120 protein-coding genes, 2 tRNA genes and 2 pseudogenes (2 of these 124 only partly in view) are annotated in these 107916 nt (G+C 66.5%); 73 read left to right on the top strand and 51 right to left on the bottom strand.

Annotated elements, in window-relative coordinates; all coding sequences use genetic code 11:
• Positions 1 to 616: the 5' portion of an LLM class oxidoreductase gene (locus tag NDI56_RS06860; protein ID WP_310918696.1), read on the bottom strand. The gene continues 308 nt to the left of window position 1, outside the view; the window shows 616 of its 924 coding nt (coding positions 1-616); the start codon lies at positions 614 to 616; its stop codon lies off the left edge, out of view.
• 81 nt (positions 617 to 697) lie between these two features.
• Between NDI56_RS06860 and NDI56_RS06855 the strand changes: the two genes are divergently transcribed.
• Together NDI56_RS06855 and NDI56_RS06850 are read left to right on the top strand one after the other, a co-directional pair.
• Positions 698 to 1930 carry an ornithine cyclodeaminase, nickel-pincer nucleotide-dependent gene (locus NDI56_RS06855; protein WP_310918695.1) on the top strand — a complete coding sequence of 411 codons (1233 nt, stop codon included), beginning with the start codon at positions 698 to 700 and terminating at the stop codon, positions 1928 to 1930.
• Between the two features lie 106 nt (positions 1931 to 2036).
• Positions 2037 to 3167, top strand: coding sequence for a YihY/virulence factor BrkB family protein (locus NDI56_RS06850; protein WP_310918694.1), 1131 nt, complete (start codon positions 2037 to 2039; stop codon positions 3165 to 3167).
• A gap of 3 nt (positions 3168 to 3170) precedes the next feature.
• On the opposite strand, the gene NDI56_RS06845 is transcribed toward NDI56_RS06850, so the two are convergent.
• Positions 3171 to 3443: a DUF7553 family protein gene (locus tag NDI56_RS06845; RefSeq protein WP_310918693.1), complete on the bottom strand. Its 273-nt coding sequence runs from the start codon at positions 3441 to 3443 to the stop codon at positions 3171 to 3173.
• A gap of 138 nt (positions 3444 to 3581) precedes the next feature.
• On the opposite strand from NDI56_RS06845, the gene NDI56_RS06840 reads away from it, so the two are divergent.
• The 5 genes from NDI56_RS06840 (at position 3582) to NDI56_RS06820 (ending at position 7531) form a co-directional block, all read left to right on the top strand.
• The gene (locus NDI56_RS06840) at positions 3582 to 4898 is read left to right on the top strand and encodes a phosphoribosylamine--glycine ligase (protein ID WP_310918692.1); all 1317 of its coding nucleotides are present in this window, start codon (positions 3582 to 3584) and stop codon (positions 4896 to 4898) included.
• A 221-nt stretch (positions 4899 to 5119) separates the two neighbouring features.
• Positions 5120 to 5665: a metal-dependent hydrolase gene (locus NDI56_RS06835; protein WP_310918691.1), complete on the top strand. Its 546-nt coding sequence runs from the start codon at positions 5120 to 5122 to the stop codon at positions 5663 to 5665.
• Between the two features lie 133 nt (positions 5666 to 5798).
• Positions 5799 to 6068 carry a DUF7127 family protein gene (locus NDI56_RS06830; protein WP_310918690.1) on the top strand — a complete coding sequence of 90 codons (270 nt, stop codon included), beginning with the start codon at positions 5799 to 5801 and terminating at the stop codon, positions 6066 to 6068.
• Positions 6069 to 6141: 73 nt separating this feature from the next.
• The gene (locus NDI56_RS06825) at positions 6142 to 7143 is read left to right on the top strand and encodes a DUF368 domain-containing protein (RefSeq protein WP_310918689.1); all 1002 of its coding nucleotides are present in this window, start codon (positions 6142 to 6144) and stop codon (positions 7141 to 7143) included.
• A 70-nt stretch (positions 7144 to 7213) separates the two neighbouring features.
• The gene (locus tag NDI56_RS06820; RefSeq protein WP_310918688.1) at positions 7214 to 7531 is read left to right on the top strand and encodes a DUF7979 domain-containing protein; all 318 of its coding nucleotides are present in this window, start codon (positions 7214 to 7216) and stop codon (positions 7529 to 7531) included.
• 3 nt (positions 7532 to 7534) lie between these two features.
• Here NDI56_RS06820 and NDI56_RS06815 read toward each other — a convergent pair whose 3' ends face one another.
• From NDI56_RS06815 to crtD, 4 genes are read right to left on the bottom strand one after another with little or no spacing between them, the layout of a single operon-like run.
• Positions 7535 to 8653 carry an NADH:flavin oxidoreductase/NADH oxidase gene (locus tag NDI56_RS06815; protein ID WP_310918687.1) on the bottom strand — a complete coding sequence of 373 codons (1119 nt, stop codon included), beginning with the start codon at positions 8651 to 8653 and terminating at the stop codon, positions 7535 to 7537.
• Positions 8654 to 8707: 54 nt separating this feature from the next.
• Entirely contained in the window at positions 8708 to 9568 is an 861-nt protein-coding gene (gene cruF, locus NDI56_RS06810; protein WP_310918686.1) for a bisanhydrobacterioruberin hydratase, read from the bottom strand.
• Positions 9561 to 10442, bottom strand: coding sequence for a prenyltransferase (locus NDI56_RS06805; RefSeq protein ID WP_310918685.1), 882 nt, complete (start codon positions 10440 to 10442; stop codon positions 9561 to 9563). Before NDI56_RS06805 ends, cruF begins: the two co-directional genes overlap by 8 nt.
• On the bottom strand, positions 10439 to 11953 hold the full coding sequence (gene crtD, locus NDI56_RS06800) for a carotenoid 3,4-desaturase (protein ID WP_335342703.1): 1515 nt from the start codon (positions 11951 to 11953) through the stop codon (positions 10439 to 10441). The genes NDI56_RS06805 and crtD overlap by 4 nt, the downstream gene beginning before the upstream one ends.
• A gap of 206 nt (positions 11954 to 12159) precedes the next feature.
• Here crtD and NDI56_RS06795 point away from each other — a divergent pair, with 206 nt between their 5' ends.
• Both NDI56_RS06795 and NDI56_RS06790 read left to right on the top strand, forming a co-directional pair.
• Positions 12160 to 12846 carry an SDR family NAD(P)-dependent oxidoreductase gene (locus tag NDI56_RS06795; RefSeq protein WP_310918683.1) on the top strand — a complete coding sequence of 229 codons (687 nt, stop codon included), beginning with the start codon at positions 12160 to 12162 and terminating at the stop codon, positions 12844 to 12846.
• A 40-nt stretch (positions 12847 to 12886) separates the two neighbouring features.
• A complete protein-coding gene (locus NDI56_RS06790; RefSeq protein ID WP_310918682.1) occupies positions 12887 to 13759 on the top strand; it encodes a ZIP family metal transporter in 873 nt (290 codons plus the stop codon).
• A 2-nt stretch (positions 13760 to 13761) separates the two neighbouring features.
• Here NDI56_RS06790 and NDI56_RS06785 read toward each other — a convergent pair whose 3' ends face one another.
• The gene (locus NDI56_RS06785; RefSeq protein ID WP_310918681.1) at positions 13762 to 13980 is read right to left on the bottom strand and encodes a hypothetical protein; all 219 of its coding nucleotides are present in this window, start codon (positions 13978 to 13980) and stop codon (positions 13762 to 13764) included.
• A gap of 101 nt (positions 13981 to 14081) precedes the next feature.
• Here NDI56_RS06785 and NDI56_RS06780 point away from each other — a divergent pair, with 101 nt between their 5' ends.
• Entirely contained in the window at positions 14082 to 14624 is a 543-nt protein-coding gene (locus NDI56_RS06780) for a cupin domain-containing protein (RefSeq protein WP_310918680.1), read from the top strand.
• An 86-nt stretch (positions 14625 to 14710) separates the two neighbouring features.
• Here NDI56_RS06780 and NDI56_RS06775 read toward each other — a convergent pair whose 3' ends face one another.
• From NDI56_RS06775 to NDI56_RS06750, 6 genes are all read right to left on the bottom strand, one after another.
• On the bottom strand, positions 14711 to 15538 hold the full coding sequence (locus NDI56_RS06775; RefSeq protein ID WP_310918679.1) for a hypothetical protein: 828 nt from the start codon (positions 15536 to 15538) through the stop codon (positions 14711 to 14713).
• Between the two features lie 59 nt (positions 15539 to 15597).
• Positions 15598 to 15921: a transcription factor S gene (locus NDI56_RS06770; protein WP_310918678.1), complete on the bottom strand. Its 324-nt coding sequence runs from the start codon at positions 15919 to 15921 to the stop codon at positions 15598 to 15600.
• Between the two features lie 32 nt (positions 15922 to 15953).
• Complete coding sequence (locus tag NDI56_RS06765) at positions 15954 to 16553, bottom strand: DUF8135 domain-containing protein (RefSeq protein ID WP_310918677.1); 600 nt, start codon at positions 16551 to 16553, stop codon at positions 15954 to 15956.
• Positions 16546 to 17445 carry a hypothetical protein gene (locus NDI56_RS06760; RefSeq protein WP_310918676.1) on the bottom strand — a complete coding sequence of 300 codons (900 nt, stop codon included), beginning with the start codon at positions 17443 to 17445 and terminating at the stop codon, positions 16546 to 16548. The genes NDI56_RS06765 and NDI56_RS06760 overlap by 8 nt, the downstream gene beginning before the upstream one ends.
• A gap of 69 nt (positions 17446 to 17514) precedes the next feature.
• Complete coding sequence (locus tag NDI56_RS06755; protein ID WP_310918675.1) at positions 17515 to 18351, bottom strand: RAD55 family ATPase; 837 nt, start codon at positions 18349 to 18351, stop codon at positions 17515 to 17517.
• Between the two features lie 70 nt (positions 18352 to 18421).
• Positions 18422 to 19393: a beta-ribofuranosylaminobenzene 5'-phosphate synthase family protein gene (locus tag NDI56_RS06750; RefSeq protein ID WP_310918674.1), complete on the bottom strand. Its 972-nt coding sequence runs from the start codon at positions 19391 to 19393 to the stop codon at positions 18422 to 18424.
• Between the two features lie 119 nt (positions 19394 to 19512).
• On the opposite strand from NDI56_RS06750, the gene ilvD reads away from it, so the two are divergent.
• On the top strand, positions 19513 to 21240 hold the full coding sequence (gene ilvD, locus NDI56_RS06745) for a dihydroxy-acid dehydratase (protein ID WP_310918673.1): 1728 nt from the start codon (positions 19513 to 19515) through the stop codon (positions 21238 to 21240).
• A gap of 88 nt (positions 21241 to 21328) precedes the next feature.
• The gene (locus NDI56_RS06740) at positions 21329 to 21571 is read left to right on the top strand and encodes a hypothetical protein (RefSeq protein WP_310918672.1); all 243 of its coding nucleotides are present in this window, start codon (positions 21329 to 21331) and stop codon (positions 21569 to 21571) included.
• Position 21572: 1 nt separating this feature from the next.
• On the opposite strand, the gene NDI56_RS06735 is transcribed toward NDI56_RS06740, so the two are convergent.
• The gene (locus tag NDI56_RS06735) at positions 21573 to 22682 is read right to left on the bottom strand and encodes a glutamate-cysteine ligase family protein (protein WP_417935946.1); all 1110 of its coding nucleotides are present in this window, start codon (positions 22680 to 22682) and stop codon (positions 21573 to 21575) included.
• Positions 22683 to 23110: 428 nt separating this feature from the next.
• On the opposite strand from NDI56_RS06735, the gene NDI56_RS06730 reads away from it, so the two are divergent.
• Positions 23111 to 23779 (top strand): 2,5-diamino-6-(ribosylamino)-4(3H)-pyrimidinone 5'-phosphate reductase, encoded by a 669-nt coding sequence (locus NDI56_RS06730; protein ID WP_310918670.1) that lies wholly within the window; start codon positions 23111 to 23113, stop codon positions 23777 to 23779.
• Here NDI56_RS06730 and NDI56_RS06725 read toward each other — a convergent pair.
• The 8 genes from NDI56_RS06725 to NDI56_RS06690 all read right to left on the bottom strand — a co-directional run bounded on the left by NDI56_RS06725 (position 23776) and on the right by NDI56_RS06690 (position 30869).
• Positions 23776 to 24060, bottom strand: coding sequence for a DUF7545 family protein (locus tag NDI56_RS06725; protein WP_310918669.1), 285 nt, complete (start codon positions 24058 to 24060; stop codon positions 23776 to 23778). The two genes, NDI56_RS06730 and NDI56_RS06725, sit on opposite strands and share 4 nt — an antisense overlap.
• A 74-nt stretch (positions 24061 to 24134) precedes the next feature.
• Complete coding sequence (locus tag NDI56_RS06720; RefSeq protein WP_310918668.1) at positions 24135 to 25022, bottom strand: DMT family transporter; 888 nt, start codon at positions 25020 to 25022, stop codon at positions 24135 to 24137.
• A gap of 22 nt (positions 25023 to 25044) precedes the next feature.
• On the bottom strand, positions 25045 to 25923 hold the full coding sequence (locus NDI56_RS06715) for a DMT family transporter (RefSeq protein ID WP_417935952.1): 879 nt from the start codon (positions 25921 to 25923) through the stop codon (positions 25045 to 25047).
• Positions 25924 to 26011: 88 nt separating this feature from the next.
• Positions 26012 to 26710 carry an ABC transporter ATP-binding protein gene (locus tag NDI56_RS06710; RefSeq protein WP_417935951.1) on the bottom strand — a complete coding sequence of 233 codons (699 nt, stop codon included), beginning with the start codon at positions 26708 to 26710 and terminating at the stop codon, positions 26012 to 26014.
• Between the two features lie 59 nt (positions 26711 to 26769).
• A complete protein-coding gene (locus NDI56_RS06705) occupies positions 26770 to 27576 on the bottom strand; it encodes an ABC transporter ATP-binding protein (RefSeq protein WP_310918665.1) in 807 nt (268 codons plus the stop codon).
• Positions 27573 to 28724 (bottom strand): branched-chain amino acid ABC transporter permease, encoded by a 1152-nt coding sequence (locus tag NDI56_RS06700; RefSeq protein WP_310918664.1) that lies wholly within the window; start codon positions 28722 to 28724, stop codon positions 27573 to 27575. The genes NDI56_RS06705 and NDI56_RS06700 overlap by 4 nt, the downstream gene beginning before the upstream one ends.
• A gap of 1 nt (position 28725) precedes the next feature.
• Entirely contained in the window at positions 28726 to 29634 is a 909-nt protein-coding gene (locus NDI56_RS06695) for a branched-chain amino acid ABC transporter permease (protein WP_310918663.1), read from the bottom strand.
• Between the two features lie 8 nt (positions 29635 to 29642).
• Positions 29643 to 30869: an ABC transporter substrate-binding protein gene (locus NDI56_RS06690; protein ID WP_417935945.1), complete on the bottom strand. Its 1227-nt coding sequence runs from the start codon at positions 30867 to 30869 to the stop codon at positions 29643 to 29645.
• Positions 30870 to 31042: 173 nt separating this feature from the next.
• On the opposite strand from NDI56_RS06690, the gene NDI56_RS06685 reads away from it, so the two are divergent.
• Positions 31043 to 31870, top strand: a complete 828-nt coding sequence (locus tag NDI56_RS06685; RefSeq protein WP_310918661.1) for a proline dehydrogenase family protein — start codon at positions 31043 to 31045, stop codon at positions 31868 to 31870.
• On the opposite strand, the gene NDI56_RS06680 is transcribed toward NDI56_RS06685, so the two are convergent.
• Positions 31871 to 32593, bottom strand: coding sequence for a helix-turn-helix domain-containing protein (locus tag NDI56_RS06680; protein ID WP_310918660.1), 723 nt, complete (start codon positions 32591 to 32593; stop codon positions 31871 to 31873).
• A gap of 170 nt (positions 32594 to 32763) precedes the next feature.
• Here NDI56_RS06680 and NDI56_RS06675 point away from each other — a divergent pair, with 170 nt between their 5' ends.
• Positions 32764 to 34287: an aldehyde dehydrogenase family protein gene (locus NDI56_RS06675; RefSeq protein ID WP_310918659.1), complete on the top strand. Its 1524-nt coding sequence runs from the start codon at positions 32764 to 32766 to the stop codon at positions 34285 to 34287.
• A 149-nt stretch (positions 34288 to 34436) separates the two neighbouring features.
• On the opposite strand, the gene NDI56_RS06670 is transcribed toward NDI56_RS06675, so the two are convergent.
• The 4 genes and pseudogenes from NDI56_RS06670 to NDI56_RS06655 form a co-directional block, all read right to left on the bottom strand.
• Positions 34437 to 34625, bottom strand: a complete 189-nt coding sequence (locus NDI56_RS06670; protein ID WP_310918658.1) for a hypothetical protein — start codon at positions 34623 to 34625, stop codon at positions 34437 to 34439.
• A 315-nt stretch (positions 34626 to 34940) separates the two neighbouring features.
• The gene (locus NDI56_RS06665) at positions 34941 to 35318 is read right to left on the bottom strand and encodes a DUF5518 domain-containing protein (protein ID WP_310918657.1); all 378 of its coding nucleotides are present in this window, start codon (positions 35316 to 35318) and stop codon (positions 34941 to 34943) included.
• 57 nt (positions 35319 to 35375) lie between these two features.
• Positions 35376 to 36011 (bottom strand): annotated as a pseudogene (locus tag NDI56_RS06660) (IS6 family transposase).
• Positions 36012 to 36069: 58 nt separating this feature from the next.
• A complete protein-coding gene (locus tag NDI56_RS06655; protein ID WP_310918656.1) occupies positions 36070 to 37116 on the bottom strand; it encodes an NAD(P)/FAD-dependent oxidoreductase in 1047 nt (348 codons plus the stop codon).
• Between the two features lie 207 nt (positions 37117 to 37323).
• On the opposite strand from NDI56_RS06655, the gene NDI56_RS06650 reads away from it, so the two are divergent.
• The 6 genes from NDI56_RS06650 (at position 37324) to NDI56_RS06625 (ending at position 41886) form a co-directional block, all read left to right on the top strand.
• The gene (locus tag NDI56_RS06650) at positions 37324 to 37608 is read left to right on the top strand and encodes a DUF357 domain-containing protein (protein WP_310918655.1); all 285 of its coding nucleotides are present in this window, start codon (positions 37324 to 37326) and stop codon (positions 37606 to 37608) included.
• 72 nt (positions 37609 to 37680) lie between these two features.
• Entirely contained in the window at positions 37681 to 37956 is a 276-nt protein-coding gene (locus NDI56_RS06645; RefSeq protein WP_310918654.1) for an ArsR/SmtB family transcription factor, read from the top strand.
• A gap of 54 nt (positions 37957 to 38010) precedes the next feature.
• On the top strand, positions 38011 to 38316 hold the full coding sequence (locus NDI56_RS06640; RefSeq protein ID WP_310918653.1) for a DUF8036 family membrane protein: 306 nt from the start codon (positions 38011 to 38013) through the stop codon (positions 38314 to 38316).
• 165 nt (positions 38317 to 38481) lie between these two features.
• On the top strand, positions 38482 to 40539 hold the full coding sequence (locus NDI56_RS06635; protein WP_310918652.1) for a DUF7282 domain-containing protein: 2058 nt from the start codon (positions 38482 to 38484) through the stop codon (positions 40537 to 40539).
• A 144-nt stretch (positions 40540 to 40683) separates the two neighbouring features.
• Positions 40684 to 41658, top strand: coding sequence for a transcription initiation factor IIB (locus tag NDI56_RS06630; protein ID WP_310918651.1), 975 nt, complete (start codon positions 40684 to 40686; stop codon positions 41656 to 41658).
• Positions 41659 to 41706: 48 nt separating this feature from the next.
• The gene (locus tag NDI56_RS06625; protein ID WP_310918650.1) at positions 41707 to 41886 is read left to right on the top strand and encodes a DUF7836 family putative zinc-binding protein; all 180 of its coding nucleotides are present in this window, start codon (positions 41707 to 41709) and stop codon (positions 41884 to 41886) included.
• Between the two features lie 4 nt (positions 41887 to 41890).
• Here the strand turns inward: NDI56_RS06625 and NDI56_RS06620 are convergent, their stop codons facing one another.
• Positions 41891 to 42301 carry a translation initiation factor IF-2 subunit beta gene (locus NDI56_RS06620; RefSeq protein WP_310918649.1) on the bottom strand — a complete coding sequence of 137 codons (411 nt, stop codon included), beginning with the start codon at positions 42299 to 42301 and terminating at the stop codon, positions 41891 to 41893.
• A 175-nt stretch (positions 42302 to 42476) separates the two neighbouring features.
• On the opposite strand from NDI56_RS06620, the gene NDI56_RS06615 reads away from it, so the two are divergent.
• Entirely contained in the window at positions 42477 to 42713 is a 237-nt protein-coding gene (locus NDI56_RS06615) for a UPF0058 family protein (RefSeq protein ID WP_310918648.1), read from the top strand.
• A 48-nt stretch (positions 42714 to 42761) separates the two neighbouring features.
• On the opposite strand, the gene NDI56_RS06610 is transcribed toward NDI56_RS06615, so the two are convergent.
• Together NDI56_RS06610 and NDI56_RS06605 are read right to left on the bottom strand one after the other, a co-directional pair.
• Complete coding sequence (locus NDI56_RS06610; RefSeq protein WP_310918647.1) at positions 42762 to 43181, bottom strand: DUF555 domain-containing protein; 420 nt, start codon at positions 43179 to 43181, stop codon at positions 42762 to 42764.
• Between the two features lie 45 nt (positions 43182 to 43226).
• Positions 43227 to 44168, bottom strand: coding sequence for a DMT family transporter (locus NDI56_RS06605; protein ID WP_310918646.1), 942 nt, complete (start codon positions 44166 to 44168; stop codon positions 43227 to 43229).
• Between the two features lie 226 nt (positions 44169 to 44394).
• Between NDI56_RS06605 and NDI56_RS06600 the strand changes: the two genes are divergently transcribed.
• Positions 44395 to 45183, top strand: coding sequence for a helix-turn-helix transcriptional regulator (locus NDI56_RS06600; RefSeq protein WP_310918645.1), 789 nt, complete (start codon positions 44395 to 44397; stop codon positions 45181 to 45183).
• Here NDI56_RS06600 and NDI56_RS06595 read toward each other — a convergent pair whose 3' ends face one another.
• Both NDI56_RS06595 and NDI56_RS06590 read right to left on the bottom strand, forming a co-directional pair.
• Complete coding sequence (locus NDI56_RS06595; protein WP_310918644.1) at positions 45184 to 45807, bottom strand: uracil-DNA glycosylase family protein; 624 nt, start codon at positions 45805 to 45807, stop codon at positions 45184 to 45186.
• Positions 45808 to 45895: 88 nt separating this feature from the next.
• Positions 45896 to 46669, bottom strand: coding sequence for a DUF7537 family lipoprotein (locus NDI56_RS06590; RefSeq protein WP_310918643.1), 774 nt, complete (start codon positions 46667 to 46669; stop codon positions 45896 to 45898).
• A gap of 141 nt (positions 46670 to 46810) precedes the next feature.
• On the opposite strand from NDI56_RS06590, the gene NDI56_RS06585 reads away from it, so the two are divergent.
• The 5 genes from NDI56_RS06585 to NDI56_RS06565 all read left to right on the top strand — a co-directional run bounded on the left by NDI56_RS06585 (position 46811) and on the right by NDI56_RS06565 (position 52739).
• Positions 46811 to 48361 (top strand): acyl-CoA carboxylase subunit beta, encoded by a 1551-nt coding sequence (locus NDI56_RS06585; protein ID WP_310918642.1) that lies wholly within the window; start codon positions 46811 to 46813, stop codon positions 48359 to 48361.
• An 83-nt stretch (positions 48362 to 48444) separates the two neighbouring features.
• Positions 48445 to 50298 (top strand): acetyl-CoA carboxylase biotin carboxylase subunit, encoded by a 1854-nt coding sequence (locus NDI56_RS06580; protein WP_310918641.1) that lies wholly within the window; start codon positions 48445 to 48447, stop codon positions 50296 to 50298.
• Between the two features lie 151 nt (positions 50299 to 50449).
• Positions 50450 to 50986, top strand: coding sequence for a DUF6517 family protein (locus tag NDI56_RS06575; protein ID WP_310918640.1), 537 nt, complete (start codon positions 50450 to 50452; stop codon positions 50984 to 50986).
• A 138-nt stretch (positions 50987 to 51124) separates the two neighbouring features.
• On the top strand, positions 51125 to 51760 hold the full coding sequence (locus tag NDI56_RS06570; RefSeq protein WP_310918639.1) for a DUF6517 family protein: 636 nt from the start codon (positions 51125 to 51127) through the stop codon (positions 51758 to 51760).
• Between the two features lie 37 nt (positions 51761 to 51797).
• Positions 51798 to 52739 (top strand): biotin--[acetyl-CoA-carboxylase] ligase, encoded by a 942-nt coding sequence (locus NDI56_RS06565; RefSeq protein WP_310918638.1) that lies wholly within the window; start codon positions 51798 to 51800, stop codon positions 52737 to 52739.
• On the opposite strand, the gene NDI56_RS06560 is transcribed toward NDI56_RS06565, so the two are convergent.
• From NDI56_RS06560 to NDI56_RS06535, 6 genes are all read right to left on the bottom strand, one after another.
• Entirely contained in the window at positions 52734 to 53192 is a 459-nt protein-coding gene (locus NDI56_RS06560; protein ID WP_310918637.1) for a universal stress protein, read from the bottom strand. The genes NDI56_RS06565 and NDI56_RS06560 overlap by 6 nt on opposite strands.
• A gap of 63 nt (positions 53193 to 53255) precedes the next feature.
• A complete protein-coding gene (locus NDI56_RS06555; protein ID WP_310918636.1) occupies positions 53256 to 54275 on the bottom strand; it encodes an amidohydrolase family protein in 1020 nt (339 codons plus the stop codon).
• Positions 54276 to 54296: 21 nt separating this feature from the next.
• Positions 54297 to 55520: an HD domain-containing protein gene (locus tag NDI56_RS06550; RefSeq protein ID WP_310918635.1), complete on the bottom strand. Its 1224-nt coding sequence runs from the start codon at positions 55518 to 55520 to the stop codon at positions 54297 to 54299.
• A gap of 50 nt (positions 55521 to 55570) precedes the next feature.
• A complete protein-coding gene (locus NDI56_RS06545; protein ID WP_310918634.1) occupies positions 55571 to 56101 on the bottom strand; it encodes a protein-tyrosine phosphatase family protein in 531 nt (176 codons plus the stop codon).
• A gap of 360 nt (positions 56102 to 56461) precedes the next feature.
• Complete coding sequence (locus tag NDI56_RS06540) at positions 56462 to 56977, bottom strand: hypothetical protein (protein ID WP_310918633.1); 516 nt, start codon at positions 56975 to 56977, stop codon at positions 56462 to 56464.
• A 6-nt stretch (positions 56978 to 56983) separates the two neighbouring features.
• Complete coding sequence (locus tag NDI56_RS06535; RefSeq protein WP_310918632.1) at positions 56984 to 60943, bottom strand: outer membrane protein assembly factor BamB family protein; 3960 nt, start codon at positions 60941 to 60943, stop codon at positions 56984 to 56986.
• Positions 60944 to 61087: 144 nt separating this feature from the next.
• Here NDI56_RS06535 and NDI56_RS06530 point away from each other — a divergent pair, with 144 nt between their 5' ends.
• The 7 genes from NDI56_RS06530 to NDI56_RS06500 all read left to right on the top strand — a co-directional run bounded on the left by NDI56_RS06530 (position 61088) and on the right by NDI56_RS06500 (position 66950).
• Positions 61088 to 61705 carry a hypothetical protein gene (locus tag NDI56_RS06530; RefSeq protein ID WP_310918631.1) on the top strand — a complete coding sequence of 206 codons (618 nt, stop codon included), beginning with the start codon at positions 61088 to 61090 and terminating at the stop codon, positions 61703 to 61705.
• Positions 61702 to 63204 carry a hypothetical protein gene (locus tag NDI56_RS06525; RefSeq protein ID WP_310918630.1) on the top strand — a complete coding sequence of 501 codons (1503 nt, stop codon included), beginning with the start codon at positions 61702 to 61704 and terminating at the stop codon, positions 63202 to 63204. The genes NDI56_RS06530 and NDI56_RS06525 overlap by 4 nt, the downstream gene beginning before the upstream one ends.
• A 202-nt stretch (positions 63205 to 63406) precedes the next feature.
• Positions 63407 to 64399, top strand: a complete 993-nt coding sequence (gene cofD / locus NDI56_RS06520; protein ID WP_310918629.1) for a 2-phospho-L-lactate transferase — start codon at positions 63407 to 63409, stop codon at positions 64397 to 64399.
• Positions 64399 to 65145, top strand: a complete 747-nt coding sequence (locus NDI56_RS06515) for a tRNA-dihydrouridine synthase (RefSeq protein ID WP_310918628.1) — start codon at positions 64399 to 64401, stop codon at positions 65143 to 65145. The genes cofD and NDI56_RS06515 overlap by 1 nt, the downstream gene beginning before the upstream one ends.
• On the top strand, positions 65142 to 65981 hold the full coding sequence (locus NDI56_RS06510) for a triphosphoribosyl-dephospho-CoA synthase (protein ID WP_310918627.1): 840 nt from the start codon (positions 65142 to 65144) through the stop codon (positions 65979 to 65981). Before NDI56_RS06515 ends, NDI56_RS06510 begins: the two co-directional genes overlap by 4 nt.
• A complete protein-coding gene (locus NDI56_RS06505; RefSeq protein ID WP_310918626.1) occupies positions 65981 to 66589 on the top strand; it encodes a DUF447 domain-containing protein in 609 nt (202 codons plus the stop codon). Before NDI56_RS06510 ends, NDI56_RS06505 begins: the two co-directional genes overlap by 1 nt.
• A gap of 169 nt (positions 66590 to 66758) precedes the next feature.
• Positions 66759 to 66950: a 30S ribosomal protein S17e gene (locus NDI56_RS06500; RefSeq protein WP_220587714.1), complete on the top strand. Its 192-nt coding sequence runs from the start codon at positions 66759 to 66761 to the stop codon at positions 66948 to 66950.
• 42 nt (positions 66951 to 66992) lie between these two features.
• On the opposite strand, the gene NDI56_RS06495 is transcribed toward NDI56_RS06500, so the two are convergent.
• Positions 66993 to 68060 (bottom strand): Mrp/NBP35 family ATP-binding protein, encoded by a 1068-nt coding sequence (locus NDI56_RS06495; protein WP_310918625.1) that lies wholly within the window; start codon positions 68058 to 68060, stop codon positions 66993 to 66995.
• Between the two features lie 173 nt (positions 68061 to 68233).
• Between NDI56_RS06495 and moaA the strand changes: the two genes are divergently transcribed.
• A complete protein-coding gene (moaA, locus tag NDI56_RS06490) occupies positions 68234 to 69247 on the top strand; it encodes a GTP 3',8-cyclase MoaA (RefSeq protein ID WP_310918624.1) in 1014 nt (337 codons plus the stop codon).
• 23 nt (positions 69248 to 69270) lie between these two features.
• Here moaA and NDI56_RS06485 read toward each other — a convergent pair whose 3' ends face one another.
• Positions 69271 to 69582: a hypothetical protein gene (locus NDI56_RS06485; protein ID WP_310918623.1), complete on the bottom strand. Its 312-nt coding sequence runs from the start codon at positions 69580 to 69582 to the stop codon at positions 69271 to 69273.
• A gap of 181 nt (positions 69583 to 69763) precedes the next feature.
• On the opposite strand from NDI56_RS06485, the gene NDI56_RS06480 reads away from it, so the two are divergent.
• The 16 genes and pseudogenes from NDI56_RS06480 (at position 69764) to NDI56_RS06400 (ending at position 78184) form a co-directional block, all read left to right on the top strand.
• A tRNA-Ser gene (locus tag NDI56_RS06480) sits at positions 69764 to 69848 on the top strand.
• Between the two features lie 23 nt (positions 69849 to 69871).
• Positions 69872 to 70399 carry a 30S ribosomal protein S13 gene (locus tag NDI56_RS06475; protein ID WP_310918622.1) on the top strand — a complete coding sequence of 176 codons (528 nt, stop codon included), beginning with the start codon at positions 69872 to 69874 and terminating at the stop codon, positions 70397 to 70399.
• Positions 70399 to 70914 carry a 30S ribosomal protein S4 gene (locus NDI56_RS06470; RefSeq protein WP_310918621.1) on the top strand — a complete coding sequence of 172 codons (516 nt, stop codon included), beginning with the start codon at positions 70399 to 70401 and terminating at the stop codon, positions 70912 to 70914. The genes NDI56_RS06475 and NDI56_RS06470 overlap by 1 nt, the downstream gene beginning before the upstream one ends.
• Positions 70911 to 71300, top strand: a complete 390-nt coding sequence (locus tag NDI56_RS06465) for a 30S ribosomal protein S11 (RefSeq protein ID WP_310900955.1) — start codon at positions 70911 to 70913, stop codon at positions 71298 to 71300. The genes NDI56_RS06470 and NDI56_RS06465 overlap by 4 nt, the downstream gene beginning before the upstream one ends.
• A gap of 3 nt (positions 71301 to 71303) precedes the next feature.
• Complete coding sequence (locus NDI56_RS06460) at positions 71304 to 72086, top strand: DNA-directed RNA polymerase subunit D (RefSeq protein ID WP_310918620.1); 783 nt, start codon at positions 71304 to 71306, stop codon at positions 72084 to 72086.
• A 102-nt stretch (positions 72087 to 72188) separates the two neighbouring features.
• Positions 72189 to 72273: transfer RNA gene (locus NDI56_RS06455), tRNA-Leu, on the top strand.
• Positions 72274 to 72297: 24 nt separating this feature from the next.
• The gene (locus NDI56_RS06450; RefSeq protein ID WP_310918619.1) at positions 72298 to 72648 is read left to right on the top strand and encodes a 50S ribosomal protein L18e; all 351 of its coding nucleotides are present in this window, start codon (positions 72298 to 72300) and stop codon (positions 72646 to 72648) included.
• On the top strand, positions 72645 to 73127 hold the full coding sequence (locus tag NDI56_RS06445; protein ID WP_310918618.1) for a 50S ribosomal protein L13: 483 nt from the start codon (positions 72645 to 72647) through the stop codon (positions 73125 to 73127). Before NDI56_RS06450 ends, NDI56_RS06445 begins: the two co-directional genes overlap by 4 nt.
• Positions 73121 to 73519 carry a 30S ribosomal protein S9 gene (locus NDI56_RS06440; RefSeq protein WP_310918617.1) on the top strand — a complete coding sequence of 133 codons (399 nt, stop codon included), beginning with the start codon at positions 73121 to 73123 and terminating at the stop codon, positions 73517 to 73519. Before NDI56_RS06445 ends, NDI56_RS06440 begins: the two co-directional genes overlap by 7 nt.
• 12 nt (positions 73520 to 73531) lie before the next feature.
• Complete coding sequence (locus NDI56_RS06435; protein ID WP_310918616.1) at positions 73532 to 73732, top strand: DNA-directed RNA polymerase subunit N; 201 nt, start codon at positions 73532 to 73534, stop codon at positions 73730 to 73732.
• A complete protein-coding gene (locus tag NDI56_RS06430; RefSeq protein WP_135303168.1) occupies positions 73729 to 73908 on the top strand; it encodes a DNA-directed RNA polymerase subunit K in 180 nt (59 codons plus the stop codon). The genes NDI56_RS06435 and NDI56_RS06430 overlap by 4 nt, the downstream gene beginning before the upstream one ends.
• A complete protein-coding gene (eno, locus tag NDI56_RS06425) occupies positions 73905 to 75110 on the top strand; it encodes a phosphopyruvate hydratase (protein ID WP_310918615.1) in 1206 nt (401 codons plus the stop codon). Before NDI56_RS06430 ends, eno begins: the two co-directional genes overlap by 4 nt.
• Positions 75107 to 75907: a 30S ribosomal protein S2 gene (gene rpsB / locus NDI56_RS06420; RefSeq protein ID WP_310918614.1), complete on the top strand. Its 801-nt coding sequence runs from the start codon at positions 75107 to 75109 to the stop codon at positions 75905 to 75907. The genes eno and rpsB overlap by 4 nt, the downstream gene beginning before the upstream one ends.
• A gap of 84 nt (positions 75908 to 75991) precedes the next feature.
• A pseudogene (locus NDI56_RS21720) lies at positions 75992 to 76359 on the top strand (DUF5518 domain-containing protein).
• Positions 76360 to 76401: 42 nt separating this feature from the next.
• Positions 76402 to 76782, top strand: coding sequence for a DUF5518 domain-containing protein (locus NDI56_RS06405; protein ID WP_310918611.1), 381 nt, complete (start codon positions 76402 to 76404; stop codon positions 76780 to 76782).
• A gap of 61 nt (positions 76783 to 76843) precedes the next feature.
• Positions 76844 to 78184, top strand: a complete 1341-nt coding sequence (locus NDI56_RS06400) for a cytochrome P450 (protein WP_310918610.1) — start codon at positions 76844 to 76846, stop codon at positions 78182 to 78184.
• A 9-nt stretch (positions 78185 to 78193) separates the two neighbouring features.
• Here the strand turns inward: NDI56_RS06400 and NDI56_RS06395 are convergent, their stop codons facing one another.
• Positions 78194 to 79027: a hypothetical protein gene (locus NDI56_RS06395; RefSeq protein ID WP_310918609.1), complete on the bottom strand. Its 834-nt coding sequence runs from the start codon at positions 79025 to 79027 to the stop codon at positions 78194 to 78196.
• 128 nt (positions 79028 to 79155) lie between these two features.
• On the opposite strand from NDI56_RS06395, the gene mvk reads away from it, so the two are divergent.
• The 5 genes from mvk (at position 79156) to idsA3 (ending at position 85010) form a co-directional block, all read left to right on the top strand.
• Positions 79156 to 80139: a mevalonate kinase gene (gene mvk / locus NDI56_RS06390; RefSeq protein WP_310918608.1), complete on the top strand. Its 984-nt coding sequence runs from the start codon at positions 79156 to 79158 to the stop codon at positions 80137 to 80139.
• The gene (locus NDI56_RS06385; RefSeq protein WP_310918607.1) at positions 80136 to 80882 is read left to right on the top strand and encodes an isopentenyl phosphate kinase; all 747 of its coding nucleotides are present in this window, start codon (positions 80136 to 80138) and stop codon (positions 80880 to 80882) included. Before mvk ends, NDI56_RS06385 begins: the two co-directional genes overlap by 4 nt.
• Positions 80883 to 81006: 124 nt before the next feature.
• Positions 81007 to 82257, top strand: a complete 1251-nt coding sequence (locus tag NDI56_RS06380; protein WP_310918606.1) for a hypothetical protein — start codon at positions 81007 to 81009, stop codon at positions 82255 to 82257.
• Between the two features lie 361 nt (positions 82258 to 82618).
• Positions 82619 to 83965: an RNase J family beta-CASP ribonuclease gene (locus NDI56_RS06375; protein ID WP_310918605.1), complete on the top strand. Its 1347-nt coding sequence runs from the start codon at positions 82619 to 82621 to the stop codon at positions 83963 to 83965.
• 4 nt (positions 83966 to 83969) lie between these two features.
• The gene (gene idsA3, locus NDI56_RS06370) at positions 83970 to 85010 is read left to right on the top strand and encodes a geranylfarnesyl diphosphate synthase (protein WP_310918604.1); all 1041 of its coding nucleotides are present in this window, start codon (positions 83970 to 83972) and stop codon (positions 85008 to 85010) included.
• A 45-nt stretch (positions 85011 to 85055) separates the two neighbouring features.
• On the opposite strand, the gene NDI56_RS06365 is transcribed toward idsA3, so the two are convergent.
• Positions 85056 to 85400 (bottom strand): hypothetical protein, encoded by a 345-nt coding sequence (locus tag NDI56_RS06365; RefSeq protein ID WP_310918603.1) that lies wholly within the window; start codon positions 85398 to 85400, stop codon positions 85056 to 85058.
• A 285-nt stretch (positions 85401 to 85685) separates the two neighbouring features.
• On the opposite strand from NDI56_RS06365, the gene NDI56_RS06360 reads away from it, so the two are divergent.
• A complete protein-coding gene (locus NDI56_RS06360) occupies positions 85686 to 86615 on the top strand; it encodes an ArsA family ATPase (RefSeq protein WP_310918602.1) in 930 nt (309 codons plus the stop codon).
• Between the two features lie 2 nt (positions 86616 to 86617).
• Here the strand turns inward: NDI56_RS06360 and NDI56_RS06355 are convergent, their stop codons facing one another.
• Positions 86618 to 87049 (bottom strand): ester cyclase, encoded by a 432-nt coding sequence (locus tag NDI56_RS06355; protein ID WP_310918601.1) that lies wholly within the window; start codon positions 87047 to 87049, stop codon positions 86618 to 86620.
• A gap of 1 nt (position 87050) precedes the next feature.
• A complete protein-coding gene (locus NDI56_RS06350) occupies positions 87051 to 87536 on the bottom strand; it encodes a cupin domain-containing protein (RefSeq protein WP_310918600.1) in 486 nt (161 codons plus the stop codon).
• 163 nt (positions 87537 to 87699) lie between these two features.
• On the opposite strand from NDI56_RS06350, the gene NDI56_RS06345 reads away from it, so the two are divergent.
• Complete coding sequence (locus NDI56_RS06345; protein ID WP_310918599.1) at positions 87700 to 89430, top strand: glutamate--tRNA ligase; 1731 nt, start codon at positions 87700 to 87702, stop codon at positions 89428 to 89430.
• A gap of 127 nt (positions 89431 to 89557) precedes the next feature.
• Positions 89558 to 90673, top strand: coding sequence for an outer membrane protein assembly factor BamB family protein (locus tag NDI56_RS06340; RefSeq protein WP_310918598.1), 1116 nt, complete (start codon positions 89558 to 89560; stop codon positions 90671 to 90673).
• Positions 90674 to 90677: 4 nt separating this feature from the next.
• Here NDI56_RS06340 and NDI56_RS06335 read toward each other — a convergent pair whose 3' ends face one another.
• Positions 90678 to 93056 (bottom strand): PAS domain S-box protein, encoded by a 2379-nt coding sequence (locus NDI56_RS06335; protein ID WP_310918597.1) that lies wholly within the window; start codon positions 93054 to 93056, stop codon positions 90678 to 90680.
• 144 nt (positions 93057 to 93200) lie between these two features.
• Between NDI56_RS06335 and NDI56_RS06330 the strand changes: the two genes are divergently transcribed.
• From NDI56_RS06330 to NDI56_RS06310, 5 genes are all read left to right on the top strand, one after another.
• Positions 93201 to 93497, top strand: coding sequence for a hypothetical protein (locus NDI56_RS06330; protein WP_310918596.1), 297 nt, complete (start codon positions 93201 to 93203; stop codon positions 93495 to 93497).
• On the top strand, positions 93494 to 94318 hold the full coding sequence (locus NDI56_RS06325) for an alpha/beta fold hydrolase (RefSeq protein ID WP_310918595.1): 825 nt from the start codon (positions 93494 to 93496) through the stop codon (positions 94316 to 94318). The genes NDI56_RS06330 and NDI56_RS06325 overlap by 4 nt, the downstream gene beginning before the upstream one ends.
• Positions 94319 to 94452: 134 nt before the next feature.
• The gene (locus tag NDI56_RS06320; protein ID WP_310918594.1) at positions 94453 to 95145 is read left to right on the top strand and encodes a competence/damage-inducible protein A; all 693 of its coding nucleotides are present in this window, start codon (positions 94453 to 94455) and stop codon (positions 95143 to 95145) included.
• A gap of 292 nt (positions 95146 to 95437) precedes the next feature.
• Positions 95438 to 96511 (top strand): ATP-NAD kinase family protein, encoded by a 1074-nt coding sequence (locus NDI56_RS06315; RefSeq protein ID WP_310918593.1) that lies wholly within the window; start codon positions 95438 to 95440, stop codon positions 96509 to 96511.
• Positions 96512 to 96615: 104 nt separating this feature from the next.
• Positions 96616 to 97650: a PhoU domain-containing protein gene (locus NDI56_RS06310; protein WP_310918592.1), complete on the top strand. Its 1035-nt coding sequence runs from the start codon at positions 96616 to 96618 to the stop codon at positions 97648 to 97650.
• Here the strand turns inward: NDI56_RS06310 and NDI56_RS06305 are convergent, their stop codons facing one another.
• Positions 97651 to 98739 (bottom strand): LEA/WHy family protein, encoded by a 1089-nt coding sequence (locus NDI56_RS06305; protein ID WP_310918591.1) that lies wholly within the window; start codon positions 98737 to 98739, stop codon positions 97651 to 97653.
• Positions 98740 to 98821: 82 nt separating this feature from the next.
• Between NDI56_RS06305 and NDI56_RS06300 the strand changes: the two genes are divergently transcribed.
• The 4 genes from NDI56_RS06300 to NDI56_RS06285 are packed head-to-tail and all read left to right on the top strand — an operon-like array spanning position 98822 to position 100615.
• Complete coding sequence (locus NDI56_RS06300) at positions 98822 to 99049, top strand: DUF7525 family protein (protein WP_310918590.1); 228 nt, start codon at positions 98822 to 98824, stop codon at positions 99047 to 99049.
• 45 nt (positions 99050 to 99094) lie between these two features.
• Positions 99095 to 99319: a DUF7123 family protein gene (locus tag NDI56_RS06295; RefSeq protein WP_166970245.1), complete on the top strand. Its 225-nt coding sequence runs from the start codon at positions 99095 to 99097 to the stop codon at positions 99317 to 99319.
• Between the two features lie 49 nt (positions 99320 to 99368).
• Positions 99369 to 99800: a CoxG family protein gene (locus tag NDI56_RS06290; protein WP_310918589.1), complete on the top strand. Its 432-nt coding sequence runs from the start codon at positions 99369 to 99371 to the stop codon at positions 99798 to 99800.
• On the top strand, positions 99797 to 100615 hold the full coding sequence (locus tag NDI56_RS06285) for a carbon-nitrogen family hydrolase (protein ID WP_310918588.1): 819 nt from the start codon (positions 99797 to 99799) through the stop codon (positions 100613 to 100615). The genes NDI56_RS06290 and NDI56_RS06285 overlap by 4 nt, the downstream gene beginning before the upstream one ends.
• A 246-nt stretch (positions 100616 to 100861) precedes the next feature.
• Here NDI56_RS06285 and NDI56_RS06280 read toward each other — a convergent pair whose 3' ends face one another.
• The gene (locus tag NDI56_RS06280; protein WP_310918587.1) at positions 100862 to 102976 is read right to left on the bottom strand and encodes an AAA family ATPase; all 2115 of its coding nucleotides are present in this window, start codon (positions 102974 to 102976) and stop codon (positions 100862 to 100864) included.
• 165 nt (positions 102977 to 103141) lie between these two features.
• On the opposite strand from NDI56_RS06280, the gene NDI56_RS06275 reads away from it, so the two are divergent.
• On the top strand, positions 103142 to 103276 hold the full coding sequence (locus NDI56_RS06275; protein ID WP_310918586.1) for a DUF7128 family protein: 135 nt from the start codon (positions 103142 to 103144) through the stop codon (positions 103274 to 103276).
• A gap of 78 nt (positions 103277 to 103354) precedes the next feature.
• Here the strand turns inward: NDI56_RS06275 and NDI56_RS06270 are convergent, their stop codons facing one another.
• Positions 103355 to 105070 (bottom strand): sensor histidine kinase, encoded by a 1716-nt coding sequence (locus NDI56_RS06270; protein WP_310918585.1) that lies wholly within the window; start codon positions 105068 to 105070, stop codon positions 103355 to 103357.
• Positions 105071 to 105194: 124 nt separating this feature from the next.
• Positions 105195 to 105623, bottom strand: coding sequence for a DUF5796 family protein (locus tag NDI56_RS06265; RefSeq protein WP_310918584.1), 429 nt, complete (start codon positions 105621 to 105623; stop codon positions 105195 to 105197).
• 93 nt (positions 105624 to 105716) lie between these two features.
• Between NDI56_RS06265 and NDI56_RS06260 the strand changes: the two genes are divergently transcribed.
• Together NDI56_RS06260 and NDI56_RS06255 are read left to right on the top strand one after the other, a co-directional pair.
• Complete coding sequence (locus NDI56_RS06260) at positions 105717 to 106589, top strand: shikimate kinase (RefSeq protein ID WP_310918583.1); 873 nt, start codon at positions 105717 to 105719, stop codon at positions 106587 to 106589.
• Positions 106586 to 106873, top strand: a complete 288-nt coding sequence (locus NDI56_RS06255; RefSeq protein WP_310918582.1) for a chorismate mutase — start codon at positions 106586 to 106588, stop codon at positions 106871 to 106873. The genes NDI56_RS06260 and NDI56_RS06255 overlap by 4 nt, the downstream gene beginning before the upstream one ends.
• A gap of 370 nt (positions 106874 to 107243) precedes the next feature.
• Here NDI56_RS06255 and NDI56_RS21695 read toward each other — a convergent pair whose 3' ends face one another.
• The gene (locus tag NDI56_RS21695) at positions 107244 to 107306 is read right to left on the bottom strand and encodes a hypothetical protein (RefSeq protein ID WP_335342704.1); all 63 of its coding nucleotides are present in this window, start codon (positions 107304 to 107306) and stop codon (positions 107244 to 107246) included.
• Positions 107307 to 107325: 19 nt separating this feature from the next.
• Complete coding sequence (locus NDI56_RS06250) at positions 107326 to 107481, bottom strand: amphi-Trp domain-containing protein (RefSeq protein ID WP_310918581.1); 156 nt, start codon at positions 107479 to 107481, stop codon at positions 107326 to 107328.
• A 247-nt stretch (positions 107482 to 107728) separates the two neighbouring features.
• Here NDI56_RS06250 and NDI56_RS06245 point away from each other — a divergent pair, with 247 nt between their 5' ends.
• Positions 107729 to 107916 carry the 5' portion of a PadR family transcriptional regulator gene (locus NDI56_RS06245; protein ID WP_310918580.1) on the top strand. It continues 100 nt past the right edge of the window, so the window shows 188 of its 288 coding nt (coding positions 1-188); the start codon lies at positions 107729 to 107731; its stop codon lies off the right edge, out of view.

Raw genomic sequence — 107916 nt, 5'->3', positions numbered from 1 at the left:
CGAGCCACTCGGTCGACTGCCGGGCGTTCCCGGTCGGCAGGAGTGGCAGCGTCTCGGTCGTGGGTTTCGGGAGCACGTCCAGCTCGCCGTCGAGTCGGCCCCACGACCCCTCGATTTCGGGGTACTCCTCGCGCCAGATGGCCCGCAGCGCCGACACGCTCTCGCGGACCAGCCGGCCCCGCTCGTCGGAGTCGACGCCGAAGGCGGGGTACTCGGGGTCTCTGTCTCCGGAGGCGACCCCGACCACGAGCCGGCCGTCAGAGAGCCGGTCGACGGTCGCGGCCGATTTCGCGACGTGAATCGGATGGCGCAGCGGCAGGACGACGCTCGACGTGCCCAGCGCGATGTCGTCGGTGTGTGCCGCCAGGTGCGAGAGCAGCGGCCAGGTGTCGAAGGCCCCGCCGGCGTCCCCGAACCGGGGCCAGTACGTCGGGACGTCCCGGGCCCAGAGCCCGTCGAACCCGACCGATTCGGCGTGTTTCGACAGCCGGACCTCCGCGTCGACCGCCGGCGTCGACTCCCGGACGCCGGTGAGGGGCAGCCCGACACCGAAGGAGAGCCCGTCGCCGTCGAACAACCGCCGATAGCCGTCGTTCTCGTGCCCGCGTCGGGTCATTGCCCGCCCTACTCGGTGGAGACGTATCTGTACACGGGTCCATACCCCAACGGTCTTTGTTTCATGTTACCAAGTATTTGCATGACGGTCTCTCGTGAGGTCGAACTGGAGGGCCACATCATCGACTCCGGGATGATGGGCACCGCGTTCAGCATCATCATGGACATGGGCGGGGAGTTCGCCGTCGAGGCGTTCGACATCGGCCGCCACAAGGACGAGGCGTCCTACGCCCGGTTGCTCGTCGAGGCCGACGACGAGGCCACGCTGCAGTCGATTATCCACGAACTCCACCAGAACGGCGCGAACCCGGCGGACCCGACGGACGCGACGCTCCAGCCTGCCCCGGCCGACCAGGTGGTTCCACACGGGTTCTACTCGACGACGAACCACCCTACCTTCGTCCGCTACGAGGACGAGTGGCTCGCCGTCGAACGGATGGAGATGGACTGTGCGATTGTCGTCGGCCGGAGCGCGGACGGGTCGCCCCGGGCCTACACGAAAGTCCTCAACGCGGTCGAGGCCGGCGACCGAATCGTCACTGGCGACACCGGTATCCGGGTCGAACCGCCGGAACGACCCCGCGACTCGGGTGGCGCGTTCGGGTTCATGGAAGGGGGCGTCTCCTCGGAACGGCCCTCGGAATCGACTATTCGGAAGATAGCCGCGGCGATGCGGGAGACGAAAGCCGAGGGCGGCGAGATACTCGCGGTCTGTGGCCCGGCGCTCATCCACTCCGGGGCGCGCGAGGACCTCGCGCGCCTGGTGCGGGAGGGTCACGTCGACATGCTCTCTGCCGGCAACGGATTCGCCGTCCACGACATCGAGCGGGACCTCTACGGCACCTCGCTGGGCGTCGACACGGAGACGCTGGACCACGCCCGCCACGGCCACAAACACCACATCTACGCCATCAGCGAGGTCATCCGCGAGGGCGGCATCGAGGCCGCCGTCGAGTCGGGGACCATCGACTCCGGCGTGATGTACGAGTGTGTCGTCAACGACCGCCCGTTCGTCCTCGCGGGGTCGATACGCGACGACGGGCCCCTCCCGGACACGATTACAGACGCCGTCGAGGCTCAGGACGCCATCCGCGAGCAGGCTCACGAGGCCGATATGGTCCTGATGCTCTCGACGCTGTTGCACTCCGTCGCCGTCGGCAACTGCCTCCCGTCGACGACCCGGGTCGTCTGTGTCGATATCAACCCCGCGACGGTCACGCAACTGCTGGACCGCGGGAGCGCACAGGCCGTGGGGATGGTCACCGACATCGGCACATTCGTACCGCTGCTGGCCGACGAGCTGGACGGAGCCTGAGAGCCACGAGCGCCGCGAGGCGTGGTACGTAGTCGCTGGTATCCCGAAACCGACCGAAGACAAACCCGCATCACACACTCATTTCAATCGGCCAACTAGTTCGGCCATGGTCACACAGTCCGGCGCTATCGACTTCGGCAAGCGAATCGCCTCGGACTTCTCCGAGAAGAACGTCTCCTTCATGGCCGCCGCACTCGCCTACCACGCCTTCATCTCGCTTGCACCGATGTTACTGCTCCTCTTTCTCGTCTTCTCGACCATCGGTATCGGACTGGAGAACCAGCTCCTCAGCAGCGCCGTCGCGTGGCTCCCGGGTCCGATCGCCGAGGTCGTGACACAGCTGTTACAGGGGGAGACCAACGGTGCCGGAGCCTCCGTCATCGGCCTCCTCGTGCTCGTCTGGGGGACGCTCAAGATATTCCGGGGGCTGGACACGGCGTTCTCGGAGATATACGAGACCGTCGACACGAACTCGCTCGTGGACAAGCTCCGAGACGGGATGATCGTCTTCGTCGCCCTCGCCCTCGCGCTCCTTGCGATGGTCGGCTCCAGCGTCGTGCTGGGCGGGCTGACGGCGCGGATTCCCTACAGCCAGTGGCTGACGCCGGTCGCGCTGCTTGCCGGGCTCGTGGTCGCGTTCTACCCGATATACTACGTGTTCCCGGACTCGGACCTGGGCTACCGGGACGTGTTGCCCGGCGTGGTCGTCGCCGCCGTCGGCTGGGGGGCGCTGCAGGGGCTCTTCCAGCTCTATCTCTCGGTCGCGGACCCGAGCACCGGCAACTTCTTCGGCGGTGTCATCGTCGTCGTCACCTACCTCTACTTCTCCGCGCTCGTGCTCTTGCTCGGTGCGGTGGTCAACGCGGTCATCGGCCACCACTCGATGGGCGGCCCCGGTGGCGTCGGTCGAACGGAGGCCCACTTCGCCACCGAACGGACTGAGTCGTTCGACCTCGCCGGGCTAGTCGCCTACCTCGCGGACCTGCGGACCGAGCTACTGGCCGAACGGGGCACCCACCGGCGGACGGAGCTGGTCGGCGACCGACCGAAGCCCGACGGCGACGTCGAAATCGTCGAGCAGTCGACGACGGAGGGCGAGACGAACCAGTGGCTGGTCACGCTCCGATGGGAGGTCTCGGACGACGAACTGGTCGAACACTTCGCGGCTCGCACGGACGCCGAGAGCGCCGAGCGAGCGGACGAGGCGGTCACGAACGACACCCGGAGCGACGACTGAGACTCAGACGCCTTCGAGGTCCGAGCGGTACTCGTTGATGGCGTCGTTGGCTTCCGAGAGCGTCTCGGCGACGTCTTCGCCGTCGCCGCCCTCGAGGTCGTGCAGGGCCGACTGGATTCGGGCGAGCCGCCCGTGGTCCGGGCCGCGGTCGGCCGTCGAGAGCGTTTCGAGCTGGGCCGCCAGGTCGCCGAGCCGGTCGGCCGCGTCCGCGTCGTCGGCGTCGCTTGCGGCCGATTCGAGCAGGTCGCTGGCTGTCGCGAGTTCTTCACGTGTCATAATCGACTCTTCCGCGATGAACGATAAAACAGTTCCTCTGGTGGAGAATCCTGCGGCTGTCTGTGATATCTGCCAGTCGGCCGCCACTTCCGGCCGACTGCTACCCACACTGAAGTCACTCCGCCGAGAGAGACAGGCATGGCAGCTCGTAATTTCCTGTTTGTCTCGGCCGACGCGGCACTCATCACGGACCTCGCGTGGCAGGTGTCCCGTGAGGGCCACGACGTGCGCTACTACATCGAGGCCGAGTCAGACCGGGAAATCGGCGACGGGTTCGTTCCGAAGACCGACGACTGGCGCGCCGAGGTCGGGTGGGCCGACGTGATCGTCTTCGACGACATCTGGGTCGGGTCCGACGTGGGGACGGGCCAGCTCGCGGCGGACCTGCGCGCCGACGGGAAGGCCGTCGTCGGCGGAACGCCGGCCACCGACCGACTCGAAGAAGACCGCGGATACGCGATGGAGGTCCTCGAAGACCACGGCGTGAACACCATCGACCACGAAGTGTTCCACAGCTTCGATGCGGGCATCGAGTTCGTCCGGCAGAACCCCGCAGCGTACGTTATCAAACCGCTCGGGGAAGTTCAGAACGTCAAACGGCTGCTCTACGTCGGGAGCGAAGACGACGGGAGCGACGTCGTCGACGTGCTAGCGGCGTACAAGAAGGCGTGGGGCCATCGAATGAAAGGCTTCCAGCTGCAACGGAAAGTCGACGGTGTGGAAGTCGCTATCTGCGGGTTCTTCGACGGCGAGGCGTTTATCGACCGGGTCAATTTCAACTTCGAGCACAAGAAACTGTTTCCGGGAAACGTCGGCCCGTCGACAGGTGAGATGGGGACCTCGATGTTCTGGGCGAACCGGAATCACCTGTTTCAGGAGACGCTCGGCAAACTGGAGGGGTGGCTCGCCGAGGAGGGCTACGTCGGCAGTATCGACCTGAACTGCATCGTCAACGATACCGGCATATATCCCTTGGAGTTTACGCCGCGGTTTGGCTACCCGACGATCGCGTTACAAGCGGAGTCGTTCGAGTCGCCGACCGGGGAGTTCTTCTACGACCTCGCACACGGGAACGACCCGAATCTGCGAGTGCATCCGGGGTACCAGATTGCGGTTCGGATCGTCCTGCCACCGTTCCCGTTCGACGACGAGAATACGTACGCCGAGAACTCGCGCAACGCCGCTGTCGTGTTCGAGTCAGACAGTCGTGACGGGATTCACATCGAGGACGCGAAGAACGTCGACGGACAGTGGCGAGCGGCCGGCGAGAGCGGGATGCCCTTGGTCGTTACCGGGAAAGGCGAGACGATGCAGGCCGCTCGTGAGCAGGCGTACAGCCGTGTCGGCGATATCACCCTTCCGAACTGCTACTACCGGGACGATATCGGTGAACGCTGGCTGAACGGCGACGGCGACCGACTTCAGGCGTGGGGGTATCTCGGGCCACAGCAGTAGCGTCGCCCGCACTCGATACCCGTGCCGACATGCCGACAGAACTCGGGATAGGTCCGGTAACGCGTGCATACCCCGGACGAGGTCGCCGTCGCTGGCATCCAGCCGCTGGCTGCGTTGACGGACTCGCCAGCGTCCCGTCGGACGCCTGCCACCCCGAGCACGATGAAACCGCATCCATCTGGTAATAACTGTTAACCCGCCATTTCCGAACCAGTAAGACGATGTATCCGCCTGGTCACGTGGGGCTTACCGCGCTGTTGTTCGCGCCGCTTGCATGCTGGTTCCGGCTGACCGGGCGGGGACAGGCCTGCGCGGAGTGTCTCTGTGTCGCCGTCTCCCTGTCGCTGCTCCCGGACATCGACAAGCTGTTGCCGGGGCTCGTCCACCGCGGTGTGACACACACGCTCCTCTTCGCTGCCGTCTTCGGGCTCCTCGTCCCGGTGCTGGCCCTGCTGGCTAACCGTCGCTTACACGGGCTCGGGGCGGAGCACGCCCTCGTGGGCTATCTCATCGGCGTCGGCAGCCTCGTGAGCCACCTCGTCGGAGACGTCATCACGCCGATGGGCGTTCAGGCGCTGTTTCCGGCGCTGGGAACGGTGTACTCGCTCGACATCGTTCGGGCCAGCTCGCCGACGGCGAACGCGGTGTTGCTACTGGCCGGCGGGGCGGCAGTCACGCTCGCCTACGCCGTCCCCGCTCCGATTCCCGCGCCCGACGCCGACGAACAGCCCGAGGGGCTGTCGGCACCGCTCTGGAGTCGACGGTAGGGGACACAGGACGATATGTGAGCGGCGTCGGCCGGAGTCTGGCACGGCGGCCGGGGCGGTCCCCCGTCCCGTTCGGTTCGTCATGGGCCAACCGGTACGCTATGCGGTTCGGTCCCGTACCTCTGTCTGTCTGATGGACACCGCACACGACGCCGCCGAACTACACGTCTCTCGCACCGACCACGACGACGGCTGGACGGTCGCCGTGGACCTCCACCCGGTGAACGACGAGGCAGTGACCGCGGAGGTCGTCGACGACACCGCTATCATCGCCCTCGACACGCCGATGGTCCGGACGGAGTTCGACGTGGCACTGCCCGATAGCGGCGGGACCGCGTCGCTCCACAACGGCGTCCTCGTCGTCGAGGGACCCGCTTTGAACACGTCTGCTCCCGGTCGCTAGCGCTCTCGACGTCCGCCGTAAGCGACGGGAAACTCCACAAGAGATTTGAGAGCGATGGCGGTAGCTTGGGGCAATGACAACGTCGCCGGAGAAGCTACCGACACTCAGTGGTTCTGTCCCGCCCATCAGAGAGTGGGCGCGGACGTTCGCCATCGGTATCTGTATGGGTAGTGCCGACGCCGTGCCGGGGGTTTCGGGCGGGACGATAGCGCTCATCGCCGGCATCTACGGTCGGCTCATCGCGATGATAAACGCCATCACGCCGGAGCGTCTCGTGACGCTCCTGAAGTCGTTGACGCCGCTCGACGGCGGGTTCGACTTCCGGGGGGCGCTCCGTATCTTCGACGAGGTCGACGGCTGGTTCGGGCTCGCGCTCGTGACGGGCGTCGGTATCGCGGTGGTCCTTATCACGCGTGCGGTCTCGGAGCTGAGCGACAGCGCGCCGGCGCTGCTCTTTGGCTTCTTCTTCGGGCTCATCGCGGTCTCCGCCGTCGTCCTGTTGCGCGAACTCTCGTTCGACTCGGGCTTTCAGCTCGCCGCCGGGGTCGTGGGGTTCGCCGTCGCGTTCCTGCTATCGGGGGAGGTATCCTTCCTCGAAAGCAACAGCCTGCTGGTGGTTTTCGCCGCCGGGGCCGTCGCCGTCAGCGCGATGATACTGCCCGGCGTCTCCGGCTCGCTCCTGCTCATCATCCTCGGGCAGTACAAATACATGTCCGACACGCTCAGGCAGTTCGTCGACGCGCTGTTCGCCGTCGTCACCGGGGCGTCGACGGGACAACTGCTCGACGACGGGCTCGTCGTCGTCACGTTCATCGCCGGGGGGTTCGTGGGCCTGTTCACCGTCTCCCGCGTGGTCCGTCGCGCGCTGGACCGGAACCGGGCGGCGACGATGGCCTTTCTCGTCGCGCTGGTCGTCGGCGCGTTGCGGGCGCCGATTGTCGAGACGCAGAAAGCGACGTCCGGCGGCTTCACCACGGAGGTCCTGACCACCTTCGCCGGGGCGGCCGTCGCCGGCGCCGTCTTCCTGCTGGTGCTCGACTGGTACGCCGTCGACCTCGACCTCGATTCGGTGTAACCGGGAGCCGTCGCTCAGTCCGCGTTTCACCGTCCAGAAACGGTATGACGTGCGTGGTCGACGACCCCGTATGCGCCGTCGCCACTGGCTCGGTCTCGGGTGTCTGCTAGTGCTCCTCGTGACCGGCGCCTACGTCTCCCTCGCCGGCCAGAGCTCTCGGGGCAGTGCCGCGTTTCTCGATATCGAGCCGGCCGACGGGACTGTTCCCGAAAACGAGACCGTCGCGTTCACCGAGCTCTCACCGGCACAACAGGACCTGTTCGAGCGGGCACGCAACACGACCGAGACGGTCGAGATTCCGCCCGACGTCGACGACGACGCGTTCGCCGACAACCGGTACGTCCGGTACCAGAACCGGACGTACGAAACCATCGTCGCCGTCAGCTAGGGCTCAGAACCCGAACCCGCGTCGGTACTGGGGCGGCCCCGCTATCTCGTCGGTCGCGTCCAGTTGCTCCGCGGCGTGCATCGCGAAGTAGGGGTCCCGGAGATGCTCGCGGCCGACGATAGCCATATCGGCCCGCCCGTTCGCGACGATTGCGTCGGCCTGCTCGGGCGTGGTGATACCGCCGACCGCGCCGACGGCGATGTCGGCTTCGCCGCTCGGGTTCGAGGCCTCGCGGCGGATTCGCTCGGCGTACGGGAGCTGATAGTTCGGTCCGGTGTCCTCGGGCCACGACTCGGGCGAGATGCCGCCGCCGCTCACGTCGATGAGGTCGGCCCCGACCTCGGCGAGCTGGTCGGTCAGTCGGACCGAGTCCGCGACGGTCCAGGAGTCCCGGTCCGGGAGCCAGTCGGTCGCGGAGATGCGCACGAAGACGGGCTTGTCGTCGGGCCAGACCTCGCGCACGGCTGCGGTGACCTCCCGGGTCAGCCGCGTCCGGCCCTCGAAGTCGCCGCCGTAGTCGTCCTCGCGGTGGTTCGTCACCGGCGAGAGGAACTCGTGGAGGAGGTAGCCGTGGGCGGCGTGGACCTCCGCGACCTCGAAGCCGGCGTCCAGAGCGCGCTCGGCGGCGTCGCGGAAGGAGTCGATGACGCCTTCGATGCCGTCCTGCGTGAGCCGCTGGGTCGGCGGCGCTTCGGCGTCCTCGTAGGGCCAGGGCTCGCCGCTCGGACCGACGACTTCCCAGCCGCCCTCGTCGATTCCGAGCGGGTCGTGACCGTCCCACGGTCGGCTGGTCGACGCCTTCCGACCGGCGTGGGCGAGCTGGATACCGGGGACGCTCCCCTGGTCGCGGATGAACTCGGTCGTCCGTTCGAGCGCCGTCGCCTGTGCGTCGTTCCAGATGCCCAGGTCCTCCGGGGAGATGCGACCGCGGCCCTCGACAGCCGTCGCTTCGGTCATCACCAGCCCGGCACCGCCGACGGCGCGGGAGGTCAGGTGGGTGTGGTGCCAGTCGGTCGCGACGCCGTCGCGGGAGTCACAGGAGTACTGGCACATCGGAGAGACCATCACGCGATTCGGTATCGTCGTCTCCCGCAGGGAGAGCGGGGAAAAAAGCGCTGTCATCGGGCGGTTTTCGGGGGCGAGTCGGAAAACGGCACGGCTCGCGGAACCGCGTGTCTACCGCCAGACAGCACGGCCGAGACGCGTCTCCGAGAGGTCGAAATCGAAGCGCTCGGTCCGCACCAGCCCGGCCCCCAGCAGCGCGGCCAGCCCCACGGGGACCCAGTTCGCGTAGAACAGATTGATGCCGCCCCACAGCAGGACGAAGCTCACCAGGTCGTCGAGCATGAACTCACACTCGGCGAGTCGGCGCCGCAGCCCCGCGCGGTCGAAGCCGAGGTCGAAGAGCACGACCGCGACGGTCCCGGAAAGCAGCCAGCCGCCGTAGTTCGACCACGGGACGCCGTAGAACTGCGCCGCCTCGTACTCCCAGAAACCGATGGCGACGGCGCCGGGGTCCAACACCAGGTCGACGAGAATTACCGTCGCGAGCGTCGCCAGCAGCCGCGGCAGGGTCGACTCGGCACGCTCCCCCAGCAGGAGCAGGACCAGCAGATACGCGTTCAACACCAGCGGGAAGAAGAAGACGGGCAGCCCCAGCGGGACCTCCCCGAACAGCATCGGCCCGAGGTCGACGCCGTAGGAGAACTCGCCGTAGGGCCAGCCCGTGCGGACGCCGAGAAGCTCGATAGCGTAGGAGTAGGCCGCAAGCGCCACGAGCGCGAGCGTCGCCCGGCGGTCGAGCAGCGGGCCGACGCCGGCGACCAGCGGCAGGCGCATCACCAGCGTCCCGAAGAGGACGAAGAAGGGGTTGAACGCCGCCCACGACGGGAGCGGCAGCTCCGCGCTGGCGAGCAGCGTCACCGCGCCGACGACGGGGAAGACGACGGAGATAGTAAAGCGGTGCTCACGGACGAGCGCGTCGAGGCGCGTGGTCGCCGCCTCGCGGTCGCGCGGCATCGACCACCCCTCAGCCATACAGCATCACCCACAGGCCGACGAGGGTAAAGGCCATTCCGACGAGCGTGTTGATGGCCGGATACCACCAGTAGGCCTCGTCGATGTCGACGCCGATAGCGAGGATACCGAAGACGAGCCCGGGGTACACCAGCAGGAGTGCGCCGAACACCCAGTGGGTGAAGGTGAAGACGAACGCCGCCGTGAGCCAGCACATCACGCAGTAGTAGTAGGTGTTCGACTCGCCCAGGACCGTCGCGGTGGTCCGGATACCGGCCTCGCGGTCGGGCTCGATGTCGGGAATCGCGGAGAACGTGTGCATCCCCATGGTCCAGAGCCACGCGCCGGCGACGGCCGACAGCGGCGGCGCGACCCCTTCGATGGCGGCGTAGGCGACGACGCCGGGGAGGATGTACAGCCCGTTCGACAGCGAGTCCAGAAACGGCGTGGTCTTGAACCGCAGCGGCGGGGCGGAGTACTCGACCGAGAGAGCGGCCCACGCGAACAGGGCGACGACGCCCAGCGGCGGTAAGAAGAGGAGGAAACCGGCGGCCAGCAGCCCCGACGCCGCGATGGCCGCGACGACGACGCGGTCCCCGCGGTAGCTGACCTCGCGCCCCTCGTCTTTCTTCGGGTTGATCTGGTCGATGTCGCGGTCGAAGACGTCGTTGACGCCGTACAGGAAGACGTTCGCCGGGATGGTGAAGTACAGAAAGAGCGCGACGGCCAGCGGCGAGAACAGCTCGCCGGGGGAATCTGCGGCGTAGGTCACCGCCACCACTACCGGACCGCCCTGGTAGAGCCAGAAGCGCGGGCGAGAGAGCCAGAACAGGTAGCCGGGACGGCTCTCCTCGCCCGGCAGCACGGTGCTGAGACGGTCCGTCACGGTGCTCATTGCTGGTCGTCGATGAGTCGTTTGGCGGTGTGTTCGCCGCTGATGAGACACATCGGGACGCCGACGCCGGGCGTCGTAAAGGAGCCGGTGAAGTAGAGGTCGTCGACGGCCGAGGAACGGTTGTTCGGCCGCAGGAGGGCGGTCTGGCGCAGCGTGTGGGCCAGCCCCAGTGCCGTCCCCTCCGTGGCGTTGTACCGGTCGCCGAAGTCCGAGACGGCGAACTGCTTCTCGTAGACGATGCGGTCGCGGAGGTCGACGCCCGTGTGTTCGGCGATGTCGGCCAGAATCTTCTCGCGGTACTCATCGCGAATCCGGTCCTCGTCGTGCAGCCCCGGCGCGATGGGGACGAGCACGAACAGGTTCGAGTGGCCCTCCGGCGCAACGGAGGGGTCGGTCTCGCTGGGCACACAGAGGTAGTAGGCGGGCTCGTCGGGCCAGTCGGGCTCCTCGAAGATGTCGTCGAAGTGGGGCTCCCAGTCGGTCGGCAGGACGAGGGTGTGGTGGGCCAGCGGGTCCACGTCGCCCTCGACGCCCATGTACATGAGGAAGGCGGAGGGGGCGTACGTCCGCTTGTCCCAGTAGTCGTCGTCGTACTGTCGCTCGTGGTCGGGCAGCAGCTCCCGCTCGGCGTGGGCGTAATCGGCGTTGACGACCACCTGGTCGGGGTGGTAGCTGTCGCCGGTGACCGTCTCGACGAGGAACCCGTCCTTGCGTCGGGTTATCTCGGTCACCTCGCTGTCGGTCTCGTAGGTCACGCCCATCCCTTCGCCGAGTTCGACGAGGGCGTCGACGACAGCGCCGATACCACCGTCCGGGTAGTAGACGCCGAGGTTGAAATCGACGTGGCTCATCATGTTGTACAGCGCCGGCGTGTTCTTCGGGGAGCCACCGAGGAAGACGAGCGTGTACTGCATGATCTGCTGGAGCTTCGGGTGGTCGAAGTAGTCGGAGACGTGGCCCTGCATCGACCCCAGCAGCTGGAGGCCGATGGGCGCGGCGGTCATCACGTCGAGGTCGACCCAGTCGCGCAGCTCCGAGCGGTCCTCGTAGACGAACTTGTTCATCGCCGTCTCGTAGTGCTCCTCGCTGGTCGCCAGGTACTCGTCGAAGGCCTCGCCGGCGCCGGGTTCGTACGACTCGAACAGCTCGGCCATCTCGTCGTTGTTACCGGTCACGTCGAGCCGGTCGCCGTCCTTGAAGAAGATGCGGTAGTGGGGGTCCAGCCGTTCGAGGTCGTAAAAGTCGCCGGGCTCCTTGCCGAAGTACGCGAAGAACCGCTCGAACACGTCGGGCATCAGATACCACGACGGACCCATGTCGAAGGTGAACCCCTCCGCTTCGAGCCGGGAGGCTCGGCCCCCGACCTGCTCGTTCTTCTCTACGACTCGTACGTCCGCGCCGGCGTCGGCCAGATAGCAGGCCGCCGAGAGGCCGCCGAACCCGCCACCCACCACGACAATCTCGTCTCCGGACAGGTCACTCATTATCCCCTCTCGGTCCCGGAGCGACAATAAAGCCGCGCCAAACTGGGTTGGTGTGTCAGACCGGAGCAGGGACCGGTCTCAGCTCCCGCTCTGCCCGAGAGTCTCTCCCGGGCTGGTAATCTCCGATACCGGCCTGTTCAGGAGGTTCAGGACCGCATCAGTCCAGAAATCCCGGTTAGTGTCACGCAGATATCAGTAGTAACGGCGATGTGACTCGACCCCGTTGAACGGGTATGGACGACGCGACAGTGGTCGTGACGGGCGCGAGCCGCGGCATCGGCAAGCAGGTCACTCGGGCGGTCGCGGCGGCGGGCGGACACGCGGTCGGCTGTGCCCGCGACGCCGACGCGCTGGACGTCGGTGAACTCACTGGCGACGGCGGTACCGTCACGGCCGTCCGGGCCGACGTGCGCGACGAACTGGACGTGGAACACCTCATGGAGCGAGCGACCAAAGTCGGCGGGGCTATCGACGGCGTCGTCGCCAACGCCGGCGTCTACCACGGTACCCCGGGCGAGACGCCGCTGCCCGAGGAGTCCTACGCGGCCTTCGACGACCACATGCGGACGAACGCCCGCGGCGTGTTCGTCACGATACGGGAGGCCGTGCCCCACCTCGCCGGGGACGCCCGCGTCGTCGTCCCGACCGGCGCCGTCGCGCGGAACGGAATGCCCGGCTACGGCTCCTACGCCATCTCGAAGGCCGCCGCAGAGGCCGTCGTCCGGGGGTTTGCCGCCGATATCGACGCCGCCGTCGGCGCGGTCGACCCGGGCAACGTCGGCACCGACCTCTCGGGCGAGGGCGGCCGGGACCCCGCGGACGTGGCGGAGATGGTGCTGTGGGCACTCACCGAAGCGCCGCCGAACGAACTGGACGGCGCCGTGCTGGACTGGGGCGACTACCGCCGAAGCAACCGGTAGACCGACGGATTTATTGGTAACAGCACGGTTGTAACGACTAATGGCTATTAACAACGAATCTGTTTTTAATAACCTGGGGCGATACTCGCTCCTGGGGCTCGCGAGCGTGGTCGCGCTGGCCGCGCTGTCGGCGCTGGCCGTCACCGGCGGTGCCCGGAAGGTTCTCGTTATCTCCTGGGTAGCCTTCGCCGCGATGGGTCTGGGCGCGTGGCTCGGTGCCCGCGCGGCGGAGACGAGCCCGCACCGCCTCGTCTGGGGGTACGGGCTGGCCAGCGGCGCGATGGTCACCTCGGCGGCGATGTTCCTCGTCCCGCAGGCGATGGGACTTGGCACCGCCGCCGGGACGCCCCGACTGGGCGGTATCGGTATCGCCGCCGGCATCGTCGCCGGCTACGGCACCCACACCGTCGGCCATCGGCTGACCCACATCGACACCGGCCTCGACACGACGACGGCGGCTATCACCGCCCACGCGCTGTCGGCGGGGCTCATTATCGGCCTCGTCTACGCCTCGATGCCGGAACTCGGCCTTCTGCTGGGTCTGGCTATCGTCTCGCACAAGGGGCCCGCGGGCTATGCGGCCGCGCGCCGTCTGGTCAGGAACGACCGCGCCGCGACCGCGCTCTTGCTCCCGGCCGCCGGCGTCGGTCTGACCGCCATCCCGTCGGCGCTGCTCCCGGTCCCCGCGACGCCCGCGGTCAACGCCGTCGTCTTCGGCTTCGCCGCCGGTATCTTCCTCCACGTGGCGATGGACTTCCTCCCGAACTGCGAGGCCGGCAGCGAGATCGACGAGGTCTGCTCGCTCCACGAGCACTCCCACGACCTGCTCGACGAACTGCGGACCCACGCCGTCGGTTCGACCATCGTCGGCGCGGCGGCCGTCGTGGTGGCGTACTTCGCCGTCGCTGCCTGAGGCTACTCGGGCACGAACGACATACCGTCGCCCGCCGGGGGCGCCCCCTGTATCTTGCTCTCGCCGGGGTCTATCTCGACGACGCTGCTCACCGGATAGACGCGTTCTATTTCCCCCCACTGCCTGCCCTCGCCGCCACTGTAGGCGAAGACGTAGCCGCTCCTGAGTTCGATGCGCTCGTGACTCCTGATGTCGCCGGTCGTCAACTCGATGGTCGCCATCGTTTCTTCCATCGGACATCGGACGAATATTACTTTCGCCGGTCCTGGGCCCCGCTGGGCCGAACACCTTTCAATCGGTTGCGAGTACCCCCTCCCGGTCCATGACTGACACGCCAGACGACGACCGACCGGAGCTGACACCGCAGTCCATCGACCACACTCACCTGCCCGACCAGACCATGTACAAGGTCGCCTGGGACGCGGTGACCCACTTCGAGCAGGGCGGCGACGACGTGCTGACCTACCCGCTGGTCATCACGAACGAGTTCAAGCTGCTCTACTTCGAGATGGCGCCCGGCGCGACCATCGATTGGCACACCCACACGCCCGCCTTCGACGAGGTGGCGCTCTCGCTGGGCGGTACGGCCCGGTACACGCTCGAACGCGAGGACGGGAGCCACCAGGTGCTCGACATCGAACCACGGCAGTCAGTCTACGTCCCCGGCGGCGCGCGTCACACGATCGAGTCCGTCGGCGACGAGCGCCACGAGGGGCTCGTCGCGATGCCCTCGGACCCCGTCGCCCGGGTCGAGATGCTGGAGGGCGCCTCGCCATACCGGATGGAGGACTGGCCCGTCGCGCTGTGGGTCGACCGCAAGCGCGACGAGGTGGTCGAGAAAGACGACGAGGCCGTCTCGACGTAGCGGGAGTCATACGGGGCGTCGTACTGTGTCCCAGTGCCCGCCGTGCCGGCACTGGCGAGACCGGGAAGGGGCTACGACACTCCGTATCAGCCCTCGTCCGATTCGGCCGGCGCTATCTCGTGGGTCAGGTCGTTCTCCTGCCCGGGGCCGTCGAGTCGATACCGCGTGGCGCGGCCGTCTTCGGGCGGTACGGCGTCGAGCGTCCGCGTCGTCGTCGCCCCCGCGGTCAGCTCGCCGGCGATGCGCGCTACCGGGGCTGAGGCAGACAGCGGGCCCTGACGATTGAGGGCGAGGACGAACCAACCGGGCGCGTTTCCCTCGTTGGTGACCGCGACGGTGAGCCGTGGGTCGTCCTCGCCCGCCGTCTCTGGGCCGTCGAACGACACCCGCATCGGCGGCGAAGGCGCTCCCAGACGGTCGACGACCCGTTCCGGCGGCGACCACGACCCGTCGGCCCAGGCCAGCTCGGCGTCGGTCGCGTCCCCGGTCTCGGGCAGCCCGAACACGAGCAGGCCGGCGTCGTCGTCGTCCGCTCCCGACTCGCGGTAGAGCCCCCGGCCGCCGAACACCTCTGGCGGGTAGCTGGCCCCGCTGAACCGGAACTCGACGGCCGACCGGTCGAGGGCGTCACCCGCGACGGACAGCACGAGATACTGGCCGGCGTCGTCGACCACACTGATGGAATCCGGCGTGTTCGCCGTGACGACGCCGGGCTGGACGGCGGCCGAACGGACGGTGATCGACACCGACTGGTCAGGCTGGTCGGGCCCCTCACGGTCGGGCGGCCCGTCCGTGGGGTCGGGCACCGGCATGGGTGTCACCGTCTCGCCGGACGGGCTGTCCGTCTCCGTCCCGGTACAGCCGCTCCCGACGGCTACCGAGCCCACGAGCGCGAGTAGACGACGGCGGTGCATGGCCGGCGGTACTGTCGGTCCGCGTAAATGTTTTCAGGTGACTCCGAGGGCCGCGTCTGTCAGTTGTACTCGCGCCAGCGGTGGCCACACTCCTGGCACTTGAAAAAGCGCGTCGGCGGCTCGTCGGCCGAGCCGGTCTGTTTGATGGTGTACCACGCTTTGGTGTGGCCACAGTCGTCACAACGGACGTCGTTCGCGGTGGGCTTGCCCTCGAAATCGGCCCCCTCTTCGGTCTCGATGACGTCGTCGTCGGTCTGTTCGGCGGTGCTGACGAACTCGGCGGCGCGGTCGGTGTCCTTCTCGACGCTCTCGCCACAGGACTGACAGACCATCTCGTCGCCGTCGGCGTGCATCATGGAGCCACAGGCGTCACAGAACTGCATGCCCGATAGACGGCGGGCCCGGCAAAAGTGCCTTACCCCTCGCTCTCCAGTTCGCGCTGCTCGGCGACGACGGGACAGTTCAGCAGCCGCACCGTCTCCATATCGAGGAACTCGATTATCTCGGCGTCCTCGTTGGTACAGCGGGCCGCCGGTGGGCTGGAGAAGTGCTCGCACTGCTCGCAAAAGCGGTGTTTCGACACCTCGACGTAGCGACTGCCCTCGAACGTCCCGCCGTCCTCGTCGCTGTCGAGCGATGCCCACACCTCGTCGGGGTCCACCCTGTCGATGTCGACCGCCTCGAAGACGCTCTCGTCCGTCGCGAACGGGTCCCCCTCTCGGGCGTCCATCCCGGCGAAGGGGTCGTCGTCGCCGGCGGTGCTCGCACCCTCGGTCGCCGGGCCCTCGTCCGTCGCGAAGGGGTCGTCCTCGTCGATGAACGCCTCCTCGAACTCCGGTTCGTTGTCGCTCGTAGCCGGTTCCGCGCCGTCGGGCGTGCTAGGCCCATCGTCACGCGCCGCCGGCGCATCGTCGGCCACGTCCTCGGGGCCCGCGTCGTCGAGTCGCTCGAAGGGGTCGCCCTCGCGGTCTTCGTCGTCGAACGCCTCGAAGGGGTCCGCCTCGTCCTCACTCATCGGTCGGGCCCGCCTCCAGCTGGGCGGCGGTGACGAGCGACGCCTTCTTGCGGATGATACCGCCCTCGGGCTGTACGTCCGAGACCGTCGAGTTGCAGTGGGGACACTGGGGGTCCGTCAGCAGGGCTATTTCGACCTTCTCGCCGCAGCTCTGGCACGACGCCGAGGAGATGCCCTCCTGTGCGGCGGCGCGCTTGATGCGGTCGACGGCCTTCTGGTGGGCGTCGCGCCCGCCCTGACTGTCCCGCAGGTCGCTGACGACCCAGGCGACCCGTTTGAGCTTCTCCTCGGTGTCGGCGAGGCGGTCCTCGAACTCGTCGGCCCGCGCTTCGAGCGCGTCGATTCGGCCAGACTGGTCGGCGATATCGCCCTCGAACTCGTCGCGGACCTCGACCAGTTCGCGGTTCAGCTCGGCGACGCTGTCGTCCAGTTCGGCGACGGTCTCGAAGGCCTCGTGGTCGGCGGGCGCTTTGGCGTCCAGCTCCCGCTTTAGCTGGACGACGCGCTCGCGAACGTCGGTCAACTTCCCCTGAAACTCGTCCTCGACGCCGTTTAGCCGCCCGTCGACGCGCGATTCGACGGCGTCCGTGATGTCGGGCAACCGGTCCCTGACAGTCGAGTCGAGGCGTTCCGTGACCTCCTTTTCGACGGCGCTGGCGACGGCGGCGTCGAGTTCGTCCCGCATCGCGTCTTCGACGCGGCTCTCGATATCCAGCGCCGTCGCCAGGTCGTTTTCGGTCCCGTCAGTGGTCGACCGGTACGACGCCAGCAGCTGTCGGACGATCTCCTCGCGGGGTTCGTCGAGCTCCCCGGCGCGGTCGTCCAGCCACTCGTCGAGCCCCGGCGGGAGCTCGACCGAGACCACCCCCTCGTCGGTCGACTCACTGGCCATTACGTCTCCCTCGTGTAACCAGATAGTTAAGGGTTTGCCGCCAATTTCAGCAGCCGAGACTGGGACCTGTCAGCGTATCTTTCGGACGTCGCTGATATCGAAGCCGGCGTCGCCGAGTTCGGTCTCGAACTGGACGATGTTCTCGTCTTCGATCTGGGAGAGGACGCCGCGGAACTGCTTGACGACGAGCGTCCGGGCCCGCGTCGACCCGCCCGATTCCCAGGAGAACTCCATGGTACCGTGGGCTGCTTCGCTGAGCTGTCCGGCCCGGGTGGGAGAGAGCGTCTCGTGGTTGAGATGCAGGAGGATGAGCCCGCCCCACTGGTGGGCCGCCTTCTGGATGCCCGAGACCAGGAAGGTGATGTCGGCCCAGTCGATGTCCTCGCCCATCGCGGCCACGAGGTCGGACAGCGAGTCGATGACGACGAGGTTGTTCGCCGAGATGTTGCTGAGTTTCGTGCCCAGGGCACTCAGCAGGTCGTCCCGCTCGTGGCGCGCGCGCAGGTCCTTGATCGTCGGCGTCTGGTCGGCGTACCACTCCCGGGGCACCGGGCTCATGTGGAAGTACCGCTCGGACATGTCGTGGAACTCGATGCCGGTCAGCCCGGCGTCCAGCACCTCGTCGTCCATCGCCAGCCGCATCTCGTCGGCCAGCTGTCCCTCGCTGGCGGTAAAGGAGAGATAGTGGACTTCTTCCGGGAGGGTGGTCCGGTCCGAGGGCTCCCCGTAGTAGAGGTCGAACAGCTCCGGGTCTTCCTCGGCCATCCCGTTGATGACCGCGCTGGTGTGCATGAACTCCCGCGAGCCCGCCCCGGCCTGCCCGGAGAGGAGGACGACGCTCCCGGTCGGCGCTCCCCCGTTGATGATGGAGTCGAGCTGCTTGACACCGAAGGGGATGCGATCCATACACGCCTTCGCTACTGTGGCCGCTTAAACGCTTGGCCCGGATTCCGGCTGTCGATAATCGGCGTCGCCGTCACCCGTCATCGACCAGCGACGCCCCGGTGTTGCGCGGGGCGGCCACGTGGACCTCGCCGCCGACACCGGCCGCCTCCAGCGCCCGATAGCCGGCGTCCTTCGCCTCGTCCATCCCCTCCGTGTCGGTAAGTCCCCACACCGTCGGGCCCCACGAAGACTGCCCCGCGCCGGTGATAGTCGGGGCGTCCGCGAGTGACTCCACGATGGTACCCGCCGGCGGTCTGTAGACACCGCCCTGCTCGTCGGCGTACCACGCGCCGTTCAGTCGTCCGAGCCGGGCCGCGGCGCCGCCGAAGTCCCGGCGGTTCCGCGTCGCGATGGCCGGCAGCAGCCGCCGAGTCAGCAGCGCCGATATCTGGTCGGCGATGCCGGGGTCGGCCCGCTCGATAGCCGTCCGCATGCTCCGGTCCTCGTCACTCCCGCTCTGGCCCGGGTCGGTGTCGGGCACGACGAGGACGAACCGCCAGTCGGCGGGGACGTGGTGGCTGGCCACCACGGGCGGCACGTCCCAGTCGCCCTCCGCGGGCGGCGTCGCGGTGAACCGCTCGGTGGGGTGGCCGCCGTCGACGACGAACCCGCCCTGCTCGAAGGTCGCGACGCCGACGCCGCTTCGCCCGCCCCGACCGAGCCGCGGGGCGACCGTCCGCGCGTCCGCCGTCAGGTCGTGGGCCCGCGCGACGGCGATGAGCGTCGCCAGTGCGAGCTGTGTACCACTGCCCAGGCCGACGTGGCGCGGGAACCGGTCGCGGACGCTCACTTCGGCACCCGACACGTCCAGCACGTCCAGCACGCGACGGGCGTAGGGTTCGGCCGCCGCGTCGTCACAGACGAGCGAGTCGGCCGGCTCGGCCTCGACGACGAGCCGTGGCTCGGCGAGCGCGAGCCCGACGCCACCGTACAGCCGCTCGTGGGCCAGCGAGAGGTTCTGGAAGCCAAAGTGAAGCCGTGCCGCGGTCGTGACCGTCGCCATTACGACGCCATTGGCGGGGGGTGGGAAAGAACCTGCTGTCACCGGATGGATTCGCCAGTCCCGGTACACGATACCACGAGTACAAGTAGTTTAAGACGCCCCGCGGCCTTCGACGGTGTATGAGCAAGCAGGACGAGCGCGAGGCGTCGGGCAAGGACCCGAACCTGCGGAGCAGCGAAGTCACCGAAGGGACGGACCAGGCCCCCTCCCGGGCGATGTTCCGAGCGATGGGATACGACGACGAGGACCTCCGGAGCCCGATGGTCGGCGTCGCCAACCCCGCGGCCGACATCACGCCGTGTAACGTTCACCTCGACGACGTGGCCGAAGCGGCCTACGACGGCATCGACGACTCGGGCGGGATGCCCATCGAGTTCGGCACGATCACCATCTCCGACGCCGTCTCGATGGGGACCGAGGGGATGAAGGCCTCGCTCATCTCCCGGGAAATCATCGCCGACTCCGTCGAACTCGTCTCCTTCGGCGAGCGCATGGACGGCCTCGTCACCATCGGCGGCTGCGACAAGAACATGCCCGGGATGATGATGGCCTCCATCCGGACTGACCTCCCGAGCGTCTTCCTCTATGGCGGCTCTATCATGCCCGGCGAGCACGACGGACGGGAAGTCACTATCCAGAACGTGTTCGAGGGCGTCGGCGCCGTCGCCGACGGCGATATGAGCGAGGACGAACTCGACGAGATGGAACGCCACGCCTGTCCCGGCGCCGGTTCCTGTGGCGGGATGTTCACGGCGAACACGATGGCCTCCATCTCCGAGACCATCGGGCTGGCACCGCTCGGTTCCTCTGGCGCGCCCGCCGAACACGAGGCCCGCTACGAGATCGCCGAGGAGGCCGGCGAGGTCGCCATCGACGCCATCGAGAACGACCGGAAGCCCTCCGACATTCTCACGCGGGAGTCCTTCGAGAACGCTATCGCGCTCCAGGTCGCCACGGGCGGCTCGACCAACGCCGTCCTGCACCTGCTGGCGATGGCCGCCGAGGCCGATATCGACCTCGACATCGAGGCGTTCAACGAGATAAGCAAGCGGACGCCAAAAATCGCGAACCTCCAGCCCGGCGGGGAGCGCGTGATGAACGACCTCTTCGAGGTCGGCGGTATCCCGGTCGTCCTCAAGGCCCTGCTCGACGCCGACCTGCTCCACGGCGACGCGATGACCGTCACCGGTGAGACGCTGGCCGAGGGGCTCGACCGCATCGACCCGCCGGCCATCGAAGCCCTCGACGTCGACTTCCTCTACACCGTCGAGGAACCGAAGAACGAACAGGGCGCCATCCGCATCCTCACCGGGAACCTCGCCCCGGACGGCGCGGTCATCAAGATCACCGGCGAGGACCACCTCCGCCACGAAGGTCCCGTCCGAATCTTCGACGACGAGGAGGGCGCCATGCGCTACGTCCAGGAAGGGAAGGTCGACGCCGGCGACGTCATCGGCATCCGCAACGAAGGGCCACGCGGCGGCCCCGGGATGCGGGAGATGCTCGGCGTCACGTCGGCGGTCGCCGGCCAGGGCCACGCCGAGGACGTCGCGCTCTTTACCGACGGCCGGTTCTCCGGGGCCACGCGCGGCTTCTCTATCGGCCACGTCGCGCCCGAGGCCTTCGCCGGCGGCCCCATCGCCGCGCTGGAGGACGGCGACACCATCACTATCGACATCGACGCACTGGAGCTCTCCGTCGACCTCACCGACGAGGAGATCGAGGAGCGTCTGGCGGACTACGACCCCGAACCGCAGTACGATAGCGGCGTCCTCGCGAAGTACCACCGCGACTTCGGCTCGGCCGCCAACGGCGCGGTGACGAACCCCGGCGCGAAGTGGGACTGAGCCGGGTCGGACGTTCCTCTCGGGACCGTTTTCGCTGTCGCTGTGGGATGGCAAGATAGGAGTAGCCAGCGCCATTAGAGGGGCTACCGTGACCGAGACGTACGTCTGTGCGCACTGCGAGTCGACCGTGACCCGGCCCTTCGAGATCCGGTCGATTATCCGAACCTGCGGGGAATGCGAGGAGAACGGCCGCTTCCTCCACGAGTCGCTGGTCGAGTCCCTGTCCGCGTTACCGGACGAGGAGCTGCCCGACGAGTGGGAGGCGATGCCGCTGGACGAGCGGTTCAAAACGGCGCTGCAGCGCGGACTCATCCGGATTACGCGCTCGTAGCTCAGTCAGTGCTGGCCCGGCGGGCCGTCCTCACGTCTTGTTCGAGCGCGGCGGCGTGTTCGAGGCGGCGTCGCCGAGCCTCCTCGACCGGTATCGTCCCCCGTGGCTGCCGGGCTGACACCGGGTCGTAGGCCGTGACGTCGAATCCCATCCGGTCGAGATACGCCTTCAGGGAGTCCGAGGCCAGTCCGTCCCGTATGGCGGCGTTGACGTGGTCGAGCACGGTCCCGAACTCGGGGAGCACGATGGCGTTCTCGGTGATACGGCCGGTCTCGCCCTCTATCAGGACCTCTTTCCTCCGGAGCTGTGCTATCGTCTCGGCGATGTCGTCGGCGAGGTCGAGCACGACACTCGGGAGGGCGGTGTCCGGCGAGCGCCACTCGACGGTCTCGAACGCCGCCCGGAGCTGGACCGGCGTCCACACGGCGCTCTCGGGGTCGAAACACGAGGCGACCGACTGCCGGTCGACGCCGGCCGCCATCGCCCGACGCTCGAACGCCTCGTAGCGCCGCTCCAGACGGCGGTCCCACTCGTCTCTGGAGTCGAGATACCGCCAGAGCCGCCCCTGATGGGGGAGCCCGTCGTAGGCCATCCATCGGTACAGTTTCGAGCGGGCCCCGGCGGCCAGCGGCCGCCCCCGGAACCGACTCGCGGAGTTGACGAGCGCGAGAGCCGGGTCGAGCGCGACGAGCGTGTTCAGCTGGTCGACCGCACGACCCGGAATCTGCTCGACGTGGATGTGAGTTCCGGCACAGTGGCGCACGTACTCGAACTCCGCCCCGATGACCTCCCGCTGTATGCGCGTCCGCTCGCTGGGCCGGTCGGCGATCTCGCCGTGGTTCAGTGGTGTCGCAAGCGGTACCAGTCCCATGTCGTGCTCGGCCGCGACGTCGAGCACCTTCCTGATGCGCGCGAGCAGTTCCGCCCGCAGCTCCGCTGTCCGCTCACACGGTGTGGTCTTGATTTCGAGCAGCGGCTCGACGAACTCCCGCTCGACGCCCGCGGAGGCCGCCGTGAGCGGCCCCGGTTCGACGAGCCGTCCGTCGCTGTCGATCACCCAGTACTCGACCTCTATGCTCCGTCGTATCGGTTCGGGTTCGGGCACGGTCAATCAGTGCGATATCGGCGGCGTCAGCATCACTGTCTCCGGCTAGCGGTGTTTTCGCTAGCGTCTGTTCTGTGGCGGTAGAACCGGTCGACTGTGGTCCCGTCGGCCTGTGTGACACGTGTTCATATCGCATCCGATGCCGGGGTCATTTTAAACTATTGTGTGTATATGCCCCAAAATTCCTAGTAGACATTATTTTCCGGCCGGAGAAACCGGGCATCTGTGTGCGGACTGTGACGCCCCTGAGACCGCCAGCTGTCACTCGGCGCAGACGAGCCCATAATCTGTGGCTCTGGGGATGTATCCGTACGAGCTACCCGCCGCTGGAGCCGGCTACGGCGGTCGCGAATCCGGCGTCCGGGACACTCCGACGAGCGCGTCGCCTGTCGGAACCGAAACCCGTTTTCCGCTCACCCGCTTGCGGGCTTAGTATGTACGTCGTCGTCAACGCCGCGATGAGCGCCGACGGGAAGCTGGCTTCGCGCCGGCGCAAGCAACTGGCTATCTCCGGGCCGGACGATTTCGACCGCGTCGACCAGCTCCGGGCCGACAGCGACGCCGTCATGGTCGGGGTCGGGACGGTGCTGGCCGACGACCCCTCGCTGACGGTCAAAGACGAGGCCCGAAACGCCGAGCGACGGGACCGCGGGCTCGCGGAGAACCCCGCCCGAGTCGTCGCCGATTCTCGGATTCGGACGCCGCCGGACGCCGCGGTCCTGGACGACGCCGCCGAGACGTATCTGCTCACCAGCGAGGCCGCGCCCACGGACTTCATCGAGCAGATGGAAGAGGCCGGCGCGTACGTCCTCGCGGCCGGCGAGGACCGCGTCGACCTGAAGACGGCGCTGGCGAAACTGGAGGGCGAGGGCGTCGACCGGCTGATGGTCGAGGGCGGCGGGGAGCTCATCTTCGGCCTCTTCGAGGCGGGGCTGGTCGACGAGCTCCGCGTCTACGTCGGTGCGAAGGTGCTCGGTGGTCGGGACGCGCCGACGCTCGCCGACGGCGACGGCTTCGTCGAGTCGTTCCCCGAGCTCACGCTGGAGTCGGTCGAGCAGGTCGACGACGGCGTCCTGTTGACCTGGACCGTACAGAACAGCTAGTGGTCGTGGCCGGTCAGTTCGGCGAACGAGGCACCGAAGCGCTCCTCGAAGAGGTCGAGGGTAAGCGCTTCGAGATCCTGAATCCCCTGGTCGGCCTCGCCCTGCCCGTGGTGGACGGCGCCGTGGATGCGCTGGGCCAGCCCGAACATCGCGATGTCGCCGACGACGGCCGGGTCCGTCTCGTCGTTCTCGCGCAGCAGGTCCAGCAGTTCGCTCGGGACGGTCAGTTCGTCGGCGTCGTCTTCGCCTTCGATGGTGAGTGTGACAGTCTCGTTTGCCATACTCCCTCGTTCTCCCACCGGACTCAAGGGTCTGTCGGGTTCGTGTTCCACCGCTGCCCAGTCTCACGGGGGCGTCACCGGTCGGTCGCCGTCACGGCGATGCCGACGAGCACGACGGCCCCGCCGACGACGGTGAACGCCGTCGGCGCTTCGGAGAGCACGAGCAGCGCGAGCAGGGAAGCACCGACGGGTTCGCCCAGTAGCGAGACGGAGACAACGCTGGACCGCAGATGCGCGAGCGCCCAGTTGATGAGCGTGTGACCGAGCAGGCCGGGGCCGACTGCGAGCCCGGCAAAGAGGAGCCACTCGCGAGGTGGATAGCCGACGAGGGGCGCGCCCTGAACGAGCACGATGACGAGTAACACGACCGCACAGACGCCGTAGACGATGACGACGTAGGGGACCACCGAGACGCGCTGGCGGAGGGACCGGCCCGCGAGCACGTAGCCGGCGGCCATCACCGCGCCGAGCAGGGCGAGGGCGTTGCCCAGGAGGGGGTCCCGGCCGACGAGGACCCCGGTGAGCAGGTCCCCAAGCGCCATCGTCACCATCCCGGCGACGGCCACGAGGATGCCGCCGGCGATGCGGACGCTCGGTCGCTCGTCGAGCAGGAGCCACGCGCCCAGGGCGACGAACAGCGGCTGTGACTGGACGAGGGTGACGCTCGCTGCGACGCTGGTCCACGCGAGACTCTCGAACCACGCGGCGAAATGCACCGCGAGCGCGATGCCCGCGAGCGTCGCAAAGAGCAGGTCGCGGCGACCGATGCGGGCGAACTCCCCCCGGTAGCGCCAGACCGCGAGCGGCACGATAGGGAGCGTGGTAAAGAGGACGCGGTAGAAGGCGGCGACGGTCGATGGAGCGTCGCTCAACCGGACGAGGACGGCCCCGGTGCTGACGGCGGCGACGGCGACGGCGAGTCCGACGCCGGGTGGGACGTCGTCGTCGAGCACCCCGTTCATCCGGTCACCCCTCTTTCCCGTGTCATTCCCGTAATCCACTCCTGTCGCGGGGCTGGCGTCCGTTCTGGTCGGCACGCCCGCGACTGACGACCCAGACGCCGACGCCGATAGTGAGGCTCCCCGCGACGAACCACGCGCCGACCTGTTCGCCCAGCAGCGCCGCCGCGAGCGCGGTCCCGACGACGGGCTGGAGGAAGTAGAAGACGGCGACGGTCCCTGCCGGGACGTACTCGAGGCCCTTGTACCAGAGATACCACGCCGCGGCGGTCGACGCGAGGCCGAGGTAGGCGATGGCGAACAGCGACGACGCTCCGAGCGGGATAGTCGCGAGACCGCGACCCAGATACCAGAGCTCCCCGAGCGACAGGAGCCCGAGCATGGGGGTCGCGGCGACCGTCGAGTAGGTGGCCGCGGTCAGCGCCGAGTACCGCCGGACGACCCGAACGCCCCAGACGGTGTAGCCGGCCCACGCGAGACTGGCGACGACCAACAGGCCCACGCCGGCGGCGTTCCCGACCGCGACGGTCCCCGGGTCGTACTGGCCGGCGACGACGACCGCGGTCCCGACAGCGGCGAGCGCGATGCCGGCCGTCTTCGTCCGCGTCACGCGTTCGCCGCGCACGGCAGCCCCGAGGACGACGACGAAAACCGGCGTCAGGACCGTCAGCAGCGACCCCTGACTCGCGTTCGTCAGCTCGGTGCCGAGGAACTGCGCGACGATGGTGACCGTCACCCAGCCGCCGAGGCCGACGAGCGCCGGCCAGTCCTCGCGACTCGGCCGTGACCGACTGCCAGTGAGGCCCAGCCAGAGCCACAGGGCCGCCGCGCCGAGCGCCACCCGGAAGAACCCGAGCGTGACAGGCGGGACGAGCGAGAAGCTCCACTTGCTGACGACGTACATCCCGCCCCACAGCGCGGCGGCCGCGAGCGGGCCGAGCGCGAAAACGTAGTGCCGGAACCGGCTCACGGCTGGCAGTACACGAGCCCGTTCATCCGCCGAGGTAGAGCTTCGACACCTCGTCGCTGTCGAGCAGGGTGTCCGCCTCGCCGTCGAACCGGACGGTCCCCTGGTCGAGGACGTAGCCGCGGTCGGCGATGCCGAGCCCCTCGACCGCGTTCTGTTCGACCATCAGGATGGCCGTGTCGAGCTCGTTGACCGCCTCGACGTGGCCGAACACGTCCTGTGCGGTGTTCGGTGCCAGCCCCGCCGACGGCTCGTCGATGAGCAACACGTCGGGCTCCATCACGAGCGCGCGAGCGAAGGCGAGCACCTGCCGCTGGCCGCCCGAGAGCGTCCGCGCCTTCGCGCCTCGCTTCTCGTCGAGCAGCGGGAACCGGTCGTAGAGGTCGTCCATGACCGGTTCGAGGCCGCCGTCGCGGGCGACGCCGCCCATGCGGAGGTTCTCGTCGATGGTGAGCGAGCCGAACACGTTGTCGGTCTGTGGGACGAAGCCGATTCCCTCACGGACGATGTTCTCGGGCGCCATCCCGCCGATGTCCCTCCCGTGGTAGCTGACTGTCCCGTCCCACGGCGTCAGCATGCCGAACACCGTCTTCAGGACGGTCGACTTCCCCGCGCCGTTGGGCCCGATGAGACAGACGATTTCGCCCGCATCGAGGTGGAGCGTGCAGTCGTCGAGGACCTGTACGTCGCCGTAGCCGCTGTCGACGCCGCTCAGTTCGACGATGTGGTCGGTCTCCGCTGGCGTCGGGTCTGTCTGTGTAGTGGTGTTGTTAGTCGTCACAGTTACCCTCCGAGGTACGCGTCGATGACACGGGTGTCGCTCTGGACCTGGTCGGGCCGGCCCTCCATGAGGACGCTCCCTTGGTCGAGGACGATGACCGGGTCGGCGAGGCTCATCACGAACTCCATGTCGTGTTCGATGAGCAGGAAGGTCGTTCCCTGTTCGTTGAGCCGTCGGATCTGTTCCGCGAGCTTCTTCCGGAGCGTCGGATTCACCCCGGCGGCCGGCTCGTCGAGCAGCAGGATATCCGGCTCCGAGAGCATCGCTCTGGCCAGTTCGACCAGTTTCATCTGCCCGCCGGATATCTTGGTCGCGGGCTGGGTGGCGAGGTGGTCTATCTCGAACTCTTCGAGGATGCGGTTGACGTCCGCCATGTTCTTCGATTCGGTCTCGCCGACCGCCCCCGGCGAGGTGAACAGCTTCAGGAACGACTCGCCGGGCTGGTCGCGCGGTCCCACGAGCATCGCCTCGCGGACGGTCATCCCTTCCAGCTTGCGCGGCGTCTGGAAGGTCCGAATCAGCCCGTGGTCGGCGATTTCGTACGGTTCGAGCCCGGTCACGTCGGCGCCGTTGACCTCGACGCGGCCGTCGTCGGGCTCGTAGAACCCCGAGATGAGGTTGAACAGCGTGGACTTGCCGGCCCCGTTCGGGCCGATGAGTCCGGTGATGGTGCCCCGCTCTACCTCGAAGGTCGCGTGGTCGGTGGCCACGAGAGCACCGAAGGCCTTCACCAGATTGTCGACGCGTAACACCACGTCGTCCTTGGACATCGTCGCCGCCGTCTGCGTGTCGGTGGTTTGCTCGCTCATTTTTCACCTGCTTTCGTCTCTCGCACGCCTGTGTCCGGTTGCTGGGGCGTTTCGTCGACGGTCCCGGGCCAGATGAGCTCCCGCTGTGGGGGCAACACACCCTGTGGGCGGAATCGCATCAGCAGGACGATGATGAGCCCGATAAACAGCAGCCGAGCCGGAGCGGCGTCCAGCGGCAGCCCTCGCGTCCCCTCCCTGATCGCGACGATGACGACGCCGCCAAAGAGCGCGCCGCGGTTGGAGCCGCTGCCGCCCAGGATGACGGCGACCCAGACGTAGAACGTCGTGATGGGGTCGAGGTCGCCCGGGCCGACGTAGAGGTTCAGGTGGGCGTAGAAGACGCCCGCGAGCGCCATGATGAGGCTGCCGAGCACGAACGACTGCATCTTGAAGGCGTACGTGTTCTTGCCGAGCGCCCGGGCCAGGTCCTCGTCGGAGCGAATCGTCCGCAGCACGCGGCCCCACGGCGAGCGGTGGGCCCGCCGCAGGACCAGATAGCTGGCGCCGACGAACGCGAGCACCAGCCCGACGTTCAGCAGCGCCTGCCAGAACGGCGTGTTGAGCACCGTGGCGCCTGGGCCGGAGCCGAAGACGAGCGTCGGCATCGTCTCGGGCAGGGTCGCGAGGACCGGCCACCCCTCGAAGAAGCTCGGGATACCGCGGACGCCGGCGCTGCCGTTCGTCCAGTCGTCCTGGTTGCGGACGATGATACGGACGACTTCGGCCAGGCCGATAGAGGCGATGGCGAGGTAGTCGGCCCGGAGCCGGAGCGTCGGGATGCCGATAAACAGCGCCAGCACCGTTGCGAGCGCCAGCGCGGCGAACAGCCCCGCGACCGGGGGGAGTCCCCCCGCTATCGGCGAGGTACTCGCACTGGCGAGTGCGGTGCCGTAGGCGCCGATGCCGAAGAAGGCGGCGACGCTGAAGTTGATGAGACCCGAAAAGCCCCACTGGGAGTTCAGGCCGAGCGAGAGCAGCGCGTACATCCCCGCGAGGCCGACGAGATAGAGGAAGTACGTCGGTGCGAGCCCGCCGGTGAGCAGGCTCCCGAACAGCACGAGTGCGAACAGGACAACGACGGCGCTCACTACGATTTCGGTGGTGGTGAGACCGTCCAGATACCCGTTCGACTCCTCCTCGCGTGACATCTCAGCTGGCCTCCCCGGCGATACCGTTCGGTCGGAACAGCAACACGACCACCATGATGACAAACGCGATCGCGTCGGCGTACTCGATGCCGATAGGGATGCCCACGTCCGACAACAGCGGCGTCAGCTGGTTTATCATCCCGATGAGGAACCCGCCCAGCATCGCGCCGTACACCGACCCGATGCCGCCGAGGATGACGGCGGCGAAGATGAGCAAGAGGAGATTGAACCCCATCCGCGGCGTGAGCTGGCTGTACAGTCCGAGGAACGCGCCGCCGGCGCCGGCGAGTCCGGCGCCGATTATCCAGGTCCACAGCTTGACCCGGTCGGTCCGGATGCCGCTGACGCGGGCCAGGTCCGGGTTGTCGGCCATCGCGCGCATCTTCCGGCCGAGGTCGCTGTACTGCAGGAGGACGTGCAGGCCCGTGACAAGCACGGCGGCCGAGAGGACGATGGCCACGTCGTGCTGGGTGACCCGCACCCCGTAGGGCAGCAGGGCCTCGATCGGTCGCAGCGCCTGAATCCCGTACCGCGTCGACTGGGCCCCAAAGCCCAGCTGGACGACTGCACGGTAGATAAAGGCCAGTCCGATGGAGGCGATGAGCAGCCCGATGGAGTCTAACTCCATCCCGTCGTAGACGAGTTTCTCGGTGACGACCGCGACGAGTGCGGCCACGGCTATCCCGACCAGCAGTGCGACGAAAAACCCGAAGGGAATTCCGAGGACCGTCCCGCCGAGGCCACCGACCGCACCGAACGTGACCAGCGACGTGTAGGCACCGATGGTCATCGTATCGCCGTGGGCGAAGTTCGCGAAGTTCGCGATGCTGTACACTAGCGACAGACCGATGCTACCCAGCACGATGATGCTACTAAACACCAGCCCGCTGGCGAGTAGGTCGAGTACCATCGCTCGGGTTAGGAACTGATGAAGTCGATACCCTCGTAGCTGTGGTCCTGTACCTCCAGCACCTGCAGGAACCCGACTGGGTCACCGTTCTCGTCGAAGTCGATGGGGCCGCTGACGCCCTGGTAGTCCACGTCGCTCGGACTGCCGTCCGAGAGGATATCGCTCGCCGCCTCGAACGAGGTGACCTGCTCGCCTTCGGGCCGGCTGACGTCGCGGACGACATCGCCGAGGGCGGCCCCGGTAAAGGAGTCCGCGGCCTGGATTGCCAGCGCCGCGTTGATGACGCAGTCGTAGGCGTAGGCCGCCCACGAGGTCGGTGCCTGCCCGTACTCGCTCTCGAAGGTCGAGGCGAAGTCCTGGTAGTTCTGCTCCTCTACCGGCGCCGAGGGGACGACGATCTTCATGCCCTCCATGCTTCCCTCGGGGGTGTTCTCGATGACGTTCTGGCCCGAGACAGAGTCCGCGCCGTACAGCATCGCCTCGTAGCCGCTGGAGAAAATCTCGTTGACCATCGACGAGAACTCCGCCTGATAGGTGATGAAGAGCCAGGCGTCGGCCCCGGAACTGTTCATCTCCGAGATGACACTGGAGTAGGACTGCTGTTCCTGGTCGTGGGAGTTGTTGTAGGCGACCGAGCCGTCCCACGCGTTCGTGAAGGCCTCGGCCAGGCTCTGCCCGTAGTCGTTGTTCACGTACGTGAGCGCCACGTCGTCGTAGCCGTCCTCGGCGATGATGTCCGCCAGCGCGGTCGCCTGCGTGCTGCCCGGCGGTGACATCCGGAGGAGTTCGGGAAAGTCGGTCAGTCCGAGCCCGGTCGAGTTCTGGCTCAGTTGGACGACGTCCGTCCCCTGGACGACGCTCTCGTAGATGGCGAGCGAGACGCCGGAGCCGACGGCGCCGATGAGGAACGGGACGCCGTCCTGGTTGACGAGCTTCTGCGCGGCCGAAATCCCGCCCTGGTTCTCGCTCCCGGAGTCCTCGACGGTTATCTCCAAGTCGCTCCCGCCGATACCGACCTCGTTGACGGCCGACAGGGCCAGGTCCTTCCCGCGCTGGTTCCGCTCGCCGAAGGCCGACAGCGACCCCGTCTGGGCGTCGACCATCCCGATGTTGTACGCCTCGCTACCGGACGAGCCCCCGGGCGAGCTACAGCCAGCCAGGCCGGCGATACCGACACCGCCGGTTAGTTTCAGCATCGTTCGTCGGTCGACCGACGTCGTGGTAAATTCTCGCATGGGTTCTTCAACGGTCTTTTTTCATAGATGTGCCTCAATGGTGCCCCTACCATGGTCGGGCGACGGTCGATTCCAGCGGTAGTTCCGGGTTACGAGGGTTAATTCCGCTGTCCAACTGTCAGAATTGTTTGGTAGGGTCCGGTTATAGGGTGGGCTGTCGCCTGTGCAGGTGTATGATACCCCCAATCGCGAGCAACTTCGTGGCCGGCGAAACCGCCTCGGAGGCGCTGGACCACGTCGAGGAACTGAACGCGCGGGGCGTAAAGGGCATCCTGAATCTGCTGGGCGAACACTACGAAGACCGCGCGGACGCCGACGCGGACGCGGACGCGTACGTCGACCTCGCCGCGGGGCTGGCCCGTCGTGACCTCGACGGCTGTCTCTCGGTCAAACCGAGTCAGATCGGTCTGGAAGTGAGCGACCGGGCCTTCGAGGAGAACCTCGCACGCATCGTCGACGCCGCCGACTGCTTCGTCTGGGTCGATATGGAAGACCACGACACGGTCGACGTGACTCTCGACGCCTTCGAGCGCCACGCCCGGGAGACTGACGGTGAAGTCGGGGTCTGTGTCCAGGCCAACCTCAAGCGGACCGGCGAGACACTCGAACGGCTGGCCGACTGTCCGGGGAAGGTCAGACTCGTGAAGGGCGCCTACGACCCGCCGGCCGAGATTGCCTACAAGGAGAAGTCCAAAGTCGACGAGATGTATCGGGAGTATCTGACCGACATGTTCGAAAAGTTCGACGACGGTATCGCCGTCGGGAGTCACGACCCGGCGATGATCGAACTCGCACAGGAGCTCCACGACGAACACGGGACTCCCTTCGAGATTCAGATGCTCACGGGCGTCCGCGAGAGTGCCCAGTTCGAGTTGGCCGACGAATACGAGGTGTACCAGTACATCCCCTACGGGAGCAAGTGGTTCTCCTACTTCTACCGACGTATCCGCGAGCGCAAGGCCAACGCCCTGTTCGCGCTCCGGGCCGTCGTCGGGTCGTAACTACGGGTCCAGCAGTTTCGCTTCGGCTTTTCTGAGATGCTCTAGCAGTGTGGTCTTCGAGACGTCTAGGTCGGCGGCCAGTTCGCGTGTGTCACACATCCGGGGCCACTCGTAGTAGCCCGCTTCGCGTGCGTGCTCGAACACGTCCCGCTGTTTGGCGGTGAGCGTATCCAGTCGCTGGTCGCGCGCGGTCGTGGCGGCGGCCTCGCTCGTGGTGATGGAGTCGACGCTGACCTCCGCGCCGGCCTGGTCGCGAACCCGGTCCAGCGCGTCGTCTATCTGGGACCGCTCGTTCACGAAACAGACCTGCCACTCCTCGCGTCCGTTCTCGATGCGGACGGGCGCGTTGTGGACGAAGCCGTGTTCCAGCAGCGTCGGACACACCATGTCGTCGGGGTCGTACTCGAGGAAGAACTCCCGGACCACGTTCCCGGGGGCGTTGCGCTCGCGACCGAACCGCTCCTGGAGTTCGGAGAGCTCCCCGGAGTGTTCGGAGTCCCGAATCGCGTCCAGCAGGTCGTTTACCGCCGGTTCGTCCTCGGCGAACGCGGTGAACAGCCCCTTGACCTTCCCGCTGTGGTTCCCGTCTGTCTTCGGGGAGGTGTAGATGGAGTGGGCCAAGACGCCACCTGTAGTCTCGCCTGTCGACTTTATCGCCCAGCAGTTCGGATGCCAGAGGTCGAGAGTGAGCCACGTGGTCGTGGTCTGGTCAATGGCCGCCATAGGTACAATACACGTTGTACACATATCCATGTGGTGGTTTACCAACCCTCGCCCGACCATGGTCGGGTGGCCGCCGAAAACCCATCTCTCGTCCCATCAAATGCCCGCTCGCCCGGTGCCCGTCCATGGTCGGACGGGGATTTTGGACTGCTACTTGCGTACGATGACCAATGGCAGAGACGTACCAGCACTACATCGACGGCGAGTGGGTCACAGGCCACGGCACCGAGACGTTCGAGAGCGAGAACCCCGCGACCGGCGACTCCCTTGGCGAGTTCCAGCGGGGCACGCCAGCGGACGTAGACGAGGCCGTCGGAGCGGCCGACGAGGCCTACGAGGAGTGGCGTGAACTCTCTCGAATCGACCGCGCGGAATACCTCTGGGACGTCTACCACGAGCTGCGCGAGCGGACCGACGAGCTGGGGGAGATCGTGACCAGGGAGTGTGGCAAGGAGATAAGCGAGGGGCGGGCCGACGTGGTCGAGGCCGCACACATGGTCGAGTGGGCCGCAGGCGACGCCCGCCATCCCAGCGGCGACATCATCCCGTCGGAGATCGCCGCCAAAGACGCGTACATGCGCCGCAAGCCCCGGGGTGTCACCGGCTGTATCACGCCGTGGAACTTCCCCATCGCCATCCCCTACTGGCACATGGCGGTCGCCCTGGTCGAGGGCAACACCGTCGTCTGGAAGCCCGCCGAGCAGACCCCGTGGTGTGCGCAAATCGTGGCGGAGATGTTCGCCGACGCGGGCATCCCCGACGGCGTGTTCAACATGGTACAGGGCTTCGGCGACGCGGGTGCCGCCATCGTCGACGACGACCGCGTGCCGACGGTTCTCTTTACCGGCTCGGCCGAAGTCGGCCACCAGATAGCCAACTCGGTCGGTGGCGAGTCCGGGAAGCGAGCGGCTTGCGAGATGGGCGGCAAGAACGCCGTCGTCATCACCGAGGAAGCCGACCTGGACATCGCCGTCCACTCGGCCGTGATGTCCTCGTTCAAGACCACCGGCCAGCGCTGTGTCTCTTCGGAGCGCATCATCGTCCACAGGGACGTCTACGACGAGTTCAAGGAGCGGTTCGTCGACGCGGCAAGCAAAGTCGCCGTCGGTGACCCCCTGCAGGAGGACACGTTCATGGGGCCGCTCATCGAAGGCGAGCACAAGGAGAAAGTGACCGAGTACCGCGACCTCGCCCGCGACGAAGGCGTGAACGTCTTCGTCGACCGAACGGAACTGGACGCCGACGAGATTCCGGACGGCCACGCCGACGGCCACTGGGTCGGCCCGTTCGTCTACGAGGCCGACCCCGACGCCGACCTGCGATGTACGCAGGAGGAAGTGTTCGGCCCCCACGTCGCACTGCTCCCGTACGACGGCGACATCGAGCGCGCCGTCGAGATTCAGAACGACACGGACTACGGGCTGGCCGGCGCCATCGTCTCGGAAGACTACCGCCAGATAAACTACTACCGCGACCACGCCGAACTCGGGCTTGCCTACGGCAACCTCCCGTGTATCGGGGCGGAGGTCCAGCTCCCGTTCGGCGGCGTGAAGAAGTCCGGCAACGGCTACCCCTCGGCCCGCGAGATAATCGAGGCCGTCACCGACCGGACCGCCTGGACGCTGAACAACTCCAAGGAGATAGAGATGGCACAGGGGCTGTCGGCGGACATCGTCACCGAGGACGATGACTGAGACCATCACCGTCTGTCCTCGCTGTGAGGAGCGTCTCCAATCCCGGACCGGCGCCCCGGTCTGTGAGGCCTGTGGGTGGGTGGACTGTCGCGGCGCGGACTGACCCGCGCTCGTGCGGTCCGTCCCAGCCAAGGAGACGATTGCGCCGGTTAGCTCGGCATACCGACGCCGCCGCCGAGGATAGCCTCGCAGCTCCCACAGGCAATCACGTACATCTTCTTGATACCGCTAGCCGAGAGCAGTGGCGGCTCTTCTTTCTCTATTTGGATAAACTCGACATCTTTCTCGGCCGTGATTGTCGCCTCACAACCGGGACACGTAGCATGGTTACTATTCATTATTACCCCGCCCCCCAGGCTCCGACGCCGCCACCCAACATTCGGTTACACTGTCCGCAACTCATGATGAAGTAGCTGTCTGACATTGCAAAGTTCTTGGAAAGAAACCCTTCCTCTGCACCTATCTCGGTGAACGTAACGTCTCCGGCGGTCGAGACTGTGTTCCCACAGCCGGGACAATGTGCCATACAGGTGGTAATCAGTTCAGGTATACATTTATTTTTCGTGGTGGTTGCCCGTACTGCCGGCTGTCCGTTCGGTCAAACAGTGCCATTATGGGCTGCAGAGTGTCCGATTGTGTCACCGCCGGCAGCGTCAGATGAGCCCATTGCGCTTCACGTAGTTGCCGAGCGAGCCGCCGATGGCGCTCAGCCCGACGAAGTACACCACGCCGACGACGGACCCGCCGAGCAAGAACACGAGGCCGAGCCCGCCGAGTACCCCAGCTTGTGCACCGGCCGTCCCCGAGACAAACACGCCGAAGACGACCACGAACAGGACGAGAACGACCGCACCGACGACCACACCAAGGACCCCCGAGATAGCACCGACTCGTAGTCCGTCGGAACTGTCCCCGCCCTCCAAGTAGCCGGCGACTGCCCCACCGAAGAGGGGCGAGAAGGGGAGGAAACTCAGGACGATGCTCGCGACGAGGCCGATGACCGCGTTGATGAGGGTATTACCTTCTGCCATCCCTGACTCGTACAGTGGCGATAATGATATATTTCGGGACTCTATCGCGGGTAGTGTTTAGTTTGGAGCATTGTGCCAGCGAGCGAAACTCTGGAGCCAATTTCCGCCTGTTTTCGGTTCGACATGGCTGAAGCAGTTCGAAAACGATGGAGTTCGTCGTTTTAGTTCTCGAGAAATTCGCTCGACAACGTTTCGATTTCCGTGGCGTTCTGTCTGAAATCAGAGCCCCGCTCGTTGCAGTGCAGTTTGGGGGTGTTTAGAGCCATCAACCAGAAACACGGCGGTTTCGACATCGTGCTTTTGCCGAAGTTCGCGGAGGAACATTTCTGTGGGAGCGGTCGTGGTTGTCGCAAACAACCGGACGTGAAGCAGTTCGTTCGTCGCTGTGTCGGCAGCAGCGTACAGCCGGAATTATTCGTTGTTGATTCGAATCACCGTTTCGTCGAGCGCGATCTGATTCGGTGATTTTCCTGATTCGGGCCGTAAATCGGCTTTCTGCACCCAATCAGGGATTGCTTTCCGACTGCGCTGGACATCCAGTGAATCGAGTAATTCGACGGTATTCGACAGCGAAAGCCCCGCAACATGCGATTGAATACCAAGCGCCATCGCAGGCTCGGGTGTCCGCTCGCGCTCCACAAAATCCAAATCAATCAATCCGCTACTAACGCTGAGGTGGCTGATTTCTGGCATGGACACCACGAAATCCGTCCGCCTCACCTTTCACGCTTAACTAAATACCACCCCAGTATCAGTCGTCGGCTTCGGCGGCGGCTTCCGACTCCGCCTCGGTTTCGGGCAGGTCTTCGAGGTACTCGTCGGCGTCGATGGCGGCCTTGCAGCCCATCCCCGCCGCCGTCACGGCCTGCTGGTAGTGGTAGTCGACCACGTCGCCGGCGCCGAAGATACCCTCGACGTCCGTCGCGGTCTGGCCGCCGCCCTTGCCGCCCTTCGCGACGATGTAGCCGGTCTCGTCCAGTTCCACGTCCGTGTCTTCGAGGTAGTCGGTGTTTGGCGTGTGGCCGATGGCGATAAAGACCGCGCCCACGTCGAAGTCGAACTGCTCTGTCTCGTCCTCGTCCAGCTTCTCGCTGGGGTGGCCCGACTCGTTGCGCGCGAGCGTGACGTGGTCGACGCCGTCCTCGGGGGAGCCGTGCATCTCCAGCAGCTCGGTGTTGCGCATGATCTCTATCTCGCCCGACTCGACTTTCTTCTGGACTTTGTCTATCCAGTAGTCCTCGGCGCGGAACTCCTCGCGGCGGTGGGCGATGTAGACGGTGTCGGCGAACTTCGTGAGGAAGTGGGCCTCCTCCATGGCCGCGTCACCGCCGCCGACGACGAGCATGTCCTCGCCGCGGAAGAACGCGCCGTCACAGGTCGCACACGTCGAGACGCCGTAGCCCATCAGCTCGTCCTCGCCGGGCACGCCCAGCGTGCGGGCGCTGGCGCCCGAGGCGGCGATGAACGCGTCACAGGTGTAGACGTCGCCGTTCGAGAGCTCGACGCGGAACGGGCGCTCCTCGCCCGTGACGGACTCGACGACGCCGTGTTCGAGTTCGGAGCCGAACTGCGCGGCCTGCTCTTTCATCTTGTTTATGAGGTCCGGTCCCGACAGCCCCTCGGGGAACCCGGGGTAGTTCTCGACCTCGCTCGTCAGCGTGAGCTGGCCGCCCGGTTCGTCCCCCTCCAGCACGAGGGGGTCGTTGTTGCTCCGTGCCGCGTAGATGGCCGCTGTGAGTCCGGCGATACCGGTTCCCGCGACGATGAGTCGTCGGTGGTCGATAACGTCGTCTGTCATGGGTCCGGGTTGGGTAGGATACGGTTTGTAGGTTGCGCTGTCGTGCTCCAAGCCGGTCACTCCGGCTGACGGCGTCGACCGCCGCGGGGCGACAGGCTTATACTGGTGGCTGTAACTTCGTGGAAATATCCGTCACCCCGGGGTGGCGATATCTTCCACGTGATTACAGCCGACAGTATTAGGCGGCGTCCCTCGTTGCCACACTGTATGCCCGCCGACATCACCGAGAAGACCGACCGCTACGAGGGACTGCTCGCCGAAGCGCTCGACGCCGCCGACATCGCGCCGCCGGAGGGAACGCCGATGCACGACGCCGCCGGAGACTGTGCGGAGATGGCCGCGGCGTATCTGGAGGACGGCCGCCACTTCCGGGACGAGGACGACCTCGTCAACGCGCTCGCGTCGTTCTCCTACGGGCACGCGTGGCTGGACGCGGGCGCACGTATCGGACTGTTCGACGTGCCGACCGAGGGCCACCTGTTCACGCAGTAACGGGTCCGGAACACGCGATTTCCACAGGCCAAGGCGGTGGGCTTACGTAGCCACCCCGAGTTGCCACCGACGATGGAGGCCGTGTTGTGGTACGTCCTGACGAGTACGCGGGGCGGAGCCAACCGTATCCGGATTCTGCGGGCGCTCGACAACAGGCCTCGGAACGCCAACAAACTGGCCGAGGAGCTGGAACTGGACTACAAGACGGTCCGGCACCACCTCGAAGTGCTCGAGGACAACGACATCCTCACCGACAGCGGCGACGACTACGGCGCGGTGTACCTGCCGACGGACCGCGTGCGCAACTACTGGGACACGGTCGAGCAGATTATGGAGGCAGCAGAGTGAGTATGGTCGAATTTGGGAAAGAGTATATGAGCGAAAGCGGGAAACGGAGACACAATGGTCGGCTGGATTGACCTCGCACGCGGGGCGGTCACCCTCAACATCCTCCTGTTAGGGGTGCTCATCTACGTGTGGGGTCGGAACTACTACACCCTCCGCTCGAAACACACGCTCGGACTCCTCCTGTTTGCCGGGCTGTTGCTCGGCGAGAACGCCTTCGCCCTGTACTTCTACTCGCTCGATCCGCTGCTGACCGCGTGGTTCAGCTCCTCCGTGCCGGACCCCGCGTGGCAGGCGATGATCGTCTTGCACGGGTTCGAGACCGTCGCGCTCGTCGTGCTGGCGTGGATTACCTGGGACTGAGTGTCGACACGGATTCCGTACCGACCGCCGCACACAGCGGCGCCACTCGACGACCCGTTCAGTCGGCCCGAACTGAGCACTGGCTGGCAAATCGGGAGCAAATTGGGTGACAGTCCGGCCTCAGTTCGGTAAATGCACTTTAAATAGTGGTTAGCATGAGGATGTATGGGACAACGAATCCTGACAGCACTGATCGCACTCACCGTCGTCACCTCCGGCCTCGCCGGCGTGACCGCGGCCGAGACCGGTACCGAACGGGCACAGCAGGGGGACGCTGCCAGTGTCACGTTCGCGAACCAGACCACCGGCGGCGACACCGTCACCGTCGACTCGGTGACGCTCCCCCAGGGCGGCTACGTCACCGTCCACGACGCGACGCTCGGCGACGACGCCCTCGGTAGCGTCGCGGGCACCTCGCAGTACCTCGAACCGGGCACGTACGAGAACGTCACCGTGACGCTCACCGACGAGGCGAGCGCGGGCACCTACACCGCGATGGCCCACCAGGAGACCGACGGCGACCGAACCTACGAGTTCGTCGCCTCGAACGGTCAGACCGACGGCCCCTACACCGCTGACGGCGGCGCCGTCGTCGACAGCGCCGCGGTGTCGGTGTCGGCCTCCGTCTCGATGGCCGACCAGCCGACCACCGGCGACAGCGTCGTCGTCGACCGCGTCGTCCTGAGCGAGGGCGGCTTCGTGACGGTGCACGACGCCTCCGTCACCGAAGGGGCCGTCTTCGAGAGCATCCGCGGCACCTCGACGTACCTCGAAGCCGGCGTCCACGAGGACGTGCGCGTCGAACTCGACGACTCCGTGACCGAGAACACCACGCTGGTCCCGATGGCCCACCGCGACACCGACGGCGACGAGACCTACACCTTCGATACGAGCGAAGGCGGCGCCGACGGTCCCTACACCGCTGGTGAGGATCCCGTCGTCGACACGGCCGCGGTGACGGTCACCGACACCGCGACGGCGACCATGTCCGACCAGGTCACCGGCGGCAACGCGGTGACGGTCGACTCGGTGTTCGTCCCCGAGGGCGGCTTCGTCACGATTCACGACAGTTCGCTCGACGACGGCGACACCTTCGACAGCGTTCGGGGCACCTCGATGTACCTCGAACCCGGCTACCACACTGACGTGCGGGTCACGCTCGACAGCGCTGTGACGAACGACACGTCGCTCATCGCGATGCCGCACATGGACACCGACGGGGACGAGAGCTACACCTTCGTCGAGAGCAGCGGGGGCGCCGACGGTCCCTACACGAACAGCGCCGGTATCGTCACCGACGCGGCGAACGTGACGGTGTCGGCGTCGGTCAGCATCGCCGACCAGTCCAGCGACGGCACGACCGTCGTCATCGACCGGGTCGACGTGAGCGAGGGCGGCTTCGTGGCCGTCCACGACGCGACGCTGAACGACGGCGCCGTCTTCGACAGCGTCGTCGGCCACTCCGACTACCTCGACGCGGGCGTCCACGAGAACGTCAGCGTGACGCTCGACGAGCGACTCACCAGCGGGCAGACGCTCATCGCGATGCCGCACGTGGACAGTGACGGCGACGAGAGCTACACCTTCGTCGAGAGCGAGGGCGGCGCCGACGGCCCGTACACGGCCACCGGTGATCCCGTCGTCGACGCAGCTAGCGTCACCATCCCCGCGAGCCTCGGCTTCGAGTCCCAGACCACCGACGGCGAGTCGGTGACCGTCGATTCGGTCACGCTTCAGGACGGCGGCTTCGTGACGGTGCACGACGCCTCCGTCACCGAGGGCGCGGTCTTCGAGAGCATCCGGGGCACGTCGATGTACCTCGGCCCGGGCACCCACGAGAACGTCACTGTCACGCTCGACCAGCCCATCAGCGAGGAGACGACCCTCGTCCCGATGGCCCACCGCGACACCGACGGTGACGAGAGCTACAGCTTCCCCGAGAGCGAGGGGAGCGCAGACGGCCCCTACGTCGCTGGCGGGGCGCCCGTCGTGGCCTCCGCGTCCGTGACCGTCCAGACGATGGACGACGGCGACATGGACCAGGACATGGGTGAGGAACAGATGACCGGCGAGCAGATGACCGGCGAACAGATGACCGCCGAATCGATGACCGAGGGCACCGACGTGAACACGACCGGCGGCTCCGGTCCCGGCTTCACCGTTATAGTCGCGCTACTGGCTGTCGTCGCCGCGGCACTGCTGGCCGCTCGCAGCCAGCAGTAGCCCGAGACCGACCGGTCGCCCGCAGTGCGATTCGGTACCACGACCACCGGAACCTTTATATGTTTTTCGGACTAACTAAACGTAAGAGCAAGGCGGTAAGTGCGGTTTGAACATTACGGATAAGGCAAGACGGTCCCCACCATCATGAGTGAATCACCAGTACGCAGCAACACGAGGGAACGAACACAGAACGAGGAGGAAGTCACCGAGGAGACGACCGAAAAGCAGGACGTGTGTCCGGAGTGTGGCGGCAACGTCGCGACGGACACGGAACACGGCGAGACGGTCTGTAAGGACTGCGGACTCGTCATCGAGGAGGACAGCATCGACCGCGGCCCCGAGTGGCGCGCGTTCGACTCGGCGGAGCGCGACCGCAAATCGCGGGTAGGCGCTCCGACGACGAACATGATGCACGACAAGGGCCTCTCGACCAACATCGGCTGGCAGAACAAGGACGCCTACGGGCGCTCCCTGTCCAGCGAGCAGCGCCAGAAGATACAGCGCCTGCGCACGTGGAACGAGCGGTTCCGGACGCGGGACTCCAAGGAGCGCAACCTCAAGCAGGCCCTGGGCGAGATAGACCGCATGGCCTCCGCGCTGGGCCTGCCCCAGAACGTCCGCGAGACGGCCAGCGTCATCTACCGACGGGCGCTGGGCGACGACCTGCTCCCGGGCCGCTCCATCGAGGGCGTGGCGACGTCGGCGCTGTACGCATCCGCCCGGATGGCCGGCAGTCCCCGGAGCCTCGACGAGATGGCCGTGGTCTCCCGGGTCGATAAGATGGAGCTTACTCGGACGTACCGCTACATCGTCCGCGAGCTCAACCTCGAAGTCCAGCCCGCCGACCCCGAGCAGTATCTGCCCCGGTTCGTCTCGGACCTGGAGCTGACCGACGAGACCGAACGCCGGGCCCGCGAACTCATCGAGCGCGCCCGCAAGGGCGGACTGCTCTCGGGCAAATCGCCCGTCGGGCTCGCCGCCGCCGCGGTGTACGCGGCCGCCCTCCTCACCAACGACAAGGTGACCCAGAGCGAGGTCAGCGACGTGGCCAGCATCTCCGAGGTCACCATCCGCAACCGCTACAAGGAACTCCTCGAAGCCGAGGACGTTCCGGCCTGAGCGGCGACGGAAACTTTTTGACACTGCCGGTGCGTGTTAACGTCACACATGGAAGAAGCGTATGTGCGACTGCTCTGCCCCGACTGCTCGAAAGACTGGGAATCGACACCTAGCGACCTCCCCGGCCACGAAACCGTTTATGACTGTCCGAACTGCCACGCGAGCCGACGGCTCGCCGAGTTCACGCGCACGGACCACGACCTGCGGACGCTGAAAGGGCTCCAGTAACCGCCTAGCGGTCGCCACCGGTGCCGGACCGCGCCCCACAGGCCTCACAGCGCAACAGCGTCACGTCGCCCTCCGTCTCCAGTCGCGTATCGGGCAGCCCGCATTCAGGGCAGCGCACGAACCCCTCGATGTAACTCTCGATGGCGTCGCCGATGCGGGCCGCGTCGAAGGAACCGGTTATCCGGGCTCGGCCGCTCTCGTCGATGTGTCCGCTGGTGCCGACCTCCCGCTGGAGGAACTGCAGGAGGTGGTCCGGCGTGCGGTCGAGGCGGTTACACAGCGTCTGGAAGTTCTCGACGACGGTGACGTTCCCCTCCTGTCGCACGTCGGGGTCGGGAACAGTGAGCCGTTCGTCCGTGCCGGTCACGTCGGACGTTTCACTCGCTGCTCTGTCGAGCATGTCGTCGTAGTCCATATCGGACCGTCGTCGGCCAGCCACGAAAAACCTTTCAACGACAGAGGGGTTTCCCTGTCGGGTATCGATTTCGGTGGATACCGGCGCTGTTCCTCACGTTCTATCATGTTGGGGATGTGTGTTAACTACCATCAGGGTAGTACTATAACCCCTCGGTTTCTAGCTTGGGGTGACCATGAAGAAGCAGGAGCTTATTCACCTTCACGGCCTGCTTGCACAAGTACAGAACCACTACGAAGCGGAGTCGGGTTCCGAAGTGGAACACGACGAATACGCGGAACTCGGTGTCAAACCGACATCGATTCACAAGTCGAAGACGGACCACAAGGCCGCCGTCTTCGCTATCGCGAAGGGCATCACCTCTGAGATGACCGCCGACGAGAAAGAGCCGGTTTCTGCCGCCGCGGACTGACACTCGATTTCTCCTACTCCACTAGCGACCCCCGTAGCGATAGCGTTCTCACTCGTCGATGAGGTCCTCGAACTCCGGGAGGATTTCGTCTTCCTCCGCCTCCTCGTCCTCCGTCGTCTCCTCGTCCTCTTCGGGGAGTTGCTCTATCTCCACGATGTCGAGCGGGATGTTAGTGAGGCGCTGACCGATCTCCTTGCGGGCGATACGGGAGGCGTGTTCGTCGCGTTCGACGTTGAACACCGTCATCTCCAGTTCGAGCGCCACGAGGCTCTCGTCGGCCGCGATGAAGGCCGGTTCGAGCGTCTCGTCGCAGTGCGGGCAGTGGCGTTCGCCCATGTTTATCTCGACGTAGTTCAGGTCCGGATTGAGCATCTCGCCAGTCTTCGAGATGGCGATTCGGACGGCCTCGTCGGCCGTCCCCACGTCGTAGACCGGGACAGCGGCCTCGACGACAACTCTGCAGTCCATGGCAGTATGTTCACTGGCCAATACTAAGAAGGTTCGCCCGGCTGACTAATCGGCGTCGACGTGGCCCGTCTGTCTCCGGCCCGGACCGCCCGAAAACGGGTTGGAGAACGACTCGCTCCCGAGTATCGCGAAGCCGGCGAACACGACGAGGAAGCCGACGCCGGCGAGCGGTGAGACGGTCTCGCCGAGCAGCGCCCAGCCACCGAGCGTCGAGACTACCGGGACGACGTAGAAGACCAAGTTCGCCTGCGTCGCCCCGGCGGCGTCGAGCAGGCCGAAGTAGGCCACGTAGGCGATGGCCCCGGCGAAGACACCGACGTAGCCGAGCGCGAGCAACGCCGGGAGACCCCACTGCACCGTCGCGACTGACTCGCCCGCGCCCAGGCTGAGGGCGTGAGAGAGCGCCGCGCCGACCGGCAGCCCCCAGGCGGTGCGGACGGTGCTGTCGAGCGTCCCGTCGCTCCGGCGCACGAGGACGCTCCCCAGCGCACCGGTGACTGCGCCGCCAAAGAGGAGCAGCTTGCCGAGGCCGCCGCTCGCGAACATCGCCGGGTCGGGGTCGACGACCAGCGCGACGCCGACGAGTCCGACGGCCAGACCGACCGCCCCCCGGGTGGACAGCCGTTCGTCGGCGAGCAGGAGGGCCGCGAAGACCGGCGTCAAGATGGGGTTGAGGCTGAAGAGGATAGCACCGACGGCGCTGGTGGCGTCGGCCTGGCCGACGAACAGCAGGGCGTTGGTCAGGCCGAGCGCGACGAGCCCGGTCGCGAGGATGCCGGCCACGTCGCCGCGGGTCCGCGGGACGAGTTCCGACCCGCTGCGCGTCACCAGTACGTAGGCCCCCAGCACCACCGCTGCGACGTCGTACCGCAGCGCAACGAACAGCAACGGCGGGAAGTGGGCCAGGCCGGCCTTCGTCGCCACGAAGGTCCCGCCAAAGAGGACACTCACGACCAGACCGAGCAGGAGGGGCTTACGTGATACCAATACTATACTACCTCCCCGGGCAGCGCCGCGAGGCCGCGACAGAAGTGGAGGAAACCGGAAGTGGGCGACTGTTCCATCGTACACTCGGGTAGTAGGCGGATACCTATAGACCCGTTCAGAAATTCTTACACGTCGGCCGAGAACTCACTGGCTACCGCTGGATTTCACGGTGTGCAAACCTTTCACGACACGAAAGCTGTTTGTGTTCGGCGGGCCAGCGGCCGGTATGGAGGAGACGCTGGCGGAAATCGAGTTCCTCGCGCTCTCGCCGAACCGGGTCACGGTTCTGGAACGCCTCGCCGAAGGGGGCCACAGTCGGTCCGAACTGGCCGAAGCGACCGGCGCCTCTCAGGCCACGCTCGGCCGGATACTCGGTGACTTCGAGGAGCGCGACTGGGTGACCCGAACCGCGGGCGGCTACGCCGCGACGGCGACGGGCCGGCTGGTCGCCGAGGGGTTCCGGGACCTGCTCGACGTGATGGCCGCAGAACGCGAGCTTCGCAGCGTCGTCACCTACCTCCCGACAGAGGCGATGGAGTTCGACTTCCGCTCGCTCGCCGACGCGAACATCGTCACGCCGACGGAGACACGACCCAACGCGCCGCTCCAGCGGCTGCTGGCGCTCCTGCGGGAAGCCGACTCCGTGACGGCGTTCTCCCACGCGCTCAACGACCAGAGTCTCTCCGTCGTCGCGGACCGACTCGGCGAGCAGGCGTTCGAGGCGGTGCTCACGCGCGGGGCGGTCGACTCGCTGACCGCGGACGACGGGCTCAGGGAGCGGCTCCGGACCGTCGTCGCCGCCGAATCGGCGGGTATCAGGGTGTACGACGGCGAGATACCGCTGGCCGTCACTATCGCCGACGACGTCGTGAACCTCCTGGTGCGGGACGACCGCGGGGTGGTACAGGCCTCGGTCGACACCGCGAACCCCGCGGTCATGGAGTGGGCCGAACGGCGGTACGAACACTACCGCGGGCGGTCCGAGCCGCTGACGCTCGACTCGCTCGGCGAGTAGTCACCGAACCCGCCAGACGTCGTCGCCGGGGAGGAACCGACCGAGCTCCGCCTCCTGGCGGTAGTCCGTCGCCAGTAACGCCGTCAGGGCGGCCACCAGCGCCTCCTCGTCGTCGTCGGTCCACTCGGCGGGTTCCTTGATGGGGTAGACGAGCCAGCCGCTGCCACGGACCTCCGTCGCGTGGAGCGTCTCCATCTCCACGTCGTCGGCGCGCTCGGCGGTCATGTTCGCGAAGACGTGTCTGGTCGCCCGTTCGCCGACCGGAAGGAGGACGTGGGAGGTGATCGCCCGTACCTCCGTATCGAAGAGGGGCTCGTGGTCGGCGTAGTCGTCCTCGGTCGGGTCGCGGTCCCCACAGAGGAACAGATACGAGAGGTACGTCTTCTCGACAGTCGGCGGCGTGCCGGACTCGGAGAGGAGGCCGCCCGCCACGAGCGCTCGCTGGAGTCGCTCGGCGGCCGGGGTCCCGGTAAACGGGATGCCCGACTCGCTGCCGCCGTGGACCCGTGGGTTGTCGCCGATGACGTGGAAGTCCGCGTTCGCGTCGCCGTACCCCGGAACGAACGGCTCACACGGCGGCTCGAAGCCAAACGGGTTGTGCAGCGTTGCCGTGATGTTCTTCACGGACGGTGTGAGGAGCGAGGCGCTCAAAACTTCGACGGTTTGTGCAACGACTCGTCGGTAAGACCGGGGGTGGGGACGATGGGGCAGCCTACTCGCGTGCCGCCGCCTGGGCTCTCGCCTCGTCGAGCCACGCCGGCGGCTCGACCGACGTGGACCCGACCTCGCTCGTCCGGACCGACTCGGTGACCGTCAGGGTCCCGCTCTCGCGCTCGACGGTGAAGCGCAGCCGCTGGTAGGCCACGTAGCCGCGCTCGTCGACGACGTAGGTCGCGTTGAACGCGGTCACCGTTTCCGGGTCGACGCTGTCGTAGACGCCTTCGCCGAGGGCCGAAAAGGACGTGACGACGTACACCGTTCCGCTGACACCGTCGACCGTTCCGGGTCCGCGCCGTTCGAGCGCCGAGTCGGCCACCAGCATCGGGGTGAGCGCCTCGCTCTCGTTTATCGGCTGACTTCGCTGCGGGCCGTAGTACAGCTCGCCGCCAGCGTACCGCTCGTACGTCGTTCCGTTCTCGGTTCGGTAGCGGACGATGCCGTCACCGCCCAGGGGGTCGAGGCGCTCGAAGGCCCGCCCGCGCTCGAACGCTACCCGCAGCAGCGTGGTCTGGGTCAGCGTTTCCGACTCGGTTCCGTTCGCAACGGGCCGTGTGATGAGGGTGGTGCGATTGACGGTCGCGCTGCCCGCAACCCGAACCGTCGGTTCGTGGCTGTCGAGGAACGACTGGGGTACTGACGCCCCGTTCGCGGGCGTGCCCGGCTCGGTCTCGGTCGTCGGACCGGACGGCGGGGCCTGACAGCCGGCGCCGAGGGCGAGCAGCGCGAGCAGGACGACGAGTGAACGGTGAGTGAACGGCGGTTGCACGATTGGTTCACTCTCTATCTACTGGGATATAAAAGTTCGAGCCGCCAGCGTGGCCTGCACGGCGACCCCCTCTCCGGGCAACGCTTTTCTCACCCGGCCCCCACGCACCGGTATGTTCTGGTCCCGGACCGGTGACACCAGATGAGCCACGAGGACCGCGTCGAGGACCTCCGCGAGCGCAAGGCGGCCGCAGAGCGCGGCGGCGGCGAGGAGCGCGTCGAGGCCCAACACGAGAAGGGGAAACTCACCGCCCGTGAGCGCATCGACTACTTCCTCGACGACGGCAGTTTCGTGGAAATCGACGCGCTGCGAGAGCACCGCTCGACCAACTTCGACATGGAGGAGAAACACGTCCCCGGCGACGGCGTCGTCGTCGGCTACGGCAAAGTCAACGGCGAGCGGGTCTACGTCTTCGCCCACGATTTCACCGTCTTCGGCGGGTCTCTCGGGGAGGCGTTCGCCGAGAAAGTCTGCAAGGTGATGGACAAGGCCATCGAGAACGGGTCGCCCATCATCGGCCTCAACGACTCGGCCGGCGCGCGCATCCAAGAGGGTATCGACTCGCTGGCGGGCTACGCCGACATCTTCCACCGGAACCAACAGGCCAGCGGCGTCGTCCCGCAGATATCGGCCATCATGGGACCGTGTGCCGGCGGCGCGGTGTACTCGCCGGCTATCACGGACTTCGTCTACATGGTTGAGGAGACCAGCCACATGTTCATCACCGGGCCGGACGTCATCGAGACGGTCACCGGCGAGGAGGTCGGCTTCGACGAACTGGGCGGGGCGAACACCCACGCCACAGAATCCGGCGTCGCTCACTTCACCACCGCAGACGAGAAAGACGCGCTGGACGACATCCGCTACCTGCTCTCGTACCTCCCGCCGAACAACGTCGCCGACCCGCCCCGGGTGGAGCCCTGGGACGACCCCGAGCGCCGCGACGAGGGGCTCGTCGACACGGTGCCCGACGCCCCGCAGAAGCCGTACGACATGACCGAGGTTATCGGCAGCGTCCTCGACGAGGACTCGTTTTTCGAGGTGGCCGAAGGGTTCGCCCGCAACATCGTTACCGGCTTCGCGCGGCTGGACGGTCACTCGGTCGGCGTCGTCGGCAACCAACCCAGAGTCAACGCCGGCACGCTGGACATCGACGCCTCCCGCAAGGGCGCACGCTTCGTCCGCTTCTGTGACGCGTTCAACATCCCCATCGTCACCTTCGTCGACGTGCCCGGGTTCATGCCCGGCAAGGACCAGGAACGCAACGGCATCATCACGCACGGCGCGAAGCTGCTGTACGCCTACAGCGAGGCGACGGTGCCGCTGCTGACGGTCATCACGCGCAAGGCCTACGGCGGCGCCTACGACGTGATGGCCTCGAAACATATCGGCGCGGACGTCAACTACGCCTGGCCGATGGCCGAGATAGCGGTGATGGGGCCCCAGGGCGCGGTGAACGTCCTCTACAGCGACGAACTGGTCGAGGCCGAGGACGTCGAACAGCGTCGCCAGCAGCTCATCGACGAGTACCGCGACGCCTTCGCCAACCCCTACACCGCCGCCGAGCGCGGGTTCGTCGACGACGTGCTGGAGCCACAGGACACCCGTCCGCGGCTCATCTCGGACCTCGAGTTGCTGCGGGGTAAACGGAAAGACCAGCCCGACCGGAAACACGGCAACATCCCGCTGTAGCGGCGGCTCGTTCCCGCCGAGAACTGCCTTCGAGGGGCGTGGTTCCGCCTAGTTTTATGAGGTGAGTCTCGGTATGACCGAGTATGTTTGATAAGGTGCTCGTTGCCAACCGCGGTGAGATCGCGGTTCGCGTCATGCGCGCGTGCGACGAGTTGGGCATCGGGACAGTCGCGGTCTACTCTGAGGCGGACAAACACTCCGGTCACGTGCGGTACGCGGACGAGGCGTACAACGTCGGGCCGGCCCGAGCGGCCGACTCGTATCTCGACCAGGACGGGATAATCGCGACTGCCCAGCAGGCCGACGCCGACGCTATCCACCCCGGCTACGGCTTCCTCGCCGAGAACGCCGACTTCGCCCGCAAGGTCGAGGACGCCGACGGACTCACCTGGATCGGCCCCGCCGGCGACGCCATGGAGAAGCTGGGCGAGAAGACGAAAGCCCGCAACATCATGCAGGACGCCAACGTGCCCATCGTCCCCGGGACCACCGACCCGGTCGAGGAAGCCGAGGCCGTCGTCGAGTTCGGGGAGTCGAACGGGTTCCCCGTCGCCATCAAAGCCGAGGGCGGCGGCGGCGGCCGCGGGATGAAAATCGTCCACAGCCCGGAGGAGGCCGAGGAACAGCTGGAATCGGCCAAACGAGAGGGCGAGGCATACTTCTCGAACGACTCCGTCTATCTCGAACGCTATCTGGAGAACCCGCGCCACATCGAGGTCCAGATTATCGCGGACCACGACGGCAACGTCCGTCATCTGGGCGAGCGTGACTGCTCGCTGCAACGACGCCACCAGAAGGTCATCGAAGAGGGGCCGTCGGCGGCGCTGTCGGACGAACTCCGCGAGAAAATCGGCGAGGCCGCCCGTCGCGGGGTGCGAGCGGCCGACTACTACAACGCCGGCACCGTCGAGTTCCTCGTCGAGGAGGACCCCGAGCGCGGGCCCGACGAGGTGCTCGGGCCCGACGCGAACTTCTACTTCCTCGAAGTGAACACACGCATCCAGGTCGAGCACTGCGTCACCGAGCAGATCACGGGTATCGACATCGTCAAGTGGCAGATTCGGGTCGCACAGGACGAGAACCTCTCGTTCGAGCAAGACGACGTCGAAATCGAAGGCCACGCGATGGAGTTCCGTATCAACGCCGAGAACGCCGCGAAGGACTTCGCGCCGGCACAGAGTGGCGAACTGGACGTGTACGACCCGCCGGGCGGTCCCGGTGTCCGGATGGACGACGCGCTCCGACAGGGCGACGAGCTCGTCACCGACTACGACTCGATGATCGCGAAGCTCATCGTCTCCGGCAACGACCGGGACGAGGTCATCGCCCGCGGGAAGCGCGCGCTGGCCGAGTTCGAGGTCGAGGGGTTCCCGACGGTCATCCCGTTCCACCGGCTGATGCTCACCGACGAGCAGTTCGTCAACTCCACGCATACGACGAAATATCTGGACGAGACGCTGGAACAGGAGCGCATCGAGGCCGCACAGGAGAAGTGGGGCACGGAGACCGAACCCAGCGAGGAGGGCGAAGCTGAGGTCGTCGAGCGGGAGTTCACAGTCGAGGTAAACGGGAAGCGCTTCGACGTCGACCTCGAAGAGCACGGTGCCCCGCCCATCGATGTCGGTGACGTAGACACCAGCGGCGGGACCGGTCCGCAGCGACCCCAGGCCGGTGGTGGCGGGTCCGGCGGCGGCAGCGGCGGGGGTTCCAGCGCCGAGGGGCAGGAGGTCACCGCGGAGATGCAGGGCACTATCCTGGAGGTGACCGTCGACGAGGGCGACGAGATCGAGGCCGGCGACGTGCTGTGCGTGCTGGAGGCGATGAAGATGGAAAACGACATCGTCGCCGAGCGGGGCGGCGTGGTCAACGACGTCGCTATCGGTGAGGGCGACTCGGTCGACATGGGCGATCTGCTCTTTGTTATCGGGTCCGACTGAGGTTATTTCCAGTTTCGGCCGGAAACACTATACCTCGGTATATTCATGTAATATCATGCGTAAAAACCGTGTTAGCGCCGTTCTGGCGGTCGGGCTCGTGGTTTTGCTGTCCGGTTGTCTGGGCGCCTTGTTCGGTACTGGAGCGACCTTCGTGGCGAGTGAGGCCACGGTCGCCGACCACGAGTCGGCGGGCTTCGAGCAGAACAAGACCACGTGGATAAACGAGACGCGGACCTACGAAGCAGCCGGACAGGAACGAGAAGTGACGGTGTCGAGCATCGCCAACGTCTACTTCAACGAGAGCGTGTCCGACGGCACGCCCCGTGCCGCCTTCGCCGTCGTCAGCACCCCGACGGTCACCGTCGCGGGGGAGCCCCGGAACCCGGTCGGTGAGTGGAGCGACGAGAAGATAATCCGGCAGTTCAGCGGCGAACTGAACGAGTACGGTGAAATCGAGAACCTCACGGAGGCGGGCAGCGAGAACGAGACGATGCTCGGTACCGACACGCCGGTGACCCGGTTCAACGCCACTGTCGACGAGGGCGACAACGAGACGCGCCAGGTCGCCATCCGCGTCACGACGGTCGAACACGAGGGCGACTACGTGCTCGCGTTCGGTGTCTACGACAGTGAGGACGCGGCCAGCGCCGCGGCCGTCGGCGACCTGTTCACTCGCGTGGAACACTGACCGCAGCGAACCACGCGGCTCGACCGACACACGCGTTTTTCGGTATTTTCGCGGCCATCACGCCCGTTGGAATCCGGGTTAGATATGGTACGTAACAGGTCACAAACCCTATAATAAACGTCTCTCCTACTCCCCGCAATGAGACTCAGACGGGTCGGTGCCGTCGTCGCGGTCGGGGTGCTGTTGACGGTGGCCGGCTGTACGCAACTGCTGTTGGAAGAGGAGACCGCTTTCGTCGCGGCGGAAGCGAACGTCACGGACGCAGCGGAGGTCGGATTCACGCACAACACCAGCGAGTGGCAGAACGTCTCTCGGTCCGCCGAGGCCGCCGAGCAAGAGCGGGAGGTGACCGTCTCGAACTGGGAGACGGCCTACCTCAACCGGAGCGCCGACGGCACGCCCGGGGCGGCGTTCGTCGTCGTCAGTTCGCCGCAGGTCCGGCTGGCCGGTCAGGAGCTGAACCCGGTCGCCGACTGGTCACAGCGGGACCTCTTGACGGAGTTCTCGGACCAGTTCGACCAGTTCGGTAATCTGAGTAACGTCGAGGAACGGGAGACCCGGCAGATGACGATGGTCGGGAAAGAGGCCGACGTACGGGTCTTCAACGCGACCGTCCGAGACGATGGCGAGACCGACGACGTGGTGGTCAGCGTCGCGAAAGTCGAACACGAGGGCGACTACGTCGTCGCAATCGGCGTCCGGGGGCTGAACGGCGCCGAACTGGGGACGACCGACGGCACCACCGAGTCGCTCGTCCGACGGGTCGAACACTGACGGGCGCTTTTTTACGTTCCCGGGCGAACCGGGTCCTATGCACGAGACACGCGAGCGGGTGCTGGCTGCGATCGCCGACGGGCCTGTCTCCGGGCCCGACCTCGCCTCGGCTCTCGACGTCTCCCGGGCCGCCGTCTGGAAACACGTCGAAGCCCTCCGTGAGGCCGGGTTCACCATCGCGAGCGACGACGACGGGTACACGCTCTCCGGCGTTCCCGACTTCGGCGGCCCGGCGGTAGAGTACGGCCTCGACGCGCCCTTCGACGTCGAGTACCACGACGCGATTCCGAGCACCAACGCGCGGGCCCGTGACCTCGCGGGCGAGGGGACGACGGACGTGGTCGTCCTCGCCGACGAGCAGACGGGCGGGCGCGGACGGCTGGACCGCGAGTGGCACTCCCCCAGTGGCGGTATCTGGCTCTCGGTCCTGTTCCGGCCCGACGTGCCGATGGCTGGGACGCCGGTGTTCACGCTCGCGGCCGCCGTCGCTGCGACGCGGGCCGCCCGCGAGGCGGGCGTCGAGGCGGTCATCAAGTGGCCAAACGACGTGCTCGTCGAGGTCGACGGCGAGGAGCGAAAGCTCGTCGGCATCCTCACCGAGATGGAGGGCGAGGCCGACCGGGTGTCCTGGGTCGTCGTCGGTATCGGCGTCAACGCGAACGTCGACCCCGACGACATCCCGGCCGAAACGGCCCCGACCAGCCTGTCGGCGGTCCGCGGCGAACCGGTGGACCGTCGGCGGTTCACCCAGCGGCTCCTGGAGGCGTTCGACACCGTCGGGAGCGACCCCGACGCCGTTCTCGACTCGTGGCGCGACTACTCGACGACGCTCGGTCGGGCGGTCCGTATCGACACGTCCCAGGGGACGGTCACCGGTGAGGCCGTCGACATCGAGTATCCGGGGTCGCTCGTGGTCGACACCGGCGAGGAGCGCGTCACCGTCGCGGCCGGCGACTGCGACCACCTCCGGCCGCTATGACTCGACCGGTTCGACCTGCCGGTCCGGCTCGCTGACCGGGACGGTCACCACCGGTACCGGTGAGGCGCGGACGACGCGTTCGGCGACGCTCCCGAGCAACAGCCTGTCGATACCGCCGCGACCGTGGGTTCCCATGACGATGCTATCACAGCCCCGCTCTTCGGTGTACGCGACGATCTCCCTGCTGGGGTTGCCGTCCCTGACGGCGGTCTCGACGGACCTGTCGCCGACCATTTCCTCGAACTCCGCCACCGCCGCCTCCCCCTCCTCTTCGAGCAGTTCGGTGACACCCTCCCACGTCGTCTCGACCGGAAGCGTCGCGAAACTGCCCGTGTCGATGACGTAGAGCCCGTGGAGCTCCGCGTCGTGGACGCTTGCGAGGTCCAGCGCGTGGTCGACGACTGACTGCATGCTGGGCGAACCGTCTGTCGGCACCAGTATCCGGTCGTACATGCCGTACTGTTGGTGTGCCGACAGCTTAGTTTTTGGTATGCGGTACCACGCCACCCCGCGCGCCTATCCGGGCAGCACGACCCGCTCGACGTCGGCGGTTTCGGCCCGGCGAACGACGGCGCGGACGGGGTCGTGGACGCCACTGAGGTTGTCGGAGTCCCCGTCGAGGACGACCAGCTTTGCGGGGCGCCCGGGCTCGATGAGCCCGCAGTCGAGCCCGGCGATTTCGGCCCCGTTGACGGTCGCCATCCGCAACACCTCGGTAGCGGACCGGTCGTAGAGCTTCGACGTGAACTCCATCTCGCGGAACATCGACGGGCTGTTGAGAAAGACGTTGTCCGTTCCGAGTGCGACCGTGGTCCGCTCGTAGAGCGCGTCGACCGGCGGCCGGCCGACGCCGGTCACGAGGTTCGACCGCGGGCAGACGACCACGGGCATCCGGCTGTCGGCGACCCGTTCGAGATGTAAGGCCTCGGCGTGGACCATGTGGACCAGAAAGTCCGGGTCGAGGTCCAGCGCCGGATTGATGTCGGAGCTGTCGACCTCGCCGGCGTGGATGCCAAAGAGCTTGCCGGCCTGTCGGGTCGCCCGCCGCACGGCGCCGAACTCGGCGTCGTTGGCCCCGCTGGCCCCGAACCCGTCCGCGACTTCCATCGCCTCGACGGTCCCCCGGCCGAGGACGACACTCTCTAGGTCCGCCCCCGAAAGGGCCGCGCTGATAGCGTGGACGCCCTCGACGCCGCCCTCGCGGAACTCGACGAACGCCCCCGTGCCGGACTGTTCCATGTACGACAGCGACCGGGCCATCGCCGCGACCAACTCGTCCCGGTCGGCCTCCCGAAGCAGCCGGTGTTTCAGCCCGTCCGGCGGCGCGACCAGCGCTTCGAGCGAGAGCCCCTCACCGGCCTCCTTGGCGATGGAGTCGCCGAGGTGCGTGTGGGCGTTGACGAACGCCGGACAGACGATGGCGTCGCTGTCGACGCTCGCTTCCTCGACGGCGGTGATTTCGCCGTCCTCGACGACGACGCGGCCTTCGACCGGCTCGAACTCCCGGCCGCGGAGGACGGTTCCCTCGACGATCATACGCGAACGTCGGCACGTGGCTCAATTAAACTCATCGAGGGTCGCGTGGATACCGCGTCGCACGTCCCGGACGCGGGTGCCGTCGAGGTCCAGTCCGAGCTCGCGGATGGCCGCTTCGCCGACGCGCTCGCTGTCGGCCGCCGGCGCGTACACCCCGAGGCGCCACTGATCCCGCTGGGCGGCCCGGATGGCGTTTACCAGCGTCGACTGCTCGCCCAGTCGTCGCACCTCGCCGTTGACGAGGACGCGACTACTGGACTCGGTCATCGACGGGGCCGCGGGGACATCGAGGACGACCGCCTCGGGGACCACGTTGGCGGCGGCGGCTATCTCCCCTTCCATCTCGCGGATACCGTCGTGGTCGGCGTCGAGCAGCTCGTCGGGCACGGCCGTCCGCTCGGCCCACACCGCCCGCTTGAACAGGTCGCGCTCGCTCAGCCGACGGGCGTACTCGCTGGTGGCCTCGCTCGTGCGCAGGCCGACCAGCAGGTCGCAGTCGTCCCACCGGCGCAGTTCCTCGGCTGTCACGTCGGTCTCGCGGAGCAGCGTCTCGGTCCCGCGGCGAAGCATCGACTTGGCGATGCGGGCGACGTGGTGGGCGTAGACAGTTGGGTTCATCAGCGCCCGGGCGAGCAGGAGCGATTCGGCCGTCTGGACGTTCCCCTCGTCGAGGACGAGTTCGCCGTCGACAAACCGCAGCTCGCGGACGAGGCGCTCGTGGTCGATGGTCCCGTAGGGGACGCCGGTGTGGTGGGCGTCCCGGACGAGGTAGTCCATCCGGTCCACGTCGAGTTCACCGGAGACGAGCTGCCCGAGCTCTCCGTCTCCGCCCACCAGGCCGGCGACGTTCCCCGGGTCGAGGTCGTGGGCCGCGAGGACCTGCGCCACCTCGCCGCGGTCCAACAGCTCGGCCACGTCGTCGTGGTACTTCCCGGTCTTGCGGTGGATTATCTCCTCGACGTTGTGGCTGTACGGCGAGTGGCCCACGTCGTGTAGCAGGGCGGCGGCCCGCACCCGCTCGGCCTGCTGGCCCTCGATACCGAGATGGCCGAGCGCCCGGTCGGCCAGATAGTAGACCCCAAGCGAGTGCTCGAAGCGGGTGTGGTTGGCCGACGGGTAGACCATCGTCACCGTCCCGAGCTGCTTGACCCGACGCAGCCGCTGGACTGGTGGCGTCTCCAGCAGGTCGGCGGCGACGCCCTCGACCGCGATGTGGTCGTGGACGCTGTCCTTGATAGTCGTCATTACCCAGTCGTTCGCCGCCATCGGCCAAAACAGTACTGTCGGCCCGACCGTTACAGCCGCGCGACGGCCCCCAACAGGGCCAGCAGTTCGTCTTCCGTCGCGTTGCCTGCGCTGACGGCATCCATCGGGTCCCGCCCGTAGCCCTGTACCGTCTGGACGGCGCGCTCCGGCCCGTAGTCGCGGTTGTAGACGAGCCACGCCGCAAGCACCTGCCCGGTGCGGCCGATACCGGCCAGACAGTGGACGACGACGGGCTCTTCCGCGGCTCGGCTCTCGGCCAGAAACGGGAGTATTTCCTCTGTCAACAGCGGTTCGGGCACCAGCCGATGGTCGGGTACCGGCGCGTGGCGGACGCTCGACTCGCCGAAGGCGTCGGTGTAGCGGTCGAGCACGCCCCCGCACTCGTCGAGTTGACAGCCCGAGAGCAGACAGCAGACCCCTTCGATACCTTCGGTTCGCATGAACCGGACCCAGTCGTCGATAGCGGCGTCGCGGTCGGCGGCTGAATGCCACCCCGGCGTGCAGGCTCCGTAGACGAACGCCTCGTCCGGGGCGGCGGGCGCGAATCGGTGTGCGTTCACGGTGAGAGACCCCTTCACATGTACCCAGTTAGGCGACACTATTGAGTCTATCCGCGCAGTTCTCAGCAGTGATTCTCAGACGACTGATACGAAGCGGGTAGGCAGCGGGGGTCGTCACGTGAGTCAGTCGCCGACCCCGTTTGTTACTCGGTAATTACGTCGACAGGGCGCCTATCAGCCCGATACCGTTCGTGTCGGTTTCGTCAATCGGAACTTCGTGTGACCTACCCGTGCATCACAGGAGCTTCGCCTGGATGTACTGGTCGATTATCTCAGTTTCATAGTTATTGAGCCCTTTGAAAATAGTCTGTATAATTTCAGCGGCGGAAACGAGAGCTATGCTCTCGTAGAATCCGACTGTTAGTCGGGCAGATCAATATTTTTTGCTTCCATTGCTGCTCGCGCATCGGTGAGTCCTCGTGTTATGTTCTGGAACCAATCCGCTCGCTTCAAATCTGGATAGGACTCTATAGCGGTTTCGTGCCAACCACGAATCGTCTGATATATTTCTTGCACGAAAGCAGTCATCTCAATCCGATCTGGTTCATAGTCTCGTATGTCATCTGGGACACCATCAATTGTTTCGGCCACCTCAACAGTGGTTCCGGAGTCCATAGGTGTCAATGTGATATCTCCAGTATCGAGTTCGGTGTGTACACTCTCACCATCTAATAACGCCGGAATCCCTATGAGAAGGTCTACCATCATCTCATCAAGCAAACTGACTTCTCGGTACGGTTGCTCCGAGTAGTCGTCTTCATCGCCGACCAGAATTCGGATATCGCCTGCAGGCGGAGTTCCATCTTCGAGCCAGCCCGCAGCATCCGCTGGACTAGTGACATCTAGCGTCCACTCGTTTGCATTTTCCGTTCCCATAGGTGACTATTTTATCCAGCCAACGTCGTTTTCGGAGACGTATTTCCAGACGGATGGCCCTCGTTTCGGGTACGCTGTTCGAACTCGCCCGTTACGAATAACGACTCGGATTGATTCCACACCAGTCTGTTCGACAAACTCAGAACTAAACCCATCGTAATTGAACGCGTCTTGCTCAGTAGTCTTTGTATCCTTAACAGCTTGATAAACACTCTCTCGGATATCACGGCGTGACATTGTGTTTGGCAGAGTTTCATCTCCGACTGATTGGCCGACTGGCCAAAAATCAGTCGCCTCTTTATCGTTTAGCTGCCGTCCCTCGATATGCCGCCCCTCGAGATAGGACCAACCAGTATCTTTCTGGGCCCCGTCGGGGTCGTATCTCCCCTGTTCGAGCCATCGAGTATTACCATTACCATCTTTAGCGACTAACTGGGTCGAGCTCAGGTCGCCTCGGTCACCAATCCCGGTGAGATCTGCTGCAACGATATTGTCATCGAAGAGTTCACTCCTGTCTCTGGATTCGATAATCTCCGTGAGACGCCTGACGTCGGCTTGGTCCATCTCACCACTCTCGAGGAGTTCGCGCATCCGCCGGACATCAGCTGTTTCAAGATCACCGTCGTCAAGTTTGCTCCAGTCGAGATCGATCAAGGATTCTCTTAGATCATCTTCGAGATCGTCAGGAAGGTCGGGACAGCTCCCACCGCTCTGGGCAAGACTTGACGGCTGCGCTTCAACCGAGTAGTACCGGTCGGTCCCGAGCGCAACTGCACCGTTGAGCGATGGCGCACCACGAGTCCCACAGGGCGAGACAACGGCATCGAACGTGTCCGAGTCCGACCGAGCGGCGAATTCGACCGTGTCGTCACCGTTGCGTTCCAGCAGGTCGTCGAACTCATGCTTGCCGTCTGCATCCAGCTCGTCGTACCGGTGCTGAACCGTCTCGAGTTCGCTACTGTCGATATCGCCCTCCTCGTACGCTCTCTGGAAGCGCCACTGGGTCGTGCCGATTTCCTCGGGGACGACTACCCGGCTCGTGCCGTCGTTGCCCTTGATGACGAAGTTTGAGTTGCCGTCCCGGTGACGGGCCAGCGATTCGCCCAGTTCGCGCTTTTCGCCATCTGAGAGCCCTTCGATGGCGTCACGGTCGACGTCGCTGCGGTGGAGGCGCTTGGCGACGCGAATCTGCTGGCCGACGGAGTCGACACCTCCGACGATGCGCCGGCCCCCGTCGCCGCTGAACCCCAGCCCGGCTTTGATTCCGCGTGAGAGGTGATACCGCGAGATTCGGACGGGGGCTTTCCCTTTGTCCGCCGCTCGCTGGGCGAACCGAGCCGCTTGGCCGATACGGGTCTTGCTGAGACTGCTGGCCAGGTCCTGGAACTTGTCCGTGCTCTTGATAGCGCGGCTGATCTGGCCGCCCGGCTGTATCATCTCGACGACGAACCAGAACGTGTAGCCGGCGTACCAGCCGTCTCGATAGTTCTCGTAGCCTTCGTCTCCGGGGTCGTGTATGTTGTTCTGCTTCTGTTTCGTCTGAATCGTTCCGGGATACGCCGCGATAAGCTCCGGGAGGTTCTCGATCTGGTTGACGACCGCGAGCGTATCCTCGATATACGCCTCGGGGTCAGTTATCATGTACCGAATCGCTTCGAGCGACTCGCCGGCGCCCGTCGTCATCCCCGACATGACCGCGAGGCGGAACTCGACTTCCGCGGTGGTCAGATTCTTCTCGCTGAGGCGCTCCGTGAGAATACCGAAGATGTCTTTCTGCTGTCGGGCGAACTTCGTCGAATTGGCGCCGTTCTCGTTCTCGGCTTCGACGAGTAGCGTCGCCCCGGTGAACAGGTCGAGTATCGTTTCGACCTCCCCGGTATCGATGTACATCTCGCCGGAGAAGTGTTCCCCCGAGACGTCGACCCGTTTTTCGACGTTCCCGTCTTTCACCAATCGCACTTCGCGGAGTCCCCGCGGATCCTGGACGTCGAGGGTTACCGTGTAGTTGCCGTCCCAGCTACCGGACGGCTTGTTGAAATCCGTACCGTAAATGTCGATTTTGGGCGGGCTTTTCTCGAATATCGTCGGGTCGTACCCGGCCAGACCGGCGTCGACATCTTTCGCCTCATCACCGGTCGTATCCACCTTTCGCGGGTGGGTGCCGAGTTTTCGTTCTTCGATGTCAGCGAGGTCGCCGTCGGTGTCGTTGCGGAGCGGGTCCGTCGTGACCCACTCGGTGGTCATGTAGGTCTCCCGTGCCCTGACGATCGCTCCGAGGGCGGAGTCCTCGCCGTCGTCAGCCTTCCCGATGGCTTTGAACAACCGTCTGGATGCCTCTTCAGACTCCGTATAGGCAATCTCCCAGCCGCGGAGCTGTTCGCGGTCGGTCAGCCCGTCACCGGTGGAGTCGACGCGGCTCGGGTTCGCGATTGCATCGGTCACCTCGGCCTCGACGACCGGGTCCGCACCGCCGTCGACTACCTCCCACTCCACGTCGATGAGCCGGTGGTCGTGGATGCCGTTCCCGCTCGTGTCACGCTCGGTGGGGTCGAGGTTTATCGGGTCCCCCGCCGCGTCCGAGCCGTCATCGGGCATCTGGAGGTCGGCTTCGGCCACGGCGTCAGGGATGCAGTCGTCGTCGCTGTCCTCGAGTCGGAGCTCCGGACACGGGTGGGTGTGGCCGAGTGTCCCCTGCTGGACGCGCGAGCCCTCGCTGGTCGCCGACCCCGCCGTGTCGAACGCGTACAGCGCGCCGTCGTTCGCACCGACGTACAGCGTCCCGTCGACAACGACAGGGGAGGACCGAACCGAACCGGTCGGCGTGTCGAACGTCGCTGTCTCTCTGCCAGTCTCCGCATCGATTCCGTAGACGGCGGAGTCCTCGCTGCCTACGTAGACAGTCCCGCCAGCGACTGTGGGCGAGGAGAAGACGTCCTCCGGCCCTTCGGACGGGAGCTCGCTGAAGGCCCACTCGAACGTTCCGTTGGCTGCCCCGACGGCGTAGAGCGTCTCGTCCTCGCTACCGACGTAGACGGTGTCGTCGTGGACCGTCGGCGAGGAAGCGACGGGACCGTCGGGCTCGTTGAACGACCAGTCGCGCTCGCCCGTGGTCGCGTCGACGGCGTAGAGCGTCTCGTCGTCGCTTCCCACGTAGACCGTGTCTTCGTGCACCGTCGGCGAGGAAAACAGCGGGCCCTCGGGGTCGTCGAACTGCCAGCGCTGTCGGCCGGTCCAAGCGTCGAGGGCGTGGAGCGTGCCCTCGGTCGTTCCGACGTACACCGTGTTGTCGACGACAGTGACCGACGAGGCGACAGGCCCAAACGACCCATCTGAAGCGACAGAGGGGCCGCTCACAGAGTCACCCAGTGGCTGTCCGACGGAGTCGTCGACGCCGTCGAAGCGCCATTCGAGCGCCCCGCTCCCGGTGTCGACCGAGTAGACGGTCGCGTCAAGTCCGGCGACGTAGACGCTCCCGCCCTTGACCGTCGGCGAGCCGTATATCCAGCTCGACGGCTGCTCGAACCGCCACTTCTCCTCGCCGGTGTCGGCGTCGATTGCGTAGAGCGTCCCATCGTGGGACCCGGCGTAGACGACGCCGTTGTCGACGGCGGGCGACCCGGTGACAGCGCCAGCGGATGCGTCGAAGGCCCACTCCCGCTCACCGGTGTCGGCGTCGACGGCATAGACCGTGCCGCTGTTCGTGCCCACGTATGCGGTGCCGTCGATGACGGTGGGAGAGGATTCGATCGGACCGCGCGACTCGTCGAAGCGCCAATCGAGCGTCGAATCGTTGGCCGGGTCGACGGGCGTCTGCTTGGTCTGTCCCGGCAGCCGCTGGGTTATGGCGGCGTTCAGTGCGTCCGTTTCCGTGTCTGTCAGGCTGTCAGCCTCCAGCGACGGACTCCGGACCGGCGTCTGTTCGCCGAAGCCGCCTGCGGACACAGGGTGGGCGACGAACGATGTCACCAGCAGAAGAGCGAGACAGACCGCAGACAGGCGATAGCGGGAACCATTCATGACAGCTAACTGCTACGGTAGGGTATTAATCAGTTCCGATTGAGTAAAATTAAATCTAGAAAAATATAAATTAGATGCAATTTGACTGGTACTATGGGTTTCCAGGACTGGAAATGGATCGGCGAGACGGAGTACTTTCAGCAGAGCGAAGAGAAGGCCTATCAGGGCGATCTGTCGCTACGTATCGATCGGCAACGAGATTACCGTACCGAAAACATGGCTGTTCTCAAACAGTCGATAGACGACGAACCGAGCGAAGCGCGGCTGGAAACACATTTCTATTCGGACGGAGGAGTCAACTCGTTTGGGATGGTTTTCAGGTGGCAAAATGAGGATAATTTCTACGCGGTTGACGGTCGTACATTAACATCCGGTGGACGAACCCAGAACATCGGATTATATAAAAAGATCAACGGGCAGGACAACAATATAACCCGGATTGGTGGCCAGAACACCCACCCGGACGACGATACGTGGACACAGTTCCGCTGCACGGCGTTCATCACAGAGGGTGACCTCCACGTGCGACCGGAGTTCCGTAGCCCGTCAGGTGAATGGGCACGGTACAACGACGACAAAGATCTGATAGACCCCGACCCAGAACTGGAGGACGGCGGTGGTGTGGGGATGGTATTCTACAACCCCTCAAGCGCTGCTAGGGGGACAGACAGTTTCTATCTCGATCAGACCCGCATCTACTACGATCAATGACGATCGGTCCGTTGCTCCGGCGCCGGGAAGTCCTGGCCAGTGCAGTCGGCGTCGGTCTGGGCGGTGGAGCAGCTGCACGAGGGGTATCCCAGAGTGACGGATCACAGAGTGGGCAAAACCAGCTGAGCGTCTCGATTCGCACGGACGAGCCCTCGGTCGGAACAGTCGTGCAGATAGATGTCTCGGCGGCGGACGAATACACCGAGGCGGTCGAGACGTGGTCGATAGTCTTCGGCGATGGCGAGGCCGAGCAAAGCGAGACGCTGGAGCGGCTCGGAACGAGCAGCGAAGACGGCGTCCCCGGAACGACGACGGTCACGCTCTCCCACGTTTACAACGCCGCGTCCGAGTACATCATCCGTGTCGTCGCCGAGGAAGCCGATGGCTCACGGACCGAGGCGACGGATTCCTTCGATGTCGTTCGAAGGGGGAATCTGGTTTTCACCGAGCTGTGGACGCCCGACATCATGAACTCCTTTTCGGACATGGAGCGCGTACACGGTGACAACTGGGCGCCCGATATCATGGACTCGTTCCCGGGTGGGACACTCGTCACAGAGGAATACTGGACGAAAGACATCGGAGAGAATCAGAAGTACGAGTTGATCCATCAGGAGGGCTGGGAGTCCGACGTTCAGGGGAACTTCGACAACGCCGTACTCGTCCACGAGGACAGCTGGGAGTCGGACCCGGAAACCGTACTGGAGATTGCCGCGCTCGATGCCCCTGAACAGGTCACCTCGGACGGCACCGCGACGATCGAGGTGACGGTCCAGAACTTGGACGACGAGAGCAACGGGGCCGAACTGGTCATCGAGGGCGACGGGCAGTCGCTCCTCTCGGAAGATATCGAGTTGGGCATGGGTGAAACGGTGACCCGGACAGTCACCTGGGAGCTGGGCGGTGACCACATCGGTACTGTTCCGGTGGAGGCCACGTTCGGCTCGGACTCGGCTACCGCGGATATCGAAATCGGAGACCAGTCGACGCTCCGTATCGAGGACCCCGACGGCGGGAACGACGGCATCGACCGGGACTACGAGTTCGGCGTCACCGGGAGCCTCGAACAGACCGACAGCGTCAACGACGGCGATTCCGTCGATGGGACCAGCGCCACCGGCACGGTCAACGGAAACACCGACGAGTACGTCTACACTGGTAACCTGGCGTACTTCGGCAGCAAAGGAGCGACCCTCTTCATCGACGGGGAGGAAGTCGACCCCGGGACGGTCGCAGAGAAACACACCATCATCATCGACGAGACGGCGGAGAAGAAGGCGAGTTACGAGTTCGAGGTCGGCGGGAACGCCGAGTTGGGCGCCTACGCCGGCGGGTTCTCCGACTCCGTCGACGGGACCACCGTCTCAGGCGCGGCCGATGGCTACCACGACAGCTATCGATACACCGGAGAGGTAAGCGGCTGGACGACCAGCGGCGACGGCGAGTTGACCGTCTACGTCGACGGCTCGGAGGTCGATACCTCGACGCTCACCGGGTAGGGGCCGTACAACGGCCAACGTTCGATTCCCGGATGTGATCGGACGGCGTATCTGAGTGAGCGTCGGCCAGAAAATCCGCTTGCCATACTCGGTGCCCACTGCTCGGGCGCCTTTCCGACTCTCTACGGGCTTTTCTGCCGACCTGAGCACGACTGGGGTCACAGGGCCACGTTTATACCGGCCGTCTCCCCTACGTCGGCGTATGGTGACTTTCCTCGCCGGCGGGACCGGCACGCCGAAGCTGCTGGCCGGCGCGGACGACGTGTTCGCGCCGGAGCGAACGACGGTTATCGCGAACACCGGCGACGACGTGGAGCTCGGCGGCCACCTCGTCTGTCCCGACCTCGACACCGTCCTGTTTCTGGACGGCGGAGTGCTCGACCGAGAGACGTGGTGGGGTATCGCCGACGACACCGCGGCGACTCACGACGAGCTCCACCGGCTGGCGGACGCGGCCGACCTGCCGACCGGGCCGCAGTATCTCCCGGCCGACGCCCAGACTGCCGGGCGCGATATCGCCCGCCATCGCCGCTTCTCCGGCGTCGCCGAGTTCATGCACATCGGGGACCGGGACCGCGGGGTCCACGTCACGCGGACCTCGTTGCTTGACGCGGGCCACTCGCTGACCGAGGTGACCCGGCGGCTGGCCGACGCCTTCGGCCTCGACCGAGAACTGCTGCCGATGAGCGACGACCCCGTGGCGACGATGATACACACGCCACAGGGACCGATGCACTTTCAGGAGTGGTGGGTCGGCCGGGACGGTGAGCTGGCCGTCGATGACGTCCAGTTCCGGGGCGGCGACCGAGCAAAGGCGACGGACGCTGTCCTGAACGCCCTCGACGACCCCGTCGTCGTGGGCCCCTCGAACCCCGTCACGTCGCTGGGCCCCATGCTGGCCGTCGACGGCATCCGCGAGGCGCTGAGCGAGACTCCCGTCGTCGCCGTCTCACCGTTCGTCGAAGACGAGGTGTTCTCCGGTCCGGCCGCCGACCTCATGGACGGCGTCGGCCGCGAGCCGAGCACGGCCGGCGTCGCGGCCGCGTATCCGTTCGCCGACGCGTTCGTCCTCGATAGCGCGGACGGAACCGCGCTGGAACGGCCCGTCGTCCGGACGGACACGTCGCTCGACGACGAATCGGACTCCGAGCGCGTGGCTCGCGCCGTGGCCGACGCGCTCGCGGAGGTGGCCTGATGTTCCGGCCGCGGGTGGCGCTGGCGAGTCTCAGCGGCGAGGCCGACGCCGCGTGGGCCGAGGCGATGGCGTCCCACGTCGGCTGTGCCTTTCTGGGCGGTATCGCGCTCGATGGCTCGACACGGGACGCCGCCCAAGCGATGACCGACCGCGACCGCTCGGAGTTCCTGCCCGCGGACCCGGTCGGGTTCGTCGACGCCCAGCTCGGGGCGTTGGCCGACGCGCCGCTCAGGCCGGGGTACAACGTCCGCAGCGCCACGCTCGGCCCGCTCCGCGACGCGGCCGAGGTCTGTCGGGCTCACGACGCCATCCTCGAACTCAACGCTCACTGCCGACAGGACGAGATGTGTGCCGCCGGCGCCGGTGAGAGCCTGCTCCGTGAGCCCGACCGACTCGCCCGGCAGGTCCGGACGGCAGCCGAGACGGACGCTGCCGTCTCGGTGAAGGTCAGGGCGGAAGTCGACGGCGTCGCCCTCCTCGAACTGGCTCGTCGCCTCGAAGCCGCCGGCGCGGACGCGGTCCACGTCGACGCGATGGACTCGGAGTCGGTGGTCGCCGCACTCGCTGACGCGACTGACCTGTTCGTCATCGCGAACAACGGTGTCCGCGGGCCGGCAACGGCACGAGAGTACTTCGAGTACGGCGCCGACGCTGTCAGCGTCGGCCGCGCGAGCGACGACCCGGAGATACTGAGAGCGGTCCGGGAGACGGCCAACGAGTGGGTCGCCCGGGGGGCCGGCAGATGAGCGACCGGACGCCCGTTCAGAACGCCGAACTGGCGCTGTTGCTGGAGGTCACCGGCACGCCAAAACCCGGCAACGTCGACCGGGACCGGGAGTTCTCGGACCTGCGGTTCGAGCATTTCATGGCCGGCGCGGTGGGCGCACGGCCCGGACTGGAACGCGCTGGCGCCGGTGACCGCCTGGGCCGCGCGTTCGAGCGGGCGGTCGCCGGGATGGCCGACCAGTCGGCCGGGAACACGCAGTTCGGCGCGCTGCTGGTGCTCGCGCCGCTGGTCGCCGCCGCGAGCGACGGGGAGCTGACCCCCGATTTCGTCGATAGCGTGGTGCGTGGGACCACTGTCGACGATGCGGCCGATTTCTATCGGGCCTTCGAGCACGTCGACGTGGCCGTCGACGACCCGCCCGACGGGCTGGAGCCTCTGGACGTTCGCCGCGGGAGCGACGCGGTTCCGGTTCTGGAAGCGCGCGGGCTGACGCTGTTCGACGTCATGGAACAGAGCGCCGACGTGGACGGGGTCGCGGCCGAGTGGGCCGGGCAGTTCGAGCGCGTCTTCGCGGCCGCCGAGCGGATACTGGCCGACGACGGGCCGGTCTCCGAGCGCGCTTCACGGGCGTTCGTCGAACTGCTGGCCGAGGAACGGGACACCTTCGTCGTCACGCGCAACGGTCCCGAGGCCGCCGAAGAGGTACAGCGACGGGCCAAGGCAGTCCTCGACGGCGACGAAGACGCGGCGGAGTTGGCTGATGACCTGGTCGAACGGGATATCAACCCCGGGACGACGGCCGACCTCGTGGCCGGCGCGCTGTTCGTCGCCCTCGAACGGGGGCTGGTCGTCTGATGGGCGACGAGAAACCGGAGTGGCCGGCCGACCTGACCGGTGTCACCGAGTCCGTCGTCACGACGCTCGGCCCGAACGAGCTGTGGAACGTGGCTGCGCTGGGACTGCACGGGCCCGAAGCTGACGGGCCGGTGACGGCGACGACGTGGGGTCGGACGCGGACGTGGCGGAACTTCCGCGAGCGCGGCGAAGCGTACGTGCAGTTCACGCGTGACCCCGTGGACTTCGCCGAGGCGGCGCTGTCGGTGCGTGAGGAGACCGAGCCGGTCCTGCCGAGCGCCGATGCGTGGGTCCGGGTCAGTGTGGAGCGACTGGCCGACGGCGAGGAGGGTGACACCCAGTGGGTCGAGTGGGCGCTCGTCCCCGAGGAAGCCACTGTCGAGCGTCGCGTGGTCCCGACGACGAACCGCGGCCACGCCGCCGTCGTCGAGGCGACCGTCGCGGCCTCACGGCTCGACGTGTCGGCCTACGACCGCGAAGCGTTGCTGGAGCGGCTCGCGTACTTCGAGTCGGTCGTCGAGACGGCCGGTAGCAAACGGGAACGGGCCGCCTTCGAGCGGGTCAGGGAACTCGTCGACGCGGAGTGGGAGAGCAGGCGACACCGATGACTGAGCCGGCCCGAGGCCGGCGGGCGGTGACGTGCTGTGTCGCACAACCGCTTGACACGCCACCCGTGGCGTCAGGTCACGAGCACTCTGGTCCCCTTCCGGGTGATAAACGTTCGCGTCCGGTCCGGAAGTCGAACCCTTTTTGAACACCAGCTAGCAACATTGGCGCATGGCAATCAAGCCCGCCTACGTCAAGAAGACAGGGAGACTCATCATGGAGAAATACCCCGACGCCTTCGGCGCCGACTTCGAGCACAACAAGGAGGTCGTCACCGAGGTCACGAACATCGAGTCCAAGGGCGTGCGCAACCGCATCGCCGGATACGTCACGCGCAAGTACAACCGCCCGGTCGAAGCGTAATCCCGTCTTCTCTCTGTCTCACGTCGTCGCGTAGCGGCCGCGCTACTGGTCGGGCTGGGCCTGTGCCGTCGTGCTGTCGGACTGGCGCTTGCGGTGGATGATACCCTGCATGTTGGCGACCTGAGCGGCGATTTCGCGGAACGCCTCGCCGGTCTCGTTGTCCTCGTCGAGGACGAGCGGCTCGCCGCTGTCGCCGCCCTCGCGGACACCGGGGTCCAGTGGCACTTCGCCGAGGAACGGCATGTCCGTCTCCTCGGCGAACTCGCGGCCGCCGCCGCTGCCGAAGATATCGTGACTGCCGCCACAGTCCGGGCAGGCGAACGTCGACATGTTCTCGACGATACCCAGAACGGGCGTCTCGTGTCGCCCGAACATCCGCAGCCCCTTCCGGGCGTCGTCGAGGGCGACCTCCTGTGGCGTGGTGACGATGACGGCCCCGGAGACGGGCACGCGCTGGAGCATCGTCAGCTGCGTGTCACCGGTGCCCGGCGGCAGGTCGACGATCATGTAGTCGAGTCCGCCCCAGAGCACGTCGTTCCAGAGCTGCGTGAGGACGTTGTCGACCATCGGGCCCCGGAAGATGACGGGGTCGTCCTTACCGACGAGGAAGTCCATGCTCATCAGCTTCATCCCGTACTTCTCGACCGGGATTATCTCCTCGTCCTCGGTCGCCTGCGGCGACTCGTCGGCGTCGAGCATCCGGGGGACGTTCGGGCCGTACACGTCGGCGTCGAACAGGCCCACGCGAGCGCCCAGACGGGAGAGCCCTGCCGCGAGGTTGACCGCGATGGTCGATTTGCCGACGCCGCCCTTGCCGGAAGCGACGGCGATGACGTTCTTGACGTTCGGCAGTGGGTCTTCCGCTTCGCTGACGCCGCGGTCGACGCTGGCCGAGAGGTCGATCTCCCTGTCGAGGTCGGAGAGGGCCTCCCGGACCTCGTTTGCCATGCCCGTCTCGGTCGGCGAGTAGGGCGCGCCGAGCGCGAGGTCGACGCGTATCTCGTCGTCGGTCACCTCGATGCTGTTTACGAGTCCGAGCGTGACGATGTCGTCGCCCAAGTCCGGGTCCTCGACGGCCCGAAGCCGTTCGCGAACGTCGTCTTCGTTCATACGTCGGGTAGGCCGTGGAGGTGCGATAAGGATTGTGACACGGCTACCTGTCCTCGCGCCCGTCGCCGGCCAGATGTTCCGAACCGTCGGACGGACCGCGAGTTAGCGGTGGATTTGGAACAATTTTGGGACGGAACCACCGTTTTATGTTACTGCACCGTGAACCCTCAGCTGTGTTAGAGGATGGACACGGCCGCGAGGTCTCGCAGGTGCGCGTCTCCCTGACCGACCGGTGTAACTTCGACTGTGTCTACTGTCACAACGAGGGGCTGGGGGACACGCGCGGCCCGATGGATGCCCAGGACCACGAGATGGAGGCCGACGACGTGGTTCGGTTTCTGGAGGTCGCCCGGGAGTTCGACGTCGAGGCCGTCAAGTTCACCGGCGGCGAGCCGATGCTCCGGGGCGACCTGGCGGAGATAATCCGCCGGACGCCCGACGCCATGGAGGTGTCGATGACGACCAACGGTACGTTCCTCCCCGGGCGAGCGCCCGACCTCGTCGACGCGGGGCTCGACCGGGTGAACGTCTCACAGGACGCCATCGACCAGGAGGCCTTCGCCGAGATAACCAAGAGCGGGGCCTACGAGCAGGTCATCGAGGGCGTCGAGGCCGCACTCGACGCCGGGCTGGACCCGGTCAAACTGAACATGGTCGTCTTCGAGCCGACGGCGGGGTACGTCCCGGAGATGGTCGACCACGTCGCGGAAAACGACGGCCTCCGCCTGCAGCTCATCGAGTACATGCCCGAACTCGTCGGGCGGCCCGAGTGGGCCATCGACATCGGGCGGGTCCACGACTGGCTGGCCGAGCAGGCCGACCGCGTCGAGACCCGCGAGATGCACGACCGCAAGCGCTACTGGGTGAGCGCCGACGAGGGCGACGGCGAGGGGATGGTCGAAATCGTCGACCCCGTCGAGAACACTGACTTCTGTGACAACTGCCATCGCGTGCGCGTGACCCACGACGGGAAGCTGAAGGGGTGCCTGAATCGGACGGACGACCTCCGGTCGATGGGCGAGATGACCCGCGCCGAGATCCGCGAGACGTTCCGCGAGACGGTCGAAAACCGGGTCCCCTACTACGGCGAGTACATGGTCCAGACCGACGACGGCGAGTGGGTCGTCAACGAGGAGTACATCGATAGCGGCCCGGTCGCGGAGCCGATGGCCGCCGACGACGACTGAGCCCGACACCGGCCGGCGGCGGACTACCGGGACGGCCGGCGGAAGGTGTACGAGGCGGCCTCGTCGTCGGTCGAGACGTATATCTCGCCGCTGTCGTGGTCGAATTCGATCGTCTCGGCCGGGCCCTCGAACAGGTGTAGCGGCATCCCGCCTTCTACGTGACCCTCGGGGTCGACCGAGACGTAGGTCGACTGGCTGAACTCGGTGACGAGTGTCCCGTCGGGCGACTCGGTTACCCTGTCCTCGCCGGCGAACTGTTCGAGGTGGCGCCGCAGCGCCTCTCGGTCGGTCGGGTCCACGGTCGTCCCGCCGTCGGTGATACCTCCGGGAACCATACCCGGCTGTTGGGCCCCCGCCCACTACACCGTTGTGCCAGGGCGAGACACGGGCACGAGTCACGCGGTCGCGGCCCTTCGTTGCGTTTAAATACAACCCCGGAATACGTTCTGACAGACTCGTGTAGGGGGACCGGCTCCCGAGTCCGCGTGCCGCGGGCGCGAGTATCAGACAGCGTGTGTCGTGGTAGCCAAGCCTGGCCCAAGGCGCAGGGTTGCTAACTCTGTGGCGTACAGCCTCCTGGGTTCGAATCCCAGCCACGACGCTCACCCAACCGATTACCCATATATGAGTGCAGAAGACCCCAACGCTGGCGAAGACGCGGATGAGGAGGAGGACATCCGCTACTTCGTCCGCATCGGACAGACAGACCTCGACGGCACGAAGTCCGTCGAGCGAGCACTGACAGAACTGAACGGCATCGGCCACCGCGCCGCCCGCATCATCGCCGAGCAGGCAGATGTGGACCGCCGCGCGGTCTTTGGCAAGCTCGACGACGACGTCATCGACAACGTCGTCGAGCACGTCGAGAGCTTCGCCGACGAGGTCCCCGAGTGGATGACCAACCACCAGAAGGACTACTTCACCGGTGACACCACCCACGAGACCGGGAACGACCTCCAGCTCACCCGACGGCAGGACATCAACCGCATGAAGATGATCGACTCCTACCGCGGTGTCCGCCACAAACGCGGCCAGAAGGTCCGCGGCCAGCGCACGAAGTCCACCGGTCGTACCGAGGGGACCATCGGCGTCAACGTCGAGGCCATCAAGGAAGAACAGGCAGAGGAAGCCGCCGCGGAGGATGACGAATAATGGCGCTCGGAAGCAACACGAAGTTCTACGAGACGCCGAATCATCCGTACCAGGGCGAGCGAATCGCCGACGAGAGCAACCTCAAGGGCCGCTACGGCCTGAAGAACAAAGAGGAGCTCTGGCGCGCACAGTCCGAGCTGCGTGGCTACCGCCGCGAGGCCCGGAAGCTGCTGGGCAGCTCCGTCGGGAGCGAGTTCGAGGCCGACGAGTTCCTCGCCCGCCTCAAGCGCTACGGCATCCTCAACGAGCAGGACTCGCTTGACGACGTCCTGTCGCTGGACGTCACCGACGTGCTGGAGCGCCGACTCCAGACGGTCGTCTACCGAAAGGGCTACGCGAACACGCCCGAGCAGGCGCGACAGTTCATCGTCCACGGCCACATCGACCTCGACGAGGCGCGCGTCACGCGCCCGTCGATGAAAGTCGAGGTGTCCGTCGAGGACTCGGTCGGCTTCGACGAGAACAGCTCGCTGTCGGACGAACTGCATCCCGAGCGCGCGGAGGCCCAAGAATGAGCGAGGAAACCGAAGACATCTGGGGCATCGCCCACGTCCACGCATCGTTCAACAACACCATCATCACCATCACCGACCAGACCGGCGCGGAGACGCTCGCAAAGAGCTCCGGCGGGACGGTCGTCAAGCAGAACCGCGACGAGGCGTCGCCCTACGCTGCGATGCAGATGGCCGAGGTCGTCGCCGAGAAGGCGCTCGACCGCGGCGTCGAGGGTGTGGACGTCCGCGTCCGCGGCCCCGGTGGGAACCAGCAGACCTCCCCCGGGCCGGGCGCACAGGCCACCATCCGAGCGCTGGCACGTGCCGGCCTCGAGATCGGCCGCATCGAGGACGTCACGCCGACGCCCCACGACGGTACACGCGCGCCGAAGAACTCCGGATTCTAATCCATGACACAGGACTACGAGGTTGAGTTCGTCGAACGCGGCGAGCGGGAGTCGCTCGTGCTCGTTCGTGGCATCACGCCGGCCTTCGCCAACGGCATCCGCCGGGCGATGGTCGCCGACGTGCCCACGTTCAGCATGGACACCGTGCGCGTCATCGAGAACACCAGCGTGATGTTCAACGAGCAGATCGGTCTCCGACTGGGACTGGTCCCGCTTTCGACCGACCTCGACGACTTCGAGGTCGGTGACGAGGTGACGCTCTCGCTGTCGGTCGACGGACCGTCCACGGCCTACTCCAGTGACCTCGTCTCCGCGGACTCGCTCGTGGAGCCGGCCGACGACAACATCCCCATCATCGACCTGAAGGACGGCCAGCGCCTCGAAGTCGAGGCCGATGCCGTCCTGGACACGGGGAAGGCCCACGCCAAACACCAGGGCGGCGTGGCCGTCGGCTACCGACACCTCCAGCGCGTGGAGGTCGTCGGCGACAGGGGCGAGTTCGAGAACGAGGAACCGCAGATTCTGCGCGGCGTCATCGAGGAGGGCGCGGCCGACGTGGCCGCCGACCCGGACGCCGCGGACGGAGACCTCGTGCCGACCGACACGTTCGGCAACGACCTCAGCCAGCGGTATCCGGGCAAGGAGGTCGAGGTCACCGACGTGGAGAACGCGTTCGTGTTCCACGTCGAGACCGACGGCTCGTTCACCACCGACGAACTGTTCCTGCGCGCGGTCGAGACGCTGCGTGACCGTGCGACGGAGCTGAAAGACGCAGTCCAACTGTAACGCCAATGCCCCGAACCACCCATTCGACACCGATGACCGCCCGCTCCCCGAGCGCGAGGACCGAAAGGGGTTTTACGGGGCATCAAGAACCCACTAATGCGAGCAGGGATAGCCAAGTTTGGCCAACGGCGCAGCGTTCAGGGCGCTGTCCCGTAGGGGTCCGCAGGTTCAAATCCTGCTCCCTGCACTTTTCCTACAAAGGAGGAACCCTATGAGCAAGACGAATCCGAGACTCAGTAGTCTCATCGCCGACCTGAAGTCGGCCGCCCGCAACTCGGGCGGCGCAGTCTGGGGCGACGTCGCCGACCGGCTGCAGAAGCCACGGCGTACGCACGCGGAAGTCAACCTGGGCCGCATCGAGCGGTACGCACAGGAAGACGAGACCGTGGTCGTGCCCGGCAAAGTACTCGGCTCCGGTGTCCTGCAGAAGGACGTCACCGTCGCCGCCGTCGACTTCTCCGGAACCGCCGAGACGAAGATCGACCAGGTTGGAGAGGCTGTATCACTCGAACAGGCAATCGAAAACAACCCCGAAGGCTCACACGTGCGGGTGATCCGATGAGCCTCGCAGAGTTCGACGCCGACGTGGTCGTCGACGCCCGTGACTGTATCATGGGCCGGGTCGCCTCGCAGGTGGCCGAGAAAGCGCTCGACGGGCAGACCGTCGCTGTCGTGAACGCGGAACGCGCGGTCATCACCGGCCGCGAAGACCAGATCACCGAGAAGTACGAGAAGCGCGTCGACATCGGTGACGACAACAAGTACTTCTACCCGAAGCGACCGGACGGCATCCTCAAACGCGCCATCCGTGGGATGGTGCCCCACAAGAAGACGCGGGGCCGCGAAGCGTTCGAGAACGTCCGCGTCTACGTGGGCAATCCGTTTGACGAGGAGACCGCGGGCGCCAGCCCGCGTAGCGACGACAGCGAAGCCGTCGAAGCGGAAGTGCTCGACGGCACGTCGCTCGACCGACTGTCGAACATCAAATTCGTCTCGCTGGGCGACGTCAGCGAGCAACTCGGAGCGAACAAGACATGGTAACGAACACGTCTGGCAAAAAGAAGACCGCCGTCGCTCGCGCGACTATCAGCGAGGGCGAGGGCCGCGTTCGTATCGATTCCCAGCCGGTCGAACTGGTCGACCCGGAGCTGGCCCAGCTGAAGATGCTGGAGCCGTTCCGCATCGCGGAGGACGAGCTCCGCGACGACGTGGACGTCGACGTCTCCGTGGAGGGTGGCGGCGTGATGGGGCAGGCTGACGCCGCCCGAACCGCCATCGCTCGCGGTCTCGTCGACTTCACCAACGACGCCGAACTCCGCGACGCGTTCATGGAGTTCGACCGCTCGCTGCTGGTCAACGACGTTCGCCAGTCCGAACCCAAGAAGTGGGGCGGCCCAGGCGCTCGGGCCCGCTACCAGAAATCGTACCGCTAAGGTGATTCAGGTATGATGGTACCGGTCCGGTGTTTCACGTGCGGTAACGTCGTCGGCGAGCACTGGGAAGAGTTCAAGGCCCGCACCCGCGAAGCCGAGGAGCCCGAGAACCCGGAGAAGGTTCTCGACGAGCTCGGCGTCGAGCGGCACTGCTGTCGCCGGATGCTCGTCTCGCATAAGGACCTCGTCGACATCGTCGCTCCCTACCAATGAACGCACAGGAAAGCCGATACGAAAAGGCCCGAAAACTGGGCGCACGGGCGCTCCAGCTGGCTCACGGCGCTCCCGTGCTCATCGAGACGGAACACACCCAGCCCATCCTCATCGCGGCCGAGGAGTACGACGCCGGGGTGCTTCCGTTCACCGTCAAGCGAGGTGACCACAAATGACGCTAATCACTGACATCCGACTCCGCCGCGTGCTCGACTCGCGTGGCAACGCAACTGTCGAAGCCGACGTCCTCACCGAGAGTGGGGGCTTCGGTCGCGGCAAGGCACCGAGCGGCGCAAGCACCGGCGAATACGAGGCGATAGAACTGCCGGCTCAGGAAGCCATCGCGAACGCTCGCGAAGACGCGCTCCCACGCCTCATCGGCGAAGTGCACGCCGGCAACCAGCGCGACGTCGACAACGCGCTCCGGGCCGCGGACGGCTCGGACGACTTCTCCGGTATCGGCGCCAACTCCGCCGTCGCCATCTCGATGGCGGCCGCAGCGGCCGGCGCCGACGTGCTGGGCGCGCCACTCTATCAGCACCTCGGTGGCACCTTCCGTGGCAACGAGTACCCGACGCCGCTCGGTAACATCATCGGCGGCGGCGAACACGCCGCGGACGCCACCAACATCCAGGAGTTCCTCGCGGCCCCTATCGGCGCGCCGAGCGTCGAAGAGGCCGTCTTCGCCAACGCCGCGGTCCACGGCGAAGTCCACGACATCCTCGCCGACCGCGGCATCCCCGCGGGCAAGGGCGACGAGGGCGCCTGGGCGCCGTCGGTCTCGGACGACGAGGCCTTCGAGATCATGGCTGAAGCCGTCGAGACCGTCGCTGACGACTTCGGGTTCGCCATCCAGTTCGGGCTGGACGTCGCCGGCGCCGAGCTGTACGACGAAGACGAGGACGGCTACGTCTACGACGACGGCGTCAAGTCGACCGAAGAGCAGATAGCGTACATCGCACAGAAGGTAGAGGAGTACGACCTCGTCTACGTCGAGGACCCCCTCGACGAGAACGACTACGAGGCCTTTGCCGACCTCACGGAGCAGGTCGGCGACCAGACGCTCGTCTGCGGTGACGACCTCTTCGTGACGAACGTCGAGCGCCTGCAGACGGGTATCCAGCAGGACGCTGGCAACTCCATCCTCATCAAGCCAAACCAGATCGGGACGCTCACGGACGCCGTGGACGCCATCGAACTGGCCACCGAGAACGGCTACGAGTCCGTCGTCTCCCACCGGAGCGGCGAGACCGAGGACACCACTATCGCACACCTCGCCGTGGCGACCGGCGCACCGTTCATCAAGACGGGCGCGGTCGGCGGCGAGCGCACAGCCAAGCTGAACGAACTGATTCGCATCGAGGACAACGCAGTATGAGCGGCAACGAAAAAGAAGGTCTCGACGCCGAGGAGTCCGAGTTCGACCCGTCCGAAGCGGACGAAGAGCTCGACGACGCCGACGCGGAGACCGAGACGGACGCCGAACAGCCCGCCGACGCCGACGAGGCCGAGGCCGAACCAGCGGACGCCGACGAGGCCGAGGAAGCGGAAGCCCCACAGCTCGACGAGGACGTCATGCCCGACGAGCAGAGCGAGGCCGACCTCCTCATCCCAGTCGAGGACTATCTCGGCGCCGGTGTCCACATCGGGACCCAGCAGAAGACCCAGGACATGGAGCGGTTCATCCACCGCGTCCGGACCGACGGGCTCTACGTGCTGGACGTCTCGATGACGGACACGCGCATCCGCACCGCCGCGGACTTCCTGGCCAACTACGAGCCCGAGCAGATTCTCGTGGCGTCTTCGCGCCAGTACGGCCGGTTCCCGGCCGAGAAGTTCGCAGACGCCGTCGGTGCCCGTGCCCGCACGGGCCGCTTCATCCCCGGGACGCTGACGAACCCGGACTACGACGGCTACATCGAGCCCGACGTCGTGGTCGTCACCGACCCCATCGGTGACGCCCAGGCCGTCAAGGAGGCCATCACGGTCGGCATCCCGGTCATCGCGATGTGTGACTCCAACAACACCACGTCCAACGTGGACCTGGTCGTCCCGACCAACAACAAGGGGCGAAAGGCGCTGTCGGTCGTCTACTGGCTGCTGGCCAACGAGACGCTCGACCGCCGCGGCGCCGAGCCCGCCTACGGGCTCGACGACTTCGAGTCCGAAATCTGACGACGACGATTTTCGCCTTTCGACAGCCGTCACCAGTGCCGACAGAACCAAACCATAGATACTGGCCCCGTGTACCCCGTGGCGATGGGAGAACACGACACCCTGCTAAACGCGGTAATCGGCGTCGTCGCAAGTGTGGTTCTGGGTTTCGTCCCCTTCTCGACAGTTCTGGGCGGGGCGGTCGCGGGCTACCTCGAAGGCGGGACGACGACGGCGTGAAGGTCGGCGCCATCTCGGGCGTTATCAGCCTGCTCATCGGGGGAGCCCTGTTTCTCGTCTTCGTCGTATTCCTGGGCGTGTTCGCCGTCGGTGCGGGCGCGCCGCCGAGCGTGAGCGGGCTCGGCATCGTCGCTTTGCTCGTTCTGGGCGTCATCAGTGCGCTCTACACCGTGGGTCTGAGCGCCCTCGGTGGGTTGATCGGCAACTTCGCGAAGAACGAACTCGACCTCTGAGCCCACATTATATATCCACCCCTGCCGACACCGACAGACAGGATGCGCGAGACCTTCGTCGACGCTGGATGGGGTGCGCTAGTGACGCTCGCGCTGTCGATACTCCCGTTCTCGTCGGTCGTGGGCGGCGCGGTCGCGGCCAACCGCCACGGCGGGGGGTACGCCAGCGGGCTCTGGCTCGGGACCTTGGCCGGCGTCGCCGCGATGGTCCCGCTGCTCGCGCTGTTTATTCCGTCGCTGTTCGTCGCCGGGCTGCTCGGCTTCGGTATCCCGCCGTCCTCGCCGGGGTACGGCCTCTTTCTCGCGCTCGTCTTCGCGTTCTTCCTGGGCTACACCGTCGGTCTGAGCGCGCTCGGCGGGCTGGGCGGAGCGTGGGCGCGGACCCACACTGAGTGGAATCTGGACCCCGTCCGGTGGCTGTGAGACGAGCCAGCGGGTCGGAGTTGGCATGCAATTCAAACGTGTCCGGTCCTAACCCGCGCCAATGGCAGAAACGCCACCCGGACCGAAGGGCGAACCGCTGTTCGGGAGCAGTCGAACCTACGCCTCGGACCCGTTCCGGTTCATCTCGGCGCTCGAAGACGCCTACGGCGACGTGGCCTACTTCGATATGGGGCCGATGGAGACGGTGATGCTCTGTGACCCGGCCGCGATAGAGCGAGTGCTGGTCTCCGAGGCCGACCGCTTTCGCAAACCCGACTTCCAGGGGGACGCTCTGGGGGACCTGCTCGGTGACGGCCTGTTGCTCTCCGAGGGCGACACCTGGGAGCAACAGCGACAGCTCGCCAACCCGGCGTTCTCGATGCGTCGGCTGTCGGGCATGGCCGGCCGCATCACCGACCACACGGAAGACCGGCTCGCGGGCTGGGACGACGGCGACGTGGTCAACGCCGAGCGGGTGATGACACGCACCACGCTCGACGTCATTCTCGACTTGATGATGGGCGTCGAGCTCGGCGAGGAGCGCGTCGCGGAGATAGAGCAACAGCTGTTGCCCCTCGGCCAGCGGTTCGAGCCGGACCCGCTGCGATTCGCCGCGCCGGAGTGGATGCCGATGCCCGACGACGCCGAGTTCGAGGCCGCGGTGGCGTCGCTCGACGCGATACTCGACGACATCATCTCGGTCCGCGAGCGGACCGCCGGGAGCGGCGACGACGGGCCGATGGACTTCCTGTCGGTGCTCATCCGGGCCCGCGACGACGGCGTCGAGTCCCCGGAGCAACTCCGCGACGAGATGATGACGATGCTGCTTGCGGGCCACGACACGACCGCGCTGACACTGACCTACACGTGGTTCCTCCTCTCGGAACACCCCGAAATCGAACGGCGGGTCCACGAGGAACTGGACGAGGTGGTCGGCGACGAGCGCCCGGGGATGGCCCACGTCCGGGAGCTCGACTATCTGGAGTGGGTCATTCAGGAGGCCATGCGGCTCTACCCGCCCGTGTACACGATGTTCCGCGAGCCGATCGAGGCCGTCGAGCTGTCGGGGTACCCCGTCGAGAGTGGGATGACGCTGATGCTCCCCCAGTGGGGCGTCCACCGCTCGGAGCGGTTCTACGAGGACCCCGACACCTTCGACCCCGAACGCTGGAAGCCCGACCGGGCCAACGACCGGCCACGATTCGCGTACTTCCCCTTCGGCGGCGGCCCGCGCCACTGTATCGGCAAGCATCTGGCGATGCTGGAAGCACAGCTCATCGTCGCGACCACGGCCCAGCAGTATCGGCTGGAGTTCCTCGGCGAGACGCCACTGGAGCTCATGCCGTCGCTGACCGCCCACCCGCGACAGGAGATGTCGATGCGGGTCGTCGAGCGGAACTGAAACCGACGGTCAGGGGGACGACGCGTTCTGGAGTGTTACCTCGCGACTCGCGCAGACGTGGCCCCGGACCGACAGTGTGACCGGCCCGTCCTCGGAGGCGGTGTAGCTGGTGTCGATGTCGAGCGACGCCGTCGTCGTCTCGCCGGCCGCGACGTCCCGCTCGACGAGACGGGACTCGTCGTCGTCCTGAATTTCCCGTGTCGGCCAGTAGAGCGCCGCGAGGAACCGGCCCTCGGTGTCGGCGACGTTCGTCACCGTCAGGGAGACAGAAAGCGGCCGGCCCTCCGAGACGCTGTCGGGCACTGTCAGTTCGTCGAGCTCGAATCGCGGGGCGGGCGCGGCCAGCGTCGCCGCGGCGTCGTCGGGCAGTGACCACGTCTCGTCCTCGTCATCGGCCCGCCGAATCCGCGGGTTCGACGCCGACAGGGGCGACGGGATATCGAAGGCGACGTACGGCCGGTGACGGCCCGCGACGGACGCGTTTCTGGCGCCCACGGTGTCGTCGAGCCCGGAATCGTACGTTTCGCTGTCGGTCTCGAAGACGAACTCCGGACGCTCGTACGTCTCGGTCCCGGTGACCGAGGCGACGACGTACTGGCGGTCCGCGGCCGCGAGGACACCGCCGGACCCCATCATCGAACTGTAGCTGACGGCTTTCTGTGCGGCGATGTCTTCGACGGCGACGCTCGATGCGGACTCCGTCGGTGTCGCGGTGGACCGTTCCGTCGGTCTCTCGGTTCCGGGCGCAGACTCCTCGGTCGAATCGGACGGCGATGCGGAGAGGCAGCCGGCCAGCGCGGCGAGGCTCCCGCCACAACACGCGAGCAGTTTTCGGCGGTTCACATCCCACGGTTCCGGCTCACCCGTAAGTGTTTTCAGGTGACTACCGCCGGCTCGAACCCCCGCGGTGTCGTCGGTACCCCGACCCGTCTCCAAAAACACCTAAACCCCCTCCGGTCACACGAGCGGGTATGGTCACGTCGAGCGCTCCCGGCAAGGTGTATCTGTTCGGGGAGCACGCAGTCGTCTACGGCGAGCCGGCGGTCCCGTGCGCTATCGAGCGCCGGGCCCGCGTCACGGCCGAGGAGATAGATGAGGGGCTGGTCGTCCACGCCGAGGACCTCAAGCTCGACGGCTTCACCGTCGAGTACACGGGGGACAGCACGGACCTGCCCGACGTCGACGCGGCGAAACCGCTGCTGGAGGCGTCGATGGGGTACATCAACGAGGCGGTCACGCAGGTCCGTGACGCCGCTGGCGCCCCCGACGCCGGCTTCGAGATATGGATCGAGAGCGACATCCCGCTGGGGGCCGGGCTGGGTTCGTCGGCGGCCGTCGCGGTCGCGGCCATCGACGCCGGCTGTCGGGAACTCGGCGTCGAACTCGACCCCGAGGACATCGCCGACAGGGCCTATCAGGTCGAGGCGGCCGTTCAGGACGGCGAGGCCTCCCGGGCCGACACGTTCTGCTCGGCGATGGGCGGAGCGGTCCGCGTCGAGGGCGACGACTGCCGTCGCGTCGGCGGTGTCGAGCACCTCCCCTTCGTCATCGGCTACGACGGCGGCGCGGGCGACACCGGCGCGCTGGTCGCGGGCGTGCGGGCGCTGCGCGGGGAGTACGACTTCGCGGCCGACACCGTCGGCGCCATCGGCGACATCGTCAGGGAGGGCGAGTCGGTGCTCGGCACCGGCGACACGGAGACGCTCGGTGAGCTGATGAACTTCAACCACGGGCTGTTGGCGGCGCTGGGCGTCTCCTCGCGCTCGCTCGATACGATGGTGTGGGCGGCAAGAGACGCGGGCGCAGTCGGGGCGAAGCTCACGGGCGCCGGCGGCGGGGGCTGTATCGTCGCGCTGGACGAGACGGACGCCGCGCTGACGGCGCTGCGGTACACGCCCGGCTGTGACGAAGCGTTCCGGGCGGCGCTCGACACCGAGGGGGTCCGGGCGGAGTGACCGTCGTCCTGAAACTCGGCGGGAGCGTCATCACCGAGAAAGGCGAGCCCGAGACCGTCGACGACGACGCGCTGGCAGCGGCCGCCGACGCCGTTGCGGCGAGCGACGACGACCTCGTGGTCGTCCACGGCGGCGGGAGCTTCGGCCACCACCACGCCGCCCAGTTCGGCGTCAGTACGACCGACGGGACCCACGACGTCGCGGGCGTCCGGGCTATTCACGGCGCGATGAAGCGGCTGAACGGGGCCGTCGTCGCGGCGCTGACCGACCGGGGCGTCCCGGCCGTTCCGGTCCACCCGCTCTCGGCGGCCAGCCGCGACGCCGACGGTAGCCTCGACTTACCCACCGACCAGGTCAGGACACTGCTCGCGGAGGAGTTCGTACCCGTGTTACACGGCGACCTCGTGGCCCACCGCGGGGAGGGCGCCAGCGTCCTCAGCGGCGACGAACTCGTGGTCGCACTCGCTCCCGCCGTCGACGCCGACCGCGTCGGCGTCTGTTCGACCGTCCCCGGCGTGCTCGACGACGACGGCGCGGTCGTCGACCGAATCGACTCCTTCGGGGAGGTGGCGTCGGTGCTCGGTGGCAGCGACGCGACCGACGTCTCGGGCGGGATGGCCGGGAAGATCCGGGCGCTGCTGGCGCTGGACTCGCCGGCGAGCGTCTTCGGTCCCGACGCGCTCGACGGGTTTCTGGCCGGGGCGACACCGGGTACGACCGTCGTCGGCGAGGGACACGAGTAGCGTCGCCACTGAGAATCAGTGCAAACCCGACCGCTCGACAGTGGTGCAGTCGGTGTGAAACCGGTCCGGTCGGGACTATACTCCCGGCGTAACCTATTTCACCGGCGTTGTCGTCAGTAATACTATGTCTACTGCTGGGTTATCGGATGCCTACCGATACGGTGTGAGCTTCGTTGGCTACCTGCTGGCAGTGAGTCTCGTCGGCGGCGCCTTCATCGCCGGCGGCGCCGTCGTCGGCGGTCAGGTCCTCGTCGACGCGTTCGGCGCCGGCGGTGCCGCGGCCGCGACGAGCGGCGGTGCGGTGGCGGCTATCGCCCTCGTCGCCATCGGCGTCCTGCTACTGCTCTCGGGCCTGTTCGGGCTCCTGTACAAGCTCATCGTCGACGCCACGATGACCGGAGTCAGGCGAGGGCGGGTCGTCTCGGCGAGCGCCGCCGAACCGGCAGGCGAAGGGAGTCCCGACGAGCCCGAGACGGACGACGAGGCCCCGGCGGCCCCGAGCGACGACGGCTCGTCGCCGGCCGAGGACGGATCGGAGTCGGGCGACGCCGTCGAGCGGGACACCGCTCCGCAGGAGCCGACCGACGAACCGGAGCCGACACCGGCCGAGGCCGCCGACTCAGACAGCGCGCCCTCGGACCCGGACACCGAAGCCCCGACGGAACGGACGCTGGTCGAAGCGCCGGACGAGACGGCCGACGAGCCCACCGCCGACCCCTCCGACCAGACAGCCGACGCACCCACCGCCGACCCTTCCGACCAGACAGCCGACGCACCCACCGCCGACCCCTCCGACCAGACGGCCGACCCCTCCGACCAGACGGCCGACGAGCAGCCGACCGCATGGGAGGCTCCCGAGGGGTCGATGGCCGGGTCCGACGTGGCGGACGACGCCGACGTGGCGTCGGTCGCGGACGCGAGCCCACCGGCCGACGAACAGGCCGAGCAGACACCGACGGAAAGCGGGACCGAAGCGGCCTCGACGACAGAGACACAGACCGAACCGGAGACGGAGTCGGTGGACACCCAGCCTGAGGAGTGGTCGCCGCCGGACCCCTCGGAGTTCGAGACCGCAGTCCCGTCCGAAGAGCCCGCCTCCGAGGAGACGACGGAGGCGTCGGGCTGGGAGACGGTCGAAGACGGGAACGACGAATCGGCCGACAGCCCCCGGACGGCCGACGACCTCTTCGGTGAGTCAGCGGACGACGAGTCAGCGTCCTTCGACGGCAGTGACGAGAGTTCGGACGACGTGACGGACCTGTTCGGGGAGGAGCTGGACGACGAGACGGGGTCCGAGGAGCCGGACGAGGGGACGACGGCCTTCGAGACGAAGTCCGATGGCGACCCGCTCTCGGACGCGCTGGACGATTCGTAGTCGCTACCGGGCAGCTTCGACCGCTCCCGATTCGTGGTTCTCACACCGCGTGACGCGTGTCCTCGTGGCCCCGATTTTGCTTTCACAGAGCGCGGGACCGCACGCGAACCCACATCGTTTTATGAACTCGCGTTGTAGTTGCCGGTAACCGAGCGCACGGCCGCCCGTGGACGCGAATCGGCGGCCGGCAGACGACGGGAACAGTCGTCGGGACACGAGTCCCTTCCACTACGGACACCGAGGCTACGGGCGTACCCGGCTGGCCTCGCCGTCCACAGGAACCGAGACGCCGTTTCAGCCGTTACCGTCGTCGCCACCCCGACCGCGTGCTCGCGGACGGCTCCTACTCGGAGCTACAACCATGGAAGTCGAAATCGCAACAATTGGCGGATACGAGGCTGTGGGCCGACAGATGACGGCCGTCCGAGCGGGCGACGACGTCGTCATCTTCGACATGGGCCTGAACCTCTCGAAGGTACTGATTCACGACAACGTCGAGACGGAGCGGATGCACTCGCTCGACCTCATCGACATGGGCGCGATTCCTGACGACCGCGTCATGTCCGAACTCGAGGGCGACGTGAAGGCCATCGTGCCGACACACGGCCACCTCGACCACATCGGCGCCATCTCGAAGCTCGCCCACCGCTACGACGCACCCATCGTCGCGACGCCCTTTACCATCGAGCTGGTCAAACAGCAGATAAAGGGCGAGGAGAAGTTCGGGGTCCAGAACGACCTCGTCAAGATGGAGGCCGGCGAGACGATGCAGATCGGCGAGCGAAACGAACTGGAGTTTGTCAACGTCACCCACTCCATCATCGACGCCATCAACCCGGTGCTGCACACCCCCGAAGGCGCCGTTGTCTACGGGCTGGACAAGCGCATGGACCACACGCCGGTCATCGGCGACCCCATCGACATGAAGCGGTTCCGGGAGATCGGCCGCGAGGGCGAGGGCGTCCTCTGTTACATCGAGGACTGTACGAACGCCGGCCGGAAGGGCCGCACGCCCTCCGAGTCGGTCGCCCGTCGCCACCTCAAGGACGTCATGACGAGCATCGAGGACTACGACGGCGGTATCGTCGCCACTACGTTCTCCTCACACATCGCTCGGGTCAAGAGCCTCGTCGAGTTCGCCGAGGACATGGGCCGCCAGCCGGTCCTGCTCGGCCGCTCGATGGAGAAGTACTCCGGGACGGCAGAGCGACTGGACTTCGTCGACTTCCCGGACGACCTCGGGATGTACGGTCACCGAAAGTCCGTCGACCGGACGTTCAAGCGGATCATGAACGAGGGCAAGGAGAACTTCCTGCCCATCGTCACCGGCCATCAGGGCGAGCCCCGCGCGATGCTCACCCGTATGGGACGGGGCGAGACGCCCTACGAACTGTCCGACGGCGACAAGGTGCTGTTCTCGGCCCGGGTCATCCCGGAGCCGACGAACGAGGGCCAGCGCTACCAGTCCGAGAAGCTGCTGGGCATGCAGGGCGCCCGCATCTACGACGACATCCACGTCTCGGGCCACCTCCGCGAGGAGGGTCACTACCAGATGCTCGAAGCGCTGCAGCCACAGAACGTCATCCCGGCTCACCAGAGCCTGAAAGGTTTCGCCCCCTACGTGGACCTCGCGGAGAACTTCGGGTTCAAAGTCGGGCGCGACCTGCATATCACCCGTAACGGCAACATGATCCAGCTCACGGAATAGTCACATGTCCGAACGCCATCAGCAGGTCGAACGAGCCATCCACGCCCGTCGTGAGCTGGTCAACGAGGCGCTTCCCGAGGAGCTGCCGGTCTCGCGACCGGAGCACCTCTACGAGGCGGCTCGGTACCTGCTCGACGCCGGCGGCAAGCGACTCCGGCCGACCGTCCTCTTGTTGGTCGGGGAGTCGCTGCTGGACGTCGAACCGCTGGGGGCCGATTACCGCACGTTCCCCACGCTCGACGGCGGAGAGGCCGACCTGCTGTCAGCCGCTATCGCCATCGAAGTCATCCAGACGTTCACCCTCATCCACGACGACATCATGGACGACGACGACCTCCGTCGCGGGGTCCCGGCCGTCCACAAGGAGTACGACCTCTCGACGGCGATTCTGGCCGGCGATACGCTCTACTCGAAAGCGTTCGAGTATCTGCTTGGCACCGGTGCGGCCGACGACCGCACCATCGCCGCGAACAAGCGGCTGTCCGAGACCTGTACCCGTATCTGTGAGGGCCAGTCGCTGGACATCGAGTTCGAGCAGCGCGACGCCGTCACGCCCGAGGAGTATCTGGAGATGGTCGAACTCAAGACCGCGGTGCTGTACGGCGCGACCGCGTCGATTCCGGCCACGCTGCTCGGGGCCGACGCGGACACCGTCGACGCGCTGTACAATCACGGTCTCGACGTTGGCCGGGCGTTCCAGATTCAGGACGACCTGCTGGACCTGACGACGCCGTCCGAGAAACTGGGCAAACAACGCGGCTCCGACCTCGTCGAGAACAAGCAGACGCTGGTCACGCTGCACGCCCGCCAACAGGGCGTCGACGTGGCGAACCTGGTCGACACCGACTCCGTCGAAGCCGTCTCGGAGGCCGAAATCGACACGGCCGTCGAGCGGCTCCGGGAGGTCGGCTCGATCGAGTACGCCAGCGAACGGGCGCAGGAACTGGTCACGAGCGGGAAGGAGAACCTCGAAGTCCTGCCGGACAACGAGGCGCGTGGCCTGCTGTCCGGTATCGCGGATTACCTGGTCGAACGCGAATACTGACCGTCCGCTCTTTTTCGGTCCCAGTTGCAGGTAGCCCCGGCGCTGTCAGTTGACAGTGATGTTCGTCGCCTGCATCGCCACGTCGGCACCGCCCATGTTGCTCGTATCGACCGTGCGCCCCTCGACGGTCACGCAGTCGCCCTCCGAGACGTCCCCGGGTCGCTGGATGAACGCCGTGGCAGTGCCGTCGTCGACGACGAACGACACCTGTCCGGTCTCGGTGACTTCGCCGGTCACGGAGACCGAACCGTCCGCGTCGGCGGCGTCGGTGATCTCGGTTTCGCCGGGGCCACAACCCCCACCGCCGAGCATACCGCAACCGGCCAAACCGACAAGTAGTGCGACTGTGACGACGAGTCCGTACCTCCGAGTGGCAGCGTTCTGTGCCATAATTCCGGTATATATGTCCTGATATAAAAAGGTGTATCTATACCTGGAGCAGCCGCGTCACCGGACCGACCGGTTCGCTACCCACGGGGGCGGTGTTTAGTTTAGCAGCGAGTGGTTCCGAGAGCCAGAAAACCCCCGCGTTCAGTCCCCCCCTGCCGGCTGACCAACCGGCTACGGGCGGGACTGAAAGGGGCGGCTGGCTGTTTTAGGTCTGAATCTCTTAACTAAACACTATCACCCGCGGGCCACCGGAGAGTTATGGCGGTCTGACACCTACCGGCAGCCGTGACCCAGTTCGTACTCTACGGCGGGAAAGGCGGGGTCGGGAAGACGACCCTCGCCGCGGCGACCGGCCACAGATTGGCCGGCGAGGGAGCGGAGACGCTGGTGGTCTCGACGGACCCGGCCCACTCGCTGGGCGACGCGGTCGAACAGCAGGTCGGCGCGGACCCGGTCGAGATACGCGACGGGTTCTGGGGCGTCGAGGTGGACCCGCAGGCGGGTATCGACCGGTATGAGGCGCTGTTCGAGGCGCTCGCCGACGAGTTCGATGACGCGGGCATCCACCTCGACGAGGGGGCCATCGCCGACCTGTTCACGACCGGCGTGATGCCGGGCAGCGACGAGCTGGCCGCCGTCGAGGGGTTGGCGACCTACGTCGACAGCGACCGCTGGGACCGGGTGGTGTTCGACACCGCGCCGACGGGCCACACCCTCAGACTCCTGGACCTGCCGGCAGTGATGGACAAGGGGTTGGCGACGGCCCTCGACCTGCGCGACCAGGTCCGCCGGAAGGTCAACACCGCCCGGACGATGATGTTCGGGCCGATGGGTCGCCGTCGCGACGACGGCCCGGACGACTTCACGGCGATGCGCGAGCGGATGGCACGGGTCGGCGAGGTGCTTCGGGACCCGGAGCGCACCGAGTTCCGCGTCGTGACCATCCCCGAGACGATGGCCGTCCGGGAGAGCGAGCGGCTGGTCGACCAGTTACGCGAGTTCGAGGTGCCGGTGACGACGCTCGTGGTGAACAAGGTCATCGAGAACCCCGGCGACTGCGAGCGCTGTCGGGGGAAACAGGCCGTTCAGGAGGAGTCGCTCGCGGCGCTGCGGGAGTCGCTGCCGGAACTGGAGGTGTGGACGATACCGGACGAGTCCGGCGAGGTGACTGGACTGGACGCCTTGGCGCGCATCGGTGAGCACGTCGGGGGCTGACCTCAGGTTCCGACACCCGACGGGAGGACGTCCAGTTGGCCGAGGATGGACATGTAGTCGGGGTAGAGCCACGCCTCGACGATTTTCCCGTCCTCGTACCGGTCGATGGCGGTGCCGGTCCAGGAGAGCCGTCTGCCGGTGGGTTCGATACCCAGTATCTCTCCCCGGTGGACGGCGGAGATGGTGAAGTGGACCACGAGCAGGTCCGCCTCGGCGACGAGGTCCTCGATGACGAACTCTTGGTCGCCGAAGGCAGCCCCGAACCCCTCGAAGAACGACCTGTACCCAGCTCTGTCCGTGGCGTCCATGCCGAAGAAGCCGTGCGTGACGATATCCTCGGCGACCAGCTCGTCGACGACATCCATGTTGCCCTCGTGGGTCTCTCTCATCAGCCGCCGGAAGTTCTCCTTGTGTCGGTGTTCCGTCGCCGCCATCTCACATCTCCTCCGTGTCCTCGCCGTCGCCACCGACAGCGACGACGGTCGTCCCGAACGGCTGGAGCGGCCGCTCGAACGTAGCGGTCATCTCGCTACTCGGGAAGTAACCGATGACGCGCGCGGGCTCGTCGCCGACGTTTCGGACGCTGTGTGGCGCCATCTCGGGAACGACGGTGCAGGAGCCGGTCGGCAGACGGACCGATTCCTCGCCGACGCTGGCCTCGACCGTGCCAGCGGTGACCAGTAGCAGTTCCTCGGCACTGTCCCGGTGGGTGGGGAGGTACTCGCCGGGCTGTATCTCCAGACAGACGATGGCACAGTCCGTCGCCCCGGCGTCGGTGCCGTTCGGTGCCCCCGGCGAGAGCGGGAAGTACCCCTTCAGCCGGGCGTGTTCGTCGTCGTCCATCCACACCTCGGTGCCCTCGAACTGGTACAGTTCGACCGCTGGAGGTGACTGTTCCGGTGTGTTCGTGCGTGGTGTCATCGAAGAACTATCGGAGATACTACATCATAACCGATGCGACCGCCTGACACTCCTGTTCTGCCCACTCGCTGGCATTTGCGCGCCGAGTGAGCCGTAGTTACCACGGTCATCGCCCGAGCGTGAACCCGACGCCGTTTTGAGCGGGGCGGTTCGACTGTCCGGCATGGACGACGCGCTACGCCAGCGTATCGAGGAGGCCGCGGAGACGAACGCCCTCCTCAACGCGGTCAAACACGACAGCGAGGCACAGGTCGGCGCCATCATGGGACCGCTCATGGGCGACCATCCAGAGTTCCGCGAGCACGGGGACGAGATTCCGGGCGTCATCGCGCCGGTCGTAGAGCGAGTCAACGGGATGAGTAGTACCGAACGACGCGAGCGTATCGCGGAGCTCGCCCCCGAGAAACTCGACGAGATAGAGAGCGAAGACGAAGGCCCGGACCACCCGCTCCCGGACCTGCCCGACGCCGAGGAGGGCGAGGTGCGGATGCGCGTCGCCCCCAACCCCAACGGGCCGTGGCACGTCGGTCACGCGCGGATGGCCGCGGTCATCGGGACCTACAAGGACCGGTACGACGGCGAGTTCGTCTGCCGGTTCGACGACACCGACCCCGAGACGAAACGCCCGGACCTCGACGCCTACGAGCAAATCCTCGGCGCCATCGAGTATCTCGGCTTCGAGCCCGACGACGTGGTCAAGGCCAGCGACCGCGTCGACGTCTACTACGACCACGCCCGCGAACTCATCGAACTGGGCGGTGCCTACACCTGCTCCTGTCCGCAGGGGGAGTTCTCGGAGCTGAAAAACAGCGGCGAGGCGTGTCCACACCGCGAGAAAGACAGAGACACCGTCACCGAGGAGTTCGAGGCGATGGTCGAGGGCGAGTACGACAGCGGCGAGATGGTGCTGCGCGTGCGGACCGACATCACGCACAAGAACCCCGCGCTGCGTGACTTCGTCGCCTTCCGGATGATAGACACGCCACACCCGCGCGAGGAAGCCGCACAGTACCGCTGCTGGCCGATGCTCGACTTCCAGAGCGGCGTCGACGACCACCTGCTGGGCATCACCCACATCATCCGCGGTATCGACCTGCAGGACTCCGCGAAACGCCAGGGGTTCGTCTACGACTACTTCGGCTGGGAGTACCCCGAGGTCGTCCACTGGGGCCACGTCCAGGTCGACGCCTACGACGTGTCGATGTCGACATCCACCATCGCCGAACTCATCGCCGAGGGCGAACTCGACGGGTGGGACGACCCGCGGGCACCGACGGTCGCCAGCCTCCGACGCCGCGGGATTCGCGGCGAGGCCCTCGTCGACGCGATGGTCGAGCTGGGCACCTCCACCTCGAACGTCGACCTCGCGATGTCCTCGGTGTACGCCAACAACCGCGAGCGCATCGACGACGACACCGACCGCGCGTTCTTCGTCCGCGACGACGAGGAGTTCGGCGGCCTCGTCGAGCGACAGGTCGTCGGCGGACCCGACGCGGGCGAACCGCCGCTCCACCCCGACCACGAGGACCGGGGCCGGCGGGAGATTCCCGTGACTGCGGGCGTCGTCGTCGAGGGCGAGGACCTCCCCGAGCGCGGCGAGCGCGTCTGGCTCAAGGGGTACGGCTGCGTCCGCCACACTCGCGACGCATTCGAGTACGTGGGCGAGGACATCACGGCGGTCCGCGAGGACGGCGTCGACGTGGTCCACTGGGCGCCGGCCGACGGCCCCGAACTCCGCCTCCGAACGATGGACGGCGACGTGACTGGCATCGCCGAGCCCGGTCTCCTCGACTACGAGGCCGACGACATGCTCCAGTTCGAGCGTATCGGCTTCGCCCGCGTCGACCGGGTCGCCCCCGACGGCGAGTCGGTCGCGTACTTCGCACATCCCTGACGGACGGGTTTTCACCGCCAAGCCGGCTGCCGCTGTTTAATTCGGCTCAGAATCCTTTTATTATAATGCTCGTTCTACCGTATATATTGAACACTCTCGACGTGCGCTGCTTCGAAGCGGCGGCGCCATGTGTGCACTGGGACTGGCCGGCTGTTTCGGCGGATCGGGCGATGGACCCGGAGCCGGGACCGCGACGCCGTCGGCGGAGGCGGTCGGCTCGTGGCGGATGAAAAACGGCGACGGGGCGGGCACCGGTTCGCTCGCTGTCACCGGCCTCTCGGACGGACTCACGGACGCGTGGGACGGTGGCGGCGGCCCAGTGGCGTCGGACCCCGTCGTGGCCGACGGCGCCGTCTACGTCGGCGTCAGCGAGGATTTCGAGGGCGCGCTGTACAAGTACGACGCCGAAACTGGCGAGGAGCAGTGGCGCGCCGCTATTTCCGACGGCGCCAACAACACGCCGGCCGTGGCCAACGGCTTGGTGTATATCGGCGGCTCTAACGAGACGCTGTACGCGTTCGACACCGAAAACGGCGAGGAAGTCTGGACGGCGGACGCGCCGACCCCTTTCAGCACCAGTCCGACGGTCGCCGACGGGCTGGTGTTCATGAACATGTCCCGGAGCGGACTGAGCGCGTTCGACGCAGAGACCGGAAAGGAACAGTGGTCGGCCTCACTGGAGAGCTGGGCGAACGAGACGGCCGTGGCCGACGGGACGGCCTACGCCACCGACGACGAGGCGCTGTACGCTTTCGGGACCGAAAGCGGCGAGGAGCAGTGGCGCTACGAGCCCGAAACCGAGGTCACGACCTCGCCGAGCGACCACGACGGGACGGTGTATCTGGGTCTCGGCGACGGGGTTGTCGCGGTCGACGCGACGGACGGCTCGGAACAGTGGCGCGTGAGCGTCGACGCGGCGGAACTGTCGACGCCGGCCGTCGCCGACGGAACGCTCTACGTCGGAGCTACCAACAGCGTCTACTCCCTCAGTGGGGCGGACGGCTCCGAGCAATGGTCCTACAGTTACGAGAGCACGTTCGATTCGGTCCTGGTCCCGTCGGTCGCGGAGAACGTCGTCGTCGTGGGCGGGGCCTTCGCAGCGGTCCTCGGCGTCGACCGCTCGAACGGCGAACAACTGTGGAAGCTGGCAATCGGGTCCGAGAACAAGACGCCGGCGCTGGCTGCGGGCGCAGTGTACCTGAGTTCCCAACAGGGCGGCGTCTACGGACTGCTGGCGGAGTAGGCCGTCACCGCGACTCGACACCGGTGAACTCGAAGCGGGCGCCGCCGTGCTCGCTCCCCGTCACGTCCACCGTCCAGCCGTGGGCGTCCGCGATGGTCTGGACGATGTCCAGTCCGAGTCCGGTCCCCGCGTCCTCGGTGGTGAACCCGGACTCGAACACGAGGTCCGCCTCGTCGTCCGGGATACCGGAGCCGTCGTCCGCGACGTAGAACCCCCCGTCGAGCGGACCGACGGTGACGGTGACCGGGTCGCCTCCGGCCGGGCGACCGTGCGTTATCGCGTTGCTGAAGAGGTTCTCGAGCAGTTCGACGACGCGGTCGGGGTCACAGTCGACGGTCGGTGGCTCAGCGAGCGTCAGCGAGCCGCCCTCGGTCGTCACGTTCGCCCACGCCCGCTCGGCGAGGGTGGCAAGGGGTGTCCGCTCCGTCGAGCCGATGTCACGGCCCTGTTTGGCGAGCGAGAGCGTGTCCTCGATGAGCGTCTCCATCCGGTCCAGCGCGGCTTCCGCGTCTTCGATGTGGGCCGCGGCGTCGCCGTCGGCCGTCTTCGCCAGCGCTAGATGCCCACTGGCCACCTGCAGCGGGTTCCGGAGGTCGTGGCTCACGAGACTGGCGAACTCCTCCAGCCGTTCGTTCTGCCGTTCGAGCTGCCGCTGACGGGCTTTCCGCTCGCTGATGTCCGCGATTATCGCGACGGTACCGACGACCTCGCCGTCGCCGTCCCGTATCGGGGCCGCGGAGACCGCCGCTGGCACCCGCTGGCCGTCCTTGCAGCGCAGCTCCGTCTCCCAGCCGGTGAGAGGTTCGCCCGACTGCACGCGGTCGTGGTGGTCCAGCAGCTCCCTCTCCCGTTCCGCCGGGACGATGGGGAGTGTCGAGCCCCGGACCTCGTCGGCGCTCCAGCCGAACAGCGACTCGGCCGCGGGGTTCCACACGTCGACGACCCCCTCGGTGTCGTGGGCGATTATCGCCAGGGGTGACGCTTCGACCAGCGTCTCTAGCCGCTCGGTCGCCTCGGCCAGCTCCGACTCGATGGCCTTCCGCCGGCTGATGTCCCGGATGATGCCGACCCGGCCGGTCGCGCCGTCGTCGAGCGCCACCGGCGCCAGGTCGAGCTCGCAGGGGACCTCCGCCCCGGAATCTGTCCTGATTGTCGTCTCCATGCGGTCGCTGAACCCGCCGTCGGTGGCCGCCGGCTCCGGCCCGAGCACGACGGTGATCGGCTCGCCCACGAGCGCCGTCCCGTCACAGCCAACGAGGTCGGCGAAGGGGTCGTTGTAGCGGAGGATGCGTCCGTCGTCGTCCAGCACGTACACCGGTTCGGTGACCGAATCGAAGATGAGCTTGTACTGTTCGAGGCGCTGTTCGCGCCGCTTCCGGTCGGTGATGTCACGCAGTACGACGAGGGTCCCGACCTCGTCGTCGAACCGGTCGGTGAACGACGTCGTCTCGACCTCCAGGAACCGCTCGTCACCGTCCACGGTCAGTGACAGCTCTTCCCAGTCGCGGTGGCCGGATTCGCCCTCGTGTAACGCCTCCCAGCCGTCGACGACGGCCCCGATGTGACGACCCACGACAGGGGCGTCGCCGTCGTTCAGGAGGGCCTCGGCTGCGGGGTTGATGTCGCTGATACGCCCGTCCATATCGAGGACGACGGTGCCGTCGCCCATCGTCTCGACGATGGTCGACTGTGCGGCCGGAACCGGGTCCAGTGTCTTGAACGTGTACAGCCCGGCGGTCATGGCGACGCCGGAGATACCCCACGCGAAGATAGTGGCGTCCTCCGGGATCTGGAGGAAGTACTGCTGGCTGAGCGCGATGGTCCACGGGGTCAGCGCCGCGACGAGGACCGCCGCCGCCTGGGTTCGGTAGAGGTGGCGCGACCGGAGAAACAGCTGGATGAGGACGAGCGTCCCGGCCAGCGCGGTGACGAGGATGGTCCCCATGTGCAGGAGGAAAAGCGGCGTGAGCTGGGTCGCCTGAGCGTGCAGTAGCGAGCCGGTCGTCCCCGTCGGCGGCGTCCGGAAGAAGGTGACCCCGGGCAGGAGAAAGCCCACTGTGAGCAACAGCGGGTCGAGCGAGAGAACGCCCACGACGCGACGGGTCAGCGACCGGTCGAAGTTCGCGTACTGGAGCGCGGCGTAGAGCCACGCGATGGCGACGGTCCCCTGTGCGACGGTCGCTATCTGACGGTAGAGCAGCTGCGTTCCCAGCGTCGTCGCGGTGATATCGCGGGCGTAGGCGACAGCGCCCACCGCCAGCGCGAGGTAGAACACCACCATCGGCGTCCCGCCGGGGTCGGTGCGCTTGCGCCAGGCCAGCCAGATGAAGACGGTGGAGAGTCCGCTGAGAACGTAGAGCGAGAGAACGAACCGCTCGTACATTAGTCTCTAATCATGGTTTCTTTCCCCGCTTTGTTCTACCGGTACGTTCTGTCACGCTGTCACGAACGGCCACGCCGAGGCGACGAGTCAGTTTGTCGAGTCGTCGGGACGCAGATTCGACAGCGAGCGGCCGGCTATCGTCGCATGCTAACAGTTCTTGGTATCCGTGAGATTCGTTCCGAACCGCTGGCAACCATCGAACGCAATCGAGGGCTGAGACCGGACGCCTTCGGGGACACTACCCTCTCGGCAGTACGAGCGGCGTCGGTCGTCCGTGACCCCGACGCCTTCGGGGACACTGCCCTTCCGGCAGTGCGGGCGGCGTCGGTCGCCTGTGACCCCGACGCCTTCGGGGACACTGCCCTTCCGGCAGTGCGGGCGGCGTCGGTCGCCTGTGACCCCGACGCGTTTTTATCTCCCTCGCCCGACTCTCAGCCGTGAACGAACGCGAGGAGATGACTGTCACGGTACGCCGGGACATCCCGTTCCACGAGGTCGCCGGCGAGACGCTGCGACTCGACGCGTACGAAGACGCCGCGGCGACCGGGCAGAAACCGGCCGCCGTCCTCGTCCGCGGCGGCGGCTTCACGGTCGGCGACAAAGGCGAGTTCGCCCGCCAGGCCATCGACCTCGCCGAGGCCGGCTACCTGGTCGTCGAACCGCAGTATCGCCTGGCGCCCGAGTGGACATTCCCGGCCGCGCTGGTCGACGTGAAGGCCGCTATCGAGTGGTGTCGCACCGAGTGCGAGCAGGCGGACCCGCAGCGTGTCGCCGCCGTCGGCCACTCCGCCGGCGCGAATCTGGCGGTGCTGGCGGCGGCGACGGCCGACGACCCGGCGCTGGAACCCGAGCAGTACCCCGGCGCGTCGTCGGCCCTGTCGGCGGTGGTCGGCTACAGCGGCATCTACGATTTCCGGCTGAATCCGGGCGACCGCAGCGAGGCGTATCTGGGCGGTTCGCCGGCGGAGCTACCCGCGGCCTACGACCTCGCCTCGCCGGTCGAGCAGGCCGACATGTCGATGCCCCCGACGCTGTTGCTCCACGGCGAGGACGACGGCGTCGTCTCGCCCCAGCAATCTGCGGTCCTGGCCGAGACGCTGGAGCCGCTGACGACGGTCGAACACCGCGTCGTCCCCGGCGGGCACGGCTTCCCGTTCGCCGGCGCTCACTACGAGGCGACGTACGACCGGACCGCCGAGTTTCTGGGGACACAGCTCTCGAATCCCGGAACGGATGTCGTGAGTGACTTCGACCAATACTGACCGTCCTCCGGAGCGGCGCTGCTGGCCGGAACGTCCTCAGCGAACGACACCCGCGACTGACTGTGAGCCGCGGTTTCCGACGACTCTATCGACAGGTCCGACAGTATTTGTAGCCGGCAGCCCTAGCCGGGGCCATGCGCGTCGCGGTGGTCACAGTCGGGGACGAACTGCTCGTCGGCGAGACGGTCAACACGAACGCTGCGTGGCTGGGCGAACAGCTGCGGGACCGCGGTGTCACCGTCGAGCGAACGACCGTCGTTCCCGACCGGACCGCCGATATCGCCCGCGTCGTCAACGAGTACCACGCCGACTACGACGCCGTCATCGTCACCGGCGGGCTCGGTCCGACACACGACGACGTGACCATCGAGGGCGTCGCGGCCGCCTTCGGGCAGCCGGTCGTCGAGAGCGAGGAGGCGTTAGCGTGGCTGGCCGAACACGGCGGCTACAGCCGGGCGGACCTGGCCGAGGGGACCGGCGAGGTGCCAGCGGGAAGCAGTCCCGTCCCGAACCACGAGGGCGTCGCACCGGGCTGTGTCATCGAGAACTGCTACGTCCTGCCCGGGGTCCCCACCGAGATGAAGCGGATGTTCGCCGAGGTGGCCGACGAGTTCTCCGGCGAGCAGCGCCACGTCGTCACGGTCGACGCGGCCGAACCGGAGAGCGCCCTGCTGGACCGGATGGACAGCGTCAGACAGCTGTTTCCGGTGAAAATCGGGAGCTACCCCGGCGAGTACGTCACCGTCAGGTTCGCGGGGACCGACCCCGAGGCTGTCGAGGAAGCGGCGGCGTGGCTGCGCGAACGGGTCGACCCGGTCGAGGAGTGAGACGAAGGCGCGGCGGCGTGACTACCGGTAGAGGTAGGCCAGCCACCCGAAAGTCAGTGCGATGCCGCCGAGACTGACGAAGGCGCCGGCGGCGTTGATGACGTCGGGCTGAACGCCCGTCGCGAGAGGTTGGAGCATACCGCCCCTTCTGTGGCCGCTGTCTTCAATGATACGGATTGCTGTAGTGAGTGACCGATATGCACCGACTTCGGGCGCAATCCGGACGTAATCTACACCGGTCCGTGAGCCACGCTCCCGGGCCCCTTTTGCCGCCGGGTGCAGTAAGCGAGGTATGCGCCGTATCGCTGTCGTCGTCAACCCCATCGCCGGGATGGGGGGCCGCGTCGGCCTGAAGGGAACCGACGGGAAGGTCGCGGAGGCACGGGCGCGGGGCGCGGACCAGCGGGCGCCGGACCGGGCCCGAGACGCCCTCGACTCCCTGGCCGAGGTCGGCCGGGAGCTCGAACTGCTGACGTACGGGGACCCCATGGGCGAGTCCATCGCCCGGGCGGCGGGCTTTGAACCGATCGTCGTCGGCGAGCCCGATACCCCCGACGCGACGACGAGCGCGGACACGCGGGCGGCAGTCAGGGCCTTTGCCGACCGCGGGGTCGACTGTATCCTCTTCGTCGGGGGTGACGGCACCGCCGTCGACGTGGCCGAGACGCTCGAAGAGCTGGACGACGACACGCCGATGCTCGGCGTGCCCGCCGGCGTCAAGGTGTACTCGTCGGTCTTCGGCGTCTCGCCGCGAGCGGCGGGGCGCATCGTCGCGACGTTCTCCGAGACCGAACCCGCGGAGGTCAACGACATCGACGAGGACGCGTTCCGGGGCGGCGAGGTGGTGACGGAGCTGCGCGCCGTGGGGACGGTCCCGGTCGCCCAGCAGCGCCAGTCCGCCAAGCAGCTCGGCGGGGGCACCGTCGAGACGCTCGCCGAGGGCGTCGCCGAGAGCGTCGAGTCGGGCGTCACCTACGTCCTCGGGCCGGGCAGCACGGTCGGCGCCATCAAGGAACGGCTGGGCTTCGAGGGAACGACGCTCGGCGTCGACGTCTGGCGGGACGGTGAGGTCGTCGCGCTGGACGCCGCCGAGTCGGACATCCTCGACGCGCTGGGCGACCGGAACCTCATCGTCGTCTCGCCCATCGGCGGGCAGGGGTTCGTCTTCGGCCGGGGAAACCAGCAGCTCTCCCCGGCGGTCGTCGAGCGCTGCGACGTCGAGGTGGTCGCCTCCCGGCGGAAGCTCGACCAGCTGGGGTCCCTGCGGGTCGACACCGGCGACCCGGAGCTCGACGACGAACTCAGCGGCTGGCTTCAGGTCCGCGTCGGTCGGTACGAACGCCGACTCATCGAGGTCGTCGCGTGACGGCTGTGTCCCGAGCGGCCGTCGTTTCAAGCGATTGTATTCTCACCGGCAGATTATATGGTGTATAGTGAAGATTAAGGTCTATCGCGAATAACCAAGGTCATATGGAAACGCGGAAAGTCCAACGACTCGGACCGTCGACGCTGGCGATGACGCTGCCGGCCGAATGGGCGAGCGCCCACGACGTCGAGAAGGGAGACGAAGTGTCGCTGCGGATGGGTGGGAAGGGGACGCTGACGGTGATGCCCGAATCCGTACAGACAGAGGAGTCCGAGGCGATCATCCACGCGGAGAATCTGGATGCCGCCGCCGTCGAGCGGGCTATCGTCGCCCAGTACGTCCTCGGCCGCCGCATCATCCACGTCGAGGCGCCCGAGGACCAGACGCTCGAATCGGCCCACATCAACGCCGTCTACAACGCCGAGACCCAGCTGATGGGGCTGGGCGTCATCGAGGAGACGCCCAACCGCATCACCATCCGGTGTTCGGTCGACCCCGAGGACTTCACGCTGGATAACCTCCTCGAACGGCTCGAATCGACCGGCTCGACGATGCGCAACGAGGCAGTCAAGGCGCTGGCTCACGGCAACCCCGACCTCGCCCAGCGAGCGCTGAACCGCGAACGGCAGGCCAACAAGATATTCGTCCTCCTGTTGCGGCTCATCTTCACCTCCTACCAGAACCCCAACCTCGCGCGGGCCGTGGGACTCGACGACGGCTTCCCGCTCATCGGCTACCGCTCCATCGCGAAGAACCTCGAGCTGACGGCGGACAACGCCGAGGACATCGCCGAAATCGCGCTGGAGGCCGACGACCACTCGCTGGACGTCGACAGCTCCACGATGCGGCGCATCCGGGATTTCACCGAGGAGGTAAACGAGATAACCGAACTCGCCGTGCAGGCCGCCGTCGAGCGCAACTACGACACCGCGATTCAGGTCCGCAAGAGCTACTCCGAGATCGGCGACAAGGAACACGATATCCTCAGCGACCTGCCGGAGATGAGCAACGAGAGCCTGCTACAGGTGCGTGAAGTGCTGGTGAGTCTCCAGCAGACCGCCGAGTACGCCGTCCGGAACGCGGAAATTGCGACGAACCTCGCACTCGACGAGGAGTCCGAACACACGACGATTCAGTAGTCAGAGCCCGCCGCCGAGGAGGCCACCGTCACCGGATTCGGTCCCCTCGGACGGAGTCGGCGTTCCCTCGGCAGCGTCGCCCCCGTCCTCGTCGGGACTTCCGTCGCTCGGGGCACCGCCCGCCGTCGCGTTGCCAGTGGGGGACGACGCCTTGGTACCGAAGATATCCGTCTCGATAGGCTTCTCGTAGTCGATGGCGTCGAGGTCGACCCGGAACCGCTCGCCCCCGGCTTCGAGGACGAGGTAGAAGTCGATGTACAGCTCGGTGTTCTGGTTGCGCTGGAGGTGGCTCACCCACCACCGGTCGAGGCTGTCCGTCCGAATGCGCGTGTCGACTCCCACGGTCTCGCGCTCGCCCGGCCCGATGAAGTAGCCCCGCTTCGTCTCACCCGAACCGACGCGAACGTCGTTCATGTAGGTCGTGTAACCGACTCTGGTGACGGTGTAGGGCACCGGCTTCGGGTTGTACACGTCGAACTCGGTGTCGAGCGGCGTCTCCGAGCGGGTGAGGTTCTCCCTGTCCCAGGAACCCCGCGTCTCGTTGACGTACAACACCGGGTCCGAGACGAACGGCACGTTCGCGTCGACCGGCCGGGTCTCGGTGGTGTTGAACGCGCCCAGGATATCGGTCTGGATAGTCCGGTTCTGGGTGAACGAGAACGACTGTTCGCCGACCAGCGAGTCGCTGACGGTGGCGTCGATGTGGACCGTCGTCCGCTCGCCGTTCGCGATGTGGGTGGTCCACCACGGCGGAATCTCGCTGTTTCGCATCCGGGTACTGAAATCGAGCGTCGAGTTGCCACGGGTCAGCGCGATACCCGTCTTCTCGCCGCTCGCGACCGCCACGTCGTTCATCGAGATGGTGTACTCGATGGCCGTCCCGCCGAGCGTGACGCCGACCGGGTTGGGGTTCGACACCGTGAGCGTCGTCCCGATGGTCGTCGTGTTCGCCGAGATGTCGGTAAACCGGTTCTCGACAGTCTCGACGCCGGGTGTACCCACGAGTCCGACCGCGAACGCCCCGCCGATACTCCCGACGAGGACGAGCGCGACGACGCCGACCTTTCCCGACCGCCCGAGTGCTACCATTACTCGTCGTCCCTGTCGAGACGTGATATGTCCTGTGGCCGCCCCCGAATGAACTAAGTGCGCCAGGGCGGAACCAGTCCCCATGACAACTGAGTCGGCTTCCGACATGGGTGTGGGGCTCGGCGCGCTGTTTGGCGTCGTCGCGCTCGGGGCTGCGGCCATGACCGCAATCAGCAGCTACAACTACGCGATTCGGGACGCACAGGGACTCGAAACAGCCGGCCTGTTGACAAACAGCGGTCTGGCCTTCGGTGTCGCAATAGTGGCCGCCTCGCTGGCGCTCGTGGCCGTTCACGTCTACGCCGACTGATGTGCTAAAAGCAACCATTAATAACGCGCAGCACGTATCTGGACTATGGTCGATTTCAGCGAGGAGGACCGACGCATTCTGGAGTATCTCCGGGAAAGCGTCTCGCGCGGAGAGAGCTATTTCCGCGCGAAGAACATCGCCTCTCAGCTCGGCCTCTCTTCGAAGCAGGTCGGCGCCCGGCTCCCGCGACTCGCCGAGGAAGCCGACGAGGTAGACATCGAGAAGTGGGGCCGAGCCCGCTCGACGACGTGGCGCGTCACCACGAGCTAACCGTCGTCCCAGTCGGTGGATTCATCCGGGTGCACCCCCGATTCAGGATATGACTGTCCGGGTCGAACGAACGATGACAGTGGCGGCCAGCCCCGAACGCGTCTGGGAGTTCATCGGCGACCCCGACCAGCGTGCCCGACCGATAAGCGTCGTGAAAGACTGGGAGATTCACGACGACGGCCGCGCGACCTGGCACATCTCGCTTCCCATACCCGTCGTCGACAGGACCATCGCGGTCGAGACCGAAGACGTCGAGATACGCGAACCGGAGTACGTCCGTTTTATCGGCCGCTCGAAGGTGATGCGTGTCCAGGGGGAACAGGAGCTCGAACTGACGGACGACGGCGGCACCCGGGTGACGAACCGCTTCGTCGTCGACGGGAAGTTACCCGGCGTGGAGCGCTTTTTCAAGCGGAACCTCGACGAGGAGCTACAGAACCTCGAACGGGCGCTCAGGGAGTATCTCGAAGTCGAAGCATGAAGCTCGCACTCGCCCAGATGGCGGTCGAGCCGGCCGACCTGTCGGGCAACCGGCGCCGGGCAGTCGACGCCGTCGAGCGGGCGGCCGCCGACGGCTGTGAGCTCGTCGTCCTGCCGGAGCTGTTCACGGTCGGCTACTTCGCGTTCGAGGCCTACGCCCGAAGCGCCGAGGGGATAGGCGGGGAGACGCTCACCGAGCTGCAGTCCCTCGCGGCCGAGCACGACATCGCCGTGCTGGCCGGCAGTTTCGTCGAGGACCTCGAACTGTCGGCGGCCGATGGCCACGACGTGCCGGCCCCGGAGGGTCTGGCAAACACTTCCGTGTTCATCGACCGAGCGGGGGAGCGCCGGGCGGTGTACCGCAAACAGCACCTCTTCGGGTACGATTCGGCGGAATCGGAGCTGCTGGTGGCCGGCGACTCCGTCCCGACGGTGGATTTCGCGGGCTTTACCGTCGGGGTCACGACCTGTTACGACCTCCGGTTCCCGGAGCTGTACCGCCGGCTGGTCGACGACGGCGTGACACTGGTGCTGGTCCCGAGCGCGTGGCCCTACCCCCGGGTCGAACACTGGCGACTGCTCCCCCGCGCTCGGGCGGTCGAGAACCAGTGCTACGTCGCCGCGGCCAACGGCGTCGGCCGGTTCGAGGAGGCGGAGCTACTGGGCCGCTCGACGGTGTACGACCCGTGGGGGACGACGCTGGCCAGTGCGGACGACGACGCCGCGCTCGTCACCGCGACGGTGACGCCGGAGAAGGTGTCGGCCGTCCGGTCCGAGTTCCCGGCGCTCGCCGATAGGCGGGGCGACCTCGGCTAGCCCGGTCCAACCGCGCCTTTTTTGTCCATGCATCCGTTACCCTCTATCGCCGGCAAGGCGCTTTTCACGTCGATGCCGGTTACTTAGCCCGTCTCGCTGCTCGGCCACACGGCGTCGCTCGTCCGCCAAAGGCTGTCCGGACAGCCTTTCACGACACCTCGCCAGCGACGCCGCCTTTCGCTATTCGTCGCTCCGTATCTCAAACCATCTGTCGGGTGACAGTAACTCGCGCGCCCCGTCCCGACCTCAGCGGTCGCGTGCCCGCTCCAGCGCACGCCGGAAGTGCGCGCCCGTGATACGCACCTCGTCGGCCCGCTCGCTGGCTTCCGCCGGCCCCATCTCTTCGGCCATCTCGCGGATGGCGAGCATCGAGGCCTCGCGGACCACGGCCTCCAGCTCCGCGCCGGAGACCCCCTCCAAGTCGGCTGCCAGCTCCGCGACCGACACGTCGTCGGCGAGGGGTTTCCCGCGGGTGTGGACCGACAGAATCTCCTCGCGAGCCTCGGCGTCCGGGTCGGGCACCTCGACGTGCTGTTCGAGTCGGCCCGGCCGGAGCAGCGCGTCGTCTATCATGTCCCGGCGGTTCGTCGCCGCGAGCACGACGAGGTTCGGGTTCTCGGTGATACCGTCGAGCTCCGCGAGCAGCTGTGAGACGACCCGCTCGGTCACCTCGTTGCCCTGTCCGCGGTGGCTGGCGATGGCGTCGATCTCGTCGAGGAAGATGATGCTCGGGGCGGTCTGTCGGGCGCGCTCGAACAGCTCCCTGACGGCCTCCTCGCTCTCGCCGACGTAGCGGTCCATAATCTCGGGGCCGGCGACGTGGATGAAGTTCACGTCGCTCTCGCCGGCGACGGCCCGGGCCAGCAGCGTCTTGCCGGTTCCCGGCGGGCCGTACAGCAGGATACCACTTGGCGGGTCGGTGTTGGTCGCCGAGAACAGCTCACCGTATTCCAGCGGCCACTCGATAGCCTCCGTGAGCGTCTGCTTGACCTCGCTGAGCCCGCCCACGTCGTCGAACGAGACCGCGGGGGACTCGGCGACGTACTCCCGCATGGCGCTCGGGTCGACGAGGGCAAGCGCCGCGTCGAAGTCCGACTGGGTCACCTCGCTCTCCGCGCGGTCGGCTCGCAGGGAGGACATCGCCGCCTCGGTCGTCAGCGACGCCAGGTCCGCGCCGACGAACCCGTGCGTCTGGGCGGCGATGCGGTCTAGATCGACGTCGTCGGCGATAGGCATCTCGCGGGTGTGGACGTCCAGAATCTCGCGGCGGCCGCCCTCTCCGGGCACGCCGATCTCGATCTCGCGGTCGAAGCGCCCGCCGCGTCGCAGCGCCTGGTCGACGGCGTCGACGCGGTTGGTCGCGCCGATAACGACGACGCGCCCGCGGTCTTCGAGCCCGTCCATCAGCGTCAGGAGCTGGGCGACCACGCGGTTCTCCATGTCCGCGTCCTCGTCGCGCGAGCCGGCGATGGAGTCGATTTCGTCGACGAAGAGGATCGCGGGGGAGTTCTCCTCGGCGCGCTCGAAGGCCTCCCGCAGTCGCTCCTCACTCTCGCCCTTGTACTTCGAGACGATTTCTGGGCCGGAGATGGTGTCGAAGTAGGCGTCGACCTCGTTGGCGACAGCCTTTGCGATGAGCGTCTTGCCGGTGCCGGGCGGCCCGTGCAACAGAACGCCGCTGGGCGGGTCGATACCCAGCTCCCGGAACCGCTGGGGCTCCGAGAGCGGCATCTCTATCATCTCGCGGATGTGGTCCAGTTCGTCGTCCAACCCGCCGATGTCCTCGTAGCTGACGCCGGTCTCCGCGTCGGCCGACTGGGTCTGTGTGGGCACCGACGAGCTGCCGGTGTCGCCGCTGTCGTCCGGTTCGTCGATCGTCGGCAGGACAGTCACCGCTGTCTGGGGCGTCACTCGCACCGCGCCGTCCGGCTCGGTCGTCCGGACGAGGAACGTCCCCAGCCCGTCGATGTGGGTCCGCTCGCCCGCCTGGACCATCTGGTCGACAAGCCGCGTCCGGACCATGTGGGCGTACTCGTCTGTCCCCGGCAGCGGCTCCATGGGCTGGATGCTGATGTCCGCCGCCTCGGTCACGGAGCCGGCCCGGACCCGGACGGTGTCACCGATGTTGACGCCCGCGTTGGCCCGCGTGTCCGAGTCGATGCGGACCGTCGAGCCGTCCGTGTCGCCGGGCCACACCTTCACTACGGTCATCTGTTCGCCCTCGATGATGACGGGGGAGCCGCTCAACACGCCGAGTTCGCTCCGCACGGACTCGGGCAGGCGCGCGATACCGCGGCCGGCGTCGCGCTTGTGTGCCCCTTCGACCGTGAGTTCAACACTGCCGTCGCGTTCCCCGCTCATGTCAGCGGCTAGCTCTCCGTTCCTCTTGAGGGTTCCCGTTGGTCACGCAGCTGTCACTGAAATCAGTGTCAGTGACGAGGAGTCGTGGACGGCGACACGACGACCGCTAGCTAGCCGGACCTGTCCCACGAAAACAATTTACCCTCGGACGTTAGATTGTCTCACATGGTGGTCTCTACCGAGCGCGACGAGATGACCTGGTACAAGTGCGAGACCTGCGGCCTCATGTTCGACGACCGGGAGGACGCGAAAAAACACGAGGAGAACTGCGACGACGAGGACCCCTCCTATCTGCAGTGACCCGGTCCGCTGGCTCGGGTAACACCCGTCTCCTCCGCGCCCGTGACTCCCTCAGCGCGTGACTGTCGAGCGCCGAGTTCAGACATCGATGTCGAACCGCGCACCACCGGCGGCGCTCTCGGTGACGGTGACAGACCACTCGTGGCCGTCGGCGACTGTCCGGACGATTGCCAGTCCGACACCGGTCCCGTCGGCCGCCGAAGACACGCCCGGCGTGAAGATCTCCTCGCGCTCGTCTTCGGGGATACCAGGTCCGTCGTCGGCGACAAAAAACCCCGACTCGGTGGTCCCGACGCGAACCGAGACGCCAGGCTCGGTGTGGTCGGATTCGGGCCGACTGCCCGCCGAACCGTGCTCGACTGCATCATCGGACGCAGTCCGACTGCTCGTGGACCCGTGTTCCACGCAGTTCCGAAAGAGGTTCTCGAACAGCTGCCCCAGACGCTTCGGGTCGGCTGTGATATCGGCCGTCCCCTCGACGGTGAGGACGGCGTCCTCGGTCGAAACGTGTGACCAGGACTCCCGGGCGACGGTTGCGAGGTCGACGGTGTCGGGGTCGGCGACCGTCTGACCGCTCCGGGCCAGCGTCAGCATGTTGCCGATTATCTCGTCCATCCGCTCGTGGGCCTGCTCCACCCGGTCGAAGTGTTCCGGGGCGGGCTCCTCGCGGGCCAGCTCGGTCGAGCCCGCGGCCACCGACAGCGGGTTCCGGAGGTCGTGAGAGAGCACCTCGGCGAAGCTGTCGAGTCGGTCGTTCTTGGCCTCGAGCGCCTGCTCGCGCCGCCGTCGGGCCGTCACCTCGGTGAGGATGTACAGATGCGTGTCACCGAACCCGCCCTCGGCAGCCAGCGTCGACCTGGTGCACTCGAAGTAGGTAGCGTCGTCGTCGTCCTCCAGACGCAACTCGGCGGTCGTTCCGTCGGCCATCGACGCCATCTCCGCGGCAACGTCTCCGATACGCCCGAGCCGTTGACCGATGACGTCCGTGCTACCCACGACCCTGGTGGCCGCGGGGTTGATATCGACGACGCGGTCGCGGTCGTCGGTGACGACGATACCGGTGTCGACCCGGTCGATGACACGGTTGCGCGGGACCGGCGACACGTCCAGCAGTCGGTAGCGAGTCAGCGCGACGGCCACCCCGACCCCGAACACCGAGAGCCCGACCGGCGTGTAGTCGATGACGGTGAAGTCGAACAGATACGCGACGGCCCCGCCCACCAGCGGGACGACCGCGGCGGCGGTGATGAGCACCGTCTGCTTCTGATAGAGCCGGCGCGTTCTGACCGCCGTCAGGCCGAGCAGCCCGAGCCCGCCGAGCACGACGAGATAGCAGTAGGCCACCGAGACGTGAAACAGCGGGCCGCGCTCGATATCGGCGACGACGTAAGAGCTGACTGTCACCATCGTCGCGTCCTGCCGAACGAGCCACCGGAGGCTCGGAATCCACACGAGCACCGACGTGAGAACGGGGATAATGAGGAGGGCGACCAGTCGGGAGCGAGTCAGGTAGTGGTCCCGGCCGGTGTAGTGGAGGGCGAAGACGCCGAAAGCCAGCGACGTAAACAGCCCGCCGGGATACTGGGGGTACGTCCACAACAGCTGTGCTTCGAGGGAGGTAAACAGCAACTGGCCGCCGTAAGACCCCGCCCACAGCGCGCCACAGCACACGAACGCGACGAACGCGGTCGCGCCCGGGACCGCGCGATGGCGCCACGCGACGGCGGCGGATGCCACCATGGGCACCGTCGCGGCGAACATCACGACGGAGACGAGTGGCAGCTGATACGCCATCACCCCGATATGTCCGTGTGGGAACTTAAATTATATTCACTCGCTGACGTTTCGAGTGGCCTGTGGCCACCGCTTGCGGCAAAAATCTGGACCAAAAAACGGCTCGCTCGCCGGAACAAATCGCTCACTCCCCAGCAACAATCTCGAAGCTCCGCTCGCCCATTTCGTCCTCCTCGAAGACGAACACGCGGCCGTCGGTCACGTCGTAGTCGACGGTGACCTCGACGCGCATCTGGTGGTCCGTGACCGTGACGCCCGGAAAGAGCTCGTCTTCCTCGCCATCGTCGAGGATGACCCGACCGACGCCGCTCTCCCTGATGATGTCGTCGTGGGTCCGGAGGTCGTTGACGTAGACGAGGATGCCCGAGGTCTCCGTCTTGTCGGTGATGAGGACGTGCGTGTCCTTCCCCGGCGCGGTCGTCACGCTCTCTTCGGCCTTCGTGGGGACGCCGTGATAGAAGGCGGTCCGGCCGTCGAGATACTCGACGGCGACGCCGTCCTCGGTGAGTTCCACGGAGACGGTGTCGGGCGCGATGTCCGAACGGTTGCTCATAGGCGCCGTAGTGGGTCCGAGTGCAAAAGCGGCGCGTTGTCCCGGTCGCCGTTTCCGCAGATGGTAAATACCGGCGGGCGGGAGAGATGAGCGATGGAAGGCACAGCACGCGCGCCGGCCGCGGGGACGGTCCTGAACGCGCTGGCGACGGGCCGCGGGTCGGCGTTCGCTATCGACGAGTACACCACGGCGACGGTGACGCTGTCGACGGAGAACGAGGCCGTGACCGGCGAGGTCGCCGGCGCGCCGGACGCGGACACCCGCCTCGTCGAACGGTGCGTCGAGTTCGTCATCGATGCCCACGGCGGGGCGGTGGGGATGCCGGCCGTCTCCGGCGGACACGTCCGCACGGAGAGCGAAGTGCCGATGGCCTCCGGGCTGAAGAGTTCGAGCGCGGCGGCCAACGCGACCGTGATGGCGACGCTCGACGCGCTCTCCGCCACCGACCGGATGACCCGCGAGGACATGGCGCGACTGGGCGTGATGGCCGCGCGCGACGTGGGCGTCACGATAACGGGGGCGTTCGACGACGCGTCGGCGTCGATGCTCGGCGGCGTCACCGTCACCGACAACGAGAGTGACGACCTCCTCGCACGCGAGACCGTCGACTGGGACGTGCTGGTGTGGACCCCGCCGGAGCAGTCGTTCTCCGCCGACGCGGACGTCACGCGCTGTCGGCAGATCGCGCCCATGGCACGCCTCGTGGAGGAACTGGCCCTCGACGGCGACTACCAGCGGGCGATGACGGTCAACGGGCTGGCGTTCTGTGCGGCGCTTGGCTTCGACACCGAACCGATTGTCGAGGGTATCTCGCAGGTCGAGGGCGTCTCGCTGTCGGGAACCGGCCCCTCGTTTACCGCCGTCGGCGAGCGCGCGGCGCTGGAACAGGTCAAGGAGTACTGGGACGAACGGCCCGGCAAGACGCTGCTGACGACCACGCAAACCGAGGGAACACAGATAGAATGAGCTCGAACCCCGAGGAGATGTCACTGGACGAACTGCGCGAAGAGATACGCACCATCGACCGCGAAATCGTCGAGAAGATAGCCCAGCGAACCTACGTGGCAGATACCATCGCAGAGGTCAAAGAAGAGCAGGGGCTGCCGACGACCGACGAGTCACAGGAGCAGGCCGTCATGGACCGCGCGGGCGAGAACGCGGAGCGGTTCGACGTCGACGCCAATCTGGTGAAGGCGACGTTCCGGCTCCTCATCGAGCTGAACAAAGTGGAGCAGCGCGAGAACCGCTGACCGTCGTCCGTTTTACCGACCGCACCCACTCGCGTCGGAGCCACGGCGACTGCCGGACCGTCGAAGGAACGCCACGAACAGTCGCGAGACGCTCGTCAGCAGCGTTGGCCTGTCTACCAGCCCGTTGAATACGGGGCCCGGCTGTGTGACCTATACGTTTCAAGTAGCTACCATATCGCCGGAGTGCCGGTACTTTTAAGTAACTCACTCACTTTCTTTCCGATGACGCTTCGCTTGGAGGGCCGAAGCGTCAGCGGGGACCAATTCAGGGCGGCAAGCGGCCGCATTTTCGGCGGCCGCTTTCCACTTACTTCGCTGAAAAGTACTCGACGGACAGCGATAGCCGCGCTCGAAACGGCAGAGTGTGGTGTTACTCGATGGAGAAGCTGCCGCTCTGGCCGGCGTTTTCCGGCCATTCCAGCTCGACTTCGATGCTCAGTTCCCCGTCGCCGTCAGTCGACCCTTCGCGTCGGCCTTGACCTCAAACTCGACCTCACCGGCGGGGTGAGCGTCACCGACTGCTCGCCCGCGCGCAGAGTCACGCCGGAGTCGGCTTCGAGCGAGTCCGCCAGCGTACGGAGGTACTCGGCCACTGCGTCACGTCCCATCAGCTGTCCAGTCTCCAACAGTGTTTCTTCCGGCATAGCAACAGTTGGTAACGACGATAGATACTGTCACCGGCGCTACTGTCCGGGGTATGACGAGAAGCTGATGTATCCTTCCAGCTGGATTATATCTCAGAGAATGGCTTATCGGGAGCTCTGTGAGTGTTCTGTATCACTATCCGATGGCCGATGTTCTTTCATCCGACATATTTAACTGGTTCGGTCCCTTATATGTGAACAGGTACAGAAGATGTACGATCTGACAGGGTTTCAACGGGACCTCCTCTACGTTATCTCGGGGCACGAGGAGCCACACGGGCTCGCAATAAAGGAGGAACTCGAGGCGTACTACGAGAAGGAGATCCATCACGGGCGGCTCTATCCGAACCTCGATACCCTGGTCGATAAGGGACTCGTCGAGAAGGGGCAGCGCGACCG

It is taken from the genome of Halomicroarcula saliterrae (assembly GCF_031624395.1).
Taxonomy (GTDB): domain Archaea; phylum Halobacteriota; class Halobacteria; order Halobacteriales; family Haloarculaceae; genus Haloarcula; species Haloarcula saliterrae.
Note: the sequence above shows the minus strand (reverse complement) of the source record. Positions and strands in the feature narration are given on the sequence as shown.

What these genes read in the sequence shown, in the direction of transcription:
- NDI56_RS06855 (WP_310918695.1), top strand. Translation starts at nt 698, where the DNA reads ATGACGGTCTCTCGTGAGGTCGAACTGGAGGGCCACATCATCGACTCC.
- NDI56_RS06850 (WP_310918694.1), top strand. Translation starts at nt 2,037, where the DNA reads ATGGTCACACAGTCCGGCGCTATCGACTTCGGCAAGCGAATCGCCTCG.
- NDI56_RS06845 (WP_310918693.1), bottom strand. Translation starts at nt 3,443, where the DNA reads ATGACACGTGAAGAACTCGCGACAGCCAGCGACCTGCTCGAATCGGCC.
- NDI56_RS06840 (WP_310918692.1), top strand. Translation starts at nt 3,582, where the DNA reads ATGGCAGCTCGTAATTTCCTGTTTGTCTCGGCCGACGCGGCACTCATC.
- NDI56_RS06835 (WP_310918691.1), top strand. Translation starts at nt 5,120, where the DNA reads ATGTATCCGCCTGGTCACGTGGGGCTTACCGCGCTGTTGTTCGCGCCG.
- NDI56_RS06830 (WP_310918690.1), top strand. Translation starts at nt 5,799, where the DNA reads ATGGACACCGCACACGACGCCGCCGAACTACACGTCTCTCGCACCGAC.
- NDI56_RS06825 (WP_310918689.1), top strand. Translation starts at nt 6,142, where the DNA reads ATGACAACGTCGCCGGAGAAGCTACCGACACTCAGTGGTTCTGTCCCG.
- NDI56_RS06820 (WP_310918688.1), top strand. Translation starts at nt 7,214, where the DNA reads ATGCGCCGTCGCCACTGGCTCGGTCTCGGGTGTCTGCTAGTGCTCCTC.
- NDI56_RS06815 (WP_310918687.1), bottom strand. Translation starts at nt 8,653, where the DNA reads ATGACAGCGCTTTTTTCCCCGCTCTCCCTGCGGGAGACGACGATACCG.
- cruF (WP_310918686.1), bottom strand. Translation starts at nt 9,568, where the DNA reads ATGGCTGAGGGGTGGTCGATGCCGCGCGACCGCGAGGCGGCGACCACG.
- NDI56_RS06805 (WP_310918685.1), bottom strand. Translation starts at nt 10,442, where the DNA reads ATGAGCACCGTGACGGACCGTCTCAGCACCGTGCTGCCGGGCGAGGAG.
- NDI56_RS06795 (WP_310918683.1), top strand. Translation starts at nt 12,160, where the DNA reads ATGGACGACGCGACAGTGGTCGTGACGGGCGCGAGCCGCGGCATCGGC.
- NDI56_RS06790 (WP_310918682.1), top strand. Translation starts at nt 12,887, where the DNA reads ATGGCTATTAACAACGAATCTGTTTTTAATAACCTGGGGCGATACTCG.
- NDI56_RS06785 (WP_310918681.1), bottom strand. Translation starts at nt 13,980, where the DNA reads ATGGCGACCATCGAGTTGACGACCGGCGACATCAGGAGTCACGAGCGC.
- NDI56_RS06780 (WP_310918680.1), top strand. Translation starts at nt 14,082, where the DNA reads ATGACTGACACGCCAGACGACGACCGACCGGAGCTGACACCGCAGTCC.
- NDI56_RS06775 (WP_310918679.1), bottom strand. Translation starts at nt 15,538, where the DNA reads ATGCACCGCCGTCGTCTACTCGCGCTCGTGGGCTCGGTAGCCGTCGGG.
- NDI56_RS06770 (WP_310918678.1), bottom strand. Translation starts at nt 15,921, where the DNA reads ATGCAGTTCTGTGACGCCTGTGGCTCCATGATGCACGCCGACGGCGAC.
- NDI56_RS06765 (WP_310918677.1), bottom strand. Translation starts at nt 16,553, where the DNA reads ATGAGTGAGGACGAGGCGGACCCCTTCGAGGCGTTCGACGACGAAGAC.
- NDI56_RS06760 (WP_310918676.1), bottom strand. Translation starts at nt 17,445, where the DNA reads ATGGCCAGTGAGTCGACCGACGAGGGGGTGGTCTCGGTCGAGCTCCCG.
- NDI56_RS06755 (WP_310918675.1), bottom strand. Translation starts at nt 18,351, where the DNA reads ATGGATCGCATCCCCTTCGGTGTCAAGCAGCTCGACTCCATCATCAAC.
- NDI56_RS06750 (WP_310918674.1), bottom strand. Translation starts at nt 19,393, where the DNA reads ATGGCGACGGTCACGACCGCGGCACGGCTTCACTTTGGCTTCCAGAAC.
- ilvD (WP_310918673.1), top strand. Translation starts at nt 19,513, where the DNA reads ATGAGCAAGCAGGACGAGCGCGAGGCGTCGGGCAAGGACCCGAACCTG.
- NDI56_RS06730 (WP_310918670.1), top strand. Translation starts at nt 23,111, where the DNA reads ATGTACGTCGTCGTCAACGCCGCGATGAGCGCCGACGGGAAGCTGGCT.
- NDI56_RS06725 (WP_310918669.1), bottom strand. Translation starts at nt 24,060, where the DNA reads ATGGCAAACGAGACTGTCACACTCACCATCGAAGGCGAAGACGACGCC.
- NDI56_RS06720 (WP_310918668.1), bottom strand. Translation starts at nt 25,022, where the DNA reads ATGAACGGGGTGCTCGACGACGACGTCCCACCCGGCGTCGGACTCGCC.
- NDI56_RS06715 (WP_417935952.1), bottom strand. Translation starts at nt 25,923, where the DNA reads ATGTACGTCGTCAGCAAGTGGAGCTTCTCGCTCGTCCCGCCTGTCACG.
- NDI56_RS06705 (WP_310918665.1), bottom strand. Translation starts at nt 27,576, where the DNA reads ATGAGCGAGCAAACCACCGACACGCAGACGGCGGCGACGATGTCCAAG.
- NDI56_RS06700 (WP_310918664.1), bottom strand. Translation starts at nt 28,724, where the DNA reads ATGTCACGCGAGGAGGAGTCGAACGGGTATCTGGACGGTCTCACCACC.
- NDI56_RS06695 (WP_310918663.1), bottom strand. Translation starts at nt 29,634, where the DNA reads ATGGTACTCGACCTACTCGCCAGCGGGCTGGTGTTTAGTAGCATCATC.
- NDI56_RS06690 (WP_417935945.1), bottom strand. Translation starts at nt 30,869, where the DNA reads ATGCGAGAATTTACCACGACGTCGGTCGACCGACGAACGATGCTGAAA.
- NDI56_RS06685 (WP_310918661.1), top strand. Translation starts at nt 31,043, where the DNA reads ATGATACCCCCAATCGCGAGCAACTTCGTGGCCGGCGAAACCGCCTCG.
- NDI56_RS06680 (WP_310918660.1), bottom strand. Translation starts at nt 32,593, where the DNA reads ATGGCGGCCATTGACCAGACCACGACCACGTGGCTCACTCTCGACCTC.
- NDI56_RS06675 (WP_310918659.1), top strand. Translation starts at nt 32,764, where the DNA reads ATGGCAGAGACGTACCAGCACTACATCGACGGCGAGTGGGTCACAGGC.
- NDI56_RS06670 (WP_310918658.1), bottom strand. Translation starts at nt 34,625, where the DNA reads ATGAATAGTAACCATGCTACGTGTCCCGGTTGTGAGGCGACAATCACG.
- NDI56_RS06665 (WP_310918657.1), bottom strand. Translation starts at nt 35,318, where the DNA reads ATGGCAGAAGGTAATACCCTCATCAACGCGGTCATCGGCCTCGTCGCG.
- NDI56_RS06655 (WP_310918656.1), bottom strand. Translation starts at nt 37,116, where the DNA reads ATGACAGACGACGTTATCGACCACCGACGACTCATCGTCGCGGGAACC.
- NDI56_RS06650 (WP_310918655.1), top strand. Translation starts at nt 37,324, where the DNA reads ATGCCCGCCGACATCACCGAGAAGACCGACCGCTACGAGGGACTGCTC.
- NDI56_RS06645 (WP_310918654.1), top strand. Translation starts at nt 37,681, where the DNA reads ATGGAGGCCGTGTTGTGGTACGTCCTGACGAGTACGCGGGGCGGAGCC.
- NDI56_RS06640 (WP_310918653.1), top strand. Translation starts at nt 38,011, where the DNA reads ATGGTCGGCTGGATTGACCTCGCACGCGGGGCGGTCACCCTCAACATC.
- NDI56_RS06635 (WP_310918652.1), top strand. Translation starts at nt 38,482, where the DNA reads ATGGGACAACGAATCCTGACAGCACTGATCGCACTCACCGTCGTCACC.
- NDI56_RS06630 (WP_310918651.1), top strand. Translation starts at nt 40,684, where the DNA reads ATGAGTGAATCACCAGTACGCAGCAACACGAGGGAACGAACACAGAAC.
- NDI56_RS06625 (WP_310918650.1), top strand. Translation starts at nt 41,707, where the DNA reads ATGGAAGAAGCGTATGTGCGACTGCTCTGCCCCGACTGCTCGAAAGAC.
- NDI56_RS06620 (WP_310918649.1), bottom strand. Translation starts at nt 42,301, where the DNA reads ATGGACTACGACGACATGCTCGACAGAGCAGCGAGTGAAACGTCCGAC.
- NDI56_RS06615 (WP_310918648.1), top strand. Translation starts at nt 42,477, where the DNA reads ATGAAGAAGCAGGAGCTTATTCACCTTCACGGCCTGCTTGCACAAGTA.
- NDI56_RS06610 (WP_310918647.1), bottom strand. Translation starts at nt 43,181, where the DNA reads ATGGACTGCAGAGTTGTCGTCGAGGCCGCTGTCCCGGTCTACGACGTG.
- NDI56_RS06600 (WP_310918645.1), top strand. Translation starts at nt 44,395, where the DNA reads ATGGAGGAGACGCTGGCGGAAATCGAGTTCCTCGCGCTCTCGCCGAAC.
- NDI56_RS06585 (WP_310918642.1), top strand. Translation starts at nt 46,811, where the DNA reads ATGAGCCACGAGGACCGCGTCGAGGACCTCCGCGAGCGCAAGGCGGCC.
- NDI56_RS06580 (WP_310918641.1), top strand. Translation starts at nt 48,445, where the DNA reads ATGTTTGATAAGGTGCTCGTTGCCAACCGCGGTGAGATCGCGGTTCGC.
- NDI56_RS06570 (WP_310918639.1), top strand. Translation starts at nt 51,125, where the DNA reads ATGAGACTCAGACGGGTCGGTGCCGTCGTCGCGGTCGGGGTGCTGTTG.
- NDI56_RS06565 (WP_310918638.1), top strand. Translation starts at nt 51,798, where the DNA reads ATGCACGAGACACGCGAGCGGGTGCTGGCTGCGATCGCCGACGGGCCT.
- NDI56_RS06560 (WP_310918637.1), bottom strand. Translation starts at nt 53,192, where the DNA reads ATGTACGACCGGATACTGGTGCCGACAGACGGTTCGCCCAGCATGCAG.
- NDI56_RS06555 (WP_310918636.1), bottom strand. Translation starts at nt 54,275, where the DNA reads ATGATCGTCGAGGGAACCGTCCTCCGCGGCCGGGAGTTCGAGCCGGTC.
- NDI56_RS06550 (WP_310918635.1), bottom strand. Translation starts at nt 55,520, where the DNA reads ATGACGACTATCAAGGACAGCGTCCACGACCACATCGCGGTCGAGGGC.
- NDI56_RS06540 (WP_310918633.1), bottom strand. Translation starts at nt 56,977, where the DNA reads ATGGGAACGGAAAATGCAAACGAGTGGACGCTAGATGTCACTAGTCCA.
- NDI56_RS06530 (WP_310918631.1), top strand. Translation starts at nt 61,088, where the DNA reads ATGGGTTTCCAGGACTGGAAATGGATCGGCGAGACGGAGTACTTTCAG.
- NDI56_RS06525 (WP_310918630.1), top strand. Translation starts at nt 61,702, where the DNA reads ATGACGATCGGTCCGTTGCTCCGGCGCCGGGAAGTCCTGGCCAGTGCA.
- cofD (WP_310918629.1), top strand. Translation starts at nt 63,407, where the DNA reads ATGGTGACTTTCCTCGCCGGCGGGACCGGCACGCCGAAGCTGCTGGCC.
- NDI56_RS06515 (WP_310918628.1), top strand. Translation starts at nt 64,399, where the DNA reads ATGTTCCGGCCGCGGGTGGCGCTGGCGAGTCTCAGCGGCGAGGCCGAC.
- NDI56_RS06510 (WP_310918627.1), top strand. Translation starts at nt 65,142, where the DNA reads ATGAGCGACCGGACGCCCGTTCAGAACGCCGAACTGGCGCTGTTGCTG.
- NDI56_RS06505 (WP_310918626.1), top strand. Translation starts at nt 65,981, where the DNA reads ATGGGCGACGAGAAACCGGAGTGGCCGGCCGACCTGACCGGTGTCACC.
- NDI56_RS06500 (WP_220587714.1), top strand. Translation starts at nt 66,759, where the DNA reads ATGGCAATCAAGCCCGCCTACGTCAAGAAGACAGGGAGACTCATCATG.
- NDI56_RS06495 (WP_310918625.1), bottom strand. Translation starts at nt 68,060, where the DNA reads ATGAACGAAGACGACGTTCGCGAACGGCTTCGGGCCGTCGAGGACCCG.
- NDI56_RS06485 (WP_310918623.1), bottom strand. Translation starts at nt 69,582, where the DNA reads ATGGTTCCCGGAGGTATCACCGACGGCGGGACGACCGTGGACCCGACC.
- NDI56_RS06475 (WP_310918622.1), top strand. Translation starts at nt 69,872, where the DNA reads ATGAGTGCAGAAGACCCCAACGCTGGCGAAGACGCGGATGAGGAGGAG.
- NDI56_RS06470 (WP_310918621.1), top strand. Translation starts at nt 70,399, where the DNA reads ATGGCGCTCGGAAGCAACACGAAGTTCTACGAGACGCCGAATCATCCG.
- NDI56_RS06465 (WP_310900955.1), top strand. Translation starts at nt 70,911, where the DNA reads ATGAGCGAGGAAACCGAAGACATCTGGGGCATCGCCCACGTCCACGCA.
- NDI56_RS06460 (WP_310918620.1), top strand. Translation starts at nt 71,304, where the DNA reads ATGACACAGGACTACGAGGTTGAGTTCGTCGAACGCGGCGAGCGGGAG.
- NDI56_RS06450 (WP_310918619.1), top strand. Translation starts at nt 72,298, where the DNA reads ATGAGCAAGACGAATCCGAGACTCAGTAGTCTCATCGCCGACCTGAAG.
- NDI56_RS06445 (WP_310918618.1), top strand. Translation starts at nt 72,645, where the DNA reads ATGAGCCTCGCAGAGTTCGACGCCGACGTGGTCGTCGACGCCCGTGAC.
- NDI56_RS06440 (WP_310918617.1), top strand. Translation starts at nt 73,121, where the DNA reads ATGGTAACGAACACGTCTGGCAAAAAGAAGACCGCCGTCGCTCGCGCG.
- NDI56_RS06435 (WP_310918616.1), top strand. Translation starts at nt 73,532, where the DNA reads ATGATGGTACCGGTCCGGTGTTTCACGTGCGGTAACGTCGTCGGCGAG.
- NDI56_RS06430 (WP_135303168.1), top strand. Translation starts at nt 73,729, where the DNA reads ATGAACGCACAGGAAAGCCGATACGAAAAGGCCCGAAAACTGGGCGCA.
- eno (WP_310918615.1), top strand. Translation starts at nt 73,905, where the DNA reads ATGACGCTAATCACTGACATCCGACTCCGCCGCGTGCTCGACTCGCGT.
- rpsB (WP_310918614.1), top strand. Translation starts at nt 75,107, where the DNA reads ATGAGCGGCAACGAAAAAGAAGGTCTCGACGCCGAGGAGTCCGAGTTC.
- NDI56_RS06405 (WP_310918611.1), top strand. Translation starts at nt 76,402, where the DNA reads ATGCGCGAGACCTTCGTCGACGCTGGATGGGGTGCGCTAGTGACGCTC.
- NDI56_RS06400 (WP_310918610.1), top strand. Translation starts at nt 76,844, where the DNA reads ATGGCAGAAACGCCACCCGGACCGAAGGGCGAACCGCTGTTCGGGAGC.
- mvk (WP_310918608.1), top strand. Translation starts at nt 79,156, where the DNA reads ATGGTCACGTCGAGCGCTCCCGGCAAGGTGTATCTGTTCGGGGAGCAC.
- NDI56_RS06380 (WP_310918606.1), top strand. Translation starts at nt 81,007, where the DNA reads ATGTCTACTGCTGGGTTATCGGATGCCTACCGATACGGTGTGAGCTTC.
- NDI56_RS06375 (WP_310918605.1), top strand. Translation starts at nt 82,619, where the DNA reads ATGGAAGTCGAAATCGCAACAATTGGCGGATACGAGGCTGTGGGCCGA.
- idsA3 (WP_310918604.1), top strand. Translation starts at nt 83,970, where the DNA reads ATGTCCGAACGCCATCAGCAGGTCGAACGAGCCATCCACGCCCGTCGT.
- NDI56_RS06365 (WP_310918603.1), bottom strand. Translation starts at nt 85,400, where the DNA reads ATGGCACAGAACGCTGCCACTCGGAGGTACGGACTCGTCGTCACAGTC.
- NDI56_RS06355 (WP_310918601.1), bottom strand. Translation starts at nt 87,049, where the DNA reads ATGGCGGCGACGGAACACCGACACAAGGAGAACTTCCGGCGGCTGATG.
- NDI56_RS06350 (WP_310918600.1), bottom strand. Translation starts at nt 87,536, where the DNA reads ATGACACCACGCACGAACACACCGGAACAGTCACCTCCAGCGGTCGAA.
- NDI56_RS06345 (WP_310918599.1), top strand. Translation starts at nt 87,700, where the DNA reads ATGGACGACGCGCTACGCCAGCGTATCGAGGAGGCCGCGGAGACGAAC.
- NDI56_RS06340 (WP_310918598.1), top strand. Translation starts at nt 89,558, where the DNA reads ATGTGTGCACTGGGACTGGCCGGCTGTTTCGGCGGATCGGGCGATGGA.
- NDI56_RS06335 (WP_310918597.1), bottom strand. Translation starts at nt 93,056, where the DNA reads ATGTACGAGCGGTTCGTTCTCTCGCTCTACGTTCTCAGCGGACTCTCC.
- NDI56_RS06330 (WP_310918596.1), top strand. Translation starts at nt 93,201, where the DNA reads ATGCTAACAGTTCTTGGTATCCGTGAGATTCGTTCCGAACCGCTGGCA.
- NDI56_RS06320 (WP_310918594.1), top strand. Translation starts at nt 94,453, where the DNA reads ATGCGCGTCGCGGTGGTCACAGTCGGGGACGAACTGCTCGTCGGCGAG.
- NDI56_RS06315 (WP_310918593.1), top strand. Translation starts at nt 95,438, where the DNA reads ATGCGCCGTATCGCTGTCGTCGTCAACCCCATCGCCGGGATGGGGGGC.
- NDI56_RS06310 (WP_310918592.1), top strand. Translation starts at nt 96,616, where the DNA reads ATGGAAACGCGGAAAGTCCAACGACTCGGACCGTCGACGCTGGCGATG.
- NDI56_RS06305 (WP_310918591.1), bottom strand. Translation starts at nt 98,739, where the DNA reads ATGGTAGCACTCGGGCGGTCGGGAAAGGTCGGCGTCGTCGCGCTCGTC.
- NDI56_RS06300 (WP_310918590.1), top strand. Translation starts at nt 98,822, where the DNA reads ATGACAACTGAGTCGGCTTCCGACATGGGTGTGGGGCTCGGCGCGCTG.
- NDI56_RS06295 (WP_166970245.1), top strand. Translation starts at nt 99,095, where the DNA reads ATGGTCGATTTCAGCGAGGAGGACCGACGCATTCTGGAGTATCTCCGG.
- NDI56_RS06290 (WP_310918589.1), top strand. Translation starts at nt 99,369, where the DNA reads ATGACTGTCCGGGTCGAACGAACGATGACAGTGGCGGCCAGCCCCGAA.
- NDI56_RS06285 (WP_310918588.1), top strand. Translation starts at nt 99,797, where the DNA reads ATGAAGCTCGCACTCGCCCAGATGGCGGTCGAGCCGGCCGACCTGTCG.
- NDI56_RS06280 (WP_310918587.1), bottom strand. Translation starts at nt 102,976, where the DNA reads ATGAGCGGGGAACGCGACGGCAGTGTTGAACTCACGGTCGAAGGGGCA.
- NDI56_RS06275 (WP_310918586.1), top strand. Translation starts at nt 103,142, where the DNA reads ATGGTGGTCTCTACCGAGCGCGACGAGATGACCTGGTACAAGTGCGAG.
- NDI56_RS06270 (WP_310918585.1), bottom strand. Translation starts at nt 105,070, where the DNA reads ATGGCGTATCAGCTGCCACTCGTCTCCGTCGTGATGTTCGCCGCGACG.
- NDI56_RS06265 (WP_310918584.1), bottom strand. Translation starts at nt 105,623, where the DNA reads ATGAGCAACCGTTCGGACATCGCGCCCGACACCGTCTCCGTGGAACTC.
- NDI56_RS06260 (WP_310918583.1), top strand. Translation starts at nt 105,717, where the DNA reads ATGGAAGGCACAGCACGCGCGCCGGCCGCGGGGACGGTCCTGAACGCG.
- NDI56_RS06255 (WP_310918582.1), top strand. Translation starts at nt 106,586, where the DNA reads ATGAGCTCGAACCCCGAGGAGATGTCACTGGACGAACTGCGCGAAGAG.
- NDI56_RS06250 (WP_310918581.1), bottom strand. Translation starts at nt 107,481, where the DNA reads ATGGGACGTGACGCAGTGGCCGAGTACCTCCGTACGCTGGCGGACTCG.